Below are 90618 nucleotides of genomic sequence, written 5' to 3'. Positions count from 1 at the left end.
CGCATGGTCGAACCCCAGCCGCAGCCGACGTCGAGCAGTGTCATCCCGGGCTCCAGCTTCAGCTTGTCCAGTGCCAGATCCAACTTGGCGATCTGGGCCTCTTCGAGCGTCATGTCGTCGCGTTCGAAGTATGCGCAGGTGTACGTCATCGTGGGGTCAAGAAACAATGAGAAAAACTCATTGGAAAGATCGTAGATCGCTTGGGATTCTTCGTAGTACGGTCTTAGTTTTGTCATTTCCATCAGTTACCTATCGCGCTTTGGACCCCTCTGGAGATAGCACCTTACCGTAGCTGTGAGAGGTGATACGACCGCATCCGAACGATGTGGCGCGCACCGCAACTCAGGTCAGTTGGGAATGCCGCACTCTAGTAGGAGTAGAAGCCCTGCCCGGATTTTTTGCCTAACAGGCCCGCTTCGACCATACGCAACAACAGCGGCGGCGGGGCGTACTGCGGCTCCTTGAACTCCTCGAACATCTTGTCGGCGATCAGCTTGCACGTGTCCAGGCCAACCAGGTCGGACAGCCGCAGCGGCCCCATGGGGTGCGAGAGCCCGGCAACGACGGCCTTGTCGACGTCTTCGACGCTGGCGAAGCCGGCTTCGACCATCCGGATTGCCGACAGCAGGTAGGGCACCAGCAGCGCGTTGACCACGAACCCGGATCGGTCCGAACAACGCACCACCTGCTTGCCCAATACCTCCCTGGCGAACTGCTCGGTGCGGGCTGCGGCGGCTTCGTCGGTGACCAGCGTGCAGACCAGTTCGACCAGCGGCAACACCGGCACCGGGTTGAAAAAGTGCAACCCGAGCACCCGCTGCGGGTTTTTCGTCGCCGCGGCCAGTTTCATGATCGGAATGCTGGAGGTGTTCGACGCCAGCACCGCCTCGGGATCGATGATCGTGTTGTCGAGTTCGGCGAACAGGCCGGCCTTGACGGTCTCGTCCTCGATGACGGCTTCGATGACGAGTTGGCGGTCGGCCATGTCTTTCAGGTCGGTGGTGAAAGTCAGCAGAGCGGCGGCGTCGTCGCGTTCGCGTTCGGTGATCTTGCCCGCGCTGACGCCGCGATCCAGCGACTTGGCAATGCGATTACGCCCGGCGGTGACGAGTGCTTCGGTGGTTTCGAAGACCGTCACGCTGACGCCTGCGCGTGCTGACACCTCGGCGATCCCGGCGCCCATCTGTCCGGCCCCGACGACACCTACTCGTTCGATCATGTTCCTCCTTGCGCCGAGCGTGAAACTGTTGCGAGAAATCGGCGGAAAACTCGCAACAGTTTCACATTCGACGTAGAGCTCAGTGGAACTGGCCCTCTTCGGTGGAACCGGTCAGCGCGGTCGTCGACGAGGTCGGGTCGACGGTGGTGGCGATGCGGTCGAAGTAACCCGCGCCCACCTCACGCTGGTGCTTGGTCGCGGTGTAACCCCGCTCCTCAGCGGCGAACTCGCGCTCCTGCAACTCGACGTAGGCGCTCATCTGGTTGCGGGCATAGCCGTAGGCCAGGTCGAACATCGAGTAGTTGAGTGCGTGGAAACCGGCCAGCGTGATGAACTGGAACTTGAATCCCATTGCGGCAAGCTCCTTTTGGAACTTGGCGATGGTCGCATCGTCGAGGTGCTTCTTCCAGTTGAACGACGGCGAGCAGTTGTAGGCCAGCATCTGGTCGGGGAACTCCGCCTTGACCGACTCGGAGAACTTGCGGGCCAGCTCGAGGTCCGGTGTGCCGGTCTCCATCCAGATCAGGTCCGCGAACGGCGCGTAGGCCTTGGCCCGGGCGATGCACGGGTCGATGCCGTTGCGGGTGCGGTAGAAGCCCTCGCGGGTGCGCTCACCGGTGATGAACGGCTGGTCGCGCTCGTCGACGTCGGAGGTGATCAGCGTCGCCGCCTCGGCGTCGGTGCGGGCGATGACCACGGTGGGCACGTCGCACACGTCGGCAGCCAGCCGGGCCGAGGTCAGCGTGCGGATGTGCTGCTGAGTCGGGATCAGCACCTTGCCGCCGAGGTGGCCGCACTTCTTCTCCGACGCCAGCTGGTCCTCCCAGTGCGAGCCCGCGACACCGGCAGCGATCATCGCCTTCTGCAGCTCGAAGACGTTGAGCGCGCCGCCGAAGCCGGCCTCGCCGTCGGCGACGATCGGCGCCAGCCAGTTCTTCACCGACGTGTCGCCCTCGACCTTGGCGATCTGGTCGGCGCGCAGCAACGCGTTGTTGATCCGGCGCACCACCTGCGGCACCGAGTTGGCCGGGTACAGGCTCTGGTCGGGGTAGGTGTGGCCGGACAGGTTCGCGTCACCGGCGACCTGCCAACCGGACAGGTAGATGGCCTTCAGGCCCGCGCGAACCTGCTGGACGGCCATGTTGCCGGTGAGCGCGCCCAGCGCGTTGATGTACTCCAGGTCGTGCAGCTGCTCCCAGAGCACCTCGGCGCCCCGGCGGGCCAGCGTGTTCTCCTCGACGACGTGGCCCTGCAACGCCACCACGTCCTCGGCGCTGTAGGTGCGGGTGACGTCCTTCCACCGCGGGTTGGTGTCCCAGTCGTGCTGGATTTGCTCGGCGCTCTTCGGCGTGCCAACGGTCGACATTGAGGTGCTCCTTGAGGTTCGTCACCGCCGCGACAGACCCGAGTGGTTTCCAGGCTTGTTAACTCCGCAGCGGCTTCACTGGTTTGCTAAATCGAAGATGGCACAACTTAGCTCCGCAGGTCCACCGGTTTAAGTTGCCAACTTTGGCTAGGACTTTCCACGGATTTGCAAACCTTGCGAAGGTTGGAGTTTTCTGAACCGGTTCAGTGGTTACCGGTCAGTAACACGATTGCGCAGGTCAATGCCCATGTTTGCCGAACAGGCCGGGCCCGGCGGGTGGTTACAGCGCGAAGAGCGCGGCGACGGCTTTGGTCTCGTCGCCGACGGCGTATGTGAGCGTTGTAACAGTGCGATCCACCAGGCCGGTACCGAATTTCTCGGTGGAACCCGGCGGATGGATGTGCGAGATGATCTCCAGCTTGTCGCCCAGTGAGACCGGGGCGTCGTGCTCGATGGCCACCCGCAACGGCGCCTTCAGCATGTCCAGGTGCGACGACAGGTAGTCCTCGATCACACCCCAGTACACCGAGTTGTTCATGTGGTTGAACAGGTCGATGTCGGTGACCCGGACCGGATACTCGTGGATCTCCACGGCGTCCTCCCGGTTCCCGGCGGTCAGATACGCCTTCCACCGCAGTCGGTCGACGCTGGTCGTGCGCCGCAAGCCCGCGATGAAATCGTCGGCAATCCGCGCCGGGCCTTGGGTTTCCCGGTTGATGTTGATCCAGAAGGCCTCGGATTCCATCAGCCCGCCCTTGCGGCCGTCGATGCGGACCCGCATCTCACACCACCGATTGGACGTGCCCGAACACCACCGGCGCATGCGCAGCATGTCCTGGAACTCCACCGGGCGAATCAGGTCCACCATGGTGCGCCGGACTATCCACAACGGGTGGGTCTCTTCGAAGCCCAGTTCCCGCAGGTGGTCCTGGCCGATGTCCTGGATGTGCCGGGCTGCGGCGTCGAAGCGCAGCCGACCCTCGCGGTCGATGTCGGCAACACGGAGCGGCCATTCGAGGTCGAACACGTCGGGGTGCCCATCCGGCACCGGCATCAGCGTTTTGTCCAGGCTCACGATTTACTCCCCGATCGCTCCCCACCCTCAGCAAATCATGCCAAACCAGCACGGCAACGCGCCAATCCGATCGGGACTGCCAAGTCTGCGAACCTCGCCTTCACAAACCGGTAGCCTGGTCGGGTGTCTAAGACGTTCGTCGGCTCGCGTGTTCGCCAGTTGCGCAGCGAACGTGGGTTCAGCCAGGCCGCCCTGGCCCAGATGCTGGAGATCTCGCCCAGTTACCTCAACCAGATCGAGCACGATGTCCGGCCACTGACCGTCGCGGTGTTGCTGCGCATCACCGAGGTCTTCGGGGTCGACGCCACGTTTTTCGCCTCCCAGGACGACACCCGGCTGGTGGCCGAGCTGCGCGAGGTGACCTTGGACCGCGACCTCGACATCGACGTCGACCTGCCCGAGTTGGCCGACATGGTCGGTGCCCACCCGGGATTAGCCCGCGCGATGGTCAACCTGCACCGCCGCTACCGGATCACCACCGCGCAGCTGGCCGCGGCCACCGAAGAACGGTTCTCCGACGGCAGCGGCAGTGGGTCGATCACCATGCCGCACGAAGAGGTGCGTGACTACTTCTACCAACGCCAGAACTACCTGCACGAGTTAGACGCCGCGGCAGAGGATCTCACCGTGCGGATGCGGATGCACCGCGGGGAGCTGGCTGTCGAGCTGGCCAACCGGCTCACCGACGTGCACGGTGTGCACATCAACCGACGTATTGATCTGGGCGAGGCGGTACTGCACCGCTATGACCCGAAGGCCAAGACGTTGGATATCAGCAACCACCTGTCGTACGGGCAGCGAGTGTTCAAGATGGCCGCCGAATTGGCGTATCTGGAGTTCGGCGACCTCATCGACACCATGGTCACCGACGGCAAGTTCACCAGTGAGGAGTCACGCAAGCTGGCTCGGCTGGGCCTGGCCAACTACTTCGCCGCGGCTACGGTGCTGCCCTACCGCCAGTTTCACGACAGCGCCGAGAATTTCCGCTACGACATCGAGCGGCTCTCGTCGTTCTACCGCGTCAGCTACGAGACCATCGGGCACCGCTTGTCCACCCTGCAGCGGCCGTCGATGCGTGGCGTGCCGTTCTCCTTCGTGCGAGTCGACCGCGCCGGAAACATGTCAAAGCGCCAGTCGGCCACCGGCTTTCACTTTTCGTCCAGCGGCGGGACCTGTCCGCTGTGGAATGTCTACGAGACGTTCGCCAATCCCGGCAAGATTTTGGTGCAAATCGCTCAGATGCCCGATGGCCGCAACTACATGTGGGTGGCCCGCACGGTGGAGCGGCGCGCCGCACGGTATGGTCAGCCCGGTAAGACCTTCGCGATCGGCCTGGGCTGCGAACTGCGGCATGCCCACCGGCTCGTCTACTCGGAAGGACTCGACTTGTCGGGGGATGTCGCCACACCGATCGGCGCGGGCTGTCGGGTTTGCGAGCGCGACAACTGCCCCCAGCGGGCGTTCCCCGCGCTGGGCCGCGCACTGGACCTCGACGAGCACCGCAGCACGGTGTCGCCCTATCTGGTGAAGCAACCATGAGCAGCGCCGGCGACGATGCAGTGGGCACCCGCGAAGCTGGGGACGAAGCGATGACGAGGAGCGGCGCATGAGCACCGAGGTAGGTCGTATCCCGTCGGGGCGGTTCCGCGAATTGGGCCCGATCAACTGGGTGTTGGCGAAGCTGGGCGCGCGCACGGTTCGGGCACCGGAGTTTCATCTGTTCACGACCCTGGGTCAGCGGCGGCTGCTCTTCTGGGCATGGGCGTTTTACGGGGCCCGCCTGCTACGTGGCCGGCTGCCCGCAGTAGACACCGAGTTGGTGATCCTGCGAGTCGCGCATCTACGCGCATGCGAATACGAGCTGCAGCACCACCGTCCGATCGCACGCCGACGCGGGCTCGACGCACAAACTCAGGACGCCATCTTCGGCTGGCCCGAAGCATCCGAGGGCCTCACCGATCGACAGCAGGCGCTGCTGCGCGCCACCGACGATTTCATCGTCAACCGCACGATCAGCGACGAGGTGTGGCAGCAGTTATCCGCTCACCTCGATCGACGCCAATTGATCGAATTCTGCTTGCTGGCAGCACAATACGACGGCCTGGCCGCGACGATGTCGGCCCTGGCGATCCCGCTGGACCACCCGGAATAGGCCACTCTTAGCGACGCGTCACAGGTAGGTGGCGGCCAGTACCGCCAGGGACAGCACCACCGGAAGAATCGGTAAGCCGAACACAAAGGCGGCCAGCGGGTAGTTGCGCCGCCGTCGTTGCCGTCGCCCCCACAGCACAGCCCAGATCGCCAGCAGCACAGAGAGTCCCAACGCGGCCAGGCTCCAGCGGCTCACCGTGGTGACGGCGTTGCCCACCGACATCGCCACCAACCACGCGATGTAGCCGACGACCGCGCCGCCAGCCACACCCCACACCGACTCGGTACCCACTGTCCTAGAAGTTGATCATGTGCCCGGTCAAGCCGTGGAAGCATTCCTGCAGCGCCTCGGACATCGTCGGATGCGTATGCACGTTGCGCGCCAACTCAGTTGCGGTCAGATCCCACTTCTGCGCCAACGTGAGTTCGGGCAGCAACTCCGACACGTCGTGGCCGATCAGGTGTCCGCCGAGCAGCTCGCCGTATTTCCCGTCGGCGACCAGTTTGACGAACCCGCTGGGATCGCCGAGCCCGTGTGCCTTGCCGTTAGCGGTGAACGGGAACTTGGCGACCTTGACGTCATACCCTTCGTCGCGGGCCTGCTGCTCGGTGAGCCCGAAGCTGGCCACCTGCGGTTGGCAGAACGTTGCGCGCGGCAACATCCGATAGTCGCCAAGCGCCAAAGTTTCTGCGCCGGCGATGGTTTCGGCAGCGACAACGCCTTGCGCCTCGGCGACGTGCGCCAGTTGCAGCAGTCCGGTGACGTCACCGATGGCATAGATATGCGACACCGAGGTTCGCATGTAGTCGTTGATGCCGATCGCTTCGCGCTCGGTCAGCGCCACCCCGGCCGCGTCCAGGCCGTAGCCCTCCACATTGGGTACAAAGCCGATGGCCTGCAACACCTTATCGGCCTTGAGTTCCTCTGTGTTGCCGTCCTTGCTGACCGTGACCGTCACCTGTGATCCGTCGTCGGCGATCGACTCCACCTTGGTGCCGGTGCGCATCTTGACACCCAGCTTCTTGAACTGCTTCTCGATCTCCTTGGACACATCCGCGTCTTCGTTGGGCAGGGCCCGCGGCAGGAATTCGACGATGGTGACGTCGACGCCGTAGTTGGCCAACACGTAGCCGAACTCCATGCCGATGGCCCCGGCGCCGGCGATGACGATCGACGCCGGCAGCTCGCGGGACAGGATCTGCTCTTCGTAGGTGACGACGTTCTGGCTCAGCGACGTGCCGGGTACCAGCCGAGTGCTGCTGCCGGTGGCGATGATTGCGTTGTCGAAGGTGACCTCTTCGGTTCCGCCGTCGTTGAGTTCGACCGACAGCGTGTTGGCGTCGGTGAACCTGCCGTAGCCGTGGATCTCGGTGATCTTGTTCTTCTTCATCAGGAAGTGCACACCGGCGACCCGGCCCTCGGCGACCTTGCGGCTGCGGTCGTAGGCGATGCCGTAGTCGAAGCTGGCCTCGCCGCTGATCCCGAAGGTCTTGGCCTCTTTGGTGAAGATGTGGGCGAGTTCGGCGTTGCGCAGCAACGATTTGGACGGGATGCAGCCGACGTTGAGGCAGACTCCGCCCCAGTATTTGGGTTCGACGATTGCGGTGTTCAGGCCCAGCTGGGCGGCGCGGATCGCGGCGACGTAACCGCCGGGGCCGGCTCCGAGGACGACGACGTCATAGTGAGAAGTCACGGCACCACACTAACGGGCCGCCGGCTATCGACCGTCAGTACGGGATGATCCCGGCCAGGCAGTGGCCGCCCTGTTGGTGATGCACCTGACAGTAGTAGTGACCGTAAAGCGGGGATGCGGCCGCAGCCGAGGCGAACACGGCCGTCATCACCGCAATCGCCAACGCCGAAACCAGCGGTCTGCTCTGCACCATCGCCATCATCAACCCGACGACCGTGCACACCACGACGTAGATCAGCACGACGAACACCGCGGGTGCTTTGTCGGGCAGGGAGTACCACCAGGAGAACAAGGCCACGCCGATCACCGCTGCCGGGATCCACACCGCGGCGATCACCAGGACCAACTGCCACCACTTCAGGTAGTAGTAGCGGCCGGGCACCGTCACGGAGTGTGCGGCGGGCGGAATCGGCTCCGACGCGACCTCGGCGGGCGGCGCGGCGGGTGCGCCGGTCGACGGCACCGGAATGGCCTCGATCGACGGCGCGTCCTCTGCGCCCAGCTCGGTCCTCGGCCCGGCTGGCGGCAGCTGTGTCGTGGGCTCCGCCGGTGAGGGGTCCGGTGCGGCGGGTTTGGGCTTTCGTCGCCACCGTCGGCGCGGCCGACCCGACGTCTGCGGTTCGGTGGCTTGAGGTTGCGCGCCGGTGTCGAAGGTCGGCACGTACGGTTCGGTCTGCGGCAGCGATTCGCGGCCGTCCGGGTCTTGGTCAGGCAGAAGCCATCACCACCTCAATTGCGACGAGCGCACCAAACCAGCCGGGCGCCAGCGCCAACGCGCACGCGCCCACTGCCGTGACCCAGCGTCGTCTGGAGAGCAGGATCATCGGCAGTCCGATCACGGTGGGCACCCCGAGCACCAAACCGATGACGACATCGGGCCGGACCGGTGTCCGAACCACAACCGTCGCCGCGATACCGGCCACCAATCCGAGCGCGGTGCCGACCAGCATCGCGCTGGTCAGCAGCCATGGACGGGGTAGTGGGATCATGCCTTCCCACGGTACTGCCGTGGCTGGTGGCTACCGCGGTACCGGTCCGGCGCGTCCGCTCGGTATTGAGCATGCGTCAGTGGCCTCGGCGACCACCGGGCTGCGCTCCGGCGGCCGCTGACCGCGGGCGTAGTCGGCGCCGGTGAGCACCGCCGCGGCCGCCAGCTCGGTGTTTTCGGCGTCGGTGAAGGCACGCCCCCGAGACAGGAATCGCATTCCCTCGGGGGCTTCCAGGCTGAACCCGCCGCCGCGGCCGCGCACCACGTCGATGACGAGCTGGGTGTGCTTCCAGGCCTGAAACTGCGGGCCGGAGATCCACACCGGCACTCCGTCCCCCACGTCAAGCAGGCCCAACAACACGTCGCGGTCGCCGACGATGAAATCCCCGTCGGGATAACACATCGGCGACGACCCGTCGCAGCAGCCGCCGGACTGGTGGAACATCACCGCGCCGTGCCGCTCGATCAGCTGGCCCAGCAAATCGGCGGCGGCTGCGGTGATCACCACGCGGGCCGTCATCAGAAGAAGCCGAGCGCCTTGTCCGAGTAGGACACCATCAGGTTCTTGGTCTGCTGGTAATGCTCGAGGGCCATCTTGTGACACTCCCGGCCGAAGCCGGATTGCTTGTAACCGCCGAACGCCGCATGCGGTGGATACACGTGATAGCAGTTGACCCACACCCGGCCGGCTTTGATGTCGCGGCCGGCGCGGTAGGCGGTGTTGCCGTCGCGGCTCCACACGCCGGCACCCAGGCCGTAGAGGGTGTCGTTGGCAATGCCCATCGCGTCGGCGTAGTCGGTGAATGACGTGACCGCAACCACCGGCCCGAAAATCTCTTCCTGGAAGATCCGCATCTTGTTGTGGCCGGAGAAGATCGTCGGCTGCATGTAGTAGCCGCCCGACAGGTCACCGCCCAGCTCGGCGCGTTCGCCGCCGGTGACGACTTTGGCGCCTTCGTCCTTGCCGATCTCGATGTAGGACAAGATCTTTTCCAACTGGTCGTTGGACGCCTGCGAGCCCAGCATGGTCTCGGTGTCCAGCGGGTCGCCCTGCCGCACCGCCTTGGTGCGGATCGCCGCGAGCTCCAGGAACTCGTCGTAGATGTCGGCCTGGACCAGGCTGCGCGACGGGCAGGTGCATACCTCGCCCTGGTTGAGGGCGAACATGGTGAACCCCTCCAGCGCTTTGTCCTGGAAGTCGTCGTTGGCCGCCATCACGTCGGAGAAAAAGACGTTGGGGCTCTTGCCGCCGAGCTCCAGGGTGACCGGGATTAGGTTCTGGCTGGCGTATTGCATGATCAGTCGCCCGGTGGTGGTCTCCCCGGTGAACGCGATCTTGGCGATCCGGTCGCTCGACGCCAACGGCTTGCCTGCCTCGGCGCCGAATCCGTTGACCACGTTGACCACTCCCGGCGGCAACAGGTCACCGATCAGGCTCATCAGGTAGAGGATGGAGGCCGGGGTCTGCTCGGCCGGTTTGAGCACCACGGTGTTGCCGGCGGCCAGCGCCGGCGCCAGTTTCCAGGCGCCCATCAGGATCGGGAAGTTCCACGGAATGATCTGTCCGACCACGCCCAGTGGCTCGTGGAAGTGGTAGGCGACGGTGTCGTCGTCGATCTGCGACAGCGAACCTTCCTGCGCCCGAATCGCGGCGGCGAAGTACCGGAAATGGTCGGCGGCCAACGGGATATCGGCACTGAGCGCCTCCCGGATGGGTTTGCCGTTGTCCCAGGCTTCCGCCAGCGCCAGGTCCTCTCGATGGGCGTCGATGCGGTCGGCGATCTTGGCCAGGATCGCGGCGCGCTGCGCAGGGGCGGTCTTACCCCACGCCGGCGCGGCACCGTGCGCGGCGTCGAGGGCCTTGTCGATGTCGGTTTCGTCGGAGCGGGGCACCTCGCAGAAGGACTGACCGGTCACCGGCGTCGGGTTCTCGAAATACCGGCCCGCCGCCGGCGCCACCCACTCGCCCCCGATGAAGTTGTCATACCGGGATTCAAAGCTCATCAGCGCGTCTGCAGAACCCGGACGTGCGTAGACGGTCATCGGATCAACTCCTCGTGTCACGGTGTTACACAGCTCACAGTACCGCTGCGGTCACAATGACTTCCATGCCTTGCTCGCGCGGCGACGATGCAGAGCGCGAGCGCGATGAGGAGGAGCCGCGCACATGCCTCAGGAGTTGGACGACCCCTATCTGTGGCTGGAGGACATCGCCGGCGACGACGCGCTGGACTGGGTGCGCGCTCGCAACGAACCGACCGTCGACGAGTTTTCCGGTGCGCAGTTCGAGCAGATGCGCGCCGAGGCTCTCGAGGTGCTCGACACCGATGCCCGCATCCCCTATGTGCGGCGCCGCGGCGAATACCTGTACAACTTCTGGCGCGACGCCGCCAACCCCCGCGGTCTGTGGCGGCGCACCACCTTGGACAGTTACCGCAGCGACACCCCCGAATGGGATGTGCTGATCGATGTCGACGAACTGGCCCGCGCCGACGACGAGAACTGGGTGTGGGCCGGCGCGCAGGTCATCGAACCCGACCACACCCGCGCCCTGGTCGGACTGTCGCGCGGCGGCTCCGACGCGGCGATCGTTCGTGAATTCGACATGGCGGCACGCGAATTCGTTGCCGGCGGGTTCGAGTTGCCGGAAGCCAAGTCGCAAGTCAGCTGGCTTGAGCCGGAGATTCTGCTGGTGGGCACCGACTTTGGTGGTGACTCGTTGACCGAATCCGGCTATCCGCGGGTCGTCAAGCGATGGCGCCGCGGCACGCCACTGACGGCTGCCGAGACCGTCTTCGAGGGATCACGCGAAGACGTCACCGTGTCGGCGGGAGCCGACCGCACACCGGGTTTCGAGCGCACCTTCGTCAACCGCGCCATCGACTTCTTCAACGACGAGGTCTACGAACTGCGCGGCTCCCCGGATGGTTGCGAGTTGATCCGCATCGACGCCCCCACCGACGCGACGGTGTCGGTGCACCGGCAATGGCTGTTGATCGAGTTGCGCACTGACTGGTTGACCGGCAGCGCCTCGTATGTCGCGGGCTCGCTGCTGGCCGCCGACTACGACGAATTTCTCGCGGGCACAGCCCAGTTGCGGGTGGTGTTCGAGCCCGACGAGCACACCAGCCTGCACCACTACGCGTGGACGCGTGATCGGCTGGTGATCGTCACGCTGGCCGATGTGGCCAGTCGCGTCGAAATCGCCACTCCGGGCAGTTGGGAGCGCCGTCCGGTCACCGACGTGCCGGCCAACACCAACACCGTGATCGCGGCGGCCGACGACATCGGTGACGAGATCTTTTTGGACTCCAGCGGATTCGATACCCCGTCGCGGTTGCTGCACGGACCCGTCGACGGACCGCTGCGTGAGATCAAGTCCGCCCCGGCCTTTTTCGATGCCGAGAACCTCACTGTCACCCAGCATTTCGTGTCGTCGCGGGACGGCACGTCGATCCCCTACTTCGTGGTGCGGCCCGCCGAGGCGAAGGGGCCCACCCTGCTGGGTGGCTACGGCGGTTTCGAAGTGGCCCGCACCCCCGGATACGACGGGGTGCTGGGCCGGCTGTGGCTGGCCCGCGGCGGCACCTATGTGCTGGCCAACATCCGCGGCGGCGGCGAGTACGGTCCGGGCTGGCACACCCAGGCGATGCGCGCAGGCCGGCACAAGGTGGCCGAGGATTTCGCGGCGGTGGCAGCCGATCTGGTGGACCGCGGGATCACCACGGTGCCGCAACTGGGCGCGCAGGGCGGCAGCAACGGCGGGCTGCTGATGGGGATCATGTTGACCCAATATCCGCAGTTGTTCGGCGCGCTGGTGTGCCAGGTGCCGCTGCTAGACATGCGGCGCTACCACCTACTTCTGGCCGGGGCGTCCTGGGTGGCCGAATACGGCGATCCCGACGATCCCGCGGACTGGGAGTTCATCTCGAAATACTCGCCGTATCACCATATTTCGTCGGATCGGCAGTACCCGCCGGTGCTGATCACCACGTCGACCCGCGACGATCGGGTGCATCCGGGGCATGCCCGCAAGATGACCGCCGCGCTGGAAGCGGCCGGACACCGGGTCTGGTACTACGAAAACATCGAGGGCGGCCACGCCGGCGCGGCCGACAACGCCCAGACCGCGTTCAAGTCCGCGCTGAGCTTCGCATTCCTGTGGCGGATGCTGGCGCGTTGAGGTTGACGTCTAATAGCACGGCTTTGCGGGCACTCTTATGTCGATGTCTGCGCAGCTACCCGGGATCCTGCAATCGCTGGCCCCCATCCTGGACCGTCACGGCTATGCAGCAGTAGTGGCTCTGGTCGGCGTGGAGGGCTTCGGCATTCCGGCTCCCGGCCAAACCGTGTTGATCGCCGCCGGCATCTACGCCGGAGCCGGCCAGCTGAACCTGGCCGTCGTGCTGGCGTTGGGATTGGTGGCTGCCGTCGCCGGTGACAACATCGGCTATGCCATCGGTCATTTCGCCGGCCGGCCGTTGGTACTGCGCTTCGGTCGCTACGTATTCCTGACTGAGGACCGGCTCGCCACGGCCGAGCGGTTCTTCGCCAAACACGGCAACGTCGTCGTACCGGTCGCCCGGTTCATCGATGGACTGCGGCAGGCCAACGGAGTGGTGGCCGGCCTGGCGCACATGCGCTGGTGGCGCTTTCTGGCCTACAACGTGCTGGGCGCCATCGCGTGGGTCAGCCTCTGGGTTCTCGTCGGCTATGTGGCCGGCGACCACATCACCGCGATTTACACCGAATTCCAGCACTACGAAAAGTACTTTTTGGCGGCGTTGGCCGCTGCCGTGATCGCCGTGTCCATCCGGTGGCTGATCAAACGCCGGCGACGCCGCTCCCCTGCCGCCGACAACTGCGACAACAGGCCGCCCTAGTTGTCGTGCGTTCCGGGCAGCCGCAGCACCAGACGCGCTCCGCCCAGCGAGCTGGTCTCCAACGCCGCGCTGCCGCCGTGCAATTCGGCCTGCTGGGCAACCAGCGCCAGCCCCAGGCCCGAACCCGACCGCGACGCCGTCGACCCGCGGGAGAACCGTTCGAAGACCGCGGCCCGTTCTTCTTCGGGCACACCACTGCCGTTGTCGTCGATCGCAAGTTCCACGCCATAGGCGGAACTGGTTGCGCTGAGCAGGATTTCGGTGGCGCCACCGTGCTTGACCGCGTTGGCGATCGCATTATCGACCACCAGCCGCAGCCCGACCGGCAGCCCCACCATCAGCACAGTCGGCGAGGGCACCAGCGACACATCCAGGTCGGGATAAACCCGGACCGCGTCGTGCGCGGCGCGATCCAGCAGTTCGGTGATGTCGAACGGGACGAAATCGTCGACAGTGGTCAGTTCACTTTGGGCCAGCCGTTCGAGCGCCGACAATGTCGCCTCGATCCTGCCTTGGGTGCGGATGACGTCGCCGACGACTTCTTTGCGCTGCTCGGCGGGCAACTCGAGGGTCGACAGCACCTCCAAGTTGGTGCGCATGGCGGTCAACGGCGTGCGCAGCTCATGGGAGGCCACTGCGGCGAAGTCACGCGCGGATTCCAAGGCGGCTTTGGTGCGTTGCTGCTCGTTGCCGATGCGGGCCAGCATTCCCTCGACCGCCTCGGCGATTTCCACCGCCTCCTGCACGCCACGGACCTGGACTTCGTCGGGTTTGGACTGCGCGTTGATGGCTCGCGCCTGCTGGGCCAGCAGCCGGAACGGATTAACCATGATCAGCGAGATCACCCAGCCGACGAGAACCGTGCCGACGATGACGCCGCCGCAGATCAACAAAACCCGCAGATGCAGTTCGTTGATTCGGTTCTGAGCTTCGGCCAACGGGGCGCCGAGCGCAATCGAGGCGTGGCCGGCGGTGAACGTGCGAACCCGATATTCGACGCCGTTGATGGTGGTATCGGCATAGCCGTTGTCCAGTTTTGGCAACACGATGTCGCTGGGCACCGATACGGTCGCGGGCCCGATGCGCGCGGTGCGCACCAGATCGCCGCTCGGCGTCGGCTGGTCGCCGTCGGGGTTGCTCAGCAGCGTGCTGATGTCGCCCAGGCTGCTTACCGAGTCCAGTCGGCGGTCCAGCTGGTTGTGTTGATCGTTGGTCACGCCGATCCACACCCAGGCGCCAAGGGTCAAAACCAGGATCACCACCGAGAGCGCGGCGATGAAGACGATGGTGCGTAGCGACAACATTCGCATCAGCAGCCGTTGCAGCCGATGCCAGCGAGTGTCCGGCTCCACGCAGGACATCTTGCCCGACGACAGTGTTACCGTCGCTCCAGCCACCTGCCGATCGACCGTCGCGTCGATTCGGACGTCGTCGTTGATCAAGGTGAGTCGATCGAGCGGCACCGCACCGGCTGCCAGAATTCCGTCGAGCAGGCGATGCCGGTCCAGCAGCGTCGCCAGCGGGGAGCTCGCACATCGAGAGCCGACGATCGCCACATCGAACCGATTCACGCTCAGCTACCTAGTGCAAAGTTAAGGAAATAGTATGACTTTTAAGGGCGTGGTAAGAGTCGAAGTCCGCCGAGCGTGAAGCTGGGTTCACTCTGGCGCTCGAGCGTGAACTCAACTTCACGCTCGTTGAACAAGCGGCCATCGGCGCGGCCCGCTGGACACGCACTCTAGGAACGACTTCGCTTGAGCGATGCCCACACCTGAATTCCAAACACTGCTGTACACGACGGCCGGTCCGGTCGCCACCATCACCTTGAACCGGCCCGAGCAACTCAACACCATCGTCCCGCCGATGCCCGACGAGATCGAGGCCGCGGTCGGCCTGGCCGAACGCGACCAGGAGATCAAAGTGATCGTGTTGCGCGGTGCCGGGCGGGCGTTCTCCGGCGGTTACGACTTCGGTGGCGGCTTCCAACACTGGGGCGAAACCATGATGACCGACGGCCGATGGGATCCGGGCAAGGATTTCGCGATGGTCAGCGCCCGCGAAACCGGGCCGACCCAGAAATTCATGGCGATCTGGCGGGCGTCCAAACCGGTGATCGCGCAGGTGCACGGCTGGTGCGTCGGCGGAGCCAGCGATTACGCGCTGTGCGCCGACCTCGTCATCGCCAGTGAGGACGCCGTGATCGGCACCCCGTACAGCCGGATGTGGGGCGCATACCTGACCGGCATGTGGCTTTATCGGCTCAGTTTGGCCAAGGTCAAGTGGCATTCGCTGACCGGCCGGCCGCTGACCGGTGTGCAGGCCGCCGAGGTCGAGCTGATCAACGAGGCGGTGCCGTTCGAGCGGCTGGAGGCCCGCGTCGCCGAAATCGCGGCTGAGTTGGCGCGAATCCCGTTGTCGCAGTTACGAGCTCAGAAGCTCATTGTCAACCAGGCCTACGAGAACATGGGTCTGGCGTCGACGCAGACGCTCGGCGGCATCCTCGACGGCCTGATGCGCAACACTCCCGACGCGCTGGAGTTCATCCAGACCGCCGCCACCGACGGGGTGCGCGCCGCCATCGAGCGTCGCGACGGGCCGTTCGGCGACTACAGCCAGGCCCCGCCGGACCTACGGCCCGACCCGTCGCACGTCATCACGCCGTGAGCTACTGGCTGGGTGGCATCAGGACGGTGTCGATCATGTACACCTGCGCGTTAGCGGTGGGTACGCCACCGCAGACCAGACCCGCGTTGTTGAATCTGAGATCGTTGCCCTGACCGGTCACACTCACGGTGTCGCCTTGCAGAGTCTTCTGGGCGCCAACAACTTTCGTCGGACTCAGCTGGCCCTGCACGACGTGGTAGGTCAGGATGTTCTTCAACATGCCGGAGTTGGTCTTCAGCTCGTCGATGGTGGAGGCCGGCAACTTGTTGAATGCGGCGTCGGTGGGCGCGAACACCGTGTACTGACCGTTGTTGAGCGTGTCGACGAGGTTGACGTTGGGATTGAGTTGACCCGATACCGCTGCGGTCAAAGTCGTGAGCTCTGGGTTGTTCGACGCGGCTGTCGCCACTGGGTCCTGCGACATGCCCTGCACCGATGCCGGACCATCGGGATGCAGCGCCGCGTAGTCCGCGCATCCGGGGCCGACCGGATCGGCCGCCGCCACGGTCGGGGCAGTAACCGCCGCCAGGCTGACGGCGGCCGCCGCCGCGAAACCAGTTGCTGCAATCGTCTTGTTCATGCTTTGGGCTCCCTTTGTTATGACAGGTCTGTCACTGTGTATTCGGAGCCGTAGGCACGGCGGATCGTCGGTTAGCCGTAGGTGAATGAAAACACCTGTAGTCCTGCGCTAGCACGCACTTCCAGTTGTCCGCGGGCCACCTGGCTGCCCGCCACGAGCTGATGCGAGGTTGGCGGTCCGCTGATCGGCACGGTGGTCGATGTGCCGTCGCGGATCACCGAGACGGAACCGGTGCCGCCGACCACGAGGTAGACGTTCTTGGCGTAATAGTTGAGTTCGATGCCCGAAGCGTCGCCCTGCGCCGTCGCGCCCTGGTAGTCCAACGCCCACGAACCCCGCAGAGCGAAGGAATCATTCGGCAGCGTCGGCGGGTAGGCGAATGTCGCCGAGCCTTCGTCGTAGACGCCACCGCCGGCGTAGTTGACCGCCTTGCCCACTCCGAGATACGTCTCGGGAGTCAGGCCGAGCGGCGGAGTGGTGTCGGGCGCGTCGACCGGCGCGGGCAATGCGATACCGGGGTGGGCGTCGGCGAGCAGCTGGCGGATCAGTTTCTCGGTGCCCCCGTAGTCGCCCTCGCCGAATTTGATGTGCCGCACAGTGCCGCCGGCGTCGATCAAATATTCGGCAGGCCAGTAGCGGTTGCGGTAGTTCGTCCAGGTGGAGTAGCCGTTGTCCAGTGCAATCGGGTACGTGATGCCCAGATCGGCGGCGCCTTTTTTGACATTGCCGGCGACCTTTTCGAACGCGTACTCGGGGGTGTGTACGCCGATCACGTCGAACCCCTTGTCCCGGTAGGTCTGATACCAGCCCTGGACGTGCGGAATGGCGCGTTGACAGTTGATGCACGAATACGCCCAGAAGTCGACGAGCACCACTCTGCCCCGCAGCGAGGACAGCCCGATGGGAGTATCGCCGGCTGTATTCAGCCACCCGGCAATGTTTTTGATGTCCGGCGCTGGGCCGCAGTTCTGCAGCGCTGGTGCGCCGTTTGTGCAATTGTCCAGCTGCCTGTTCTGGCCGGTGACGATGCCGCCAAGCCTTTCCCGAATCTGTTCATCGCCGCCGAGCTGGTTCTGCAGCGAGCCGGTGTAATCGGGGATCGCCCGCTGCAGCATTGCGGGGAGGTTGAACACCAGCGCCACCGCCAGCAGGATGGTCACGATGCCTGCCACAACGCGGATTTCGCGCTGGCGACGTCGAAATGCGCTGACCCGCTCGACCACTCGTTGACCGGCCAGCGCGAAGAACAACAAGGGCGTTGCGGCGCCCACCGCGAACGTAGCGGTGAGAACGATGGTATCCAAGCCGATCGACGCGGTGGCACCGGCAACGACGATCGCGGCAAGAACCGGTCCGGCACACGGGACATAGAGCACCCCCAGCGCCAGCCCGAAACCGAATCCGTTTGCACCGGGCGCGATCTGCATATGGGGTACGCGCGAGAACGGCCGTTCCAGTAGTTGCTCGACCCGGGGGAAGATCAGGCCCAGCCCGATCACCACCAACGCGACCAGCGCGGCCCAGCGAATCGCGTCCTGCGGCAGGTGCAGCAGCGACAGCAGTGCCGAGCCGACCAGAGTGACCGCGGTGAAGCTGCACACCAGGCCGCCGATCACCCAGTACGGCCGCAAAGACACGCGCTTTGGCTTGACCGCAACCGCAACCCCGCCGCCGGAGCCCACCGGCTCAGGGACGCCGCTGCGCTGGGCGCCCGAGAAGAAGATCACCGGCAGGACGGGAAGTATGCACGGCGATATGCCGGTCACGAAACCTCCGACCAGCCCGATCAGTGCAAGCGTCAACATGTCCGGTATTCGCAGCCAAGCCGGAGTTGGATCGCTTTCTCACCCGGCGAGTTCGCTGCCTGACAAGCCCGCTGAATACGACAAGGCAGCCCGCTGTGCGAGCTGCCTTGCCTGGCAACGGTGTTAGTTCATCACTGGCCGGGCGGCATCAGCACCGTGTCGATCATGTACACCGTCGCGTTGGCGGTGTGCACCCCTCCGCACACCAGGCCCGCGTCGTTGACCTTGAGGTCGTTGCCTTGGCCGGTGGCCGTGGCCTCAGCGCCCTGCAAGGTCTTGTGAGCGCCGTCGACCTTCGCCGGGCTGAGCTGACCCTGTACCACGTGATAGGTCAGGATGCTCGTCAACTTGTCGGCGTTGGTCTTGAGCTCGTCGATGGTCGCGGCGGGCAGCTTGTCGAATGCCGCGTTCGTCGGCGCGAACACCGTGTACTGGCCGTTGTTGAGCGTGTCGACCAGGTTCACGTTGGGATTCAGCTGACCCGACAGCGCTGATGTCAGCGTGCTCAACATCGGGTTGTTCGACGCGGCCGTCGCGACCGGGTCCTGCGCCATCCCGGCCACCGAAGCCGGTCCGGTCGGGTGCAAAGCCGCGTAATCGGCACACCCAGACCCGATCAGATCGGCTGCGGGATCCGCCATCGCACTCGGGGTGCTCGCCGCCGAACTGGTGACCGGAGTCATGGTGGTCTGTTTCTCAGACTCGGATTTGTCGTTGGCACACGCGGAGAACCCCAGGACAGCGATTGCTGCCACAGCGATGGCGAGTGTCTTGGACGCAACGTCCTTCATTCCGGTTCGGCTCCTTCGTCAAGGCGGCAGCGCCGCCGCTTACGGGTCGGACAGTTCTGATTCGGAGTGACGGCCATCACGGATGGGTGGCCCGGCCAACCTTTTGCGGGTCCTCTCCGAATAGCTGATGTGCAGCAGTCATCCGCGCGCTCGGTGGCGGTGATCGGCAGCGGTGTGGCCGGTCTGACCGCCGCCTACGCCTTGTCCGGACGCGACCGGGTAACGCTGTATGAGGCGGACACCCGACTGGGCGGCCACGCGCACACCCATGACGTCGACCGCGGCGACGGCACCATCGTGAACGTCGACTCCGCATTCCTGGTGCACAACGACCGCACCTACCCGACGCTGTGCCGGGTGTTCGCGGATCTCGGTGTGGTGACCCAGGAGTCGGAGATGTCGATGTCGGTGCGCGCCGAGGCCACCGGCCTGGAATACGCCGGTGCCCTCGGTGTCAGCGGGCTGTTCGCGTGCCGGCAGGCCACCCGACCGCGTTATCTGCTCATGCTCGCTGAGATCGTTCGGTTCCACCGCGCCGCAACGCGGCTACTGAGCGGCGACGACGACGACGATCTGGAAACGCTGGACGACTTCCTGCGCCGGCACCGCTTCTCGGCGTTCTTCGTCGAGCACTTCATCACACCGCTGGTGGCGGCGGTGTGGTCCTGCGGCGCCGACGACGCGCTGCGCTACCCCGCCCGCTACCTGTTCGTGTTTTTGCGCCACCACGGCATGCTGTCGGTGTTCGGCTCACCGACGTGGCGCACGGTGACCGGCGGTTCGCACCGCTACGTGCAGGCCATCGCGTCTCGGCTGCACGAGGTCTGCACCGCTACTCCGGTGCACTCGCTGCGCCGGCTGCCCAACGGGGTGCTTGTGCAGGCCGGCGCGCAGACACCGCGGACTTTCGACGCCGCGGTCATCGCCGTGCATCCCGACCAGGCGCTGCTGCTGCTCGACAACCCATCGGCATACGAGCGGGCCGTCCTCGCGTCGATTCCGTATTCGACCAACCGCGCGCAACTGCACACCGACGAGTCGGTGCTCCCCCGGCATCGGCGTGCCCGCGCCTCATGGAATTACCTGATCACCGCCGGCAGCAGCCCGGTCGTGGTCACCTACGACATCAGCAGGTTAATGCGCATCGACGCCGATCGCCGTTTCCTGGTCACACTCGGCGGCCACGACCGGGTCGATCCGCGATCGGTGATCGCCGAGATGACCTACAGCCATCCGCTCTACACCGCGGAATCTGTTGCCGCGCAACGACTGTTACCTACCCTCGATGACGATCGGGTGGTGTTCGCCGGCGCCTACCACGGGTGGGGATTCCACGAGGACGGCGCGGCGTCGGGGCTGCGGGCGGCTCGGCGGCTGGGCGCCGATCGGCCGGCACGAACCGAGCAGGTGACGGCGTGCTGACCCCGGCGATCTACCGCACGACGATTACCCACAGCCGGCAGGCGCCGGTGCGTCACTTTTTCGAATACCGCAGCTACAGCTGGTATATCGACATCGACGAGTTGCCGGCACTGCCGTGGTGGCTGCGGCCGTTCGCTCGGTTCCACGCTCAAGACCACTTCACCGGCGCTCCTGGCGACTCGCTGCGCGAGCGGGTCGACGCCTTCCTCACCGAGCATCACGTGCCACGGGCGGGCGGACGGGTGACCGCGCTGCTGCAGGCACGGGTACTGGGCTACGTGTTCAACCCGATCAGCGTCTTCTGGTGTCATGACCGCGACGGCGCGCTGCGTCATGTGATCGCCGAAGTGCACAACACCTACGGGAAGCGCCACGCCTATCTGCTGCCCCCGGCGAATACGCCGGTGCAGGTCGCCAAGAAGTTTTATGTGTCGCCGTTCAATCCGGTGACGGGTCACTACCAGGTGCTGGCCCCGCGCCCCGATACGCGGGCAGAGGTGGTGGTGACGCTGCACGGCGACGGGGAACCGGCGTTCGTCGCGACGTTGCGGGGAACCCGGCAACCGGCAACCGTGCGGCACGTCGCGCAGATGCAGTTGCTATCGCCGTTGGCTCCGCTGGTGGTCGCGTTGCGCATCCGAATCCAAGGGATCAGGTTGTGGTTGCGAAAAGTACCGGTCGTGCCGAGGTGAGTATCGTCGACCAACCCGCCTCCGGCGCAATAGATTCCGCGCGGTGGCCCGCCGTGGCGACCGTGCCGTCGGGTCCTCTTGCCGCCGCATCGGCAGTGATTGCCGACCGGTTGCTGCGCCGCGCGGCCACACGATTGCCGCTGAGACTTGTCTACCCCGATGGTGCGGTGATCGACGCCGGCGGCCCGACGGCGCCAACCCTGGTGATCAACCAACCGGATGCGATGGCCCGGCGGATCGGACGACACGGCCTGATCGGTTTCGGCGAGTCGTACATGGCCGGCGAGTGGGAGACCGACAACCTGACCGACGTGCTGGCTGTCTTCGCCGCGTCGGTGGACGAGCTGGTGCCGACTGGGCTGCGCTGGCTACGGCCGATTGCCCTTGCTGCCCAGCCTCGTTCGCCGCACAGCGCCCGCGAGCAAGCACGGCGCAACATCGCTGCCCACTACGATTTGTCCAACAACCTGTTCAGCGAATTCCTCGACGAGACCATGACCTACTCGTGCGCCCTGTTCGACCGCCTACCAGCATCGTGGCCTGATCTGGCGGACGCCCAGCGGCACAAGATCGATCGGCTGCTCGATGCGGCCGGGGTACAGGCCGGCAGCCACGTGCTCGAGATCGGCACCGGCTGGGGCGAGTTATGCATCCGCGCGGCTGCGCGGGGCGCGCGGGTTCGCTCGGTGACCTTGTCGGTGCAGCAGCAGCGACTTGCGCAGAAACGCGTCGCCCTGGCTGGTGCGTCCGACCGGGTTCGGATCGACCGCTGCGACTACCGCGATGTCGATGGACGCTATGACGCGGTGGTGTCGGTGGAGATGATCGAAGCGATCGGCTACCACGCCTGGGCGGATTACTTCCGAACGCTGCAGCGGCTGTTGAGCCCCAGCGGACTGGCCGCCATACAGGCGATCACCATGTCGCACTACCGGATGCTGGCGACCCGCAGGACACATACCTGGATTCAGAAGTACATCTTTCCCGGGGGGCTGATTCCCTCCGCCGAGGCGATACGGCGAATCGCCGCTCGTCACACCGATCTACGTACCGTCGATGACCTGGCGCTGCGACCGCATTACGCCGAGACGTTGCGGCTGTGGCGGGAACGATTTATGCAGCGACGAGTTACCTTGTCACACATCGGCTTCGATGCGGTCTTTGCCCGGATGTGGGAGTTCTACCTAGCCTACGCTGAGGCCGGATTCCGGTCGGGGTACCTCAACGTCTACCAGTGGACATTCGCGCGCGGAGATGCTCGATGAACCTCACGTTGTTTGCTGTCGTCTGCGGTGTTTCGATCGCGGCGATCGCGGTGATCCAGGCGGTCGCCTTGGTGATCGGGCGACGCATCGGCCGCTACAACGTCGTCGACGTCGCCTGGGGAATCGGCTTTATCGCTGTCGCGGTCGTCGCGGCGGCTCTCGGTGACGGCGACGCCCCACGCAGGTGGCTGGTGCTGGTACTGGTCGCGGTGTGGGGATCGCGGCTGAGCTGGCATATCCACCGCAAGTCGGCCGGCAAAGGTGAGGACCCCCGCTACGCCGACCTGTTGCGCGGCGCCACCCTGAGCCAAGTCGTGCGTAAGGTCTTCGTACTCCAAGGATTTGCCATCTGGTTCGTCGCATTGCCCTTACAACTGTCGGCCGTCAGCGGACCCACGCCCCGGCCGTTGCTGCCTGTCACCGTGGCCGGCGTGCTGCTGTGGACGGTCGGCGTCGCCTTCGAAGCCGTCGGAGACCGCCAACTCCATGTGTTCAAAGCCGACCCCGCGCATCGTGGAAAGGTGATGGACCGCGGCTTGTGGGCCTGGACGCGGCATCCCAACTACTTCGGCGACGCCTGCCTGTGGTGGGGATTGTGGCTGGTCACCATCACCGGCTGGTGGTCATTGGCGACCGTGCTTTCCCCGCTGCTCATGACCTATTTCCTGGTCTACGGTAGCGGCGCCCGGCTGGCTGAGAAGTACATGGCCGGCCGCCCGGGTTTCGACGAATACCAGCGACGGACTTCGTTTTTCATCCCACGTCCGCCGGGATAGGCCGAAGATGCCGACCGCCGTGGTGGAGAGGATAGGCTACCGGTCGATGACCGGACCGCCGCGGCTCAGTAGCGACCTCGACGCATTACTGCGCCGAGTAGCCCGTCGAGACCCCGACGCATTCGCCGCCTTTTACGATCACACCAGAACGCGGGTGTACGGATTGGTGGTCCGCGTACTGCGCGATTCGGGCTACAGCGAAGAGACCACCCAAGAGGTCTACCTCGAGGCGTGGCGGACCGCAGGCAGTTACGACCCCGGCAAAGGCTCAGCGCTGTCGTGGCTGTTGACGATGGCGCACCGGCGCGCCGTTGACCGGGTGCGCTCCGAGCAGGCCGCCGGCCAGCGCGAGTCACGTTACGGCGCGGCGAACCTCGACCCGCCCAACGACGTCGTCGCCGATTCGGCGATCGCCAGTGACGAGCGCCGCCGAGTGAGCGAGTGCCTCGACGGCCTGACCGACGCACAGCGGCAGTGCATTCAGATGGCCTATTACGACGGGCTGACCTACCTCGAGGTGTCCCGGCGGTTGTCGGCCAACCTCTCGACGATCAAGTCCCGAATGCGCGACGCGCTGCGCAGCCTGCGTGATTGCCTGGGTGTGCCATGACCGAACCGACCTTCGACTTGCTCGAGCTGGCCACGCCGTATGCGTTGCACGCCATTTCCGACGAGGAACGGATTGACATCGACCGCCGGCTGGCCGCCGCACCGGCAGCGGTCGCGCAGGCCTTCCGCGACGAGGTGCGCGCAGTGCGCGAGACGATGGCCGTGGTGTCGGCCACGACCGCCGCAGAGCCGCCGGACCAGCTGCGGGCCGCGGTGCTCGCGGCGGTCAATCCCCGCTATTTTCGTTGGCGCACAGCTGCTTTGGCTGCTGCTGCGGCGATCGTGGTGGGCCTCGGGGCGTTCGGGGTGGGAGTGGCGCTGCGACCGCCTGCTTCCCCGACGGTCGCCGAGCAGATCCTGGCGGCACCGGACGTGCGGACAGTGTCGGGCCCGCTCGCCGAGAATGGGACGGCGACGGTGGTGTTCTCCCGCGACCGCAACGCCGGCGTGTTGGTGATGAACAACGTGCCGCCGCCGTCGCCGGGCACCGTGTATCAGATGTGGCTGATCGGCGATAAGGGCCCGGTCTCGGCGGGAACGATGAACACCGCAACCGTCACGCCGTCCACCACCGCGGTGTTGACTGACCTCGGGAATTCGAGTGCGCTGGCCTTCACCGTCGAACCGGGAACCGGATCGCCCCAGCCGACGGGGAAGATCTTTGCCAAGTTGCCGTTGAGCTAGGAAGGCGTCAGTGTTGGATATGCGGTGGACACGGCTAACGCGTGCGGCGCTGGCAACAGCGGCGCTGTCGACGCTGGTCGGCTGTACGACTTTGGTTTCCGGCTCGGCGGTCAAGTCGCCGGGCGCGGAAAGCGCCAAAACCGGGCCGTGTGAAGGTGTTTCGGCGCCAATGACGTCAATCGAATCCCATTCTCCCGGCGAGCCGCAGTTACGGATACCGCAACCGCAGGGGTGGGAACGCACGACGCTGTTCGACTCGCAGATCGTCCGGTACGCCATCGTGAACCGGGACCTGATCGCCAAGAAATTCGCCCCCAACGCCGTGGTCACGCTGGAAACCGCCGACGGCTCCGCGGACCCTCAGGAGGTACTTGACGGCGAGCGGAGGGGCTTGACCGCCGGACTGGGGGCTACTGATCTGGTCACGACCCCGACCACACGGTGCGGGTATCGCGCCGAAAGCGTGACCTACACCGCGCCGCCGATGGGCGAGATACCGGCGCGTCGCTCCACCATGCTGGCCGTAGTGGGCGTCTTCGGTGGCAAAACCTACGCCACCACCCTCACCGTCGGCTCCGCTGATCCGGACAACCCGGCGTTCACGCGCGATGCAAACACGATTTTGACCGGCTTTCAGATGCTGCCGCCGGGCACGAGCTAGTGCTCGCGCGGTTTGCCCAAACTGCCCAGCATCGCAACGACAACGCCGCACACCGCCAGCGCGGCGCCTGCCGCCAATGTCAGGTTGAGCCAGTCGTGCAGGCTGGCTTCGGCGTGCCCGACCATGGCCTCGGCGAGGCGGCGCATGTCGCCGGCGGTGTGGTTGAGCGCAGCGTCGATCCGGCGGCGGGCGACCTCAACGGCCGCCCAACCGGCCGCGCCGACCAACAGTGCCGACACACCAACGCTGGCCAGCGCCCGGCCACGGCCGCGGGCGGCGACCAACGTCAACACCGCGCAGACCCCGGCGAGCACCGCCGCGCCAAGGCTTACCCACGGTCCCCAGCGCGCCAGTGGACGTAGTTTGCCCGGCTGCAACGTCTTTGGCGGTGATACCGTCACCGGGACGGTCAGCGTCGACGGCGTCTGCACGTGGTAGTCGGACAGCGTCTGCTGTAGAGCGCTGTCTTCGAGCATCGGCGCCAGATCGATGACCCACGGGTCGGACCCGACCGCGGGGCGAGTGAACAGCCACGCGTGCACGGCCCGGTTGGCCTGCGCGAAGTCCGAAGGGAACGACGGGCCCGCGGTGTAGGCGCTGGCAACACCGTGCACCCGCGACGGGTCAACGCGGTAGCCGTGCTCCCTGATCAGCTTCGTTGCGCTGGCGCTCAGTTGCGATGCCGCCGCGGCCTGCAACGCCGGATCACCCGCCGCCTCCCGGGCCAGCTCCGCATACCCGTCGGCGCTGACGATGTTGTGCTGCGCCCACGCCGTCGGCACCGCCACCGCCAGCGCCAGCGTGGTCAGCAGCCACAGCAGCGCCGTGACTGCGAACCGCACTAGCCCCGCTTCGCGGCGCGGCGCGGCCTTGCCAGCGCCATCTTGGTCATCATCCGGTTCATCCGGGTCAGCGCCTTCAGCGAATTGTGGTAGTAGTTGCCGCCCGCGCCGACGTTGGTGCGCGGTGCGACCACCGTTTCGACCCGGCAGTACTTGCGCAACCCCTCCGCACCGCCAAACCGCGCCCCGATGCCCGACGCCTTCCAGCCGCCCATCGGAGCGGTGGTGCACATCAGATTGCTGATCACGTCGTTGATATTGACTGCGCCGCAATCAAGTTGCAGTGCAATCTCTTTGGCGCGTGCTGCATCTTTGGAGAACACCGAGGCGCTCAGCCCGTATTCACTGTCGTTGGCCAACCGGATCGCTTCTTCGACGGTGCCCACCTTCATGATCGGCAGCGTGGGACCGAAGGTTTCCTCGGTCATACAGCTCATCGAGTGGTCGACGTCGACCAGCACCGTGGGCGGATAGAAGCTGCCCGGACCGTCGGGGCGCTGCCCGCCGGTCAGCGCACGCGCGCCGGCAGCCACGGCCTCGGCGACGTGGCGCTCGGTGACCGCCCGCTGCCCCTCGTCGATCAGGGCACCGTAGGTGAACCCATCGCCGGCGCCCACCTGCAGCGCCTTCACGTCGCGGACCACCGCGTCGACGAACTTGTCGTAGACCGCCTCGAGGACGTAGACCCGCTCGACCGACACACAGGTCTGGCCTGCGTTGAACATCGCGCCCCACACCGCGGCGTGGGCGGCCAGGTCGATGTCGGCGTCCTCCAACACGATCATCGGGTCTTTGCCACCCAATTCCAGGCTGACCGGTGTCAACCGGCGCGCCGCGCGCTCCATGACCTTGCGGCCGGTGGCGCTGGAACCGGTGAACTGCAGGTAATCGACGTTGTCGATGACGGCCTCGGACACCGCCCGGGCGCCCTGCGCCAGCGCAAACACGTCGGGCGCACCGGACTCCCGCCAGCCACGGCGCAGCACCTCTGCGGTCAGCGGGGTGCGCTCGGACGGCTTGAGCAGCACCGCGCATCCCGCCGCCAGCGCGCCGATACCGTCCATCAGCGCATTGGCCACCGGGTAGTTCCACGGCGCGATGATCCCCACCACCGGACGCGGCCGGTAGTGCAGCGTGATTTTCTTGATCGCCAGGAACGGCAGCGCCGCAGGCCGGGTTTCGGGGGCGAGCGCCTTGTCCATCATCTTGATGACGTACGACAGGATCATGATCAGCAGCGGCACCTCTTGGGCCGCGTCGACCGCCGACTTGCCGGTTTCCTTGATCAACAGCTCTTCGATCTCGTCGCGGTGCTCGCCCAGCCATACCGCGTAGCGGGCCAGCGCCTTGGCGCGCCCCTTGGCGCCGCGCTGCTCCCATTCGCGTTGGGCGGCGCGCAGCTCCGCGGCGATCGCCGGTACGTCGGCCGGATCGGTCCACTGCACTTCACCGGCCACGGCGCCGGTCGCGGGGTTGCGGACGCTGCCGGTGCCGGTGAACTCAGGGGTGGGTGCTGGCGATGTGGTGGCGGTCATACCGGCCATGCTAGCCGGGGCTCTGACGTGGGTCGACAGGTGTCAAGTTCGCCCCGGGCGATCACGTTCGCCGATGCGCGACACCGAGCACGTAGGCGGCCTGGCCTAGATGCTGGGCGCAATCGTCGATGATGCTGACCAGTCGCATGCTCGCCGTCACCGGCGGATCCCAGTTCGTGTCCACGACGCGGGCCAACTCGTCGCTGGTGACGCTGACGACGTACTCCAGCGTCAGCTTGTGCACGGCGTGGTAGTAGCCGGCCAACAGGTCGCGCGATGCCTGCACTTTCGCCACATCCTCCGGGCTGTGCCCGTAGCCCGTGTCGTCGCGCGGTAAATCCAGTCCGAACCGATCCACCCAGCCGTCGCGGGTCCAGACCTGCTCCACGCCGGCGATGTCGGCAAGCTGCGCGTCCTGCACCCGGGCGCTGTGCCAGACCATCCACGCGATGCTGTTGGCGTTCGGGCTCTGCCGGTAACTGGACTGTTCTTCGGTCAACCCATCGGTGATCTGGTCGACGTGCTCGATCAACCGGGTGAACGCGTCGCGAAGCAATTCCTGGGCGGCGGCATCGGATTCGGCCATGCTGCCGACGCTACGCCCCGTGGAACACCGTCTCGACGTTGTTGCCGTCGGGGTCACGCACGAACGCACCGAAGTAACCGGGGTGATACTCCGGCCATAGCCGCGGCGCATGCAACGACTCGGCGCCGAGGGCCAGCGCGGCCTCGTAAAACGCGGTGACCGCGTCGGTGTCTGCGGCTTGGAAGGCAACGTGGATCTCGCGGTTAGGTCCCATCCCGGCGCCCTCGGCGATCCAAAACGCCGGATGACCGTCGCGGCCGTAGCCGATGGCTTCACCGAAATCCATCTGCCGGCTGTAGCCGAGGATGCCGAGTACCCGGTCGTAGAACTGCTGAGCTTTGGCGTAGTCGGCGCAGTTGATGCCGAAGTGATCGATCATGGAAGAGAGCCTGGCATGGGCCACCGACAGGGTCGTAGATTATTTAGATGACCTACGACCTCGTCATCCGCCACGGCACCATCGTCGACGGGCTGGGAGGTGAGCCCTACGTCGGCGACGTCGGGGTGCGCGACGGCGTGATCGCGGCGGTCGGCGTCCTCGACGGTTCCGGCGAGCGGGAGATCGACGCGACCGGGCTGCTGGTCACGCCGGGGTTCGTCGATTTGCACACCCACTACGACGGTCAGGCGATCTGGTCGGACCGGCTCAACCCGTCGTCGGCGCACGGTGTGACCACGGTGGTCGTGGGCAACTGCGGGGTGGGGTTTGCGCCATGCCGCGCCGAAGACCACGACGTGCTGGTCGACGTGATGGCCGGCGTCGAGGACATTCCCGGTGTCGTGATGACCGACGGGCTGCCGTGGACGTGGGAGACCTTCGGCGAATTCATGGATGCCCTGGACTCCGGCCGGCGCGATATCGACGTGGCGGCCTATCTGCCGCACTCGCCGTTACGGGTCTACGTGATGGGCCGGCGCGGCGCCGACCGCGAACCGGCCACCGCCGAGGATCTGGCCACGATGCGGGCGCTGGCCAAGGAAGCCGTCGAGCTCGGCGCGTTGGGGTTCGCGTCGTCGCGGCTGGCGACGCACCGCACCGAAGGCGGACAACAGATTCCCAGCTACGACGCCGGGCAGAACGAAATCCTCGAGATCGCCCGCGGCATCGCCGACGGCGGCGGCGGCCTGATCCAGTTTGTGCCGGACATCCCGGCCGGCGGGTATCAGCCAGTGCTGCAGCAGGTGTTCGACGCCGCCGGGGACACCGGCCTGCCGGTGACGTTCACGCTGGTGGTCGGCAACTCCGGTGATCCGCTGTGGGAAGACGCGATCACGATGGTGGAGAAGGCCAACGGCGCCGGCGCCGATATCACCGCGCAGGTTCTGCCCCGGCCGATCGGGCTGATGATCGGCCTGGATCTGACCGTCAACCCGTTCATGCTCTATCCCAGCTATCGCGAGATCGCGGAGTTGCCGCTAGCTGAGCGGGTCGCGCAGATGCGCCGGCCGGAGGTGCGGGTCCGCATTCTGGCCGACAAACCGACCGAGGCCGCGCTGAATCCGTTGTTCTATTTGGCGCAGGCCTGGGATTGGATCTTCCCGCTGGGCGACGAGCCCGACTACGAGCCCGACGCGTCGAACAGCATCGCGGCCCGAGCCCGGGCGCGTGGTGTGGACCCGGCCGAGGAGGCCTACGACCGGCTGCTCGACGACAACGGCCACGCGATCCTGCTCGGCGCGATGGCCAACTTCCAGGCCAATTCGCTGACCACCATCGGTGAACTGATCCGCCGCGACGACGTCGTCCTGGGCCTCGGCGACGGCGGCGCCCACTACGGAATGATTTGCGACGCAAGCTATTCCACGTATCTGCTAACCCATTGGGTGCGTGACCGGGCGTCGGGGCGGCTGTCGGTGGCCGAAGCCGTTCGCGAGCTGACGTCGGTGCCGGCCCGTGTCGCCGGGCTGGGCGACCGCGGCCGCATCGCCGTGGGCTACAAGGCCGACCTCAACGTCATCGACCACGCTGGCCTGCGGCTGCGCAAGCCGGTGGTCACCTACGACCTGCCCGCCGGCGGGCGTCGGCTCGACCAGACCGCCGACGGATATGTGGCCACGATCGTCGCCGGTGAGGTGATCGCGCGGGACGGTGTGCCGACCGACGCCCGCCCGGGTCGGCTGGTCCGCGGCCGCCAAGCGTCGCCCGCCGCCTCCCGCTGACTGCGCGGCTCCTCTCCCACTGACTGTGCGGTTTCATACGCGACTCGCCGCTGATCGCGGATAAATTCGCACACTCACCACGTCTTCGGGCAGCCACGGGCGATCAGGGCGGCACCGACCCGGCCGAGGAACACACTCGGGGTGTTGTGCAGCATCCCGCTGGTCAGCCTGATGTCGGTCCAGCCCAGCTCGAACACCCTGGCGTAACGTTCGACGTCCCAGGTCCGCTGCCTGGGATCGGTCCAGTGGTGGGCGCCGTCGAAGTCGACGCCGACGAGCCATTCCGGCCAGCCCATATCGATGCGAGCAATGGCACAACCGGTCTCGTCGTAGACCGGGATTTGGGTCTGCGGCAGAGGAAAGCCAGCTTGGACCAACAGCAGACGAGTCAGCGACTCGTAGGGCGACTCAGCGCCGCCGTCGACGAGTTGCAGCGTCTTTTCCAGCTGCCGTAGACCCCGAACGCCTGGATGTCTGGCGATCACGGCCTGTACATCGGTTGCCTTGACATCAGTGGCGTTCATCAGCGCGTCGAGACGCTGCACGCCCTCCTTGAGTCCGAGCCGCCTGCCGATGTCAAAAGCGGTGCGAGCAGGTGTGGTTGCGGGCAATCCGCAGACCGTTTGCGTTTCACCGGGCAGCAGTGTGTCGGTGTGGACACAGATCAGCGGCGGCGGCCGCCGGTTACTGTGGACGAGCTCCGCGGGCGTCTCGACGTCGATCCATTTGGTGCCCAGGAGTTCAGCGGCCGAGAGGCCGGCGATCACGGCTTTACGGCCCGACCATAGCCAGGCCGCGCGAGAACGCTGACGCGCCGACAGCTCGGCTCCTCGCGGCACCCACACGCCCGGGTACACCGCAGCATGGAAGCGGCGCAACTCGCGGAAGGTCAACGCTCCGGCAGCCAACGCCTCGGCTCCCCGAAACGGCCAAACAACTGTCTCCATCGCCGCCAGGATCCGCCATCGCCAGCCGCGCGGCTTGCGGCCATCCACAGCGCCGGTGCCGAGTGTGCGATCAGATACGCAGGACGCGGCGCGTCGCGTATGAAACCGCACAGCCGGCCAGCAGCCGACAGCTCAGACGATGCGCTGCGCCGGAGTCGAGCGGGCAACCAGCTCCGCGTCGCGGGTGACCACGTCGCCGAGCACCTGATCGATGCGGGCCAGCAGCTCGTCGGGAATCTGCACCCCGGCGGCCTTGACGTTCTCGGTGACCTGCTCCGGCCGCGATGCGCCGACCAGCGCCGCGGCGACGTTGTCGTTCTGCAGCACCCATGCGACGGCCAGTTGCGCGGTCGTCAGCTCCAACTCTTCGGCGATCGGCCGCAACTGCTGCACCCGCTCGAGCACGTCGTCGGTCATGAACCGCTTGATGAAATTCGCGCCGCCCTTGTCGTCGGTGGCACGTGACCCGGCCGGCGGCGGCTGACCGGGAAGATACTTGCCGGACAGCACGCCCTGGGCCATCGGCGACCAGACGATCTGGCTGAGCCCGAGTTCCCGGCAGGCCGGAATGACCTCGGGCTCGATGATCCGCCACAGCATCGAGTACTGCGGCTGACTGGAGATCAGCGACACCCCGAGTTGGCGGGCCAGCGCGTGGGCGGCCCGGATCTGCGCGGCGGACCATTCGCTGACCCCGATGTAGAGGGCCTTGCCGGCGCGCACGATGTCGGCGAAGGCCTGCATGGTCTCCTCCAGCGGGGTGAAGGAGTCGTAGCGGTGGGCCTGGTACAGGTCGACGTAGTCGGTCTGCAGTCGGCGCAGCGACCCGTCGATGCTCTCCATCATGTGTTTGCGCGACAGGCCGGTGTCGTTCTTGCCCAGGGGATCTGGGCCGGTGGGCCAGTACACCTTGGTGAAAATCTCCAGCGACTCACGCCGTTGACCCTTCAGCGCCGCGCCGAGCACCTCCTCGGCGCGGCCGTTGGCGTACACGTCGGCGGTGTCGAACGTGGTGATGCCACAGTCCAGCGCGGCGTGCACACAGGCGGTGGCGACGTCGTTTTCGACCTGTGAGCCATGAGTGAGCCAGTTGCCGTAGGTGATCTCCGAGATCTGCAGACCCGAGTTGCCGAGGTAGCGGAATTCCATACGCCCCATCCTGCCGAAGTAAGCTCGAACCATGAGCAAGAAGGTGGATCTCGACCGGCTCGCCGACACGCTGCGTGACTACGGGTTCGCCTACGTGATCAGCGTCGACGACGATTACCGCGCCCACACCGCGGCCGTCACACCGGTGCTCAATGACGGTGTGCTGCGGATCGGGACGGTCGGTCGACACACCCGCGCCAACACCGAAGCCCACCGCGACGTCACCGTGCTGTGGCCGCCGCAGACACCGGGTGGCTACTCGCTGATCGTCGACGGCCACGCCGAGACCATCGACCCGTTGACCGTCAGGCCCACCCGCGCCGTGCTGCACCGGCCCGCCACCTCAGACTCCCCACCGAGCACCTGCAGCCCCGCCTACGACTGCGTGAACCTCACCGAGGTCTGACCGTCCGCGCCGCGCAGCAGCAGCGGCATCCCCGCGACCATGAAGACGACGCTGTCGCTCTGCGCACCGATGCGCGCGTTCACCGTCCCGAGCAGATCACGAAACAACCGCCCGGACGCGGTCGCCGGGACGACCCCGCTGCCCACCTCGTTGCTCACTCCCACCACCGGCAGCGGGCAGTCCCGCCACGCCGCCACCAGTTCGTCGATGTCGGCGTGCACGGCGTCCAGCCCGACCCCGTCCCACGCCTGATGGACGTCGATCCGGGCGGTCAGCCAGGTGCCCAGGCAGTCCAGCAGCACCGGCGCTCCGGCAACGCGCAATTGCGCTGCCGCATCGGCGGTTTCGATGGTTCGCCAGGATGCCGGCCGGCGCGCCTGGTGCAACTTCACCCGTTCGGCCCACTCCTCGTCGCCGTCCCGGGTGCCGCCGGTAGCCAGGTAGATCACTTCGGGCTCGGCGGCCAGCAGCGTCTCGGCGTAGGCCGACTTGCCCGACCGCACCCCGCCGAGCACCAGGGTGCGGGCCGGCAGCAGCGGATCGGGGCGGGCTGCACCCATGCGCACCACGTCGCCGTCGCGGCCCGCGCGTGCGCCCCACTGGCCCAGCACGCGCGCCAGTTCGGCACCGGGCGGGTTGTGATGGCTCAGGTGGATCGCGACGACGTCGGTGCTGTCGACGACGGCACCGGATTGGCGCAGCTGCGCGAGCGTGCGGGCAAATGTCGGCAGGTCGTGGTGCTCGGTGCCGTGGTCGGTGAACGTCCCGAACGTCTCCTCGAGGAACACCGCGTCGAAGCCCGCGCCCGCGATCGCGGCGTGCACGCTGTCCGGCAGCGGGCCGGTGTCGGTGGCCCACAGGATGCGGTCGTCGCCGCGTGCGATGTCGTAGAGCACGGCATCGGCGCCGAGCTCGGAATCGTGAGCTGCCTCCAGCACCCGCACCCGGTAGCGGTCCAGCGTGATGTCGTCGCCGGGGTGGACCGCGACGAACCGGACGGGGTCGTCGGGAGCGACCCAATCCTGGCACTGCTTCAGCGCGCTCGGCGGACCGAGCACCTCCAGCGGCTCGGTCCGGCCGGCCCAGTGCCGCATCAGCAGCGCCGCAGGGCCGACGTGGTCGCTGTGGCCGTGCGTGAACAGGATGTGGCGGACATCGGCCAGCGAGCGGCCGCATCGCACCGCGGCCCGCGGTGCCTCGGGACCGCAGTCCAGCAGCACAGTGTTGTCGAGCAGCCCGGCGGTCTGGCCGCGGATCTCGCCGGCGGCCATCGCCCACCGACAGGAGGCACAGCGGCAGAACGGGCTGGGCCAGCCGTCGCCGCTGCCGGTGCCCAGCAACAGAATCTCCACGCCGTTATTGTCGTTGACTCTGCGCCTACCAGACGGCCCACCCGCACTTTTGTCTGGTGCACGCAGAGTCAACGGCGGTGCAGACGAAAAATGCGCACGAAAAAGCCCGGCCTGCCGAAGCAGACCGGGCTTTTTCGTGCAACCAGACTTCTAGAAGTCCATGCCGCCCATGCCACCGGTCGGGTCGCCGGCGGGAGCGGCGGCCTTCTCCGGCTTGTCGGCGACAACGGCCTCAGTGGTCAGGAACAGACCGGCGATGGACGCCGCGTTCTGCAGCGCCGAACGCGTCACCTTGACCGGGTCGGCGACGCCGGCCTTGAGCAGGTCCTCGTACTCACCGGTGGCGGCGTTCAAACCGGTCCCGGCGGGCGAGTTGCGGACCTTCTCGGCGACCACGCCGGGCTCCAGCCCGGAGTTGAAGGCGATCTGCTTCAGCGGAGCCTCCAGCGCCACCTTGACGATGTTGGCGCCGGTGGCCTCGTCACCGGACAGCTTCAGCTCGTCCAGCGCCGGGGCCGTCTGCAGCAGGGTCACGCCACCACCGGCGACGATGCCCTCCTCGACGGCGGCCTTGGCGTTGCGCACCGCGTCCTCGATGCGGTGCTTGCGCTCCTTGAGCTCCACCTCGGTGGCGGCTCCCGCCTTGATCACCGCAACGCCGCCGGCCAGCTTGGCCAGCCGCTCCTGCAGCTTCTCGCGGTCGTAGTCGGAGTCGCTGTTCTCGATCTCGGCGCGGATCTGGGCCACCCGCCCGGCGATGGCGTCGGAGTCACCGGCGCCCTCGACGATGGTGGTCTCGTCCTTGGTCACCACGACCTTGCGGGCCTTACCCAGCAGCGACACGTCGGCGGTCTCCAGCGAGAGGCCGACCTCTTCGCTGATGACCTGGCCGCCGGTCAGGATCGCCATGTCCTGCAGCATCGCCTTGCGGCGGTCACCGAAGCCGGGAGCCTTGACGGCCACCGACTTGAAGGTGCCGCGGATCTTGTTGACGACCAGGGTGGACAGTGCCTCGCCCTCGACGTCCTCGGCGATGATCAGCAACGGCTTGCCCGACTGGATGACCTTCTCCAGCAGCGGCAGCAGGTCCTTGACCGTGGACACCTTGGAGCTGACCAGCAGGATGTAGGGCTCCTCGAGCACCGCTTCCTGACGCTCGGCGTCGGTCACGAAGTAGCCGGAGATGTAGCCCTTGTCGAACCGCATACCCTCGGTGAGCTCGAGCTGCAGGCCGAAGGTGTTGGACTCCTCGACGGTGATGACACCCTCGTTGCCGACCTTGTCCATCGCCTCGGCGATCAGGTCGCCGATCGACTGGTCACCGGCCGAGATAGCCGCGGTGGCAGCGATCTGCTCCTTGGTCTCGACCTCCTTGGCGCCCTTGAGCAGCGTCTCGGTGACCTTCTCGACGGCCTTCTCGATGCCGCGCTTCAGGCCCAGCGGGTTGGCGCCGGCCGCGACGTTGCGCAGACCCTCTTTGACGAGCGCCTGGGCCAGCACGGTGGCCGTGGTGGTGCCGTCACCGGCGACGTCGTCGGTCTTCTTGGCGACCTCTTTGACCAGCTCGGCGCCGATCTTCTCGTAGGGGTCTTCCAGCTCGATCTCCTTGGCGATGGAAACCCCATCGTTGGTGATCGTGGGAGCGCCCCACTTCTTCTCCAGGACGACGTTGCGGCCCTTGGGGCCCAACGTCACCTTTACCGCGTCGGCGAGGCTGTTCAGGCCCCGCTCGAGGCCGCGACGGGCCTCTTCGTCGTACGCAATTGTCTTGGCCATTGCGAAGTGATTCCTCCGATTGGGGATGACACGTCCGGGCCGGGTGCAGTGCCCGCGACGGACGGCTCGGGTGTGTTTCCGCTGGCGCGGCCCGTGCCTCACCGTCCCGACCTAGCACTCGCCGGTCGCGAGTGCCAACACATTCTTAGCACTCGCCCATGGAGAGTGCAAGGTCACATACGCCGGGCTCCGCGCCCGGTTCAGGGCAGGTCGAGCAGCTCTTCGTAAAACCCGCCGAAACCGCGCACCGGGTTGACGAGATGGACCTCGAGGATCCAGTGGCAGGTCAGTCCCGAGCTGTCGCGGCGGCGCATCGGCCGGCGGGATCCCGGTTTGAGGTACCACTGCGCGCCGTTCCCGCCGAGCTTTTTGTGCGGGAATTGGCCCACCAAGTGTCCCGCAATGGGGCTGCCCCACTCGTAGCCTTCGGCCCGGGCCTGCCCGACGACGTGGTCGAACAGTTCGGCGCCGGTGATCTCCGGATGCTCGTCGAAGTAGGCACGCCCGGCCCGCCACACCCGGGGCAGCGCGTCGCGCAGGGCGAGCTTGTCCGGGTCGTCGCCCAGCACGAAGGTGCGCCCGAAGTCGGCCTCCCACTGCTCAAAGATCGGGCCGAAGTCGCAGAACACGATGTCGTCGGCGGCGATCACCCGATCCGGCGGGTTCTCGGCAAACGGGTGCACGGTGTTCTCGCCGGCCCGCACCACCCGCTTGTGCCAGTGCTGCGTCATCGCGAACATGTCGGCGGCCAGGTCGCGGATCTCGTCGGACAACTCCCGCTCGCTGACGCCGGCGCGCAGCATGCCCCGCCGTTCGATCTCGTCGAATAGCCGCGCGGCCTTGTCTTGCGCGTCGAGAAGACGCGCCACCCGAACGCTTTCCTCGGCGACCAGCTTGTCCACCGCCACGATACTACGGCCTATGCACGCTCCGATGCCATTGCGCTACAGTGCATCTCGACAGATAGGAGTCCTCGGGTGCGGGCAACCGATGCGCCCAGCACCCGAGCATTGCGGGGCTGGCAGCGGCGAGCCTTGGTGCGCTATCTGACCGGCAAGCCGCGGGATTTCCTGCTGGTCGCCACCCCGGGCGCGGGAAAGACCGCGTTTGCTCTGCGCATCGCCGCAGAGCTGTTGGCAGATCGCAGCATCGAGGCGATCACCGTGGTGGTGCCCACCGAACACCTCAAGGTGCAATGGGCACTGGCGGCGGCCGCCGACGGCATCGCGCTGGACCCCAAGTTCCGCAATAGCGCCGCGCACACCTCGGCCGAATACGACGGCGTCGTCGTCACCTACGCCCAGGTGGCCAGCCACCCAACACGGCACCGGGTGCGCACCGAGAGCCGGCGAACCCTGGTCATCTTCGACGAGATCCATCACGGCGGCGACGCCAAAAGCTGGGGCGACGCCATCCAGGAGGCCTACGGCGACGCCACCCGCCGGCTGTCACTGACCGGCACACCGTTTCGCAGCGACGACGCCGCCATCCCGTTCGTACACTATGCGCCCGACCGCGACGGCTTGCTGCGCTCACAGGCCGACCACACCTACGGCTACACCGAGGCGCTGGCCGACGGCGTGGTGCGCCCGGTGGTGTTTCTGGCCTACTCCGGCGAGGCCCGCTGGCGAGACAGCGCCGGCGAGGAGTACGCCGCGCGGCTCGGCGAGCCGCTGAGTGTCGAGCACACCACCCGGGCCTGGCGCACCGCGCTGGACCCGGCCGGCGAATGGATGCCGGCGGTTATCGCTGCGGCCGACACCAGGTTGCGGCAGCTGCGCGCCGGCGGCATGCCCGACGCCGGCGGCATGGTGATCGCCTCGGACCAAAAAGCCGCGCGCGCCTACGCCGGCCTGCTGACCAGGATCACCGGCGAGACACCGACCGTCGTGCTTTCCGACGACCCGGGTGCGTCGGAAAGCATCGCGCGGTTCGCCGCGGACACCAGCCGCTGGCTGGTCGCGGTGCGGATGGTGTCAGAGGGCGTCGACGTCCCGCGGCTGGCCGTGGGTGTCTATGCCACCAGCGCCTCGACGCCGCTGTTTTTCGCCCAGGCGATCGGCCGGTTCGTCCGGTCGCGGCGGCCCGGGGAAACGGCGAGTGTGTTCCTGCCGTCGGTGCCCTCGCTGCTGCTGCTGGCCAGCGAGCTGGAGGCGCAACGCAACCATGTGCTGGGTAAGCCGCACCGGGAATCCGACGAACTGGTGGCCGCGCAGCGCCGCCAAAGTGAGCCGTCGGAGCTCGAGAACGGGTTCACCTCGCTGGGCGCCGACGCCGAGCTGGACCAGGTCATCTTCGACGGCGCGTCGTTCGGCACCGGCGGCGACGAGGACGACTACCTCGGCATCCCGGGTCTGTTGGATGCCGGTCAGATGCGAGACCTGTTGCGGCGCCGCCAAGCCGAACAGCTCGAGCGGCGCGGCAGTGACGCCGAGCCGGTCATCCGGCACGGTCAGCTGCGCGATCTGCGCCGCGAGCTCAACGCATTGGTGTCGGCGGCGCATCACCGAACGGGCAAGCCACACGGCTGGATTCACAACGAACTGCGACGCATCTGCGGCGGACCGCCAGTTGCGGCGGCCACCACCGATCAGCTCAAAAACCGCATCGAGGCGGCCCGCAAGCTGTAGCGGATATGCCGATCGCCTGACGTGAGCTGCGAACGGTGCTGCAATTTACGCATGAGTATGGAATTTGCCGCCGGGCGCGTGGGCAGGGTGGTTGCTGTCGTCGGGCTTGGCGGCGGGCTGCTGCTGACAGCGCCGGCAACGGCGTTGGCGTCGACTCCGATCACCTTCGAGTTGACGGGCACATTTGCCGAGGGTGTGCAGGTGTCGTATTTCGGCGCGGACGACGAGCCCGAAACCGCTGTTGTGAGTTTGCCGTGGTCGACAGCGTACGACTACAACGGAAGCGCGCCGTCGCTGAGTTTCAGCGGCGTTCACCCCGGCGGCGACCCAGGGTCGGTGACATGCCGAGTTTCCGTTGGTGGGCGGACGGTCGTCTCGAAGACCAACAACGCACCCAAGAGCGCCGGCACGGGCGCCTGGTGCAACATGGTCAACATGGGCTCGGGGTATCGCGGTACCTCGGGCTGATCCGGCGGAGTCGACCATGCCCCCCACGTCCGGGTACGGCGTGCCGTTGTCTACCCCATCGAGCCGCCGTCGGGCACAAGCGATCATCCGTGGGTATCGTTTGGCGCCATGAGCGCAGGAGGCAAATGGTCACAAGCCGACGTGCCGGACCAAAGCGGGCGCACCGCGATCGTCACCGGTGCTAACACCGGCCTGGGCTACCACACCGCCGCGGCGCTGGCGCAAAGCGGCGCGCACGTCGTACTGGCGGTGCGCAACCTGGAGAAGGGCAACGCCGCGCTGGCGCGCATCGTCGCCGCCTATCCGCAGGCCGACGTCACCCTGCAGGAACTCGACCTGAGCTCGCTGGATTCGGTCCGCACCGCCGCCGATGCGCTGCGCAGGGCCTACCCGCGCATCGACCTGCTGATCAACAACGCCGGCGTGATGTGGACACCCAAGCAGGTCACCGCCGACGGCTTCGAAATGCAGTTCGGCACCAACCATCTCGGCCACTTCGCGCTGACCGGGCTGCTGCTCGACCACCTGCTGCCAGTCCGCGGTTCGCGGGTGGTGACCGTCAGCAGCATGGGCCACCGCATCCGTGCGGCCATCCACTTCGACGACCTGCAGTGGGAGCGCCGCTACGACCGGATCGGCGCGTACGGCCAGTCGAAATTGGCCAATCTGCTGTTCACCTACGAGCTGCAGCGGCGGCTCGCCGCGCAGCAGAAGAACACCATCGCGGTGGCCGCACACCCCGGCGGCTCCAACACCGAATTGGCGCGCAACATCCCGACCATCCTGAAACCGGTCGCCTCGGTGCTGGGTCCGCTGGTCTTCCAGAGCGCGGCGATGGGCGCGTTGCCGACACTGCGCGCGGCCACCGATCCCGACGTCGAGGGCGGGCAGTACTACGGCCCCGATGGTCTGGGCGAGCAGCGCGGTCACCCGAAGTTGGTGTCGTCCAGCGCGCAGTCCCACGACGAAGAACTGCAGCGCCGGCTGTGGGCGGTCTCCGAGGAACTCACCAACGTGACGTTCCCGGTCTGATGCGTTCGGTCGAGGAACACCAGCGTGTCGTCGACGAGCTGATCGCAGCGCGTCCGGCCGCCACTACCGGCCTCGCCGAAGCCGAGCACCTGGTACTGGCCGACAACGTGGCGGCGACCGTGTCGCTGCCGGTTTTCGACAACTCCGCGATGGACGGCTACGCGGTGCGGGCTGCCGACATCGTCGGCGCGACAGCCGAGAGCCCGGTGACACTGCCGGTGGCCGAAGACATTCCGGCCGGGCGCACCGACATTCCCACCCTCGAGGCCGGCACCGCGCACCGGATCATGACCGGGGCGCCGATGCCGCCCGGGGCCACAGCGGTGGTGCCGGTCGAGGCCACCGACGGGCGGACCGACGTCGTGACCATCCGCGAGGCTGCCGACGAGGGGCGCCACATCCGTCGCGCCGGCGAAGACGTTGCCGCGGGCACCACCGTGTTACGGGCCGGGCAGGTGGTCACCCCGGCGGCGGTGGGGTTGGCTGCCGCACTGGGCCTGCATGAGCTGCCGGTGATACCGCGGCAGCGGGTGCTGGTGATCTCGACCGGATCGGAATTGGTGTCGCCGGGCTCCCCGCTGCAGCCCGGCCAGATCTACGAGTCCAACTCGATCATGCTGGCCGCGGCGGTCCGCGACGCCGGCGCCGACGTGGTCGCCACACCGGCCGTCAGCGACGACGTCGCGCAGTTCGCTGCGGTGCTCGACCGCTACGCCGCCGAGGCGGATCTGATCATCACCAGCGGCGGCGTCAGCGCGGGCGCCTACGAGGTGGTCAAGGACGCGTTCGGCCGCGACGGCGATCAGGGCGTGGACTTCGTCAAGGTCGCCATGCAGCCCGGCATGCCGCAGGGCACCGGCCGGGTCGCGGGCACGCCCATCATCACGCTGCCGGGCAACCCGGTCAGCGCGCTGGTGTCTTTCGAGGTGTTCATCCGCCCGGCGCTGCGCGCCGCGATGGGCCTGCCCGACGCGCACCGGCCGCGACGGTCAGCGGTGCTCACCGAAGCGCTGACCTCGCCGCGCGGTAAGCGCCAGTTCCGGCGCGGAGTCTTCGATCCCGGCGCCGGCACCGTCACCAGCTGGGGTCCACCGGCGTCACACCATCTGCGGTGGTTCGCGTCGGCGAACTGCCTGCTCGACATTTCCGAGGACGTCGAGCAGATCGCGGCCGGATCCGAGCTGCGGATCTGGGATCTGCGCTGAGTGCATGTCTGCCGAATGTGGGCTTGATGCACGCCAATTGCGATTTCGCGTGACATAAGCCCACGCTCGGCGCACCGGCTACCCGCGCCGCTCCGTAAGATGACCGGGTGGCACGACGCCCCCGCCCCGCCAATCTTTCCGGCCCGCAGCGCCTGGTAGCGCTGCTGCGTTCGACCGTTCCGCCGGTGCATCCGGCCGGGCTGCCGTTCATCTCCGCCGGCTTGGGCCTTGCCCTGGCCGGGCGCAACCACCGGTGGTTTCGCCGGGCCGGTCTCCTGACGGCGGGCGCCTGCGCGGGGTTCTTCCGGCATCCGCCGCGGGTGCCGCCCACCCGCCCGGGTGTCGTCGTCGCACCCGCCGACGGGCTCGTCTGCGTGGTGGACACCGCCGCACCGCCCGCCGAGCTCGGTCTGCCCGACACCCCGCTGCCGCGGGTCAGCATCTTCCTGTCGCTGCTGGACGCGCACGTACAACGGTCCCCGGTCAGCGGCGAGGTGCTCGACGTGCAACACCGGCCCGGCCGGTTCGGCTCGGCTGACCTGGCCGCGGCCAGCGAAGACAACGAACGCATCAGCATGCGGATCCGTACCGCCGACGGCGCCGAGATCGTCGTCGTGCAGATCGCCGGGCTGCTGGCCCGGCGCATCGTCTGCGACGCGCACGCCGGCGACAAACTGTCGATCGGTGACACCTACGGCCTGATCCGGTTCGGCTCCCGGCTGGACACCTATCTGCCGGCCGGAACCGAACCCGCGATCCTGGTCGGGCAACGCACGCTCGCCGGGGAAACGGTGCTGGCCCAACTGTGATGACCACCAGAACCCGCACCCGCCGAACGGTCAACCTGCGCATCCTGCCCAGCTCGATGAGCGTGCTGGCGATCTGCGCCGGGCTCACCTCGATCCGGTTCGCGTTGGAGGCCCAGCCGCACGTTGCGATGGCGCTGATCGCCGCCGCCGCCATCCTCGACGGGCTGGACGGGCGGGTGGCCCGCATCCTGGACGCCGAGTCACGGATGGGTGAGGAGATCGACTCGCTGGCCGACGCGGTGAACTTCGGGGTGGCGCCCGCGGTGGTGGTGTACGTGACGCTGCTAGCGGCGTCGCCGGCTGGCTGGGTGCTGGTGCTGCTCTACGCGGTGTGCATCGTGCTGCGGCTGGCCCGGTTCAACGCGCTGCTCGACGACGCCACCCTGCCGGCGTACACCCGCGAGTTCTTTGTCGGGATGCCGGCCCCGGCCGGGGCCATCGCGACCCTGGGCCCGCTGGCCGCCAAATTGGAGTTCGGCGACGGCTGGTGGACGACGCCGTGGTTCGTGTGCGCCTGGATCGCGGGCTGCTCGGTCCTGGTCGTCAGCCGGCTGCCGATGAAGAAGATGCACGCCGTGTCGGTGCCGCCGAATTTGGCGGCGGTGCTGTTGGCGGCGTTGGCGATCGTCGCCGCGGCGGCGTTCCTGTTCCCCTACATCCTGGTCATGGTGGCCATCGTGGCCTACCTGTGCCACATCCCGTTCTCGGTGCGCAGCCACCGCTGGTTGGCCGATCATCCCGAGGCCTGGGATCACGAGCCCAAGCAGCGGCGCGCGGTGCGTCGTGCGATCCGCCGGGCACAACCCAACCGGCGGTCGATGGCGCGGCTGGGGTTGCGTAAGCCCGGCCGGACGCCATGACACCGCCGCCCGGGGGTGGCCGGCAGCTGACCCTGACCGCGCGGCTGAACACGTCGGCGGTCGACTCGCGTCGCGGTGTGGTCCGCCTGCACCCGGAAGCTATTGCGGCCCTGGGGATTCGGGAGTGGGACGCGGTGTCGCTGACCGGATCGCGGACCACCGCGGCGGTAGCCGCAGTAGCCGTCGCCGACATACCGGCGTTCGCCGCGCTGCTGGACGATGTCACGCTGTCCAACGCCGGGTTGCGCGAGGACAGCGCCGTCATCATCAGCCCAGCCGCCGTGTGCGGCGCCCGTTCGGTGACCCTGAGCGGTTCGACGCTCGCCACCCAGTCGGTGCCGCCGGCCACGTTGCGGCAGGCTCTGCTCGGCAAGGTCCTCACCGTCGGTGACGCCGTATCGCTACTGCCCCGCGATCTGGGGCCGGGGACCTCCACGACCGAGGCCAGCCGCGCGCTGGCCTCGGCGGTCGGCATCAGCTGGACCTCCGAGTTGCTCACCGTGACCGGTGTCGACCCGGCCGGGCCGGTCAGCGTGCAACCCAATTCACTGGTGACCTGGGGTGCCGGTGTCGCACCGGCGGCTGTCAGCACAGCCGCTGAGACAGCGACCGTCGCGCTCGAGGACCTCCGAGGCTCTCAGCCCCAGGCCGCCAAGCTCACCGAGTGGCTGAAGCTGGCGTTGGACCAGCCTGACCTACTCGAAACCCTGGGCGCCACAGCCAATCTGGGTGTCCTGGTGTCCGGCCCGGCCGGCGTCGGCAAAGTGACGCTGGTGCGGGCGGTATGCGCCGGCCGGCGGCTAGTCGAGCTCGACGGTCCCGAGGTCGGCGCGCTGGCTGCCGACGAACGCCGGAAAACCGTTGCCGGCGCCGTCGCCGCGGTCCGCGACGGCGGCGGCGTACTGCTGATCGCCGACATCGACGCGCTGCTACCCGCCACCGCCGAACCGGTGGCGACTTTGATCCTGGCCGAGCTGCGCTCGGCGGTAGCCACTCCGGGAGTGGCCTTTATCGCCACCTCGGCGGTGCCGGAAAACCTCGACGCACGGCTGCGCGGACCCGATCTGTGCGACCGCGAACTGGGCTTGAGCCTGCCCGACGCCGCCACCCGAAGCTCCCTGTTGGCGGGGCTGCTGAAGGGCATTCCCGCCGTCGACCTCGACCTCGCCGAGATCGCCAGCCGCACACCGGGTTTCGTTGTCGCAGATTTAGCCGCGCTGGTGCGCGAGGCGGCGCTGCGTGCCGCCTCCCGCGCCAGCACCGACGGCCGGCCACCGCAGCTGACCCACGACGACCTGCTCGGCGCGCTGACCGTCATCCGGCCGCTGTCCCGCTCCACTGGCGGCCAGCCGTCAGCCGGTGACGTCACTCTCGACGATGTCGGCGATATGGCGGCCACCAAACAGGCGCTCACCGAAGCGGTGCTCTGGCCGCTGCAACACCCTGACACCTTCGCCCGCCTCGGCGTCGAGCCGCCGCACGGGGTGCTGCTCTACGGTCCGCCAGGCTGCGGCAAGACGTTTCTGGTCCGCGCGCTGGCCAGCACCGGTCAACTGAGCGTGCACACAGTCAAGGGCTCGGAGTTGATGGACAAATGGGTGGGTTCTTCGGAGAAGGCGGTCCGCGAATTGTTCCGCCGCGCACGAGATTCGGCGCCGTCGCTGGTATTCCTCGACGAGCTCGATGCACTGGCGCCGCGGCGCGGGCAAAGCTTTGACTCCGGCGTGACGGACAAAGTCGTGGCCGCCTTGCTCACCGAGCTCGACGGCATCGAGCCGCTGCGCGACGTCGTGGTGATCGGCGCCACCAACCGGCCCGATCTGATCGACGGCGCGCTGCTGCGGCCGGGCCGGCTGGAAAAGCTGGTGTTCGTCGAACCGCCTGATGCCGCCGCCCGCCACGACATCCTGCGCACCGCGGGCAAGGCGATTCCGCTGCACACCGACGTCGACTTGGCTGTGCTGGCAGCCGATCTGGACGGCTACAGCGCCGCAGACTGCGCGGCGCTGTTACGGGAAGCCGCGCTGGCCGCAATGCGGCGCAACATCGACGCCGCCGACATCACCGCCGCAGATATCGCCGCGGCACGCGAAACGGTAAGGCCGTCACTGGATTCCGCGCAGGTCGCTGCTCTGCGTGCTTACGCCGAGGCCCGATAGCTCGTCAGCAACGCGCGCACCGCCGCGGCGACGTCCTCCTCCAACCACTCCGGGATCGGCTCGTCGTGCGCGTGTCGCCGGACGACGGCGTAGGGCAGGTCGACGACGGCTCTGGCGACGGCGTCGACGCAGCGCGGATCGCTGTTGCCGTACAGTTCGCTGGCCAACGTGTGCAACCGTTCGCGCAGCGGCGCGTTGCGGGCGGTGAGGATCTGCTGAAACGCGGCGTCGGGTTCGCCGTCGAGCAGATCGCCCGGGCGGATGGTCAGCAGCAGCCGGGCATCCTCGGGCTGCGCCCGCATGAAGCCGATCGCCGCCACGGCCATCGCGACCGTGGTCTCCAGGGCGGTATCACCGGCGGCGGCGATCGCCCGCGCCTGGAAACGTTCGAGCGCACGCAGCCAGGCGGCGGTCAGGATGCCGTTGCGGTTACCGAAGCGGTGATACAACGTCCCGGCTGGTGCGCCGCTGGCCTTCGCGATCGCCGCGACGCTTGCCGCCCGCGGTCCTTCTGCCAGTACCAGCGAACGCGTTGCGTCAAGGATCACATCGGTTTCATGCTTCCGCGGAGGCGCCACGATCTAGTACAGTCCTTCTATATGGAACGTTTACCCTATATCGACGAGCATGCCATATCGATCGACGCGCCGGCCGCAGACACGTGGTCAGCGATGGTTGCGGTGATCTGCAGCGACCCGGACGACCCCTCGACGGTCCCGGTGGGCTTCGTGCTCGGTGAAGCGACGCCGCCGGTCCGGCTGGTATTGAAGGGCCGGCACCCGTTCGCGGTCTATCGGTGGGTCTTCGAGTTGGATGCCGAAGGCCCGCAACGCACCCGGGTGCGCTCGCAGACGTGGGCGGCGTTTCCGGGTTTGCACGGCAAGGTCTATCGCGCGTTGGTCATCGGCAGCGGCGCGCATCGCGTCGTCGTGCGCTGGATGCTCAAACGCATTGCCGCGGCGGTGGTTACGGCGCCGGCCCAGCTCGTGCAAACCGCGGCAGATTACACGGATACGTTCGAGGTTCCGATTCAGCGCGGCGACCTGCCCGCCGCATCGGATGCTCGCACCGCGGCTGATGGAGCGCAGCACCCGTAAAGGAGTCACGGGCAGAGTGGTCTGCCTCATAAGCATCGCGAAACATGCTGTGCCACAACAGGTCGCATGGCCATCGCGCTAGCACGACCATTCCGTCGCGGCGCGCGCCACCCAACTGACCGGTAGACTGCCCACCGAATAGCCCCAATCAGGCTGACACCCCGCTTTGCGCTCTTTGCCCGAGGGCCCATCGCAGACCGCACCGGAGTGCCATGCTCGCCATCCTGCTTGCCCACGCGGCTGCCGCCGCGTTGGCGCCGCTGCTGGTGCGCAGATACGGCCGGTTGGCGTTCTATCCGCTGGCGCTGGTGCCGCTGGGGTCGCTGAGCTGGGTGGTGCTGAACTGGCCCAGCACCACCGACCGCACGCTGCAACTCAACTGGGTGCCCGAGCTGTCGATGAACATCGCGCTGCGGTTCGACCCGCTCGCCGCGATCCTGAGCGCGCTGGTGTTGGGCATCGGCGCGCTGGTGCTGGTCTACTGCGCCGACTACTTCCGTCATCACGACGGCCACCTCGAGAACCGGTTGCCCAGCTTTGCCGCCGAGCTGGTCGCGTTCGCCGGCACCATGTTCGGCTTGGTGGTGGCCGACAACATGCTGCTGCTCTACGTCTTCTGGGAGCTGACGACGGTGTTGTCGTTCCTGCTCATCGGGCATTACGCCGAGCGGCTGAACAGCCGCCGCGGCGCCAGCCAAGCCTTGCTGGTGACGACGGCCGGCGGATTGGCGATGCTGGCCGGGATCATCATTGTGGGCCAGGCCGCCGGCAGTTACCTGCTGTCCGACGTGATCGCCCATCCCCCGTCGGGCACCGCGGTCGCCGTCGCGGTGCTCCTGATTCTGGTCGGCGGGCTGAGCAAATCGGCAATCGTGCCGCTGCACTTCTGGCTGCCCGGCGCGATGGCGGCGCCCACGCCGGTCAGCGCCTACCTGCACGCCGCCGCCATGGTCAAAGCCGGGGTGTATTTGGTCGCCCGGATGACCCCCGGCTTCGCGGACTCACCAGGCTGGCGCCCGACCGTGGTGATTCTCGGGACGGTCACCATGATGCTGGCCGGGTGGCGCGCGGTCCGCGAATACGACCTGAAGCTGATCCTGGCATTCGGAACCGTCAGCCAACTCGGACAGATCACCGTGCTGGTCGGCAGCGGCGACCGCGATCTGATGCTGGCCGGCCTGGCCGTGTTGTGCGCGCACGCGATATTCAAAGCCGCGCTGTTCATGGTGGTCGGCATCATCGACCACGCCACCGGCACCCGGGATGTGCGCCGGCTGGCTTGGCTGGGGAACCGCTGCCCGTCGCTGCTGGTGATCGCCGCCGCGGCCACCGCCAGCATGGCGGCACTGCCGCCGTTTCTGGGTTTCGCGGCCAAAGAGGCCGGGTTTGCGGCGCTGGCGCACAGTTCGTCGCTGGGCACCGCCGCGCCGTATGTGCTGGGCGCGATCGCGCTCGGGTCAGTGTTCACGATGATCTACAGCCTGCGGTTCCTCTGGGGCGCGTTTGCGCGCAAGAGCCGCGACGCCCCGAGCGCCCCGGTCGCCGCTCTGCACCGCCCCACCGCCACGTTCCTGATCGCGCCGGCGGTCCTGGCCGCCGCCGGCCTGCTGTTCGGCCTGGCGCCCGCGCCGCTGGGCCGGCTGCTGAACGATTACGCCGGCAGCGGCTACCGGCTCGCGCTGTGGCACGGGGTGGGTCTGCCGCTGGTGCTCTCGGCGCTGGTCGTGGCACTCGGCGCGGCGGCCTTCTTCGGCCGGGCCTGGCTGCGCCGCGCACGGCTGGGGTGGATGCCGCTGGGCAACGCCGACCGGGTGTACGACGCCGCCGTCCGCGGCCTGGACGTGGTGTCGGTGCGGCTGACCGGCGGGACGCAGCGCGGCTCGATCCCCGCCACCCAGTCGGTGATTCTGACGACCCTGGTGCTGGTCCCGACGGCAGCACTGGCGCTGGGGTCCCGGGACCGACTGTCGTTGCGGCTGTGGGATTCTCCGCTGCAGGGGCTGCTCGCAGGTTTGCTGCTGGCCGGTGCGTTGGGCGCGACCGTGATGCGCAACCGGCTGGCCGCCGTGCTGACAGTCGGCGTGACCGGCTATGCCTGTGGTGCGGCGTTCGCCTTCCACGGCGCACCCGACTTGGCGCTGACGCAGTTCCTGGTGGAGACCGTGACGCTGGTCGTGTTCGTGTTGGTGCTACGGACCCTGCCGGCCGACGTCGACGACATCACACACCGGCGCCTACCCCGCGCGGCGCTGGCGGTCGGCGTCGGCGCCACCGTGACCGTGCTGACGATGTTCGCGATCGCCGCTCGCACCGGTACCTCGATCGCAAGCCTGCTGCCCGGCGCGGCCTACCTGCGCGGCCACGGCGCCAATACCGTCAACGTGCTGCTGGTCGACATCCGGGCCTGGGACACCCTCGGCGAAATCTCGGTGCTGTTGGTTGCGGCCACCGGTGTGGCGTCGCTGGTGTTCCGGCACCGCCGGTTCGGCTCGGCGCCGCGGATCCCGCAGAACGGTCAGCCCGATATCGGGCCCGTGTTCGCCACCCCCACCCCCTACAGCCCGGCGATCAGTGACACCACCTGGCTGCGCGGCAGCGAGTACCGCGACCCTCGTTACCGCTCGCTGGTCATGGAGGTCACCACCCGGATCATCTTCCCGCTGATCATGGTGGTGTCGGTGTACTTCTTTTTCACCGGCCACAACCATCCCGGCGGCGGCTTTGCCGGTGGTCTGACCGCAGGGCTGGCGCTCGTGTTGCGTTATCTGGCCGGGGGGCCCTACGAACTGGGTGAGACGCTGCCGCTGGACGCCGGCAAGATCCTCGGGGTCGGGCTCGGCCTGTCGGCGGGCACCGCGATCGCATCGCTGCTGCTCGGCGCACCGGCGCTGTCGTCGGCGGTGGTGGCCTTCGACATTCCGGTGTTGGGCCACGTCAAGTTCGTCACCACAGTGTTCTTCGACCTCGGGGTGTATTTGATCGTGGTCGGTTTGGTGCTCGACGTGCTGCGTAGTCTCGGCGTCCGGGTCGGCGAGGACCTGACCACATGACCGTCGACCTGGTTCCACTGCTCGCGATCGGCGGCCTCACCAGCTGCGGGGTCTACCTGCTGCTGGAACGCACCCTGACCCGGATGCTGCTGGGGCTGCTGCTGATCAGCAATGCCTTCAACCTGCTGATCGTCAACGTCAGCGGCCCACCCGGCGATTCGCCGATCTACGGTCACGACACCCCCGACAAGCCGGCCGCCGACCCGCTGGCGCAGGCCATGGTGCTGACCGCGATCGTGATCACGATGGGCGTCGCGGCCTTCGTGCTGGCCCTGGCCTACCGGTCCTACCGACTCACCGCCGCCGAAGCCGTCGGCAAAGACCCCGAAGACACCCGCGTCGCGCAGCTGTCCGACGAAGAAGCCGCCGACGTCGACGCCGACCCGGCGGAGCCCTACCCCGACACCGACGAACCCGACGAGCTCGACGCGCTGCCCGGACATCAGGGGTCGCGATGACGTTGGCCGCCAACCTGATCCCGCTTCCGGTGCTGGTTCCCACGCTCGGCGCGGCCGCGACGCTGGTCGCGGGCCGACGGCCCCGGCTGCAGCGCGCGGTCACGTTGGCCGCGCTGTCGATGATCGTGGTGATCTGCGCGGCGCTGCTCTACCTGACCGACCGGGACGGCACGTTGGCGCTGCATGTCGGCGGATGGGGACCAACCGCGTTGGGCCCGCTGGGCATCACGCTGGTTGTCGACCGGCTCTCGGCGCTGATGCTGGTGGTGTCGTCGATCGTGTTACTGGCCGTGGTGGTGTACGCGATCGGCCAAGGTATCCGCGACGGCGGTGACCGCCAGCCCGTGTCGATCTTTCTGCCGACTTATCTGGCCCTGGCGTCCGGTGTGTGTATGGCGTTTCTGGCCGGCGACTTGTTCAACCTGTTCGTCGGGTTCGAGGTGCTGTTGAGCGCCAGCTACGTGCTGCTGACCATCGGCGCCAGCGCCGCTCGGGTCCGCGCCGGCATCGGCTACGTGATGGTGTCGCTGGTCTCGTCGCTGATCTTCCTGCTGGGCATCGCGCTGATCTACGCCGCGACCGGCACGCTGAACATGGCCGAACTCGCTGTGCGGATCGGCGGCGTCAGCGCCGGCACCCGGAGCGCGATGTTCGCGGTGCTGCTCATCGCCTTTGGCATCAAGGCCGCGGTTTTCCCCCTGTCGGCGTGGCTGCCCGACTCCTACCCCACCGCGCCGGCGCCGGTCACCGCAGTGTTCGCCGGGATTCTGACCAAGGTGGGTATCTATGCGATCATCCGGGCGCATTCGCTGCTGTTTCCCGACGCCGGGCTGAACCACCTGCTGCTGGTGGCCGCGTTGCTGACCATGCTGGTCGGCATTCTCGGCGCCATCGCCCAAAGCGACATCAAACGTCTGCTGTCTTTCACGCTGGTCAGCCACATCGGCTACATGGTGTTCGGAGTGGCGCTGTCCAGTCAGGTCGGCATGTCCGGCGCGATCTACTACGTGGCGCACCACATCGTCGTGCAGACCACGCTGTTCCTGGCGACCGGCCTGATCGAACGCCAAGGCGGCGCGTCGAGCTTGCAACGACTCGGCGGCCTGGCCGCAAACCCGTTGCTGGCCTTCATCTTTCTGCTCCCAGCGCTGAACCTTGGTGGTATACCGCCATTTTCAGGATTCATCGGCAAGGTTGCCCTGTTGCGGGCCGGCGCAATCGACGGGTCGGTGCTGGCCTGGGTGCTGGTGGCCGGTGGCGTGGTGACCAGTCTGCTGACGCTGTACGTGGTGTCGCGGGTATGGACCAAAGCGTTTTGGCGCCCGCGCGTCGATGCTCCCGACGGTGACCTGGTGGCAGCACGCACGACCGTATTGCTCGAGGACACCGAAGACATCGCATTCGACGAACGCGACGACGTCGGCCGGATGCCGGTCGGCATGATCGCGGCCACCGTCGCGCTGATCGCCGTCGGGGTGGCGTTGACGGTGTTCGCTGGACCGCTGTTCGCCTACAGCGACCGGGCCGCCGCCGAGGTGCTCGACCGCGGCCACTACATCTCTGCGGTGTTAGGAGCAGTGCGATGAGGCGGGCCGCCGCACTGCGAATCAGCACCCTGCTGGCCCTTACCGGCGTGTGGGTGCTGCTGTGGGGAACCTACTCAGCGGCCAATGCGCTCAGCGGAGTGCTTGTCGCGCTGACGATTACGTGGCTCCTGCCGATGCCGCCGGTACCCGTGCAGGGCCGGGTGCACCCACTGTCGGTGCTGCGACTGCTCATCCGGGTCACGTGGTATCTGGTGGTGTCCAGCGTTCAGGTCTCGTGGCTGGCCATCAAACCCGGCCCGCCGCCGCCGGCCGGCGTGTTGCGGGCACAGGTGTCGATCAAATCCGATCTGGTGCTGGTGTTGGCCGTCAACATCTTGACGATGATCCCGGGATCGATCGTCCTGGAGATCGACCAGGTGCGACGGGTGTTCTATTGCCATGTGGTCGACGTCGGTTCGGATCGCGCGATCGGCCGCTTCTACCGTCAGGTCGCCGAGGTCGAGCGGTTGTTGATGGCCGCCTACGAGCGCGACGACGATTGGCGGCCATTCGAGGGAGCTTCCGCATGAATACGGTCTGGCTGATCGCCGGGATACTGCTGGGCGCCGCGGCGGCCATCACGATGTATCGTCTGCTGGCCGGCCCGAGCACCCTGGACCGGCTGGTCGCGCTCGACACGCTGATCGCGGTGACGATGTGCGCAATCGGCACCTGGGCGGCATTCACCCTCGACAGCACGGTGACCTACAGTTTGGCGGCGCTGGCGCTGATCAGCTTCGTCGGATCGGTCAGCGTGGCACGCTTCCGGGTCCCCGACAAAGGACCGCGATGAACATCCTCGACGTCATCTCCGGAGCGCTGGTGCTGGGCGGCTCTGCGCTGGCGTTGACGGCGGCCATTGGCGTGGTCCGGTTCGGCGACACGTTGTCCCGAATGCATTCGGCGACCAAACCGCAGGTGCTGGGCCTGCTTTTGGTGCTGGCCGGTGCCGCGATCCGGCTGCGCGGCAACTACGACGTCGGGATGCTCGTCTTGACCGGGGTGTTCACCGTGCTCACCGCCCCGGTGGTTGCGCACCGGGTCGGGCAGTTGGCCTACCGCGAACAAGACATCCGGCAAGCCTTCACCGTCGACCAAATGGAAAGCAGCGATGACCAGGACTGACAACGACGGCGGAGACATCGCCGATAATGTGGGCGCGACCGCGCTCGGTGGGGCGATCACTCGGGCCGCCGAGTCCCAGCGGGATTGCCCACTGTTCACCGACCCCTACGCGCAGTTCTTCCTCGACGCCGCCACCGCGCGGGGGTGGCGGGCGCCGTCGCCCGGGCCGGGCGCGGACTACACCGCGGTGCGCACCAAGTGGTTCGACGAACAGTTCATTGCTGCCGGCGCCAACGGCATCGAGCAGACGGTGATCCTTGCCGCGGGCCTGGACGCCCGCGCGTGGCGGCTGCCGTGGGTGCAGGGCAGCGTCGTCTATGAAATCGACCAGCCGAGCGTGTTGGAGTTCAAGGCCGACACGTTGGCGGCGCATGGCGCCCGCCCCGCTGTGACGTATCACGCCGTGCCCGTCGACGTACGCCAGGATTGGCCGAAAGCCTTGCGGCAGGCGGGGTTTGACCGGGTGGCGCCCACGCTGTGCGTTGTCGAGGGGTTGTTGTCGCATCTGCCGGCGGCCGAACAGGAGTTGTTGGTTCAGCGGATCACAGATCTCAGCGCCAGCAGCAGCCGGGTGGCCGTGGAGGGGCACGGCGACGTCGCGACGTGGCTGACTCACCGCGATTGGGCGGTCGAGACGACTGAGGCATTGGATCTCATGGAACGCTACGGCCGCTCACCGAGCGGCGAGGAGGCGAACGCCACCCCGCGCAGCCTGTTGATCGACGCCCGGCTCGCCGGCTAGCCCGTTTAGCGCCGCGAAACAGAATCCAGGGTCGTGATCCTGGCGAGATCACGACCCTGGCTTCTGTTTGGCGAACGGGGCGATAGGGGTATGGCTGGCGGATGCCGCGTCCATCCACTGCCGGAAGGGCGCGGCCGTGAGCACCAAGACGACCGAATGCGTCAGCGCCACCAGGCGCTGGTCGATGCTGGCCGTTTCATTGGCGGCGACGCTGGCCGCCAACGTCTTCATCAACGGCGTGGCCTTCCTGATCCCCGCCTTGGCTCGGCATGGCACCAACCTGGCCGAGGCTGCGCTGTTGGCGTCGGCGCCGAGCTTCGGCATGATGCTCACCCTGATCCCCTGGGGGTATCTGCTCGACCGGCTCGGCGAACGGATCGTGCTCACGATGGGTCTGGGACTCACGGCGGCAGCTGGCTTTGCGGCCGCGTCGGTGCATTCGATGATCGCGGTGGGCGCATTTCTGGTCCTCGGCGGCATGGCCGCCGCCAGCACCATCACGTCCAGCGGCCGGCTGGTGACCGGCTTGTTCGGCGACCACCAGCGCGCGCTGGCGATGGGCATCCGCCAGACCGCGCAGCCGCTCGGCATCGCGGTGGCCGCCATCGTGCTGCCGGAATTGGCCAAACGCAATTTCTCGGTGGCGCTGCTGTTTCCGGCGACGCTGTGCGCGGTGGCGGCGGTGGCCAGCGCGGTGGGGGTGCACGACCCGCCGCGCCCGGACCGCCCGAAAGTCAAGCCGCACGAGCTGGCCGACCTTTACCGCGGAACACCGCTGTGGCGGATTCATTTCGCTTCGGCGCTGCTGATGGTGCCCCAGCCGGTAGTGCTGACGTTCATGCTGATTTGGTTCATCAGCGAGCACCACCTATCCGTGGCTTGGGCCGGTGTGCTGGTGGGCACCTCGCAGATCCTGGGCGCGCTATGTCGCATCGCTGCCGGCAGATGGGCGGACCGGATCGGATCGCGGATGCGGCCGGTCCGCAAGATCGCCGTCGCCACCGCCGTGGTCATGTTCGCGCTGGCGCTCACCGACCAGCTGAGCTCACCGATCGCCGTGGCGGTCATGGTCGTCGCAGCCGGGATCACCGGCGATAATGGCTTGCCGTTCACCAAGATTCCGGAGATCGCCGGGCCGTTCTGGAGCGGGTGGGCGCTGGGCAAACAGAACACCTTCGAGCGACTGGTGGTGGCGGTGGCGCCGCCGCTGTTCGCCGAACTGATCATGGCGGCCGGTTATCCGTTGGCGTTTGCGATAAGCGGGTTGTTTCCGCTGGCAGCGCTGCCGTTGGTGCCGGTGTCGTGCGGTGACGACCGCCAAGAAGAAGGTTAGTCGGACAGCTGGAATTCAATCATCGCGGCGACGGTCTCGACGGCTTCGTCCAGGGCCGCCAGCCGCTCAGCCGCTGACGGCGCCGACAGCACCGCGTAGCGATCGGCTTGGCCGATCGGGACGCGCGACGCCAACGCATACAGCCGTGCGCCGGGGTCGGCCGCATCGCTGCTACCCAGCAGCACCTCGCGACTCGGCAATGCCACCCCGCGTGCGCCGGCGATCCGCTCGAACAGCGCCAGCACCCGCTCCTCGAGCTCGCTGAGCTGACCGTCGGTCACCGAGGCGCCCGGCTCATCGGGCCAGACCCGCGCAAGAGCCCGCGGGTACGGGTCGTCGGGCAGCCACTCGCACACCCGGATTCGTTCACGCATCCGGCAGCGCAGCGCATACCGCCCGGAACCGAGCTCGGTGCATTCGGTGATTTCGGCCAGCGCGCCCACATCACATCGTGCATCGCCGCCGCCGACCTCGCGGCCGCGCGAGATCAACACCACCCCGAACTGCGGATCGGAGGTGCGCATGCAGTCGGCCACCAGGGCGGTGTAGCGGGGTTCGAAGATGCGCAGCGGCAGGTCCTCGTCAGGCAACAGCGCAGACTCGAGCGGAAACATCGCCAGCTCAACAGCTTCCGCGTCAACCATGATCAGATGTCGAGTTCGGCGACCAGCGAGTCGACGACTGCCCGCAGGTCGCCGTCATGCTCTTCGGCGACGCGGCGCTGCCGCTGATACGACGCCCCGTTCTGCCAGATGTCTGCGACGACGGCCAATTCGTCGGTGCAGCGCAACGACTTTGCGATCGGCTCGAGGCGGTTGAGCAGATCATCGAGATCCTCGGTGACCAAGCGTTCGTTGCTGTCGGCGTCGAGGATGATCACCGCATCCAGGCCGTAGCGGGCGGCCCGCCACTTGTTCTCCTGATGATGCCACGGCGGCATCGTCGGCAGTGTCTCACCCGCGTCGAGCCGCCGGTCCAAATCGACGACCAGGCAGTGCGTCAAGGCCACCAGTGCACCCAGCTCACGCAGGTTGGACACCCCGTCGCAGACCCGCACCTCCAGGGTGCCGTTATGCGGTGAAGGCCGGATATCCCAACGGATTTCGTTGATGTCCTCGATGATTCCGGTCTTCTTCTGGTCATGCACGAATTTTTCGAACTGCGACCAGGTTTGAAACTGGAACGGCAACCCGGCGGTGGGCAGCTGCTGAAACATCATCGCCCGATTACTGGGATACCCGGTGTCCTCACCGGCCCACCACGGCGAGGAGGCCGACAGCGCCAACAGATGTGGGTAATAGTTCAGCAGCGACGACATGATCGGCATCACTTTGTGCGCCGACGACAGCCCGACATGCACGTGCACTCCCCAGATCAGCATCTGCCGTCCCCACCACTGGGTGCGCTTGATCAGCTCGGCGTAACGCGGTGCGTCGGTGAGCTTCTGGGCAGACCACCGCGCAAACGGGTGTGCGCCCGCGCCGAACAACTCCATGCCGCGATCGCGGACGATCTGACGGACGGTGCCCAGGGTGGCCCGAAGATCGGCCATCGCCTCACCGGTGTAGTCGCAGACACCGCTGACGATTTCAACGGTGTTGCGCAGTAGTTCCTTGTGGACGCAGGGGTTTTCGCCGATGTCCCCCATCACGGCGGCGGCTTCGTTGCTCAGGTCGCGGGTCTGCGCGTCGACCAGTGCGAACTCCCATTCGACGCCGAGCGTCGGCCGTGGTGAGGCGGCGAAATCCACACGCCTGGATACCCTGCCGGCCGGTTTGCTAACCGGCGCTGATGACACCGCACGCCACCCGCTTGCCGGCGTCACCGGTGGACATGGTGGTCTGGTCGGGACCAGGTGTTCCGTTGACCTGGTAGCGGTCCGGGATGTTGCCGAAGTTGTCCGCATCGGCGTGAATGACAATCGAGGTGCCCTCGCCCGACGTCAGGTCCTCTTTGGTGAACGCGTCGGTGGTGGTCACCAGCAGCGCCGCACCATCCTTACGCACCTGCAGCGACGTCAGGTCGCCGCTCATGGGGCCCCCGCTGTGCCCGGGCGCCTGGTAATGCCCGCCTGCCGAGTTGAAGTTGCCGGGCTCTCCGCCGGTCGGGGCGACTGAGTCGGGCTCACACTTGCCCACCTTGTGGATGTGCATCCCGTGGAAGCCGGGCGTCAACTGGCCGAGGCCGGTGGTCTCCACCGTCACGGTCACATAGCCGTGGTCGAACTCGAATTTCGCGGTCGCCACCTTGGTGCCGTCCGGTGCCTTCAGATGGGCGGTCAGCGTGTCCGGCGGCACCGGCCCGCCTTCGGGTGGCGTATTGGCCGGCGCCGGCGATCCGGTCCACACCGACGGCGTGGTGCCAGGAGACGTGGCCGGCGACTCGTTGGGCGGCGAACATGCGCTCAGCAAAGCAACAGGAGCGGTAAGCGCTGCGAGACCAGCGACGACGACAGTACGGCTTTTGGCGGGCTTCAGCATGGGGAAAGACTAGCCCGTGACGAGAACGATGACGCCGGGCGGTTGGTCGGCGACGTCGGGGATTCGCGGTTCGACCTGCGCGGCCAGCAGCTTGCCGACGGCGTCGGCGGTTTCCTGCTCCCCGGGTGCGTCGGTGTAATACACCGTGGTGGCCGTGACATCGGCTAACGACGGGAGGTTGCCGACTTCGGTGACGTCGTAGCCCGCTGCCTGTAGTTCGTCGCGTGTGCGAGCGGCGACGCCTTCTTGATCGGAGATGTTGAACACCCGCACCTGGGCTTTAGCCGGCGCTCGCGTCTTTGGCGGCATGGCGCTGGTCGACACGGACGAACCCGACGAGTCGTCGTCGGAGTTTCCGCCCGATCCCATGGCTTGAAAGCCCACCAACAGGAAAATGACACCCAAAAACAGCAGCACCATCACCATGGCCCGCAGCGGAAGCCCGGAGGAATCCGGAACGCGTTCATTCATCGACGCCACTGTATCCAGGACTGGGCCAGAACCCACAACGACGCCGCGAAGCGCCGCACCTCAACCGGACCTCAGGTGACCTCGAAGCCGAGCCGCCGCGCGGCCCGGGCCTTCTGCCGACTGGCGCGCAGCCGTCGCAGCCGTTTCACCAGCATCGGATCGGCGGCTAATGCCTCGGGTCGATCAACCAGTGCGTTGAGCACCTGGTAGTAGCGGGTCGCCGACATCGAGAACAACTCTTTGATTGCTTCTTCTTTGGCGCCGGCGTATTTCCACCATTGCCGCTCGAAAGCCAGGATGTCGTGTTCGCGGCGGGTTAGCCCATCGGCGATTTCAGAGTCGTCCCCCGATCGATTAGCCCGCGCCATGGCGCTGTCCATATCGCTCCTGTGACCCCGTTCGAATCTCGAATGCACGCTGTATCGGCGAATATTCAACCACGGCGCTAACTGTTGACACGTAATCCTCGCCCGCGAGTCGCTCGGCGAAGTTCGATTGCCACGCCACGTCGCGACGCGTGTCGTCGGCAGGCTTAAGCTTGCCGACCATGGCAGTCGTACCCATTCGCATCGTGGGTGATCCGGTCTTGCATACCCCCACCACACCGGTGTCGGTGGCCGCGGACGGTTCGCTACCGGCCGACCTGTCGGACTTGATCAGCACCCTCTACGACACGATGGACGCCGCCCACGGGGTCGGCCTGGCCGCCAATCAGATCGGTGTGGGACTGCGGGTTTTCGTCTACGACTGCGCTGACGACCGCGGGCAGACCAAACGCCGCCGCGGCGTGGTGGTCAATCCGGTACTGGAGACCTCCGAGGTGCCCGAGACCATGCCCGACCCGGATCGCGACGACGAGGGTTGTCTATCGGTGCCCGGCGAGTCGTTTCCGACCGGGCGGGCAACCTGGGCGCGGGTGACCGGACTCGACGCCGAAGCCAACCCGGTCACGATCGAGGGCACCGGGCTGTTCGCCCGCATGCTCCAACACGAGACCGGCCATCTGGACGGCTTCCTGTACCTCGACCGCTTGATCGGCCGGCATGCCCGGGCCGCCAAGCGGGCCGTCAAATCGCAGGGCTGGGGCGTTCCCGGGTTGTCCTGGACACCGGGCGAGGGACCGGATCCGTTCGGCCACTGATGGTTTCGTGGCCCGCGATCGGAACACGGGTGACGGTGCGCTACCGCCGGCCCGCTGGTTCGGTGCCACCATTGACCGATGCGGTAGGCCATCTGCTGCAACTCGACCCGGTGGTGCGGGTGCAGACGCGGGCCGGTGACATCGTCGAGTTCGCCGCAGCCGACGCGGTGACGGTGCGCCGGCTAACCGATGTGCCGGTGCGCAACTCACAGATCCGCGCCGTCGAGCATGCGGCCGCGCTGGCCTGGCCCGGCGTTGAACAGCACTGGCTCGACGGCTGGTTGCTACGCGCTGGACACGGGTCGACGCGGCGAGCGAATAGTGCTGTTCCCCTGGAGTTTTCCGCTAATGCCGCCGCGATCCCGGCGATCGTGGACTGGTATACGGAGCGCGGGCTCACGCCGCTACTGGCCGTTCCGGACCGGCTGCTGCGCCTGCCGGACGACGCGCCCGCCGAATGCGAAACGCGAATGCTGGTGTGCGAGCTGTCGAACGTCACGCTAGAGCAACGCTCGGGGCCGAGCGTCACGCTGGAGCAACGCCCGACGGCTGACTGGCTGGATTGCTATGCCCGCGACGTGCCGGTCGACGTGCTGACCGCCGTCGTCGACGGCGAGCTGATGTTTGGCCGCCGTGCGGGCGTCGCCATCGGGCGGGCCGCATTGACCGCGACTCCGGACGGCAGCCGATGGGTGGGCGTCTCAGAGGTCCGCGTCGCCGCCGATCACCGCGGACATGGTCACGCCCGGGCGGTGTGCACGGCGCTACTGGCCTGGGGCGCCGATCGCGGCGCCACCCGTGGCTACGCGCAGATTGCCGACACTGCTGCGGCGCTCGGCCTTTTCGAGTCGCTGGGTTTCACCTCGCAGCACCGCTGCCGCTACCTCACGATGCAATCGCTGCAGCGGCTATGACTGGCAGGGCTGGTCGTGTTGCGAGCGCCCGGGCGGTCACCAGCGCGGTCACCGTCGTTGCCTCGAAGTACAGTCCGACGTCTTTGAGGCCCCAGTGGATCGCCACCAACGTGGTCGCGCCGGCGACGCACAGCAGCGCTCCGATCGCGGTGCCTCGACCGACGGTGGTGACGGGTGCGGCGCCGTCCCAGCCAGGTAGCGGATCGTTCTCCAAGGGTCGCAGTGCCACGAAGAGGATGGCGACGACGCCGGCCATCAGCAGTAGCTGCGCGATGCTGATGATGGCGAAGTGGGGCTGGCCGGGGTAGCGGGGCAGGCTGAGCTCGTCGAAGAGCAGGTGGATGCCCAGCAGCGCGGGGATATGCCACAGGTAGAGCGTCATGGCGCCGGAGTTGCCGAGTGCGGTCCACCACCACACGCGGGGTCGTCGCGCCCAGCGTCCGATGGCGGGGGCGGCGGCGATCGCGACGAGGCTCACGACGATGGCGTGGCCGGCCAGGAGCAGTGACGGGGGGCTGGTATTGGACAGGTGGTGATCGCCGGTGCCCACCATGCTCAACTGATACGGCCCCCAGCAGGCCAGGGCCAGGTTGATCGCGAAGACCCCGGCGGCGGTCGCGAGTGCGGTACGTGCGCTGAGCAGATGGCGGCGGTAGGCGACGCCGAACATGGCCGGGATCAGCCAGACGGCGAGGTTCAGGTAACCCAGCGGTGCCGCGGCATGCCAATGCAGCCGCATGACGTCGATAATCGCGATGGTCCCGTAGACGGCAGCAACGCCGCCGGCCAGGCGGGCGGTGGTGGTGATCCGATACAGCATCGGCATCGCGGCCAGCACCAGCACGTAGGCGCCGAGGAACCACATCGCTTGGGTGGAGACGCCGGCGATGGGGTCGTAGACGTGTTGTGGCACAAGCGGATGCAGCAGGTACAGCGCCGCGGCCCAGAATCCGAGGTAGTAGAACACCGGGCGGAACAGCCGGGTGCAGCGGGTCATCAGCCAGCTGCCCCAGTTGGTGCCGGGCTGCCACGAGGTCAGGCAAGCGGCGGCGCCGGCGAAAAAGAACAGCGGCATGATCTGGAAAACCCAGGTAAGTGCTTGGAATACAACGGATGTGGTGAGCAGGTTGTCCCAGATGAGCACACCGCCGCGGATGGTGCTGATCGCCATCACGGTGTGACCGGCAACGACAGCGATCAGGGAGGTGATGCGAATGACGTCCAGGGCGCGATCGCGCCCCGCGGGAGTGGCCGCGGCCAAATCTTCGGCAGAGGGTAGACCCGTCAGTGTGGTCATGATGTGTCCAAATACCTTTCCGTAGAACAGTTTCAGGGAGTCACGGTGTCGCGCTGCGCCAGCGAACGGGCGTAGCCGGTGCCCATGGCAAGCAGCGCCAGGCCGACGACGATGAACGCGGTGACGCGGAAGATGCCGTCGAGGGTGCCCAGGTCGAACAGGAACAGCTTGGCGATGGCCGCTGCGGTCAGCGCCAGCCCGCCGGTGACCGCCACGGTGCGCCGCTGGCCCGAGGATCTACGGGCGTAGATGAATAATGTTGCGGCCATGGCGGTCCAGCAGATGGTGGCCGCCATGTGCCCGGCCAGGAATCCGGCGCTGGTACCGCCGACCAGAACACCGGCGGTGACGGTGAACATGGTGACCGAGTAAACGAGATATCCGGCGCCGACGCCGGCCAGCACCCGTGCGAGGTCGAGGTCGCGCTGGACGACGAGCGCGTGCAGCGGGGACATGACGGCGACGTAGGCGATGACCAGCACACTGGTGACCATCGTGGCGACCGCAACCGAGGTCGACACCGCGGTGCCGTGCAGCAAGTTGGTGGGGTGAGCTGCGCTGAGAAAGGCCAGGATTCCGATGGCGCCGAATCCTGTTGCCACCCAACGCGCGATCGCATCCTTGCGACCCGCGACGGCGACCGTGATCGCGATCGCCAGTAACACAGGAGCTTCCAGGTAGCCGTGAAATGCGGTGTCGACAGCAATGAGCGCCGACACCGCGGACAACGCCGACCAGATTTGCACGACGATGCGCGGAAGGTCGCTGCCCAAGATGACGAGGGCCAGCAGACCGGCAGCCAAGCTTCCGGTCAGCAGCGTGGCCAGCAGCCGATCCACCGCGACGCCGCACGCCAGCACCGGCACGGTGCCCGCCGCGGTCAACACAGCAAGTGCGGTCGTGCGGGTGATGACGGGGATCAGCATCAGGCCGGAGACAATGGCCAGCAGCGCCGCCAACCGGCACAAGCCGCCGAGAAGCCACGGGTTCTCGGTGCCGCCACGGGCCGCCAGTGCGATCAGTAGCGGCGCGGTGGGCGCCGCGATGCGGGCGGCGAACATCCAGATCCAGTCCCTGCCCCATTGCCCGGCCAGGGCGGCGGCGGACAGGGCAAGCATGAAACCGATCAGCATCAGGTCGACTCCACGGGTAAGCACCGGGGCCAGGCCGATCAGCGGGATCAGCACCAGCAGACCGAGGTGTTCGGAGTTCCACCGCCGTGCCAAGGCCAGACCCGCTGTGCCCACCGCGGCGGCGATAGCCAGTCCGGCCGCGGCCGGCGCCCACCGGTAGATGGTGGTCACCGCGATGACGTCGAGGTAGCCGGCGGCGACACCGGTGGCGGCCAGCGCGATCGCCCCGATCCGCCCACCCGGCTTGCCGTGCAGTCGAGCACCCACGCCGACGAGCGCCGCGGCAAGGACGGTTCCGCCGGCCACCCGAATCTCAGGACGCAGCAGCCCCGCTTTGGCCGCGAGGACCAGCAGCAACACCACACCGACCAACGTGACGGCGACGCCGGCGACGGCCAGGATCTTGCCGATCACGCCCGCATCCGGCAGCCGCCACTCGCGCGGGGGTGTCCAGGCCGGCGGCGGTGGCGGCTCGCTCCGCGGCGCGGGTCGCGGCGCCGGCGGGGGCGCGGCAAGCGGTGCTGGCCGAGGCTGCTCCGGGACCAGTGTCGCAACAGGCGCAGCGGCCGCCGCCCAGCTGGCGAAGTAGCGGTCGAGTTCAGCCAAGTCTCCGGAGACCCGCGACATCTGCCGCGAGATCGACTCGAAATCAGCGGACAGGCGGGTGATGACGGCGTGCGGTTGGGTCATACCTGCACGATGTCTTCCGGCGAGCCGGAAAGGATGAGTAGAACTACTCGACTTCGCCGGCTAGTCCTCGTGCAGCCCGTGTTCGATGGCGTAGCGGGTCAGCTCCACCCGGTTGGCGACCTGCAGCTTACGAAATGTGGCCTGGACGTGGTTTTCCACGGTGCGGTGACTCAACGACAGCTTCTGGGCGATCTGCTTGGCCGACAGGCCTTTCGCGACGAAACGCAACACCTCGGTCTCGCGTTCAGTCAACGCGGGTGTGGCAGGGCCGGCCTCCGGAGAGCGTTTCAGACGCCGATATTCGCCCAGCACCAGCCCCGCCAAGCCCGCGGTGAACACCGCACGCCCTGCCGCGGTGGCGCGCACCGCCTCGGCCAGCTCGGCGCTTGATGCGCTCTTCACCAGGTACCCCGCCGCGCCGGCTTTGACCGCTTGCAGGACGTCATCGTGTTCATCGGAGGCCGACAACACCAGCACCCGCGACGACGGAGAAACCTTGATCACTTCGACAGTCGCCTGCACGCCGTCGCCGTCGGCCAGCCGCATGTCCATCAGCACCACATCGGGCTTGACCACTTCCGCGCGCCGGCGCGCAGCGGCGACGCCGTCGGCGGTGGCCGCTACCTCGAAACCGCGCGCAGCCAGGTCGCGGGCCACCGCGTCGCGCCAGATCGGATGGTCGTCGACCACCATCACCGACAGAAGCTTTTGCTCAGCCACGACGTTTCTCCCGGCGTGGGACGGTGAGTTCCCATTCGGTGCCTTCGCCGACGTCGGTACTCAGTTGGGCGCTGCCGCCCAACGACGCCAGCCGTTGCACAATCGATTGGGAAATACCCACGTGGCCCTGGCGGGCCGCTTCCTCGAGGCGGCCGGCGGCGATGCCGATTCCGTCGTCGCGGATGCTCACAGTGACCGTGTCCTCGAGATCTTCCAGCAGCACGAACGCTCGGGCCTCAGGCCCGGCGTGAGCTCGCACGTTGTCCAGCGCGTTGCCGACCGCCGCATCGAGCTCCTCGGCTACCGGCCGCTCCAGCGGCACCGGCGTAGCCGGCATACTCAGTGACACCTGGTCGTCGTGGCGGCGGGCCAGCAAAGTGCGTAGGTCGACCGCCTGCGCGTCGCCGTCGCGGCCGAAGTCCGCCGCCGCGACCAGCCGGCGCAGCGCTCGTTCCTGTTCGCCGGCCAGGTCCGCCAGTTCGGCTGCAGCCCCGCCGATCTCGCGGCCCCGTTTGGTGACCAGCGCCAGCACCTGGATTACACCGTCATGAACGTGACGGGATAGGCGTTCGCGTTCCTCGACCGCGACTGCCAGCCGGATCGCCTGCTGCAGTTCGGCGTGGGCGCGACGCGCAGTGCCCGCGGCCATGCCGATGGCCAGGCCGAGTGTGACCTCGATGATCAGTGTGGCGTTGTGGGAGAGGTCGAGGGTGAAATAGTTCTTCACTGCGAAATTCGTGGCCATTACCACCAGCCCGGTCGCCATCCCGGCGACCGGCCCGGACAACAGAGCCGCCGAAATCGTGGGGTTGGTAGCCCACAGAGTGGTGGGCCAGGTTTGATTGTCATCCGCCCACTGCACCGACGCCACAATCCTGTTGGACCACATCAGCGCGACCACGATCACGATCTCGGCGACCACCCATGCGGGCCGGCGACCGAAGCCCTGGACGTAGGCGATCGCGTATACCGCGCTGACACCGAGCAAGAGCGCGCACAGAGCCCACGCCAGCGTGGGCTGATCCAGGTCGGAGTTGATCGCGATCTGAAACCCCAACGCATACAGGCAACTCAGTGCACGAAACACTTGCGCCGCCCGCCACAGCGGCGCGACCGCATCAGCCTCGCGGACCGTCGCCACGGGCCCAGCATAGGCATCGACGACGGCGCGAATGCCTAGGACGCGGGTCGCGGCATCACCGATCGCCAACGTGGGCGTCCCGCAGGCGGGTGTAGCGTCGAGCCCACGCGTCGGTGAACGGGGGTGAGCGTGGCGAGTTTCGAGCTCGTCGACATCGACTACGACCAGACCGGGTTCGGGGAGTTGCATGCGGTTCCCGACCTCAAGGCGCAGTTACCCCGCACCGCCCGGATTGCTCGCCGTATCCCCGGCCCGGATCGCGATGACTACTTCTCGGCGATCTTCACGGAACCTGTCAAATACCATCCCTCGGCCCAATTCGACTGGGACCGACCACAACCGGAGTTCATCGCCGTCGATGACGTCGGGCAGTTCGTCTGGGTACCGGCGATCGTCATCGCGAGTCTACAGGCGGGAACCCGGATTCATGCTGGGATGAAGAACTTTCCCGTGTATGTGGCTTACATCGTCGACAACACCGCCGGGCTCGATGAGCAACTCGACTTCGCCAAGTGCGACTCAATCGGATGGGGCACCATCAACGCCGTTGATGATCCGCAGGGCCTCGAATCACGCTCGGGATGAGCGGTTTTGGTGTTCTGGTCTATCTGGGGTCGGTATAGAGAAGCCAGCGATGAGCACCGGTGGAGCCATCCCGCCATTATCTGGCTGTCGGGGGTCAGGCCGGGCAAGCGTGTGCCAGGGCGCTCATTTCGTTGTCGAACTCGCGGTTAGCCTGGGCCACCGCTTTCGCCGATGCCGGCAATTTCGGTTTCAACGGGTCTTGTTTGTCCATCTCGTCGTTCATCTGCTTCGCGTCTTTCAGGAATTCCCGTGCCAGCGCCGCAGCTCGTTGCGCGTGGACTGACAGACTGGGCGCGGTCAACAAGCCTGTGACCGCTCATCAATGCGCCACGCGACAACGACGCCAGCGGCCGCCTCCGCGACACACAACACCGTCAGACACAGCTGGGCCAGCCTGCGTCCGCTCACACGACCAAACATAATCTCACGGTGCAATCGCTGCACCGACCTACGCTGTAGCCATGATTGATGGCGACGACCCGTCCCCCGCAAGCGGGAGGTGCCCCCAGCGCCCTTTGGCGCGCTCGCGATCGCCGCTGCTGCGGCTGGCGACCTGGAACGTGAATTCGATTCGCTCCCGTTTGGACCGGGTGCTCGATTGGCTGCAACGCGCCGAAGTCGACGTACTTGCCATGCAGGAGACCAAATGCGCCGACGAGCAGTTCCCCACAATGCCGTTCTTCGAATTGGGCTACGAGGTGGCGCATTGCGGGTTCAACCAATGGAACGGCGTGGCGATCGCATCGCGGGTCGGCCTTGACGACATCGAGGTCGGCTTCGACGGCCAGCCCACCTGGAGCAGCAAACCCGAACTAGAGGCCGCGGCTGAAGCCCGCGCGTTGGGCGCCACCTGCGGCGGAGTGCGAGTGTGGAGCCTCTACGTGCCCAACGGACGCGCTTTGGGTGATCCGCATTACAGGTATAAGCTCGATTGGCTTGCCGCGCTGCGTGATACGGCGGAGGGCTGGCTTCGCACCGATCCGTCGGCGCCGATCGCGCTGGTGGGCGACTGGAATATCGCCCCCACCGACGAGGACGTCTGGAGCGTCGAGTACTACCAGGGCTGCACGCATGTCTCCGAGCCCGAACGCAAAGCGTTCGACGCCATCGTCGACGCGCAATTCACTGACGTGGTGCGGCCTTTCACGCCCGGCCCGGGCGTGTACACCTACTGGGACTACACCCAGCTGGCGTTCCCCAAACGGCGGGGCATGCGCATCGACTTCATTCTCGCCTCACCCGCCCTGGCCGACCGGGTCACCGACGCCCAGATTGTCCGCGACGAACGCAAAGGCAAAGCGCCCAGCGATCACGCGCCGGTGCTCGTGGACGTGCGCGACGCTTGTATATGAGTTGTCTATGCGTTCGGCCGCCGCGGCCCACGACAGCGACGAACGCGCACACAATCGAATTCATCGGGTGAACTCTGCGCGCGTCCGGACATCACCGGCGCAAACGCGAGAAACAGTCAAACGTCAAGGAGTCATGATGGGTGTCGTCGACGGCACAGTACGCAACATGCGGCGAACAGTGGGCCGCGCGGCAACGACAACCACGGCCGCCGCGAACGCGGTAGGCGGTGCCGTGGTCAATGGTGTCGCCGGCGGTGTGACGGGCGCCGCAACCGGCATCCAGCGCGGCCTCACTGGCGAAAATCGCAAGACGGCAGCGGCCGCACTGACGTTGGGCGCCCTGGGCGCCACAGGTTTGGTCGAGTGGCCGGTGCTGCTGGCCGTCGGTGGTGGCGCGTTGGTGCTGCGGCGGATGAACCGTACGCGCGACACGACGTCCGCACCGGCCAAGGCGACTCCGGCCAAGTCGGGGCCCACCAAATCGACCCGCCCCGCCAAATCGACCGCGGCGAAAGCCCCGGCACGACAAAAGTCTCCATCCAAGCGCGCGCCGGCACGGCAATCACGCGGCACGCAGTCGCGCAGCCGTCGCTAATTCGCGATTGCGTACCGTCGAATCCGTGCAACTTTCCATGCCGCTGCGCGCGGCCGCAAAAGGAATGCAGGCAACCACCGCGCTCGTCGGCGCGACGATGCAGGGCGCGGCAGCTGCCACCGAGACCGTGGGAACGGTGGCGTCGGCCGCTTTCGACATCGCGACCATTCCGGTCCGCCAAGGCGCCAAGATCCTGTCCGGCGAGGCTTCCGGCTCCACGCTGACCCGGCGCTGCTGGCGCGGTGACAACCGGGCATGGATCGAGGTGCGCGGGCTGAACGGCCCCGCCGGCGACGAACGCGGCCGCGCGGTGGTCGACGCCCTGCTGACACAGCCCGGCGTCGCCTCGGCCAGCCTGAGCCGCACACTGTCGCGGGTGGTCGTCGAAATCGACGGCGAGCAGGCGTCGCTGCGAAACCTGTGTCCGGTGGTCGACGACGCCGAAAAGCGCTGCCGCTCGACCGACGGCGCCGCCACCAGGGCAGGCAGCCTGCCCGGCGACGGCCTGTTGCTGGCGACCACCGGCGCAATGGTGGGCCTGAACGCAGCGGGCCTGGGCATCGCGCTGGTGGGACGGACGCTGCGGTGGCCGCGCCTCCCGACCGCCGTCGACGCCGCCGCGGCGATCGCCAACTACCAGCCCTGGCTGCGCCGCCAACTCGAGGACCGAATCGGCACCACCGCGACGGACACCGTGCTGTCGACGGCCACCACGATCGCGCACATCGTCACCTTGTCCCCGGCATCGCTGTCGGTGGACCTGATGATGCAGGCGCTCAAGGCCGCCGAGTGCCGCGCCGAAGCGCAGGCCTGGGCCCGCTACGAACCGGAGCTGGCCAAGCACGCCGACCACACCGAGGTTCACCGGCCGTCACGTCCGGCGCCGGCGCCGGACGGGCCGGTCGAACGGCACACCAAGCGCGTTGCCGTCGTCCAGGTGCTGGGCACTGCACTGGTCGGCGCGCTTACCCGCAACGTCGACATGGCGGCGACGGCCGCGGTGGTCACCGCCCCCAAGGCCATGCGCACCACCCGCGAGTCCTTCGCGGCGACGCTTGGCCAAGGCCTGGCCGACCGGCATGCGGTGTTGCCGTTGCGACCCGAGAGCTTGCGACGCCTCGACAAGGTCGACGCACTGCTCATCGACCCCCGCACGTTGTGCGATGACACCCTGCGCGTGGCGCGGGTCCGCGGTGCCCGCGACGGCGAACTGACCGAGGCCTGGGAAAACGCGCAACGCCTGCTCGAGCAGTCCGGCCTGCGTCCCGGTTGGCATCCGGTGCCCGGGATGACGACCCGCAAATCCAAACAAAACGGTGCAGTCGAGGCGCTCATCCTGCCCGCCCAGCAGCCGTTGGCGTCGGCCGTGGTGGCCGAGGCACGCGCGTCCGGCACGGAGATGGTCACCGTCAACGCCGACATCCTCGGCGAGTTGCGGCCCGCCTTCGACGACATCCGGCCGGTCCAGGACGGCGCCATCGACGACGCGCTGGCCGACGCGGTGGCCGACCTGCAACAGACCGGCCGCACCGTTGCGGTGCTGTCATCGACCGGCGCACAAGCGCTTTCCCGCGCCGACGTGGCGTTAGGCGTCATGCCCACCGGCGAAGCCGCGCCGCCGTGGGGCGCGGATCTGATCCTGGCCGACCTGGCCGGCGCGTGGCAGGTGCTGCGCGCGCTGCCCGCCGCCAGGGCCGCAACCGAGCGCGGCATCGCGATCTCCACCGGCGCGTCGTCGCTGGGGGCGCTGCTGATGGTGCCCGGCGTTCGGGGTTTGCGCCGTGGGCGCGGGCACGGACCCGGGCCGGTGACACTCGGTGCCGCGGCCGGCATGCTCTCGGGTTACCTGCTGGCCCGCGACGTGGTCCGGGTGCCGTCACCGAGGCCGGCGCCGGCCTACGAGTGGCACGCGATGTCGGTCGAGCAGGTCCGCGAGCTGCTGGCGCCGGCCGACTCCGCGGCAGAGGCACAGGTGGCCCGCGGTGACGCACAAGCGAGCGCAGCGCCGCCCAACGCGGTCTGGCAGTTCGTCAAGGCCGTCCAGGCGGAGTTATCGGACCCGCTGACCCCGGTGTTGGCATTGTGTTCGGCGGCCACCGCGATGTTGGGGTCGCCGATCGATGCGGTGATGGTCGGCACGGTGCTGACCGGAAACTCGATACTCGCCGCCGCCCAACGGCTGCGGGCCGAGAACCGCCTGAACCTCCTACTGGCGCAACAGACCCCGTCGGCCCGCAAAGTCGCGGTCGGCCCGGATGGCGCGCAGACATACAGCGAAGTGAACTCGGAGCATTTGCTGCCGGGCGATCTCATCGAGGTGCGCAGCAACGAAGTGGTGCCCGCCGACGCTCGGGTGATCGACGAACAGGACCTCGAGGTCGACGAATCGTCGCTGACCGGTGAGTCGCTGTCGGTGGACAAGCAGGTCGAAGCGACTCCCGGGGCAGAGCTCGCCGACCGTCGCTGCATGCTCTACGCCGGGACCACCGTCGTTGCGGGCACCGCGCTCGCGTTGGTCACCGCCGTCGGCGCCGACACGCAGACGCGGCGGGCGGCCGAGCTGGCTTCGGGGGATCTGCCCGAAGTCGGCCTGCAGCATCACCTCAGTCAACTCGTCACTCGGGCGTTCCCGGTCAGCGTCGGCGGCGGTGCGCTGGTCGGCGCGCTCGGACTGCTGCGCGGCGGGGGTCTGCGCCAGGCGCTGGGTAACGCGATCGCGGTCGCGATCGCCGCGGTCCCGGAGGGGATGCCGCTGATGGCGACACTGGCCCAACACGCGTCGGCTCAGCGGCTCAGCGGTTCCGGCGCACTGGTGCGTGTGCCGCGATCGGTGGAGGCGCTCGGCCGCGTCGAAGTGATCTGCTTCGACAAGACCGGCACCCTGAGCGAAAACCGGCTGCGGGTCGCGCACGTGCACCCGGTGTCGACGTATTCGCGCGAGGACGTGTTGCATTGCGCCGCGCAGGCCGCACCGGCGCCGGAGAGCGCCGCCCACGCGCACGCCACCGACCAGGCCATCGTCGAAGCGGCGGCTGCGGCCAACGGTTCGGGCCACTGGTCTGAACCGGACGCCCACTTGCCGTTCCGCTCCGGTCGGGCCTTCTCGGCCTCGGTGTCGGGAACGGAGTTGACCGTCAAGGGCGCACCGGAAGTGGTGTTGGCGGCCTGCCCGGACGTCGGCGCGGACATGGATCAAACGGTGCGTGACCTGGCGGCGGAAGGATTGCGGGTCATCGCGGTGGCGCGGCGCAAGCTGACCGCCCAACAGGCTCGGGCGGTCAAAGCTGACGAAGACACCATCGTGGCCCTGTGCGACGACGGGTTGACGCTGACCGGGTTCCTCGGGTTGGCGGACACCCCCCGACCCGAAGCGCCGCAGTTGCTGGCCGACCTGACCGAGCGGGGGGTGGCCATCCGGCTGATTACAGGTGACCACCCGATCACGGCCACCGCGATCGTGGCCGAACTGGGCCTGCCGGTCACCGAGGATCAGGTCATCACCGGATCCGAGTGGAACGAGTTGTCCCGCAAAGATCAGGAGCGAGCGGTGTCCGAGCGGGTGATCTTCGCCCGGATGACACCGGAGAACAAGGTGCAGATCGTCCAGACGCTGGAACGTGCCGGACAGGTGACGGCCATGGTGGGCGACGGCGCCAACGACGCGGCGGCGATCCGGGCCGCCACCATCGGCATCGGCGTCGTCGCCCGCGGCAGCGACGCCGCCCACACCGTCGCCGACGTGGTGCTCACCGACGGCCGCATCGAGTCGCTGGTGGCCGCCATCGACGAAGGCCGCCGACTGTGGCGCGGCGTGCAGGCGGCGGTGGCCGGCTTGCTCGGCGGAAACGCCGGCGAGGTGATCTTCTCGGTCATCGGCACTGCGATCACCGGCAACTCGCCGCTGAACACCCGCCAACTGCTGCTGATGAACACGTTGACCGACGCCCTGCCGGCCACGGCGCTGGCGGTCAGCACACCCAGCGGGCCGGTCCAGCACGTCCGGCAGGGCATCGACGAACGCAAGCTGTGGCGCGCGGTGGCGGTCCGTGGGGCGATCACCGCGGCGGCCGGCACCGCGGCGTGGACGATGGCGTCGGTCACCGGGACGCCGCAACGTGCCTCCACGGTCGCACTGATCGCATTGGTGTCCGCGGAGCTGGGCCAAACCCTGGTGGATTCGCAGGCGCCGCTGGTGCTGCTCACCTCGGCCGGGTCGCTAGCCGCATTCATGCTGATGATCAGCACGCCGGGGGTCAGCCAGCTGCTGGGCTGTACGCCTGTGGGCCCGATCGGCTGGGCCCAAGCGATGGGATCGGCGGCTGCGGCGACCGCCGCGCTGGCCGTCGCGACTCGGCTGCCCGCCGGCCGGTGGGGCTTGGAAACGCCGACAAGCCACGACGGCGCGGATTCGTCCGCCAGCGACACCGTCAACGGCCGCGACATCACCGACCGCACCCAGGCAGTCCTGGCGTCGGCCGTCGGCTGAAGTTCGCGGGTATACAACCGTCGTCAACGCGGGAACAATAGGCGCCATGGGTGTCGTCGGCGGCGCGGTGCGCAGCGTGACGCGAACGGTGGGTCGCGCGGCGGCGGCGACGACCGCCGCCGCGGGTGCGGTGGGCGGCGCGGCGGTCAATGGCGTCGTCGGCGGCGTAACGGGAGCCGCGGCCGGCATCCAGCGCGGAATCGACAGCGGCAGCCACTCGAAGGCCGCGGCCGCGTTGACACTGGGCGCTCTGGGCGTCAGCGGCCTGGTCGAGTGGCCGGTGTTGTTGGCGGTCGGCGGCGGAGCGCTGGTGCTGCGGCAGCTGAATCGTCCGCGCGACATCACCCCCGCGCCGGCCACAGCATCGCCGGCCAAATCGTCCCCGGCCAAGTCGACGCCGGCCAAGTCGAGCCCGGCCAAATCGACCGGGGCCGCGAAGAAGTCACCGGCGCGGCGCACATCGCCGGCCAAGCGGGCGCCGGCGCGGCAGTCTCGCGGCACACAATCGCGCAGCCGTCATTAGCTTCCGCGATTGAGTACCGTCGAATCCGTGCGAAGACCCCTGCCGCTGCGCGCGGTCGCGGTGGGCATCCAGACTCTGAGCACTGCGGCGTCCGTCGGCGCCAGCATGGTCACAATTCCGGTCCGGGAAGGCGTCAGGGCCTTGTCCGGCGAGCTGCCGGGCCCACCGTTGAGCCGGCATGCCTGGCGTGGCGAGGGCCGCGCATGGATCGAGGTGCGCGGACTGGACCGCCCCGACGGCGCTGAACTCGGCCGGGCCGTCCTCGACGCCGTCGGCGCCCACCGCGGCGTCGCCTCGGCGAGCCTCAACCGCCCGCTGTCACGGGTCGTCGTCGCCCTCGACGGCGACCAGGTGTCGCTGCACGAGCTGTGCCGGGTGGTCGGCGAAGCCGAAAAGCGCTGTCCCAGAACCGATGCCGCCGGCAAAGACCCCCGCCCCAAACCGCTGCCCGGCGACGGGCTGGTGGTGGCCACGAAGGCGGTCGCGGTGGGCGCCACCGCGGCGGGCATGGCCGCAGCCATGGCGGGCCGCGCGCTGCGCTGGCCGCGACTGCCGGACAGTGTCGAAGCAGCCGTGGTGGCCGTGGACTTCCAGCCCCGGCTGCGCCGTCTGCTCGAAGACCGCATCGGCCACGCCGCCACCGACACCGCGCTGACCGTCGCGATGACCGCGGCCCACATCGTGTCGCTGTCGCCGGCGTCGCTGGCCGTCGACCTGATGATGGAGGCACTCAAGGCCGCCGAGTGCCGCGCCGAGGCGCAAGCCTGGCGCCGCCACGAACCGGCGTTGGCCCGGCATGCCGACCACCCCGAAGCCCACCCGTCGTCGCGGCCGGTGCCGCCACCGGTGGGGGCGGCCCAACGCCACGCACAGCGCTTCGCCCTCGCGCAAGCCGTCGGAGCCGCGGCGATCGGTGCGGGCACCCGAAGCCTGAACATGGCGTCGACGGCCGCGCTGGTGACCGCACCCAAAGCGCTGCGCACCACCCGCGAGTCCTTCGCCGCGACACTCGGATACGCCCTGGCCGACCAGCACGGCGTGCTGCCGTTGCGGCCGGAAAGCCTGCGCCGGCTCGACCAGGTCGACGCGCTGCTCGTCGACCCCCGGGTGCTGTGCACCGAGAAGCTGCGGGTGGTCCGCGTGCGCGGTGCGCCGGACCACGAGCTCACCGCCGCATGGCACCGCGCCCAGGCACTGCTGGACGACGCCGACATGAGTTCGGGCTGGCGCCCGATTCCCGGCATGCCGGGCCGAAGAGTCGAGGCGCTGATCTGCCCCACGCATGATCCGATGGCGCCGGCGATGATGGCCGAAGCGCGCCGCTGCGGGGTGGACCTGATCTCCGTCGACATCGACTCGCTCGGCGAGCTTCGGCCCGCGTTCGACGAGATCCGGCCGCTGGACGTCGGGTCGGTCGACGACGCACTCACCGACGCCCTGGCCGACCTGCAGCAGGACGGTCACGTGGTGGCGGTGCTGTCGACGAGCGGCTCCCAGGCGCTGTCGTCGGCCGATGTCGCGTTGGGGATCATGCCCCGCAACGAGGCCGAGCCGCCGCCGTGGTACGCCGATCTGCTGCTGCCCGATCTGACCGCGGCCTGGCGGGTGCTGCACGCGCTGCCCGCGGCCAAGTCGGCCAGCCGGCGCGGCATCGAGATCTCCACCGGTGCGACGGCGCTGGGCGCGTTGCTGATGCTGCCGGGAGTCCGCGGTCGCGGGCCGGGCCCGGTGACCACCGGCGCCGCCGCCGGTCTGCTTTCCGGATACTGGCTGGCCCGTCAGACCGTTCGGGCGTCACCGCCGCGGCCGGCCCCGGTTCACGAGTGGCACGCGATGACCGTCGAACAGGTTCGCCGTGAGTTGCCGCCGCCCGAAACGCCCGAAATCGCGAAGCCCAGTCGCGCTGTGGAAACCGCGCAACGCGGCGTCGAGCTGGCCGGCCGCCCCCACCGCGCGGTGTGGCAGTTCGTCACGGCCGTGCGCGCCGAGTTGTCCGACCCGTTGACCCCGGTGCTGGCACTGGGATCGGCAGCCAGCGCGGTGCTGGGCTCACCCGTCGACGCGGTGCTCGTCGGTTCGGTGTTGACCGGCAACGCCATCCTGGCGGCCAGCCAGCGACTGCGTGCCGAGAGCCGGCTCAACCGCCTACTGGCGCAACAGGTTCCGCCCGCCCGAAAAGTCACCACCGGCCCCGACGGCGCACCGGTCTACACCGACGTCGCCGCCGAGCAGCTGCGGCCCGGCGACGTGATCGAGGTGCGCACCCACGAGGTGGTGCCCGCCGACGCCCGAGTCATCGAAGAAGTCGACGTCGAAGTCGACGAGTCGACGCTCACCGGCGAATCGCTGTCGGTGGAAAAGCAAGTCGACCCCACCCCGGGCGTCGAGTTGGCCGAGCGCCGCTGCCTGCTGTTCGAAGGGACCACCGTGGTGGCGGGCACCGCGGTCGCGGTGGTGACCGCAGTCGGCGCCGACACCCAGGCCCGGCGCGCTGCCGAACTGGCATCCGGCGAGCTACCCACTGTCGGGCTGCAACATCAGCTCAGCCAGCTCACCAACAGGGCGTTCCCGGTCAGCATGGCCGGTGGCGCGTTGGTCAGCGCGTTGGGGATCTTGCGTCGCCGTGGCTTGCGGGAAGCCGTCGCCAGCGGCATCGCCGTCACCGTGGCGGCTGTCCCGGAGGGGATGCCGCTGGTGGCCACCCTGGCGCAGGCCGCATCGGCGCGGCGGCTCACCACCTTCGGGGCGCTGGTGCGCGTCCCGCGTTCGGTGGAAGCCCTTGGCCGTGTCGACGTGGTGTGCTTCGACAAGACCGGGACGCTGTCCGAGAACCGGCTGCGGGTGGCCCAGGTGCATCCCGTCGGCGGGCATTCCCGCGAAGAGGTGTTGGGCTACGCGGCGCACGCCACCCCGCCGTCCAACGGCACGCCCCAGATCCACGCCACCGACCGCGCGATCGCCGAGGCGGCGCTGTCGGTAAACGGCGCCGGGCCCGCCCCCGATCCCGACGCGCACCTGCCGTTCCGCTCCGGGCGATCGTTCTCGGCATCGGTGTCGGGCGACGAGCTGACCATCAAGGGCGCACCGGAAGTGGTGCTGGCCAACTGTGCCGACGTCGACGCGAGCATCTGGAAAACCGTCGACGGGCTGGCCGCCGGCGGGCTGCGGGTGATCGCGGTGGCGCGGCGACGACTCACCCCCACCCAGGCGCAGATCGTGCAGAACGACGACGACGCCATCGCCGGACTGGCCGACGGCGAGCTGTCGCTGGCCGGGCTGCTGGGGCTGTCCGACACTCCGCGCCCGGAAGCCGCCGGCCTGCTCGCGGCGCTGGCCGAGCGGAACGTGGCCGTGCGGCTGATCACCGGCGACCACCCGATCACCGCCACCGCGATCGCCCGGGAACTGGGCATGCCGGTGCTCCCGAGCCAGGTGATCAGCGGTACGGAGTGGGACAACCTGTCCCGCAAGGACCAGGAACGCGCGGTCGCCGAGCGGGTGATCTTCGCCCGAATGTCACCGGAGAACAAGGTGCAGATCGTCCAGACCCTCGAACGCGTCGGCAAGGTCTGCGCCATGGTCGGCGACGGCTCCAACGACGCCGCCGCCATCCGGGCCGCCACCGTCGGGATCGGTGTCGTCGCCCGCGGCAGCGACCCGGCCCGCACCGCGGCCGACGTGGTCCTGGTCGACGGCCGCATCCAGGCGCTCCTGCAGGCCATCGAGGAAGGCCGGGAACTGTGGCGGCGGGTGCAGGCGGCGGTGTCGGTGCTGCTCGGCGGCAACGCCGGCGAGGTCGGCTTTTCCATCATCGGCAGCGCGCTCACCGGCCGCTCCCCACTCAACACCCGCCAGTTGCTGCTGGTCAACATGCTCACCGATGCGCTGCCGGCCGCGGCTCTTGCCGTGAGTCAGACGACCGGGGCCGACAACTGGGAGGGACGCGGGCCCGATCAGCGTGCGCTGTGGCGTGCGGTCGCGATTCGGGGTACGACGACGGCGGCCGCTGCGACGGCGGCGTGGGTGATGGCCGGCGTCACCGGACGCCCCCAACGCGCGTCGACTGTGGCGCTGGTCGCGCTGGTGGCCGCTCAGCTGGGTCAGACGCTGCTCGACTCGCACGCCCCGCTGGTGGTGGGCACCGCCGTCGGCTCGCTGGCCGCGATGGCGACGCTGATCAGTATTCCGGGGGTCAGCCAGCTGCTCGGCTGTACACCGCTTGGCCCCCTGGCGTGGGCGCAAGCGCTGGGAGCAGCCGCGGCGGCAACCGTCGCGGTGGCTGTTGCAACCCGGCGATTGGCTGGTCGGCGTCCTGCGGAGCCGCAACCCGATCAGGCTTCCCGACCTCCACAACGCCGACGCGCCACAACACCGCGTACAGCTCGATCACCGGCACCGTCAACAGCTGAGCGAGCGCTGAAGCTAGTGGATCAGCCAGAGCATCGGTCGTCGACATACCTCCGACAGTGACGGCAGCACCCGGCTCAGCGGCAAACCCAACGTTTCAGAAAGGCAAATGATGGTCGAAAACAAATCGCGCCGCACCACCTCGCAACGCGAAGCGGTCGAACACATCCGCGAAGGCGAGACGTTCGCGGTCAACCTGCCGCTGGTCGGGCAGGTGCAGGTGCCGCGGCCCGAGCAGCTGGCGTATTACGGCGGGCTGGCCGCGCTGGCCGCATTCGAACTCATCGACTGGCCGGTGGCGCTGGTCATCGCCGCCGGGCATGTCCTGGCCAGTAACCACCACAACAAGTTGCTCGAAGAACTCGGCCAGGCGATGGAAGAGGTCTAACTGCCGTCGAGCGCTCGACGGGCGGTCTCGACGTCGGGATGAAACGGAAGTGCCATCAGTTGGGCCGCTTTGTACACCACGCTGTCCGGCGATACCACGACAACGACGGCGCCGGCGGCGAGCAGCCGATCCAGCGCGGCGAAACCGGCGCTGTCGAGGTAGCGAAGACCGCTCAGATCGAGAATCACCGGCTCATCGGACAGCGCGCCCACCGATTTGGCGAAGTCGTCGGCGTTGGAGGCGTCGATTTCACCGGTGACGGCGAACTCACGCGGACCGTCGGCCAGCTCGAAGACAGATCGAGTCATGAGGCGACCAGGTGGTCGAACCGCAGCGTAAGACGGGTGCCCTGAGCCGTACGAGTGGTGTCGACATGGTCGGCCAACCCGTTGATCAACGTAAGTCCGCGTCCACGCTGCCGGCCACGCATGCTGGCCGACGAGTCGCCCGACCACCGACCGGTATCGCTGATGGTGGCGGTGACGGTGTCGCCGCGCAGGAAGGCCTCGACGGACACCGTGCTGTTGGGGTCGCCGTTGCTGCCATGCTCAATCGCGTTGGTGACGGCTTCCCCGGTGGCCAGCAGAATATCGGCTTCCCGCTGCGGATCGGCTCCGATGCCGGCCAGCCAACGACGCAGCCGATGCCGCGCATCGGCGATATGGGCCGCAGCGGCGGGCAACACGATAGCGAAACTGTGCGCAGCGATATGGCTGGGACGTAACGCCAGCACCACGACATCGTCGGTGTAGCCGCCGGGCGGGCGCATCTTCTCCACCAGCGCCGTACAAGTCTCGCCGACCGGCAGGTCCGCGCAGGATGCGGCGGCGTCGCGCAGGCGGGCGAAGCCCTGGTCGAGAGTCTCTCCCGGCCGTTCGATGAGGCCGTCGGTGTAGAGCAGCACCAAACTCCCGGGCGTCAACTCCCTGGTGGCGGTGTCAGGACCGCGGTCGGTATCCCAGGCCGCCACCGGCGGGCGGCGGCCAGACTCCAGGAATGCCGGCGATTCCCCGGGCGCCACCAGCAGTGGATACGGATGTCCCGCGCAGCTGTAGCTGATGCTGGCCGGGCCGTCATCGACGGTCGCGGCTTCCGTGTCGATGACGGCGTAGCTGACCGTCGCGCATCGCGCGCCGGAGACTGACGCCGCATACCGGTCGAGCGCGTTGAGTACTGCGGCGGGGTCGGCGTCGTTCAGCGCGGTGGCGGCTACCGCGGCCCGCAGCCTGCTCATCACCGTTGCGGCGGGCAGCCCGTGCCCAACGACGTCACCGACCGATATGGCAATCTGTCCCGGCCGCTCCAGGGGGGCAACGAGATACCAGTCTCCGCCGACGCGCATGGCCTCTCCGGCCGGTTGATAGACCGCTGCGACGACCGCGGCCGTCGATCCGCGGTCCAGGTCGAGCAGATGCTCTTGGAAGTCGACGGCGATCCGATGTTCGCGCTGCGCCAAGCGGATTCGATCGAGGGCGGACTGGGTGAGCTCGGCTGTCCGGGCGAACACGTCGAGTTCGTCGGAGCCGAGTTCCCGCGGCGTGGGCCACAGCAACCCGAGGGACCCGATGACGCGTCCGTCACGGCCGCGCAGCGGTTGGCTGACGCACGCGCGGACGATGTCCACTGTTTCGCGCACCACGTGTTGATAGCGCTGCTCGAGATCGAAGGTGTCGCTGACGACAATCGGCTTACCGGTTTTGATGACTTCGATTGGCACCAGCGGGGTGTCCAGCGCGGCCACGTGGTAGCGATCGCGCAGTTCCGCGGGGACCACACCGGCGTAGTCGAATCGCACAGTGTTCTGTTCGGCGTCGAGTACACCGATGGCTATCGATGTCGCGTCGCCTGAGCCAAGCGGCGATTCCAGCAGTGCCTCAAGGATTTTCGGGACAGACTCGGCGGCTTGCAACGCGGCATCGAGTTGGGCAAGACCGGACGCGAGTTGAAGTTCGGCTTCTCGTCGTTGCCGGTCGGCGATTTCACGGCCCGCGGCGGACAACCGGGCAGCAACCCGATCGACCAGATCTTGCGAGCGGAACGGCTTGACCAGGTAGTCGTCTGCGCCGCCGGCGTAGCCCTCGCTGACGGCCTCGGCACCGGCACGAGCCGACAGCATCACAATCGGGGTGGCCGCCAACTCGGGGTCTTCCCGGATAGCCGCGACGAAGTCGAACCCGTCGAGCTTCGGCATCATCACGTCGGTCACCACCGCGTCGGGGTGTAGCTCGCGAGTGGTCCGCAGGGCGGCCTCGCCGTCGGTGACGAGTACGGTGCGCCAGTGCACCGACAGCACCCGCTCCAGATGCGCGCGCATGTCGGCGTTGTCGTCGGCGATCAGCACCAGTTGGCGCCCGTCATCGCCGGGCGCCGCCGCAAGTGGCGGCGCCAGCCACTGGCCCGCTTCGACCACATAGGGGTTGTCCAGCAGATCGACCGGCGAATGCTCGACGGGTGTTCGGCCGACCGACCCGGGCAGCCGCACGCTGACAGTCGTCCCGCGATCCGGCTCGCTGGTGATCTCCATGCTGCCGTGGTGGAGCTCGACAAGCCCTCGCACCAGCGATAGCCCGATCCCGGTCCCTTCGACACTGCGGCCTTGGGCGCTGCCTGCGCGAAAGAACCGTTCGCCCAACCGTTCCAAGTCTTCTGCGGCGATTCCCACGCCGGTGTCGCGGATGCTGATGCGGCACTGCCCAGACTCGCTGCGAACCGCGACGGTGATCGAACCGTCCAGGGTGTATTTGACCGCGTTGGACAGCAGGTTGAGCATGACGGTTTCCCACATTGCCGGATCGATATCGGCCAGCACGGGGCGACAGTCGACGACGAGGTCAAGTCCGGCTCGCTGACAGAGTTCGGCGAAGGACGACGCAATGTGCGCTGTCAGCACGCCGACATCGCTGCACACCAGGTTCGCGGCGGCGCGGCCGGCTTCGATGCGGGAGAAGTCGAGCAGCGAGTCGACCTGCCGCAGCAGCCGACGCGCGTTCCGCTGCGCGGTGCGCAACCGATGGGTGAGCAGCGCGTCGGAGCCGGCCTCGGACAGGGCATCGTCGAGCGGTCCCAGCAGCAGGGTCAACGGGGTGCGAAACTCATGGCTGACGTTGGTCAGAAACGCGGTCTTCGCACGGTCGAGTTCGGCGAGCGCTTCGGCCCGCTGTCGTTCCTGCTCGTAGGAGACCGCGGCGGCGATTCCTGTGGACAACTGGTCGGCGAGCAACTGGCAAAAGCCGCGGTACTGCTCGTTCAGCGGGCAACGCGGGTTCACTGCGACCACCAACGCGCCGGCAGTCGGGCCCTCCCCCAGCGGTAACACCAGGGCCTGGTCGGGGCAACCGCTGCCCAGCGCCTCGTCGAGGCCGGGAATCGCCGACGCGACGCCGTCGAACACCTCCACGGAGTCGCGCGACCCCGGCTCCGGAATCCGATCCGTCAACTCTGTCAACGTGTGCGGCAGCACCGCCAGCACCGCGGGCGTCGCTCCGCGCAGCGTTGCATCGCTACCCCCGACATAGGCGGCGACGAACGGCAGGTCGGCAGGCTGGTCGGTACACACCTCCACGGCAGCGTTCACCGCGTCATCGATGGTCTGGGCTTCCATGACGGCGGACGCGACGGAGTTCAGCACATGCAGGCGACGTTCGCCCAGGACCCGTTCGGTGGTTTCGGCGACTGCGCAAAAAATCCCGGACGTCGAACCGCCGTCGTCGATCAGTGGACTGTAGGTGAAGGTGAAATACCGTTCATGGCGACGGCCGGCGGTCATGATCGGCAGCATCAAGTCGTTGGACCACGTTGCTTCCCCGCTGCCGATCACACCGGCGAGCATGGGACCGATCGAATCCCAGATGTCCCACCACACCGACCGGCCGGGCCGGCCCAGCGCCGCCGGGTGCTTGTCGCTGAGGATCGGCTTATAGGCGTCGTTGTACACCAGGGACAGATCCTCGACGCCCAACCACAACACGATCGGGAACCGCGAGGTGAGTGCCGTCGCCGTTGCCGCCCGAAACTCGGCCGGCCACTGCCCAGGCTGTCCCAAGGGGTGTGCGGCCCAGTCGAATTCGGCGAACCGATGCCCCATCTCGCCACCCAGCTCGACTGCTGCGGCGAGGTCGGGCGGCAAGGTCCGAGGTTCGGTCACGGCGCCGCCTCAGACGCGCCGCGTTGCAGAGCATCGGACAGCGTTGGGTAGAGCTTGAGAACCCTGTCCATGTTCGTCACTTCGATCGTCCGGACCACCAAGCCCTTATCGGCGACTAGCCGCACCGCGACGCCGCTATCGACACCCTGCTTGTGGCAATCCAGCACAGCGTTCAGACCCGCGCTGCCGAAATAGGCCAGCGCATGCAATTCGACGACGAGCAGTCGCGCGGGATGGATGGCGGCGTTTGCGAGCGCGGCGCTGAGGTGGGCTGCGAGCTCGTCTCCGTTGCCGGAATCAACTTCTCCGGCGACCCGCACGACCACTGCTTGCGGCAGATTTTCACACTCGACCACCAGCAATTCCATCAGTTCACCCGTTTCGATGCGCCGTCTCCGGTGGACCCGCCGTCTGAGGTGATTCGAGACTAGTCCGCATTCGGTTGCCCAGGTTTTCGGTTCGGTGAGAAAGCGGCCGACGGCGATTCAACGGCATTGGTCGAATTCTTTTCGCCAGTCGCCGCCGTGCTGCGCTAGCGTGGGGAGGTCGAGACACACATCCACGCGGGAGCGCACCGCAGTGCGCTGAGAGGACGGCTCGGGGGCCGTCGACCGTATGAACCTGACCGGGTAATGCCGGCGTAGGGAGAGGAAATATGACCGCAACCGTCGAACCTGCTGTGACCACCGGCCCGATTGCGGGCAGCACCAAGACCTACCGCGATCTCGGGGAGGTCCCGGGCGCCAAGGTGCCGTTCCGGCGGGTGAACCTGTCTAACGGCGAGCATTTCGACCTGTACGACACCTCCGGCCCCTACACCGACCCGGATGCGGTGATCGACGTGCACCGCGGGCTGCCGCCGCGTCCCGGCGTGGTGCGGGACCGGGGCACCCAGCTGCAACGGGCCCGCGCCGGGGAGATCACCGCGGAAATGGCGTTCATCGCCGCCCGCGAGGACATGCCGGCCGAATTGGTGCGCGACGAGGTGGCCCGCGGCCGCGCGGTGATCCCGGCCAACCACAACCATCCCGAGAGCGAGCCGATGATCATCGGCAAGGCGTTCGCGGTCAAAGTCAATGCCAATATCGGCAACTCGGCGGTGACCTCCTCGATCGCCGAGGAGGTCGACAAGATGGTGTGGGCAACCCGCTGGGGTGCCGACACCATCATGGACCTGTCCACCGGCAAGGACATCCACGAAACCCGCGAGTGGATCATCCGCAATTCCCCGGTGCCGGTCGGCACTGTCCCGATCTATCAGGCGCTGGAAAAAGTCAAGGGTGATCCGACGCTTTTGACGTGGGAGATCTACCGCGACACGGTGCTCGAGCAGTGCGAGCAGGGTGTCGACTACATGACCGTGCATGCCGGAGTGCTGCTGCGATATGTGCCGCTGACCGCCAAGCGGGTCACCGGCATCGTGAGCCGCGGCGGCTCGATCATGGCGGCCTGGTGCCTGGCGCATCATCAGGAGTCGTTCCTCTACACGCACTTCGAGGAATTGGCCGATATCTTCGCCCGCTACGACGTGACGTTCTCGCTGGGCGACGGGCTGCGGCCGGGCTCGATCGCCGATGCCAACGACGCCGCGCAGTTCGCCGAGTTGCGCACGCTGGGCGAGCTGACCAAGATTGCCAAAGCCCATGGCGCCCAGGTGATGATCGAGGGTCCCGGCCACGTTCCGATGCACAAGATCGTCGAGAACGTGCGGCTGGAAGAGGAACTCTGCGAGGAGGCCCCGTTCTACACGCTGGGCCCGCTGGCCACCGACATCGCCCCGGCCTATGACCACATCACCTCGGCGATCGGTGCGGCGATCATCGCGCAGGCCGGCACCGCGATGCTGTGCTATGTCACGCCCAAGGAGCATTTGGGTCTGCCGGACCGCAAGGACGTCAAGGACGGGGTGATCGCCTACAAGATCGCTGCGCATTCCGCAGACCTGGCCAAGGGGCATCCCCGCGCACAGGAACGCGACGACGCGCTGTCGACGGCGCGCTTCGAGTTCCGCTGGAATGACCAGTTCGCGTTGTCGCTGGATCCCGATACCGCAAGGGAATTCCACGACGAGACGCTGCCTGCCGAGCCGGCCAAGACCGCGCACTTCTGCTCGATGTGCGGGCCGAAGTTCTGTTCGATGCGCATCACCCAGGACGTGCGGGATTACGCCGCCCAGCACGGACTCGACAGCGAGGAAGCCATCGAGGCCGCCATGGCGGAGAAGTCGGCCGAGTTCGCCGAACACGGCAATCGGGTGTATCTGCCGCTCGCACAGTGAGCTATCTGCCGCTGGCGCCGCCGGGCACGACACCGCTGCGGGTGCTGGCCATCGCCGGATCAGACTCCGGTGGCGGCGCCGGGATGCAGGCCGACGTGCGCACCTGCGCGTTGCTGGGAGTGCACGCGTTGTGTGCGGTGACTGCGGTGACGGTGCAGAACTCGGTGGGTGTCAGGGGTTTTCACAAAGTTCCGGGCAACGTGATCGCCGCCCAGATCGAGGTGGTGTGCCACGATATCGGCCTGCAGGCGGCGAAAACCGGGATGCTGGCTTCCGCCGAGATCATCGAGACGGTAGCGGACAGTTGGCGGACTCATGGGCCGGACGCGCCGCTGGTGGTCGATCCGGTCTGCGCATCCATGCACGGTGACCCGCTGCTGGACTCCGGCGGGCTGGAAACGCTTCGCGCCGAACTGTTTCCGTTGGCCACACTGGTGACACCAAATCTGCACGAAGTGCGGCTGCTGGTGGATATCGAGGTCGTCGATTCCGATTCGCAGCGCGACGCCGCCAGGGCCCTGCACGCGCTGGGACCGCAGTGGGCGCTGGTGAAGGGCGGCCATCTGCAGGGATCGGTCACCAGTACGGATTTGCTGTTCGACGGCACCGACTTTCACGAGTTCGAGTCGCCGCGGGTGGATACCGTCCATGACCACGGCGCCGGTGACACGCTGGCCGCCGCGACGGCCTGCGCCCTGGCCCACGGCTACGCGGTTCCGGACGCGGTCGCGTTCGCCAAAGGTTGGGTGACCGAATGCCTGCGCGCGTCCTATCCGCTCGGTCACGGCCACGGCCCGGTGTCCCCGCTGTTCCGGCTCGGCACATGAACCTCGAGCAGATCGCCGGCGTCGCGCACGAACCCGAGAACACCCCCGTCGGCGTGGTGGTGCTGACCCACGGCGCCGGCGGTAGCAGGGAATCTGTTCTGCTGCAACGTCTTTGCGATGAATGGGCGCGGCGCGACTGGTTGGCGGTGCGCTACAACCTGCCTTACCGGCGACGCAGGCCCAAAGGCCCGCCGTCGGGTTCGGCGGCCACCGACCGCGCCGGCATCGTGGAGGCGATCACGATGTGCCGCGAGCTGGCCGAGGGCCCGCTGATCGCGGGGGGCCACTCCTACGGCGGCCGGCAAACCTCGATGGTGGTGTCCGACGGATCCGTGCAGGTGGACGTGTTAACGCTGTTCTCCTACCCGCTGCATCCGCCCGGTAAGCCGGACCGCGCCCGCACTGAGCATCTGCCCGACATCAACGTGCCGACCGTCTTCACGCACGGCACGTCAGATCCGTTCGGCACCCTCGACGAACTGCGCGATGCGGCCGCCCTGATTCCGGCGCCGACCTGGATCGTCGAGATCACCGGTGCACGTCACGATTTGGCATCGAAGACTGTCGACGTGCCGGCGTTGGCGGTCGACGCGGCGCTGCGACTCTTGGGCCGGGCCCTGCCAAATTAACTGCTCACCGGCATCGAGGTGGCGCGCACGGTCTATTTCGGGCGACGAGTGTCGACAAATGTGGCGGATCGCACTTTTGCATCGATGCCGTGACACGTGTCATTGCTCAGGCGCCGCTAATTCCATACTTACTGTCGGCTCAGGTACCGTTTTTTTATGACTACGGAGCAGTACGACGGTGTCATCGTCGGGGCGGGCTTCGGGGGTATCGGCGCTGCGATCCAGCTCAAGCGCCTCGGCTTCGACAACATCACCATTCTCGATCGCGAATCAGATTTGGGCGGCACCTGGCATATCAATCGATATCCGGGCCTGGCTGTCGACATCCCGTCGACCACCTATTGCTATTGGTTTGAACCGAACCCGTACTGGTCACGGCTATTTGCGACGGGTACTGAGCTCAAGCAGTACGCCGAGCACGTCGCCGACAAGTACGACGTGCGCCGCCACATGCGGTTCAACACCACCGTCGAGGGCGCGCGCTGGGACGAGGAGACGCAGCTGTGGCGGGTGTCGCTGTCGGGCGGAGAAACGCTGACCACGCGTTTCTTGATCACCGCCACCGGCTTCCTGTCCCAGCCGCACATGCCCGACATTCCGGGTATCAACGAATTCGCGGGCAAAGTCATCCACACCACGGCCTGGGACGACAGCCATGACTTCGCGGGTCGTCGAGTGGGGCTGATCGGTACGGGTGCCACCGCGATCCAGCTCATCCCCGAATTGGCGAAGACGGTTGCGGATCTGACGGTCTATCAGCGCACCGCAATCTGGGTGGCGCCCAAGCTGGACTTCCACATCTCCGCCGGCGTACAGCGACTGTTCGCCCGGTTACCGTTCACCCAGCGGGCGCTGCGGTGGGTCACCGACACGTTGTTCGAGTTGATGACTCTCACCGCGGTACTGAACTACCGCTACTTCCGGCGGATCTCGATTGCCGGGATGGACGTGTGCAAGATGCATCGCTTCGCGCAGGTGCGCGACAAGGAGCTGCGGCGTAAGCTCACACCCGACTACGACCTGGGCTGCAAGCGGCCGAGTTGGTCCAACGACTACTACCGCAGTTTCACCAAACCCCATGTGCACTTGGAGACCAACGGCATCGAGCGGATCGACCCGGACGGGATCGTCACCAAGGACGGAACCAAAGCTCCCATCGACACCCTGGTGTTGGCTACCGGGTTCGACCTGTGGGAAGCCAACTTCCCGGCTATCGAGGTCATCGGGCGGAAGGGCCGCAACCTGGGCAAGTGGTGGCGCGACCACAGGTTCCAGGCCTATCAGGGTGTTTCGATCCCGTACTTCCCCAACTTCTTGAGCCTGGCCAGCCCGTACGCGTTCGCGGGGCTGTCGTTCTTCAATACGATGGAATACCAGATGCGACACATGGACCGGTTGCTGGGCGAGGTGAAGCGCAGGGGTGCAACCACTTTCGAGGTGACCGAAGAGGCCAATGCCCGTTTCCTGGATCGCATGACCCGCCACTTGGACAGCTCGGTGTTCTACTCCGGCGACTGCGCGTCGTCGCGGTCCTACTACTTCAACCCCAGCGGCGAAGCCACGCTGCTACGGCCCACCTCCGTGCGCAACGCGGTGCGGGACGGGTCACGATTCCCGTTGGACGACTACGCGATCGCCTAGAGGAGATTCATGTCCCGTAACAGCTCGCGCTTGGCCCGGTTCTCCGGCTTGGCTCTGGCCGGCGCCGGGTTATCCCATTTCACCAGTCCGCAGCTGTGGGAGCCGATCAGCAAGCCGGTGTTTCCGCGGGGCACCCGCCAGCACATCTACACCAACGGCGGCATCGAAACTGTGCTGGGCCTGGGCTTTTCCGATCGACGTACGCGCAGCCTGGCGATCGTCGGGTTGATCGGCTACGCGGCTTACCTGCTCGGTACGGCTATTCGCAACGGCCAAACAAGGTAGCCTGCATAAGCTTTCGCACGCAGGCCTGCGGGTAGGCCGTGTTGTCGGCCGGCACGTCGTACTGCACCAACCGGCCCAGGTCGACCACCAGCGCCATTGCGGCATGCACCAGGAACCGGGCCTGCGTTTCGTTGAGCGCAGGCCGGGCCGAGGCCAGCAGCCGCACCCACGAATCAATCGTCGACCGCTGCACGTCGCGCAGTAGCTCCTGGTCGGCCCGGGTCAAATTGACCCGCTCGGTGTAGTAGATGGCAGCCAGTTCGGGGTTGGCGAACGACGTGGCCACAAACGCTTCGATCAGCACCGTCAGCATCTGGCGCGGTTCGGCGAGATCACCGATGATCGCCGAGAGGTGGCCCGATACCCGGTCGGCCGCCCGCCGCAGACCGGTGGAAAGGATCTCGCACTTACCGGAGAAGTACCGGTAGATGCCCGACACTGGGATACCGACCGCCGAAGCGATCTGCGCCATGCTGGTCTCGGGGTAGCCGTGGTGGTTGAACAACACCATCGACGCGTGCAGCAGCGCTTCGTACACTCCGGCATCCGAGGCGAAGATTCGCCAGGTCGGCGGACGGGCGATGGAGTCGTCGGGATGCGGAAGTTCGGCGTCCAACACCGCCGCGGCCGCCTCGGCGAGCAACGGGCGGATTTCATCGTCGGGCAACCGGACACGGTGGTCGACGATGCTGCCGATCACACTGAGCAGCCCTGACGAGAGCATCCACCGCTGCGACGAGGTCAGTTCCGGCCGGATCATCAGCAGCGGCCGTTGAATCCGGCGGTTTACCAGTCGAAGTTGGTCCTTCAACGTGGACTCGTCCTCGCCGTGCAAATAGCGGGCCTGCCAACGGTAGAGTCCGCCGGACTCCCGGTTGGCCAACGTCACGTCGATCAGTGCATCGACCAGCCGCCGCAGTGTCGCGGGCGCGTCGGCGTTGACGGGTTCGGTGTCGACGAAGTCGGTGGAGTCGACCAGCTGCTGGCTCAACTCCAGGACGGCGCCGCGGAACAGTTCGTATTTGCCCGAGTAGTGCCGGTAGAGCGCTGCCGCCGAAATCCCGACCTTTGCCGCGATGGCTTCCATGCTGACCGCGTGGTAGCCCAGCGCGCTGAACGCTTCGGCTGCCGCCCGGGCGATCTGCGCCTTGCGGTCTTTCGGCCGACGGCGCACCTCCGCGGCCGAATCAGTACGGGCGGTCGTCACCGCCTAACCCTAGCGTCAGATATGGGTCTGGAAAAACTTAACCGGAATCTACCGAAGAGTCAGAACATCCATTAACATAATCGGTGTTCGGCCTGTTTACCGTCGGTGCCGACGAGGAGGTAACCGCCCATGCTGGGCAAGGTACGTCAGCTGCTCAGCTTCCAGCTCACGATCGCCGAGCTGATCGGGCTCGGTTTGCTCGTCGGCACGCCGTATCTGCTGGTAGGCGTGATTTGGTCGTCGACTCACACCGATCATCTGCACGACATGCACGGCGCGGATCTGGTGGTGTCGTTCCTCGGTTCGATCGTGTCGTGGCCGGTGCTGCTGTTCGCGGATGTGTGCATGACATGAGCACAGGCGTCCCTCCCGCTTCATTGACCACTGCCGATACCCGTATTCACATCACCCGGCGCACCGCGCGGTGGGACGACCGTCCCGCCACGGTGGCCGATGGCATGGACTTCTGGTCGTTCGCGGCCGGCGCCGCCAATGTCGTCATGCAGCTGTCCTCGCCGGGGGTCGGCTACGGGGTAATCGAGAGCAAGGTCGACTCCGGGAGCCTGATGAAGCATCCCTGGAAGCGGGCGCGTACCACGTTCAGCTATTTGGCGGTGGCAATCATGGGCAGCCCCGCCGAGCGCGCCGCCTACCGCGACGCCGTCGACATCGCGCACCGCCAGGTTCGGTCGGGGCCGTCGAGCCCGGTGAAATACAGCGGCTTCGACCGTGACCTCCAAATGTGGGTGGCGGCATGCCTTTTCGTCGGCTTGGAGGACACGTATCAACTGCTACGCGGCCAGCTGTCCGGCGAACTTGCCGAACACTTTTACCGGTCAGCGTTCCCGTTGGGCACCACCCTGCAGGTTACCGAGGACCAATGGCCAGCGACCCGAGCAGAATTCGACCAGTACTGGAACGACGCTTGCCGGCGCGTCGTGATCGACGACGTCGTGCGCGGCTACCTACAGGATCTGATCAACCTGAAAATGATCACGCCGCTGCTGCGGCCGTTCGTGCCATTGCTGCGCTTTCTCACGTCGGGATTTCTGGCGCCGGTCTTCCGGGAGGCCTTGCAGATCGAGTGGACGTCAGGTCAGCAGCGTCGATTCGAATACCTGTTTCTGTTGGTGGCATTCGTCAATCGCTTCCTGCCCAAGTTCATCCGGCAAGGCGGCAGTTATCTGTTGCTTGCCGATGTGCGATGGCGAATCCGTCGGCGCCGCAACCTGATTTGAAGGGAGGACCGTGAAGAATCGGCACTTGCTGCTCGCCATCGCCGGCATGCTGCTGGTGGTGGTCGGACTCATGGCGCTGTGGTGGCCGGTATTTTTGGGTCAGTATGACCAGTACGGCATTCAGATCACCTGCGGCAGGGCCTACAACGCGGACCTGTCTCATGCCGCCGATGCCGGCGGCGACACGCTCGTCTCGCAGTGCGGCACAGCGCTGCTGACGCGACGCGCCTGGGCGATCCCGACCGCAATCCTGGGATGGCTGTTACTCACCGCGTTGGTGGCGGGCTGGCTGCACCACGCCCCGACCGATGAGGCTCGAGCGGAAGAGCCCTCGCACGCCTGATCGGCGCCACCCGAAACTCATGGCAGCTCAACCTTGCTGGCCAGCCAGCGGCCGTCCACCTTCTCCATGGTCATCGTGACCCTGCTGCGGTCCAACTCCGGCTGCGGAGCCGCGGCGTTGCTGACCGATTGATCGACGAACAGGCCACGGTTTCGCCGTGGAGGATCGCGATAGATGCGGAACTCGCCAAAGATCTTTCAAGAGTCCTACCGCATTCTGCGCATTATCGGCCACCACGACCGGCAGCCGCGCATGATGAAGAACATTCGCCAGAAAGGACTCAGACATGGCGAACTACTGGTGGATCGTGCACGTCGCCGCGGCGGTTTGCCTGCTGGGCGCCGTGACCGCGAGGATCATCGCAAGCAGCCGAAGCGGACTTGATAGGAAGGAGAGGAAGGTAACGCGTCGAGCGGCGCGGTCGCCCTTTGTCTTCGCCGGGTTTTCGTTGGTCATCTTCCCCTGGCTGGGGCTGATCTTGTTCGCGTCGTGCTGTTTCGCCTATTACCGGCACCGCGCCGCAATCAAGAAGGAGGTCGGCTTTGACCCGACAGAACAGAACCGCGCGGAGGGTGTCATCTACGATTTCTACGAGCTTCGCATCACCAGGACCGAGCTGATCAGGGGCTATGGACCGGGCGCTCCGCGCATTCCGCTGCAAGGGCTTACCGCCACGGTCACGAAAACCGACACGGTTGACATCACGATCAAAGGCCCAGACACCAAGCTCGTTTACTCCATGCCGTATGACATCCTTGCCGGTTTCAACCCTTGGCGCGCACGGCAGTTCGCTGCGCTCCTGAATTACGAAGCGAGCCTCCAACGGGCACCGGGCATCGCAGCGTGAGTTCGATTGATTCCCACCTAAAACGGTGGTGGCTCGTCATCGTCGCTGCCTGGTGGCGGCGCGGGGCCGAGTTGGGCGGCTTGGCGTGCTTGGCGGGTTTCTCGGTTGCGTTTGCGTTCGGCGCGGATGTAAGCGGCGCGGTTTTGGGCGCGGGTCCGTTTCCGCTGGGGCATCATTGCGCCGCGATCGCCGCACCGATCGGTGCGGGTGGATGTCGGCTGGGG

The 90618-nt window shown here is 67.3% G+C and carries 85 protein-coding genes, 4 pseudogenes and 1 riboswitch; of the genes and pseudogenes, 48 read left to right on the top strand and 41 right to left on the bottom strand.

Features of this window, described 5'->3' with window-relative positions; genetic code table 11:
- The 4 genes from A5707_RS09610 to A5707_RS09595 form a co-directional block, all read right to left on the bottom strand.
- Positions 1 to 236, bottom strand: a 236-nt coding sequence (locus A5707_RS09610) for a class I SAM-dependent methyltransferase (protein WP_197495296.1), incomplete at its 3' end; no start/stop codon positions are given.
- Positions 237 to 367: 131 nt separating this feature from the next.
- A complete protein-coding gene (locus A5707_RS09605; RefSeq protein ID WP_065014261.1) occupies positions 368 to 1219 on the bottom strand; it encodes a 3-hydroxybutyryl-CoA dehydrogenase in 852 nt (283 codons plus the stop codon).
- Positions 1220 to 1298: 79 nt separating this feature from the next.
- Positions 1299 to 2585, bottom strand: a complete 1287-nt coding sequence (gene aceA / locus A5707_RS09600) for an isocitrate lyase (protein ID WP_065014260.1) — start codon at positions 2583 to 2585, stop codon at positions 1299 to 1301.
- A 280-nt stretch (positions 2586 to 2865) separates the two neighbouring features.
- A complete protein-coding gene (locus A5707_RS09595) occupies positions 2866 to 3660 on the bottom strand; it encodes an acyl-[acyl-carrier-protein] thioesterase (protein ID WP_065014259.1) in 795 nt (264 codons plus the stop codon).
- Positions 3661 to 3783: 123 nt separating this feature from the next.
- On the opposite strand from A5707_RS09595, the gene ramB reads away from it, so the two are divergent.
- Together ramB and A5707_RS09585 are read left to right on the top strand one after the other, a co-directional pair.
- Positions 3784 to 5199: an acetate metabolism transcriptional regulator RamB gene (gene ramB, locus A5707_RS09590; protein WP_065014258.1), complete on the top strand. Its 1416-nt coding sequence runs from the start codon at positions 3784 to 3786 to the stop codon at positions 5197 to 5199.
- A gap of 67 nt (positions 5200 to 5266) precedes the next feature.
- The gene (locus tag A5707_RS09585; protein ID WP_065014257.1) at positions 5267 to 5812 is read left to right on the top strand and encodes a carboxymuconolactone decarboxylase family protein; all 546 of its coding nucleotides are present in this window, start codon (positions 5267 to 5269) and stop codon (positions 5810 to 5812) included.
- A gap of 18 nt (positions 5813 to 5830) precedes the next feature.
- Here the strand turns inward: A5707_RS09585 and A5707_RS09580 are convergent, their stop codons facing one another.
- The 6 genes from A5707_RS09580 to A5707_RS09555 are packed head-to-tail and all read right to left on the bottom strand — an operon-like array spanning position 5831 to position 10536.
- Entirely contained in the window at positions 5831 to 6103 is a 273-nt protein-coding gene (locus A5707_RS09580) for a hypothetical protein (protein WP_065014256.1), read from the bottom strand.
- Positions 6104 to 6107: 4 nt separating this feature from the next.
- Entirely contained in the window at positions 6108 to 7505 is a 1398-nt protein-coding gene (gene lpdA, locus A5707_RS09575; protein WP_065014255.1) for a dihydrolipoyl dehydrogenase, read from the bottom strand.
- 34 nt (positions 7506 to 7539) lie between these two features.
- Positions 7540 to 8220, bottom strand: coding sequence for a hypothetical protein (locus A5707_RS09570; protein ID WP_419866406.1), 681 nt, complete (start codon positions 8218 to 8220; stop codon positions 7540 to 7542).
- Positions 8213 to 8494 carry a putative holin gene (locus A5707_RS09565; protein ID WP_065014253.1) on the bottom strand — a complete coding sequence of 94 codons (282 nt, stop codon included), beginning with the start codon at positions 8492 to 8494 and terminating at the stop codon, positions 8213 to 8215. The genes A5707_RS09570 and A5707_RS09565 overlap by 8 nt, the downstream gene beginning before the upstream one ends.
- Positions 8495 to 8524: 30 nt before the next feature.
- Positions 8525 to 9013, bottom strand: a complete 489-nt coding sequence (locus tag A5707_RS09560) for a DUF779 domain-containing protein (RefSeq protein WP_065014252.1) — start codon at positions 9011 to 9013, stop codon at positions 8525 to 8527.
- Positions 9013 to 10536: an aldehyde dehydrogenase family protein gene (locus tag A5707_RS09555; RefSeq protein WP_065014251.1), complete on the bottom strand. Its 1524-nt coding sequence runs from the start codon at positions 10534 to 10536 to the stop codon at positions 9013 to 9015. Before A5707_RS09555 ends, A5707_RS09560 begins: the two co-directional genes overlap by 1 nt.
- A gap of 124 nt (positions 10537 to 10660) precedes the next feature.
- Here A5707_RS09555 and A5707_RS09550 point away from each other — a divergent pair, with 124 nt between their 5' ends.
- Both A5707_RS09550 and A5707_RS09545 read left to right on the top strand, forming a co-directional pair.
- Positions 10661 to 12676 (top strand): prolyl oligopeptidase family serine peptidase, encoded by a 2016-nt coding sequence (locus A5707_RS09550; RefSeq protein WP_065014250.1) that lies wholly within the window; start codon positions 10661 to 10663, stop codon positions 12674 to 12676.
- A 43-nt stretch (positions 12677 to 12719) separates the two neighbouring features.
- Entirely contained in the window at positions 12720 to 13376 is a 657-nt protein-coding gene (locus tag A5707_RS09545) for a DedA family protein (RefSeq protein ID WP_065014274.1), read from the top strand.
- Here A5707_RS09545 and A5707_RS09540 read toward each other — a convergent pair.
- On the bottom strand, positions 13373 to 14686 hold the full coding sequence (locus A5707_RS09540) for a sensor histidine kinase (protein ID WP_065014273.1): 1314 nt from the start codon (positions 14684 to 14686) through the stop codon (positions 13373 to 13375). The two genes, A5707_RS09545 and A5707_RS09540, sit on opposite strands and share 4 nt — an antisense overlap.
- A gap of 451 nt (positions 14687 to 15137) precedes the next feature.
- Here A5707_RS09540 and A5707_RS09535 point away from each other — a divergent pair, with 451 nt between their 5' ends.
- Positions 15138 to 16040, top strand: coding sequence for a crotonase/enoyl-CoA hydratase family protein (locus A5707_RS09535; protein ID WP_065014249.1), 903 nt, complete (start codon positions 15138 to 15140; stop codon positions 16038 to 16040).
- Position 16041: 1 nt separating this feature from the next.
- On the opposite strand, the gene A5707_RS09530 is transcribed toward A5707_RS09535, so the two are convergent.
- From A5707_RS09530 to A5707_RS09520, 3 genes are all read right to left on the bottom strand, one after another.
- Positions 16042 to 16620, bottom strand: coding sequence for a fasciclin domain-containing protein (locus tag A5707_RS09530; protein WP_065014248.1), 579 nt, complete (start codon positions 16618 to 16620; stop codon positions 16042 to 16044).
- 71 nt (positions 16621 to 16691) lie between these two features.
- Positions 16692 to 18425 carry a cytochrome c biogenesis protein DipZ gene (locus tag A5707_RS09525; protein ID WP_065014247.1) on the bottom strand — a complete coding sequence of 578 codons (1734 nt, stop codon included), beginning with the start codon at positions 18423 to 18425 and terminating at the stop codon, positions 16692 to 16694.
- Between the two features lie 131 nt (positions 18426 to 18556).
- Positions 18557 to 19216: a fasciclin domain-containing protein gene (locus A5707_RS09520; RefSeq protein ID WP_065014246.1), complete on the bottom strand. Its 660-nt coding sequence runs from the start codon at positions 19214 to 19216 to the stop codon at positions 18557 to 18559.
- Positions 19217 to 19345: 129 nt separating this feature from the next.
- Here A5707_RS09520 and A5707_RS09515 point away from each other — a divergent pair, with 129 nt between their 5' ends.
- The 7 genes from A5707_RS09515 to A5707_RS09485 all read left to right on the top strand — a co-directional run bounded on the left by A5707_RS09515 (position 19346) and on the right by A5707_RS09485 (position 25325).
- The gene (locus A5707_RS09515; RefSeq protein ID WP_065014245.1) at positions 19346 to 20638 is read left to right on the top strand and encodes an NAD(P)/FAD-dependent oxidoreductase; all 1293 of its coding nucleotides are present in this window, start codon (positions 19346 to 19348) and stop codon (positions 20636 to 20638) included.
- Entirely contained in the window at positions 20632 to 21330 is a 699-nt protein-coding gene (locus tag A5707_RS09510) for a DUF1365 domain-containing protein (RefSeq protein WP_065014244.1), read from the top strand. Before A5707_RS09515 ends, A5707_RS09510 begins: the two co-directional genes overlap by 7 nt.
- The gene (locus tag A5707_RS09505; protein WP_065014243.1) at positions 21327 to 22595 is read left to right on the top strand and encodes a class I SAM-dependent methyltransferase; all 1269 of its coding nucleotides are present in this window, start codon (positions 21327 to 21329) and stop codon (positions 22593 to 22595) included. The genes A5707_RS09510 and A5707_RS09505 overlap by 4 nt, the downstream gene beginning before the upstream one ends.
- On the top strand, positions 22592 to 23371 hold the full coding sequence (locus A5707_RS09500; protein ID WP_065014242.1) for a DUF1295 domain-containing protein: 780 nt from the start codon (positions 22592 to 22594) through the stop codon (positions 23369 to 23371). The genes A5707_RS09505 and A5707_RS09500 overlap by 4 nt, the downstream gene beginning before the upstream one ends.
- Positions 23372 to 23417: 46 nt before the next feature.
- Positions 23418 to 23981, top strand: a complete 564-nt coding sequence (locus A5707_RS09495; RefSeq protein WP_065014272.1) for a sigma-70 family RNA polymerase sigma factor — start codon at positions 23418 to 23420, stop codon at positions 23979 to 23981.
- The gene (locus A5707_RS09490; RefSeq protein ID WP_065014241.1) at positions 23978 to 24664 is read left to right on the top strand and encodes an anti-sigma factor; all 687 of its coding nucleotides are present in this window, start codon (positions 23978 to 23980) and stop codon (positions 24662 to 24664) included. Before A5707_RS09495 ends, A5707_RS09490 begins: the two co-directional genes overlap by 4 nt.
- Positions 24665 to 24833: 169 nt before the next feature.
- Entirely contained in the window at positions 24834 to 25325 is a 492-nt protein-coding gene (locus A5707_RS09485; RefSeq protein ID WP_197495295.1) for an LpqN/LpqT family lipoprotein, read from the top strand.
- Here A5707_RS09485 and A5707_RS09480 read toward each other — a convergent pair.
- The 4 genes from A5707_RS09480 to A5707_RS09465 form a co-directional block, all read right to left on the bottom strand.
- On the bottom strand, positions 25322 to 26167 hold the full coding sequence (locus A5707_RS09480) for a hypothetical protein (RefSeq protein WP_065014239.1): 846 nt from the start codon (positions 26165 to 26167) through the stop codon (positions 25322 to 25324). The genes A5707_RS09485 and A5707_RS09480 overlap by 4 nt on opposite strands.
- Positions 26167 to 27702: an aldehyde dehydrogenase family protein gene (locus A5707_RS09475; protein ID WP_065014271.1), complete on the bottom strand. Its 1536-nt coding sequence runs from the start codon at positions 27700 to 27702 to the stop codon at positions 26167 to 26169. Before A5707_RS09475 ends, A5707_RS09480 begins: the two co-directional genes overlap by 1 nt.
- Before the next feature lie 61 nt (positions 27703 to 27763).
- Positions 27764 to 28288, bottom strand: a complete 525-nt coding sequence (locus tag A5707_RS09470) for a mycothiol transferase (RefSeq protein WP_065014238.1) — start codon at positions 28286 to 28288, stop codon at positions 27764 to 27766.
- A 10-nt stretch (positions 28289 to 28298) separates the two neighbouring features.
- Positions 28299 to 28667 carry a VOC family protein gene (locus tag A5707_RS09465; protein WP_065014237.1) on the bottom strand — a complete coding sequence of 123 codons (369 nt, stop codon included), beginning with the start codon at positions 28665 to 28667 and terminating at the stop codon, positions 28299 to 28301.
- Between the two features lie 47 nt (positions 28668 to 28714).
- Between A5707_RS09465 and A5707_RS09460 the strand changes: the two genes are divergently transcribed.
- Positions 28715 to 30448 (top strand): N-acyl-D-amino-acid deacylase family protein, encoded by a 1734-nt coding sequence (locus A5707_RS09460; protein WP_065014236.1) that lies wholly within the window; start codon positions 28715 to 28717, stop codon positions 30446 to 30448.
- Between the two features lie 74 nt (positions 30449 to 30522).
- Here A5707_RS09460 and A5707_RS09455 read toward each other — a convergent pair whose 3' ends face one another.
- Positions 30523 to 31395: a hypothetical protein gene (locus tag A5707_RS09455; RefSeq protein ID WP_065014270.1), complete on the bottom strand. Its 873-nt coding sequence runs from the start codon at positions 31393 to 31395 to the stop codon at positions 30523 to 30525.
- Between the two features lie 132 nt (positions 31396 to 31527).
- The gene (locus tag A5707_RS09450; protein WP_065014235.1) at positions 31528 to 32544 is read right to left on the bottom strand and encodes an aldo/keto reductase family protein; all 1017 of its coding nucleotides are present in this window, start codon (positions 32542 to 32544) and stop codon (positions 31528 to 31530) included.
- Positions 32545 to 32575: 31 nt separating this feature from the next.
- Here A5707_RS09450 and A5707_RS09445 point away from each other — a divergent pair, with 31 nt between their 5' ends.
- Positions 32576 to 32950, top strand: a complete 375-nt coding sequence (locus tag A5707_RS09445; RefSeq protein WP_065014234.1) for a hypothetical protein — start codon at positions 32576 to 32578, stop codon at positions 32948 to 32950.
- Here the strand turns inward: A5707_RS09445 and A5707_RS09440 are convergent.
- The 3 genes from A5707_RS09440 to A5707_RS09430 form a co-directional block, all read right to left on the bottom strand.
- Positions 32920 to 34302, bottom strand: coding sequence for a bifunctional adenosylcobinamide kinase/adenosylcobinamide-phosphate guanylyltransferase (locus A5707_RS09440; RefSeq protein ID WP_065014233.1), 1383 nt, complete (start codon positions 34300 to 34302; stop codon positions 32920 to 32922). The genes A5707_RS09445 and A5707_RS09440 overlap by 31 nt on opposite strands.
- A gap of 150 nt (positions 34303 to 34452) precedes the next feature.
- Complete coding sequence (gene groL, locus A5707_RS09435; protein ID WP_065014232.1) at positions 34453 to 36078, bottom strand: chaperonin GroEL; 1626 nt, start codon at positions 36076 to 36078, stop codon at positions 34453 to 34455.
- A 200-nt stretch (positions 36079 to 36278) separates the two neighbouring features.
- Positions 36279 to 36971, bottom strand: a complete 693-nt coding sequence (locus A5707_RS09430) for a M24 family metallopeptidase (protein ID WP_065014269.1) — start codon at positions 36969 to 36971, stop codon at positions 36279 to 36281.
- 84 nt (positions 36972 to 37055) lie between these two features.
- On the opposite strand from A5707_RS09430, the gene A5707_RS09425 reads away from it, so the two are divergent.
- The 7 genes from A5707_RS09425 to A5707_RS09395 all read left to right on the top strand — a co-directional run bounded on the left by A5707_RS09425 (position 37056) and on the right by A5707_RS09395 (position 45241).
- Complete coding sequence (locus A5707_RS09425; RefSeq protein WP_065014231.1) at positions 37056 to 38708, top strand: DEAD/DEAH box helicase; 1653 nt, start codon at positions 37056 to 37058, stop codon at positions 38706 to 38708.
- Positions 38709 to 38759: 51 nt separating this feature from the next.
- Positions 38760 to 39176 carry an MmpS family transport accessory protein gene (locus A5707_RS09420; protein ID WP_065014230.1) on the top strand — a complete coding sequence of 139 codons (417 nt, stop codon included), beginning with the start codon at positions 38760 to 38762 and terminating at the stop codon, positions 39174 to 39176.
- Positions 39177 to 39284: 108 nt separating this feature from the next.
- Complete coding sequence (locus A5707_RS09415; protein WP_065014229.1) at positions 39285 to 40208, top strand: SDR family NAD(P)-dependent oxidoreductase; 924 nt, start codon at positions 39285 to 39287, stop codon at positions 40206 to 40208.
- The gene (gene glp / locus A5707_RS09410) at positions 40208 to 41413 is read left to right on the top strand and encodes a gephyrin-like molybdotransferase Glp (protein WP_065014228.1); all 1206 of its coding nucleotides are present in this window, start codon (positions 40208 to 40210) and stop codon (positions 41411 to 41413) included. Before A5707_RS09415 ends, glp begins: the two co-directional genes overlap by 1 nt.
- A 107-nt stretch (positions 41414 to 41520) precedes the next feature.
- A complete protein-coding gene (locus tag A5707_RS09405; RefSeq protein WP_082969365.1) occupies positions 41521 to 42222 on the top strand; it encodes a phosphatidylserine decarboxylase in 702 nt (233 codons plus the stop codon).
- Positions 42222 to 43082 (top strand): CDP-alcohol phosphatidyltransferase family protein, encoded by an 861-nt coding sequence (locus A5707_RS09400; RefSeq protein WP_065014227.1) that lies wholly within the window; start codon positions 42222 to 42224, stop codon positions 43080 to 43082. Before A5707_RS09405 ends, A5707_RS09400 begins: the two co-directional genes overlap by 1 nt.
- Positions 43079 to 45241, top strand: a complete 2163-nt coding sequence (locus tag A5707_RS09395) for an AAA family ATPase (protein ID WP_065014226.1) — start codon at positions 43079 to 43081, stop codon at positions 45239 to 45241. The genes A5707_RS09400 and A5707_RS09395 overlap by 4 nt, the downstream gene beginning before the upstream one ends.
- Here the strand turns inward: A5707_RS09395 and A5707_RS09390 are convergent.
- On the bottom strand, positions 45223 to 45819 hold the full coding sequence (locus A5707_RS09390; RefSeq protein WP_065014225.1) for a TetR/AcrR family transcriptional regulator: 597 nt from the start codon (positions 45817 to 45819) through the stop codon (positions 45223 to 45225). The two genes, A5707_RS09395 and A5707_RS09390, sit on opposite strands and share 19 nt — an antisense overlap.
- Positions 45820 to 45840: 21 nt before the next feature.
- Between A5707_RS09390 and A5707_RS09385 the strand changes: the two are divergent.
- The 9 genes and pseudogenes from A5707_RS09385 to A5707_RS09345 form a co-directional block, all read left to right on the top strand.
- Positions 45841 to 46206: pseudogene (locus A5707_RS09385) on the top strand (hypothetical protein); the annotation flags it as partial.
- Between the two features lie 344 nt (positions 46207 to 46550).
- Positions 46551 to 49388: a Na+/H+ antiporter subunit A gene (locus A5707_RS09380; RefSeq protein ID WP_065014224.1), complete on the top strand. Its 2838-nt coding sequence runs from the start codon at positions 46551 to 46553 to the stop codon at positions 49386 to 49388.
- Positions 49385 to 49846, top strand: a complete 462-nt coding sequence (locus A5707_RS09375; protein WP_065014223.1) for a Na(+)/H(+) antiporter subunit C — start codon at positions 49385 to 49387, stop codon at positions 49844 to 49846. The genes A5707_RS09380 and A5707_RS09375 overlap by 4 nt, the downstream gene beginning before the upstream one ends.
- Positions 49843 to 51432 (top strand): Na+/H+ antiporter subunit D, encoded by a 1590-nt coding sequence (locus A5707_RS09370; RefSeq protein WP_065014222.1) that lies wholly within the window; start codon positions 49843 to 49845, stop codon positions 51430 to 51432. Before A5707_RS09375 ends, A5707_RS09370 begins: the two co-directional genes overlap by 4 nt.
- A complete protein-coding gene (locus A5707_RS09365; protein ID WP_065014221.1) occupies positions 51429 to 51962 on the top strand; it encodes a Na+/H+ antiporter subunit E in 534 nt (177 codons plus the stop codon). Before A5707_RS09370 ends, A5707_RS09365 begins: the two co-directional genes overlap by 4 nt.
- Entirely contained in the window at positions 51959 to 52225 is a 267-nt protein-coding gene (locus A5707_RS09360; protein WP_065014220.1) for a monovalent cation/H+ antiporter complex subunit F, read from the top strand. The genes A5707_RS09365 and A5707_RS09360 overlap by 4 nt, the downstream gene beginning before the upstream one ends.
- Entirely contained in the window at positions 52222 to 52557 is a 336-nt protein-coding gene (locus tag A5707_RS09355; RefSeq protein ID WP_065014219.1) for a monovalent cation/H(+) antiporter subunit G, read from the top strand. Before A5707_RS09360 ends, A5707_RS09355 begins: the two co-directional genes overlap by 4 nt.
- Positions 52544 to 53299: an SAM-dependent methyltransferase gene (locus tag A5707_RS09350; protein ID WP_065014218.1), complete on the top strand. Its 756-nt coding sequence runs from the start codon at positions 52544 to 52546 to the stop codon at positions 53297 to 53299. Before A5707_RS09355 ends, A5707_RS09350 begins: the two co-directional genes overlap by 14 nt.
- A 184-nt stretch (positions 53300 to 53483) precedes the next feature.
- Complete coding sequence (locus A5707_RS09345) at positions 53484 to 54632, top strand: MFS transporter (protein WP_065014267.1); 1149 nt, start codon at positions 53484 to 53486, stop codon at positions 54630 to 54632.
- Here A5707_RS09345 and A5707_RS09340 read toward each other — a convergent pair.
- The 5 genes from A5707_RS09340 to A5707_RS09320 form a co-directional block, all read right to left on the bottom strand.
- Positions 54629 to 55276 carry an LON peptidase substrate-binding domain-containing protein gene (locus A5707_RS09340; RefSeq protein ID WP_065014217.1) on the bottom strand — a complete coding sequence of 216 codons (648 nt, stop codon included), beginning with the start codon at positions 55274 to 55276 and terminating at the stop codon, positions 54629 to 54631. The two genes, A5707_RS09345 and A5707_RS09340, sit on opposite strands and share 4 nt — an antisense overlap.
- 2 nt (positions 55277 to 55278) lie before the next feature.
- A complete protein-coding gene (locus A5707_RS09335; RefSeq protein WP_065014216.1) occupies positions 55279 to 56430 on the bottom strand; it encodes a glutamate--cysteine ligase in 1152 nt (383 codons plus the stop codon).
- Complete coding sequence (gene sodC, locus A5707_RS24430; RefSeq protein ID WP_065014215.1) at positions 56411 to 57112, bottom strand: superoxide dismutase[Cu-Zn]; 702 nt, start codon at positions 57110 to 57112, stop codon at positions 56411 to 56413. Before sodC ends, A5707_RS09335 begins: the two co-directional genes overlap by 20 nt.
- Positions 57113 to 57121: 9 nt before the next feature.
- Positions 57122 to 57583 carry a LytR C-terminal domain-containing protein gene (locus A5707_RS09325; protein WP_065014266.1) on the bottom strand — a complete coding sequence of 154 codons (462 nt, stop codon included), beginning with the start codon at positions 57581 to 57583 and terminating at the stop codon, positions 57122 to 57124.
- Between the two features lie 71 nt (positions 57584 to 57654).
- Positions 57655 to 57963 (bottom strand): DUF3263 domain-containing protein, encoded by a 309-nt coding sequence (locus tag A5707_RS09320; RefSeq protein ID WP_065014214.1) that lies wholly within the window; start codon positions 57961 to 57963, stop codon positions 57655 to 57657.
- A 167-nt stretch (positions 57964 to 58130) separates the two neighbouring features.
- On the opposite strand from A5707_RS09320, the gene A5707_RS09315 reads away from it, so the two are divergent.
- Together A5707_RS09315 and A5707_RS09310 are read left to right on the top strand one after the other, a co-directional pair.
- On the top strand, positions 58131 to 58724 hold the full coding sequence (locus A5707_RS09315; protein WP_065014213.1) for a peptide deformylase: 594 nt from the start codon (positions 58131 to 58133) through the stop codon (positions 58722 to 58724).
- Positions 58724 to 59638: a GNAT family N-acetyltransferase gene (locus A5707_RS09310; protein ID WP_065014212.1), complete on the top strand. Its 915-nt coding sequence runs from the start codon at positions 58724 to 58726 to the stop codon at positions 59636 to 59638. Before A5707_RS09315 ends, A5707_RS09310 begins: the two co-directional genes overlap by 1 nt.
- Here A5707_RS09310 and A5707_RS09305 read toward each other — a convergent pair.
- From A5707_RS09305 to macS, 4 genes are read right to left on the bottom strand one after another with little or no spacing between them, the layout of a single operon-like run.
- On the bottom strand, positions 59610 to 60935 hold the full coding sequence (locus tag A5707_RS09305; RefSeq protein WP_065014211.1) for an acyltransferase family protein: 1326 nt from the start codon (positions 60933 to 60935) through the stop codon (positions 59610 to 59612). The genes A5707_RS09310 and A5707_RS09305 overlap by 29 nt on opposite strands.
- A gap of 32 nt (positions 60936 to 60967) precedes the next feature.
- A complete protein-coding gene (locus A5707_RS09300; RefSeq protein WP_065014210.1) occupies positions 60968 to 62758 on the bottom strand; it encodes a DUF2339 domain-containing protein in 1791 nt (596 codons plus the stop codon).
- 60 nt (positions 62759 to 62818) lie between these two features.
- A complete protein-coding gene (locus A5707_RS09295; RefSeq protein ID WP_156657734.1) occupies positions 62819 to 63451 on the bottom strand; it encodes a response regulator in 633 nt (210 codons plus the stop codon).
- A 19-nt stretch (positions 63452 to 63470) separates the two neighbouring features.
- Positions 63471 to 64619 carry a MacS family sensor histidine kinase gene (gene macS, locus A5707_RS09290; RefSeq protein ID WP_065014265.1) on the bottom strand — a complete coding sequence of 383 codons (1149 nt, stop codon included), beginning with the start codon at positions 64617 to 64619 and terminating at the stop codon, positions 63471 to 63473.
- Between the two features lie 129 nt (positions 64620 to 64748).
- On the opposite strand from macS, the gene A5707_RS09285 reads away from it, so the two are divergent.
- Positions 64749 to 65204, top strand: coding sequence for a hypothetical protein (locus tag A5707_RS09285; protein WP_082969362.1), 456 nt, complete (start codon positions 64749 to 64751; stop codon positions 65202 to 65204).
- A gap of 94 nt (positions 65205 to 65298) precedes the next feature.
- Here A5707_RS09285 and A5707_RS23180 read toward each other — a convergent pair whose 3' ends face one another.
- Positions 65299 to 65508, bottom strand: a complete 210-nt coding sequence (locus tag A5707_RS23180) for a hypothetical protein (RefSeq protein WP_065014207.1) — start codon at positions 65506 to 65508, stop codon at positions 65299 to 65301.
- Positions 65509 to 65743: 235 nt separating this feature from the next.
- On the opposite strand from A5707_RS23180, the gene A5707_RS09275 reads away from it, so the two are divergent.
- The 5 genes and pseudogenes from A5707_RS09275 to A5707_RS09255 form a co-directional block, all read left to right on the top strand.
- Positions 65744 to 66556, top strand: a complete 813-nt coding sequence (locus tag A5707_RS09275) for an exodeoxyribonuclease III (protein ID WP_065014264.1) — start codon at positions 65744 to 65746, stop codon at positions 66554 to 66556.
- Between the two features lie 136 nt (positions 66557 to 66692).
- A complete protein-coding gene (locus A5707_RS09270; RefSeq protein ID WP_065014263.1) occupies positions 66693 to 67151 on the top strand; it encodes a hypothetical protein in 459 nt (152 codons plus the stop codon).
- 37 nt (positions 67152 to 67188) lie between these two features.
- Positions 67189 to 71637 carry a cation-translocating P-type ATPase gene (locus A5707_RS09265; RefSeq protein ID WP_156657732.1) on the top strand — a complete coding sequence of 1483 codons (4449 nt, stop codon included), beginning with the start codon at positions 67189 to 67191 and terminating at the stop codon, positions 71635 to 71637.
- A 46-nt stretch (positions 71638 to 71683) separates the two neighbouring features.
- Positions 71684 to 72160 (top strand): hypothetical protein, encoded by a 477-nt coding sequence (locus A5707_RS09260; protein WP_065014206.1) that lies wholly within the window; start codon positions 71684 to 71686, stop codon positions 72158 to 72160.
- A 105-nt stretch (positions 72161 to 72265) separates the two neighbouring features.
- Positions 72266 to 76384 (top strand): annotated as a pseudogene (locus A5707_RS09255) (HAD-IC family P-type ATPase); the annotation flags it as partial.
- On the opposite strand, the gene A5707_RS24745 reads toward A5707_RS09255, so the two are convergent.
- Positions 76353 to 76616, bottom strand: a complete 264-nt coding sequence (locus tag A5707_RS24745) for an Rv1535 domain-containing protein (protein WP_269455144.1) — start codon at positions 76614 to 76616, stop codon at positions 76353 to 76355. The pseudogene A5707_RS09255 and the gene A5707_RS24745 overlap by 32 nt on opposite strands.
- 60 nt (positions 76617 to 76676) lie before the next feature.
- Here A5707_RS24745 and A5707_RS09250 point away from each other — a divergent pair, with 60 nt between their 5' ends.
- Positions 76677 to 76955, top strand: a complete 279-nt coding sequence (locus tag A5707_RS09250) for a hypothetical protein (RefSeq protein WP_065014204.1) — start codon at positions 76677 to 76679, stop codon at positions 76953 to 76955.
- On the opposite strand, the gene A5707_RS09245 is transcribed toward A5707_RS09250, so the two are convergent.
- From A5707_RS09245 to A5707_RS09235, 3 genes are read right to left on the bottom strand one after another with little or no spacing between them, the layout of a single operon-like run.
- Positions 76952 to 77263 carry an STAS domain-containing protein gene (locus A5707_RS09245; protein WP_065014203.1) on the bottom strand — a complete coding sequence of 104 codons (312 nt, stop codon included), beginning with the start codon at positions 77261 to 77263 and terminating at the stop codon, positions 76952 to 76954. The two genes, A5707_RS09250 and A5707_RS09245, sit on opposite strands and share 4 nt — an antisense overlap.
- Complete coding sequence (locus A5707_RS09240) at positions 77260 to 81099, bottom strand: SpoIIE family protein phosphatase (RefSeq protein WP_065014202.1); 3840 nt, start codon at positions 81097 to 81099, stop codon at positions 77260 to 77262. The genes A5707_RS09245 and A5707_RS09240 overlap by 4 nt, the downstream gene beginning before the upstream one ends.
- Entirely contained in the window at positions 81096 to 81467 is a 372-nt protein-coding gene (locus A5707_RS09235; protein WP_065014201.1) for an STAS domain-containing protein, read from the bottom strand. Before A5707_RS09235 ends, A5707_RS09240 begins: the two co-directional genes overlap by 4 nt.
- Before the next feature lie 185 nt (positions 81468 to 81652).
- Positions 81653 to 81763, top strand: a riboswitch (TPP riboswitch).
- Here A5707_RS09235 and thiC point away from each other — a divergent pair.
- From thiC to A5707_RS09210, 5 genes are all read left to right on the top strand, one after another.
- Entirely contained in the window at positions 81755 to 83377 is a 1623-nt protein-coding gene (gene thiC / locus A5707_RS09230; RefSeq protein ID WP_065014200.1) for a phosphomethylpyrimidine synthase ThiC, read from the top strand. Its footprint overlaps the riboswitch before it by 9 nt.
- Entirely contained in the window at positions 83374 to 84204 is an 831-nt protein-coding gene (gene thiD / locus A5707_RS09225; RefSeq protein WP_065014199.1) for a bifunctional hydroxymethylpyrimidine kinase/phosphomethylpyrimidine kinase, read from the top strand. Before thiC ends, thiD begins: the two co-directional genes overlap by 4 nt.
- Positions 84201 to 84833, top strand: a complete 633-nt coding sequence (locus A5707_RS09220) for an alpha/beta family hydrolase (protein WP_065014198.1) — start codon at positions 84201 to 84203, stop codon at positions 84831 to 84833. The genes thiD and A5707_RS09220 overlap by 4 nt, the downstream gene beginning before the upstream one ends.
- Before the next feature lie 156 nt (positions 84834 to 84989).
- Positions 84990 to 86474: a flavin-containing monooxygenase gene (locus A5707_RS09215; RefSeq protein WP_065014197.1), complete on the top strand. Its 1485-nt coding sequence runs from the start codon at positions 84990 to 84992 to the stop codon at positions 86472 to 86474.
- Between the two features lie 9 nt (positions 86475 to 86483).
- Positions 86484 to 86759, top strand: a complete 276-nt coding sequence (locus A5707_RS09210) for a hypothetical protein (protein WP_065014196.1) — start codon at positions 86484 to 86486, stop codon at positions 86757 to 86759.
- Here the strand turns inward: A5707_RS09210 and A5707_RS09205 are convergent.
- A complete protein-coding gene (locus A5707_RS09205) occupies positions 86734 to 87933 on the bottom strand; it encodes a TetR/AcrR family transcriptional regulator (RefSeq protein ID WP_082969366.1) in 1200 nt (399 codons plus the stop codon). The genes A5707_RS09210 and A5707_RS09205 overlap by 26 nt on opposite strands.
- Positions 87934 to 88095: 162 nt before the next feature.
- Here A5707_RS09205 and A5707_RS09200 point away from each other — a divergent pair, with 162 nt between their 5' ends.
- The 3 genes from A5707_RS09200 to A5707_RS09190 are packed head-to-tail and all read left to right on the top strand — an operon-like array spanning position 88096 to position 89547.
- Positions 88096 to 88320: a hypothetical protein gene (locus A5707_RS09200; RefSeq protein WP_065014194.1), complete on the top strand. Its 225-nt coding sequence runs from the start codon at positions 88096 to 88098 to the stop codon at positions 88318 to 88320.
- Positions 88317 to 89204, top strand: coding sequence for an oxygenase MpaB family protein (locus A5707_RS09195; RefSeq protein ID WP_065014262.1), 888 nt, complete (start codon positions 88317 to 88319; stop codon positions 89202 to 89204). Before A5707_RS09200 ends, A5707_RS09195 begins: the two co-directional genes overlap by 4 nt.
- Before the next feature lie 10 nt (positions 89205 to 89214).
- Positions 89215 to 89547: a hypothetical protein gene (locus A5707_RS09190; RefSeq protein WP_065014193.1), complete on the top strand. Its 333-nt coding sequence runs from the start codon at positions 89215 to 89217 to the stop codon at positions 89545 to 89547.
- A gap of 17 nt (positions 89548 to 89564) precedes the next feature.
- Here A5707_RS09190 and A5707_RS24110 read toward each other — a convergent pair.
- A pseudogene (locus A5707_RS24110) lies at positions 89565 to 89690 on the bottom strand (Mce protein); the annotation flags it as partial.
- 143 nt (positions 89691 to 89833) lie between these two features.
- Here A5707_RS24110 and A5707_RS09185 point away from each other — a divergent pair.
- Positions 89834 to 90394, top strand: a complete 561-nt coding sequence (locus A5707_RS09185) for a hypothetical protein (protein ID WP_065014192.1) — start codon at positions 89834 to 89836, stop codon at positions 90392 to 90394.
- Between the two features lie 17 nt (positions 90395 to 90411).
- Here A5707_RS09185 and A5707_RS24425 read toward each other — a convergent pair.
- Positions 90412 to 90618, bottom strand: a pseudogene (locus tag A5707_RS24425) (hypothetical protein); the annotation flags it as partial.

Origin of the sequence: Mycobacterium kyorinense (assembly GCF_001672775.1) — a bacterium.
Lineage (GTDB): Bacteria > Actinomycetota > Actinomycetes > Mycobacteriales > Mycobacteriaceae > Mycobacterium > Mycobacterium kyorinense_A.
The sequence above is the reverse complement of the archived record's forward strand: the minus strand, read 5'-3'. Positions and strand labels throughout refer to the sequence as shown.

Bases quoted from the DNA above. Each gene is read 5' to 3' on its own strand.
- A5707_RS09605 (WP_065014261.1), bottom strand. From the start codon at position 1,219: ATGATCGAACGAGTAGGTGTCGTCGGGGCCGGACAGATGGGCGCCGGG.
- aceA (WP_065014260.1), bottom strand. From the start codon at position 2,585: ATGTCGACCGTTGGCACGCCGAAGAGCGCCGAGCAAATCCAGCACGAC.
- A5707_RS09585 (WP_065014257.1), top strand. From the start codon at position 5,267: ATGAGCACCGAGGTAGGTCGTATCCCGTCGGGGCGGTTCCGCGAATTG.
- A5707_RS09565 (WP_065014253.1), bottom strand. From the start codon at position 8,494: ATGATCCCACTACCCCGTCCATGGCTGCTGACCAGCGCGATGCTGGTC.
- A5707_RS09560 (WP_065014252.1), bottom strand. From the start codon at position 9,013: ATGACGGCCCGCGTGGTGATCACCGCAGCCGCCGCCGATTTGCTGGGC.
- A5707_RS09555 (WP_065014251.1), bottom strand. From the start codon at position 10,536: ATGACCGTCTACGCACGTCCGGGTTCTGCAGACGCGCTGATGAGCTTT.
- A5707_RS09550 (WP_065014250.1), top strand. From the start codon at position 10,661: ATGCCTCAGGAGTTGGACGACCCCTATCTGTGGCTGGAGGACATCGCC.
- A5707_RS09545 (WP_065014274.1), top strand. From the start codon at position 12,720: ATGTCTGCGCAGCTACCCGGGATCCTGCAATCGCTGGCCCCCATCCTG.
- A5707_RS09540 (WP_065014273.1), bottom strand. From the start codon at position 14,686: ATGCGAATGTTGTCGCTACGCACCATCGTCTTCATCGCCGCGCTCTCG.
- A5707_RS09535 (WP_065014249.1), top strand. From the start codon at position 15,138: ATGCCCACACCTGAATTCCAAACACTGCTGTACACGACGGCCGGTCCG.
- A5707_RS09530 (WP_065014248.1), bottom strand. From the start codon at position 16,620: ATGAACAAGACGATTGCAGCAACTGGTTTCGCGGCGGCGGCCGCCGTC.
- A5707_RS09525 (WP_065014247.1), bottom strand. From the start codon at position 18,425: ATGTTGACGCTTGCACTGATCGGGCTGGTCGGAGGTTTCGTGACCGGC.
- A5707_RS09520 (WP_065014246.1), bottom strand. From the start codon at position 19,216: ATGAAGGACGTTGCGTCCAAGACACTCGCCATCGCTGTGGCAGCAATC.
- A5707_RS09500 (WP_065014242.1), top strand. From the start codon at position 22,592: ATGAACCTCACGTTGTTTGCTGTCGTCTGCGGTGTTTCGATCGCGGCG.
- A5707_RS09495 (WP_065014272.1), top strand. From the start codon at position 23,418: ATGACCGGACCGCCGCGGCTCAGTAGCGACCTCGACGCATTACTGCGC.
- A5707_RS09490 (WP_065014241.1), top strand. From the start codon at position 23,978: ATGACCGAACCGACCTTCGACTTGCTCGAGCTGGCCACGCCGTATGCG.
- A5707_RS09485 (WP_197495295.1), top strand. From the start codon at position 24,834: ATGACGTCAATCGAATCCCATTCTCCCGGCGAGCCGCAGTTACGGATA.
- A5707_RS09475 (WP_065014271.1), bottom strand. From the start codon at position 27,702: ATGACCGCCACCACATCGCCAGCACCCACCCCTGAGTTCACCGGCACC.
- A5707_RS09470 (WP_065014238.1), bottom strand. From the start codon at position 28,288: ATGGCCGAATCCGATGCCGCCGCCCAGGAATTGCTTCGCGACGCGTTC.
- A5707_RS09465 (WP_065014237.1), bottom strand. From the start codon at position 28,667: ATGATCGATCACTTCGGCATCAACTGCGCCGACTACGCCAAAGCTCAG.
- A5707_RS09460 (WP_065014236.1), top strand. From the start codon at position 28,715: ATGACCTACGACCTCGTCATCCGCCACGGCACCATCGTCGACGGGCTG.
- A5707_RS09455 (WP_065014270.1), bottom strand. From the start codon at position 31,395: ATGGAGACAGTTGTTTGGCCGTTTCGGGGAGCCGAGGCGTTGGCTGCC.
- A5707_RS09450 (WP_065014235.1), bottom strand. From the start codon at position 32,544: ATGGAATTCCGCTACCTCGGCAACTCGGGTCTGCAGATCTCGGAGATC.
- A5707_RS09445 (WP_065014234.1), top strand. From the start codon at position 32,576: ATGAGCAAGAAGGTGGATCTCGACCGGCTCGCCGACACGCTGCGTGAC.
- groL (WP_065014232.1), bottom strand. From the start codon at position 36,078: ATGGCCAAGACAATTGCGTACGACGAAGAGGCCCGTCGCGGCCTCGAG.
- A5707_RS09420 (WP_065014230.1), top strand. From the start codon at position 38,760: ATGAGTATGGAATTTGCCGCCGGGCGCGTGGGCAGGGTGGTTGCTGTC.
- A5707_RS09415 (WP_065014229.1), top strand. From the start codon at position 39,285: ATGAGCGCAGGAGGCAAATGGTCACAAGCCGACGTGCCGGACCAAAGC.
- glp (WP_065014228.1), top strand. From the start codon at position 40,208: ATGCGTTCGGTCGAGGAACACCAGCGTGTCGTCGACGAGCTGATCGCA.
- A5707_RS09400 (WP_065014227.1), top strand. From the start codon at position 42,222: ATGACCACCAGAACCCGCACCCGCCGAACGGTCAACCTGCGCATCCTG.
- A5707_RS09395 (WP_065014226.1), top strand. From the start codon at position 43,079: ATGACACCGCCGCCCGGGGGTGGCCGGCAGCTGACCCTGACCGCGCGG.
- A5707_RS09380 (WP_065014224.1), top strand. From the start codon at position 46,551: ATGCTCGCCATCCTGCTTGCCCACGCGGCTGCCGCCGCGTTGGCGCCG.
- A5707_RS09375 (WP_065014223.1), top strand. From the start codon at position 49,385: ATGACCGTCGACCTGGTTCCACTGCTCGCGATCGGCGGCCTCACCAGC.
- A5707_RS09370 (WP_065014222.1), top strand. From the start codon at position 49,843: ATGACGTTGGCCGCCAACCTGATCCCGCTTCCGGTGCTGGTTCCCACG.
- A5707_RS09365 (WP_065014221.1), top strand. From the start codon at position 51,429: ATGAGGCGGGCCGCCGCACTGCGAATCAGCACCCTGCTGGCCCTTACC.
- A5707_RS09360 (WP_065014220.1), top strand. From the start codon at position 51,959: ATGAATACGGTCTGGCTGATCGCCGGGATACTGCTGGGCGCCGCGGCG.
- A5707_RS09355 (WP_065014219.1), top strand. From the start codon at position 52,222: ATGAACATCCTCGACGTCATCTCCGGAGCGCTGGTGCTGGGCGGCTCT.
- A5707_RS09350 (WP_065014218.1), top strand. From the start codon at position 52,544: ATGACCAGGACTGACAACGACGGCGGAGACATCGCCGATAATGTGGGC.
- A5707_RS09345 (WP_065014267.1), top strand. From the start codon at position 53,484: ATGCTGGCCGTTTCATTGGCGGCGACGCTGGCCGCCAACGTCTTCATC.
- A5707_RS09340 (WP_065014217.1), bottom strand. From the start codon at position 55,276: ATGGTTGACGCGGAAGCTGTTGAGCTGGCGATGTTTCCGCTCGAGTCT.
- sodC (WP_065014215.1), bottom strand. From the start codon at position 57,112: ATGCTGAAGCCCGCCAAAAGCCGTACTGTCGTCGTCGCTGGTCTCGCA.
- A5707_RS09325 (WP_065014266.1), bottom strand. From the start codon at position 57,583: ATGAATGAACGCGTTCCGGATTCCTCCGGGCTTCCGCTGCGGGCCATG.
- A5707_RS09320 (WP_065014214.1), bottom strand. From the start codon at position 57,963: ATGGACAGCGCCATGGCGCGGGCTAATCGATCGGGGGACGACTCTGAA.
- A5707_RS09315 (WP_065014213.1), top strand. From the start codon at position 58,131: ATGGCAGTCGTACCCATTCGCATCGTGGGTGATCCGGTCTTGCATACC.
- A5707_RS09310 (WP_065014212.1), top strand. From the start codon at position 58,724: ATGGTTTCGTGGCCCGCGATCGGAACACGGGTGACGGTGCGCTACCGC.
- A5707_RS09305 (WP_065014211.1), bottom strand. From the start codon at position 60,935: ATGACCACACTGACGGGTCTACCCTCTGCCGAAGATTTGGCCGCGGCC.
- A5707_RS09300 (WP_065014210.1), bottom strand. From the start codon at position 62,758: ATGACCCAACCGCACGCCGTCATCACCCGCCTGTCCGCTGATTTCGAG.
- A5707_RS09295 (WP_156657734.1), bottom strand. From the start codon at position 63,451: ATGGTGGTCGACGACCATCCGATCTGGCGCGACGCGGTGGCCCGCGAC.
- A5707_RS09270 (WP_065014263.1), top strand. From the start codon at position 66,693: ATGGGTGTCGTCGACGGCACAGTACGCAACATGCGGCGAACAGTGGGC.
- A5707_RS09265 (WP_156657732.1), top strand. From the start codon at position 67,189: ATGCCGCTGCGCGCGGCCGCAAAAGGAATGCAGGCAACCACCGCGCTC.
- A5707_RS09260 (WP_065014206.1), top strand. From the start codon at position 71,684: ATGGGTGTCGTCGGCGGCGCGGTGCGCAGCGTGACGCGAACGGTGGGT.
- A5707_RS24745 (WP_269455144.1), bottom strand. From the start codon at position 76,616: ATGTCGACGACCGATGCTCTGGCTGATCCACTAGCTTCAGCGCTCGCT.
- A5707_RS09250 (WP_065014204.1), top strand. From the start codon at position 76,677: ATGATGGTCGAAAACAAATCGCGCCGCACCACCTCGCAACGCGAAGCG.
- A5707_RS09245 (WP_065014203.1), bottom strand. From the start codon at position 77,263: ATGACTCGATCTGTCTTCGAGCTGGCCGACGGTCCGCGTGAGTTCGCC.
- A5707_RS09235 (WP_065014201.1), bottom strand. From the start codon at position 81,467: ATGGAATTGCTGGTGGTCGAGTGTGAAAATCTGCCGCAAGCAGTGGTC.
- thiC (WP_065014200.1), top strand. From the start codon at position 81,755: ATGACCGCAACCGTCGAACCTGCTGTGACCACCGGCCCGATTGCGGGC.
- A5707_RS09220 (WP_065014198.1), top strand. From the start codon at position 84,201: ATGAACCTCGAGCAGATCGCCGGCGTCGCGCACGAACCCGAGAACACC.
- A5707_RS09215 (WP_065014197.1), top strand. From the start codon at position 84,990: ATGACTACGGAGCAGTACGACGGTGTCATCGTCGGGGCGGGCTTCGGG.
- A5707_RS09210 (WP_065014196.1), top strand. From the start codon at position 86,484: ATGTCCCGTAACAGCTCGCGCTTGGCCCGGTTCTCCGGCTTGGCTCTG.
- A5707_RS09200 (WP_065014194.1), top strand. From the start codon at position 88,096: ATGCTGGGCAAGGTACGTCAGCTGCTCAGCTTCCAGCTCACGATCGCC.
- A5707_RS09195 (WP_065014262.1), top strand. From the start codon at position 88,317: ATGAGCACAGGCGTCCCTCCCGCTTCATTGACCACTGCCGATACCCGT.
- A5707_RS09185 (WP_065014192.1), top strand. From the start codon at position 89,834: ATGGCGAACTACTGGTGGATCGTGCACGTCGCCGCGGCGGTTTGCCTG.